The sequence below is a fragment of the Croceicoccus bisphenolivorans genome, from assembly GCF_001634625.1.
In the GTDB taxonomy this organism is placed as follows: domain Bacteria; phylum Pseudomonadota; class Alphaproteobacteria; order Sphingomonadales; family Sphingomonadaceae; genus Croceicoccus; species Croceicoccus bisphenolivorans.
The window spans coordinates 1-108500 of the sequence record NZ_LRSE01000012.1 but is presented as its reverse complement, the minus strand read 5'-3'; the positions used below and the strand labels follow the sequence as shown (position 1 = coordinate 108500).

The 108500-nt window shown below is 63.7% G+C and carries 93 protein-coding genes and 1 tRNA gene; 55 read left to right on the top strand and 39 right to left on the bottom strand.

The genetic code is table 11. The features are described 5' to 3' along the window. Nucleotides 1-274: 274 nt before the first annotated feature. From A7A77_RS13225 to A7A77_RS13210, 4 genes are all read right to left on the bottom strand, one after another. Nucleotides 275-1234 (bottom strand): IS1595 family transposase, encoded by a 960-nt coding sequence (locus A7A77_RS13225; protein ID WP_066559052.1) that lies wholly within the window; start codon nt 1232-1234, stop codon nt 275-277. A gap of 166 nt (nt 1235-1400) precedes the next feature. Further along, entirely contained in the window at nt 1401-1835 is a 435-nt protein-coding gene (locus A7A77_RS13220; protein WP_156500568.1) for a hypothetical protein, read from the bottom strand. A gap of 141 nt (nt 1836-1976) precedes the next feature. Next, a complete protein-coding gene (locus tag A7A77_RS13215) occupies nt 1977-2393 on the bottom strand; it encodes a PilZ domain-containing protein (protein WP_156500567.1) in 417 nt (138 codons plus the stop codon). 151 nt (nt 2394-2544) lie between these two features. Beyond that, nucleotides 2545-2955 carry a hypothetical protein gene (locus A7A77_RS13210; RefSeq protein WP_066559043.1) on the bottom strand — a complete coding sequence of 137 codons (411 nt, stop codon included), beginning with the start codon at nt 2953-2955 and terminating at the stop codon, nt 2545-2547. A 231-nt stretch (nt 2956-3186) separates the two neighbouring features. Between A7A77_RS13210 and A7A77_RS13205 the strand changes: the two genes are divergently transcribed. Beyond that, a complete protein-coding gene (locus A7A77_RS13205) occupies nt 3187-4710 on the top strand; it encodes a tetratricopeptide repeat protein (protein ID WP_156500566.1) in 1524 nt (507 codons plus the stop codon). A 61-nt stretch (nt 4711-4771) separates the two neighbouring features. On the opposite strand, the gene A7A77_RS13200 is transcribed toward A7A77_RS13205, so the two are convergent. The 6 genes from A7A77_RS13200 to A7A77_RS13175 all read right to left on the bottom strand — a co-directional run bounded on the left by A7A77_RS13200 (nt 4772) and on the right by A7A77_RS13175 (nt 11397). Then, nucleotides 4772-5029: an ATP synthase F1 subunit epsilon gene (locus A7A77_RS13200; protein ID WP_066559037.1), complete on the bottom strand. Its 258-nt coding sequence runs from the start codon at nt 5027-5029 to the stop codon at nt 4772-4774. 2 nt (nt 5030-5031) lie between these two features. Then, on the bottom strand, nt 5032-6504 hold the full coding sequence (gene atpD, locus A7A77_RS13195) for a F0F1 ATP synthase subunit beta (RefSeq protein WP_066559035.1): 1473 nt from the start codon (nt 6502-6504) through the stop codon (nt 5032-5034). 20 nt (nt 6505-6524) lie between these two features. Further along, complete coding sequence (locus A7A77_RS13190) at nt 6525-7400, bottom strand: F0F1 ATP synthase subunit gamma (protein ID WP_066559033.1); 876 nt, start codon at nt 7398-7400, stop codon at nt 6525-6527. A 31-nt stretch (nt 7401-7431) separates the two neighbouring features. Continuing rightward, a complete protein-coding gene (atpA, locus tag A7A77_RS13185; protein ID WP_066559031.1) occupies nt 7432-8961 on the bottom strand; it encodes a F0F1 ATP synthase subunit alpha in 1530 nt (509 codons plus the stop codon). A 27-nt stretch (nt 8962-8988) separates the two neighbouring features. Next, on the bottom strand, nt 8989-9543 hold the full coding sequence (locus tag A7A77_RS13180; RefSeq protein WP_066559094.1) for a F0F1 ATP synthase subunit delta: 555 nt from the start codon (nt 9541-9543) through the stop codon (nt 8989-8991). Nucleotides 9544-9774: 231 nt separating this feature from the next. Further along, on the bottom strand, nt 9775-11397 hold the full coding sequence (locus A7A77_RS13175) for a S1 family peptidase (RefSeq protein ID WP_082836124.1): 1623 nt from the start codon (nt 11395-11397) through the stop codon (nt 9775-9777). A 106-nt stretch (nt 11398-11503) separates the two neighbouring features. Between A7A77_RS13175 and A7A77_RS13170 the strand changes: the two genes are divergently transcribed. After that, complete coding sequence (locus A7A77_RS13170; RefSeq protein WP_425388574.1) at nt 11504-12562, top strand: bifunctional transcriptional activator/DNA repair enzyme AdaA; 1059 nt, start codon at nt 11504-11506, stop codon at nt 12560-12562. Here the strand turns inward: A7A77_RS13170 and A7A77_RS13165 are convergent. After that, nucleotides 12547-14712: a primosomal protein N' gene (locus A7A77_RS13165; RefSeq protein ID WP_066559087.1), complete on the bottom strand. Its 2166-nt coding sequence runs from the start codon at nt 14710-14712 to the stop codon at nt 12547-12549. The two genes, A7A77_RS13170 and A7A77_RS13165, sit on opposite strands and share 16 nt — an antisense overlap. A 73-nt stretch (nt 14713-14785) precedes the next feature. Here A7A77_RS13165 and A7A77_RS13160 point away from each other — a divergent pair, with 73 nt between their 5' ends. From A7A77_RS13160 to cysS, 10 genes are all read left to right on the top strand, one after another. Continuing rightward, on the top strand, nt 14786-15484 hold the full coding sequence (locus A7A77_RS13160) for a DUF4197 domain-containing protein (RefSeq protein ID WP_066559029.1): 699 nt from the start codon (nt 14786-14788) through the stop codon (nt 15482-15484). A gap of 128 nt (nt 15485-15612) precedes the next feature. Continuing rightward, on the top strand, nt 15613-16266 hold the full coding sequence (gene fsa, locus A7A77_RS13155; protein WP_066559026.1) for a fructose-6-phosphate aldolase: 654 nt from the start codon (nt 15613-15615) through the stop codon (nt 16264-16266). A gap of 23 nt (nt 16267-16289) precedes the next feature. Next, the gene (cobT, locus tag A7A77_RS13150) at nt 16290-18116 is read left to right on the top strand and encodes a cobaltochelatase subunit CobT (protein WP_066559023.1); all 1827 of its coding nucleotides are present in this window, start codon (nt 16290-16292) and stop codon (nt 18114-18116) included. Next, nucleotides 18113-18775, top strand: a complete 663-nt coding sequence (locus tag A7A77_RS13145; protein WP_066559018.1) for a nitroreductase — start codon at nt 18113-18115, stop codon at nt 18773-18775. Before cobT ends, A7A77_RS13145 begins: the two co-directional genes overlap by 4 nt. Nucleotides 18776-18943: 168 nt before the next feature. Beyond that, a complete protein-coding gene (locus A7A77_RS13140) occupies nt 18944-22060 on the top strand; it encodes a CHAT domain-containing protein (RefSeq protein WP_082836123.1) in 3117 nt (1038 codons plus the stop codon). A gap of 57 nt (nt 22061-22117) precedes the next feature. Beyond that, the gene (locus tag A7A77_RS13135; RefSeq protein ID WP_245638484.1) at nt 22118-24196 is read left to right on the top strand and encodes an adenylate/guanylate cyclase domain-containing protein; all 2079 of its coding nucleotides are present in this window, start codon (nt 22118-22120) and stop codon (nt 24194-24196) included. Beyond that, complete coding sequence (locus A7A77_RS13130) at nt 24183-24995, top strand: hypothetical protein (RefSeq protein WP_156500565.1); 813 nt, start codon at nt 24183-24185, stop codon at nt 24993-24995. Before A7A77_RS13135 ends, A7A77_RS13130 begins: the two co-directional genes overlap by 14 nt. Nucleotides 24996-25083: 88 nt before the next feature. Further along, nucleotides 25084-26883 (top strand): ShlB/FhaC/HecB family hemolysin secretion/activation protein, encoded by a 1800-nt coding sequence (locus A7A77_RS13125; RefSeq protein WP_066558997.1) that lies wholly within the window; start codon nt 25084-25086, stop codon nt 26881-26883. Between the two features lie 11 nt (nt 26884-26894). Continuing rightward, complete coding sequence (locus tag A7A77_RS13120; RefSeq protein ID WP_066558993.1) at nt 26895-32753, top strand: hypothetical protein; 5859 nt, start codon at nt 26895-26897, stop codon at nt 32751-32753. Between the two features lie 50 nt (nt 32754-32803). Further along, on the top strand, nt 32804-34282 hold the full coding sequence (gene cysS / locus A7A77_RS13115; RefSeq protein ID WP_066558989.1) for a cysteine--tRNA ligase: 1479 nt from the start codon (nt 32804-32806) through the stop codon (nt 34280-34282). Between the two features lie 124 nt (nt 34283-34406). Here cysS and A7A77_RS13110 read toward each other — a convergent pair whose 3' ends face one another. Continuing rightward, nucleotides 34407-35312, bottom strand: coding sequence for a YihY/virulence factor BrkB family protein (locus A7A77_RS13110; RefSeq protein ID WP_245638483.1), 906 nt, complete (start codon nt 35310-35312; stop codon nt 34407-34409). 254 nt (nt 35313-35566) lie between these two features. Here A7A77_RS13110 and A7A77_RS13105 point away from each other — a divergent pair, with 254 nt between their 5' ends. From A7A77_RS13105 to A7A77_RS13090, 4 genes are read left to right on the top strand one after another with little or no spacing between them, the layout of a single operon-like run. Next, nucleotides 35567-36982, top strand: coding sequence for a multiheme c-type cytochrome (locus A7A77_RS13105; RefSeq protein ID WP_245638482.1), 1416 nt, complete (start codon nt 35567-35569; stop codon nt 36980-36982). Beyond that, complete coding sequence (locus A7A77_RS13100; protein WP_066558987.1) at nt 36982-38946, top strand: heme-binding protein; 1965 nt, start codon at nt 36982-36984, stop codon at nt 38944-38946. Before A7A77_RS13105 ends, A7A77_RS13100 begins: the two co-directional genes overlap by 1 nt. After that, a complete protein-coding gene (locus A7A77_RS13095) occupies nt 38946-40844 on the top strand; it encodes a hypothetical protein (RefSeq protein WP_066558985.1) in 1899 nt (632 codons plus the stop codon). The genes A7A77_RS13100 and A7A77_RS13095 overlap by 1 nt, the downstream gene beginning before the upstream one ends. After that, nucleotides 40844-45352, top strand: coding sequence for a hypothetical protein (locus A7A77_RS13090; RefSeq protein WP_066558982.1), 4509 nt, complete (start codon nt 40844-40846; stop codon nt 45350-45352). Before A7A77_RS13095 ends, A7A77_RS13090 begins: the two co-directional genes overlap by 1 nt. On the opposite strand, the gene A7A77_RS13085 is transcribed toward A7A77_RS13090, so the two are convergent. From A7A77_RS13085 to A7A77_RS13075, 3 genes are all read right to left on the bottom strand, one after another. Next, complete coding sequence (locus A7A77_RS13085; protein ID WP_066558979.1) at nt 45349-45966, bottom strand: 2OG-Fe(II) oxygenase; 618 nt, start codon at nt 45964-45966, stop codon at nt 45349-45351. The two genes, A7A77_RS13090 and A7A77_RS13085, sit on opposite strands and share 4 nt — an antisense overlap. 97 nt (nt 45967-46063) lie before the next feature. Beyond that, nucleotides 46064-46423: a hypothetical protein gene (locus A7A77_RS13080; protein WP_066558975.1), complete on the bottom strand. Its 360-nt coding sequence runs from the start codon at nt 46421-46423 to the stop codon at nt 46064-46066. Next, nucleotides 46413-46622, bottom strand: coding sequence for a hypothetical protein (locus A7A77_RS13075; RefSeq protein WP_066558973.1), 210 nt, complete (start codon nt 46620-46622; stop codon nt 46413-46415). The genes A7A77_RS13080 and A7A77_RS13075 overlap by 11 nt, the downstream gene beginning before the upstream one ends. Nucleotides 46623-46717: 95 nt before the next feature. Between A7A77_RS13075 and A7A77_RS13070 the strand changes: the two genes are divergently transcribed. The 8 genes from A7A77_RS13070 to A7A77_RS13035 all read left to right on the top strand — a co-directional run bounded on the left by A7A77_RS13070 (nt 46718) and on the right by A7A77_RS13035 (nt 52007). After that, nucleotides 46718-47386, top strand: a complete 669-nt coding sequence (locus A7A77_RS13070; RefSeq protein WP_066558971.1) for a S24 family peptidase — start codon at nt 46718-46720, stop codon at nt 47384-47386. Nucleotides 47387-47449: 63 nt separating this feature from the next. Continuing rightward, nucleotides 47450-47884 (top strand): cytochrome c, encoded by a 435-nt coding sequence (locus tag A7A77_RS13065; RefSeq protein ID WP_156500564.1) that lies wholly within the window; start codon nt 47450-47452, stop codon nt 47882-47884. Nucleotides 47885-47994: 110 nt separating this feature from the next. Then, nucleotides 47995-48678 carry an MBL fold metallo-hydrolase gene (locus tag A7A77_RS13060; protein ID WP_066558965.1) on the top strand — a complete coding sequence of 228 codons (684 nt, stop codon included), beginning with the start codon at nt 47995-47997 and terminating at the stop codon, nt 48676-48678. A gap of 161 nt (nt 48679-48839) precedes the next feature. Further along, the gene (gene rpmF / locus A7A77_RS13055; RefSeq protein WP_066558963.1) at nt 48840-49019 is read left to right on the top strand and encodes a 50S ribosomal protein L32; all 180 of its coding nucleotides are present in this window, start codon (nt 48840-48842) and stop codon (nt 49017-49019) included. Nucleotides 49020-49052: 33 nt separating this feature from the next. Beyond that, complete coding sequence (gene plsX, locus A7A77_RS13050) at nt 49053-50099, top strand: phosphate acyltransferase PlsX (RefSeq protein ID WP_066558960.1); 1047 nt, start codon at nt 49053-49055, stop codon at nt 50097-50099. Then, a complete protein-coding gene (locus A7A77_RS13045; protein ID WP_066558951.1) occupies nt 50096-51085 on the top strand; it encodes a beta-ketoacyl-ACP synthase III in 990 nt (329 codons plus the stop codon). Before plsX ends, A7A77_RS13045 begins: the two co-directional genes overlap by 4 nt. Nucleotides 51086-51238: 153 nt before the next feature. After that, the gene (locus A7A77_RS13040; RefSeq protein WP_066558949.1) at nt 51239-51535 is read left to right on the top strand and encodes an integration host factor subunit alpha; all 297 of its coding nucleotides are present in this window, start codon (nt 51239-51241) and stop codon (nt 51533-51535) included. Between the two features lie 4 nt (nt 51536-51539). Next, entirely contained in the window at nt 51540-52007 is a 468-nt protein-coding gene (locus A7A77_RS13035; RefSeq protein ID WP_066558947.1) for a MerR family transcriptional regulator, read from the top strand. Nucleotides 52008-52080: 73 nt separating this feature from the next. Here A7A77_RS13035 and A7A77_RS13030 read toward each other — a convergent pair whose 3' ends face one another. From A7A77_RS13030 to A7A77_RS13005, 6 genes are all read right to left on the bottom strand, one after another. Continuing rightward, the gene (locus A7A77_RS13030) at nt 52081-52632 is read right to left on the bottom strand and encodes a SixA phosphatase family protein (protein ID WP_066558945.1); all 552 of its coding nucleotides are present in this window, start codon (nt 52630-52632) and stop codon (nt 52081-52083) included. Next, a complete protein-coding gene (locus A7A77_RS13025) occupies nt 52629-55403 on the bottom strand; it encodes an ATP-dependent DNA helicase (protein WP_066559081.1) in 2775 nt (924 codons plus the stop codon). The genes A7A77_RS13030 and A7A77_RS13025 overlap by 4 nt, the downstream gene beginning before the upstream one ends. Before the next feature lie 68 nt (nt 55404-55471). After that, the gene (locus A7A77_RS13020; RefSeq protein WP_066558942.1) at nt 55472-56101 is read right to left on the bottom strand and encodes a hypothetical protein; all 630 of its coding nucleotides are present in this window, start codon (nt 56099-56101) and stop codon (nt 55472-55474) included. 78 nt (nt 56102-56179) lie between these two features. Continuing rightward, nucleotides 56180-56698: a thermonuclease family protein gene (locus A7A77_RS13015; RefSeq protein WP_082836120.1), complete on the bottom strand. Its 519-nt coding sequence runs from the start codon at nt 56696-56698 to the stop codon at nt 56180-56182. 86 nt (nt 56699-56784) lie between these two features. Then, nucleotides 56785-57186: a response regulator gene (locus A7A77_RS13010; RefSeq protein WP_066558940.1), complete on the bottom strand. Its 402-nt coding sequence runs from the start codon at nt 57184-57186 to the stop codon at nt 56785-56787. 153 nt (nt 57187-57339) lie between these two features. Beyond that, nucleotides 57340-59385 carry a protein-disulfide reductase DsbD family protein gene (locus tag A7A77_RS13005; protein WP_066558939.1) on the bottom strand — a complete coding sequence of 682 codons (2046 nt, stop codon included), beginning with the start codon at nt 59383-59385 and terminating at the stop codon, nt 57340-57342. A 131-nt stretch (nt 59386-59516) separates the two neighbouring features. Between A7A77_RS13005 and A7A77_RS13000 the strand changes: the two genes are divergently transcribed. Beyond that, nucleotides 59517-60734: a UbiH/UbiF/VisC/COQ6 family ubiquinone biosynthesis hydroxylase gene (locus A7A77_RS13000; protein WP_066558937.1), complete on the top strand. Its 1218-nt coding sequence runs from the start codon at nt 59517-59519 to the stop codon at nt 60732-60734. On the opposite strand, the gene A7A77_RS12995 is transcribed toward A7A77_RS13000, so the two are convergent. From A7A77_RS12995 to hemC, 3 genes are read right to left on the bottom strand one after another with little or no spacing between them, the layout of a single operon-like run. Continuing rightward, nucleotides 60731-61678: a hypothetical protein gene (locus A7A77_RS12995; protein WP_066558934.1), complete on the bottom strand. Its 948-nt coding sequence runs from the start codon at nt 61676-61678 to the stop codon at nt 60731-60733. The genes A7A77_RS13000 and A7A77_RS12995 overlap by 4 nt on opposite strands. A gap of 21 nt (nt 61679-61699) precedes the next feature. Next, entirely contained in the window at nt 61700-62383 is a 684-nt protein-coding gene (locus tag A7A77_RS12990) for a uroporphyrinogen-III synthase (RefSeq protein ID WP_066558931.1), read from the bottom strand. Further along, entirely contained in the window at nt 62380-63324 is a 945-nt protein-coding gene (gene hemC / locus A7A77_RS12985; RefSeq protein WP_082836126.1) for a hydroxymethylbilane synthase, read from the bottom strand. The genes A7A77_RS12990 and hemC overlap by 4 nt, the downstream gene beginning before the upstream one ends. A gap of 67 nt (nt 63325-63391) precedes the next feature. Here hemC and tsaD point away from each other — a divergent pair, with 67 nt between their 5' ends. Genes tsaD through A7A77_RS12960 form a run of 6 tightly spaced genes read left to right on the top strand, consistent with a single transcriptional unit; the run spans nt 63392 to nt 68608 of the window. Continuing rightward, complete coding sequence (tsaD, locus tag A7A77_RS12980; RefSeq protein WP_066558929.1) at nt 63392-64459, top strand: tRNA (adenosine(37)-N6)-threonylcarbamoyltransferase complex transferase subunit TsaD; 1068 nt, start codon at nt 63392-63394, stop codon at nt 64457-64459. Between the two features lie 8 nt (nt 64460-64467). Continuing rightward, nucleotides 64468-65475, top strand: coding sequence for an NAD(P)H-dependent glycerol-3-phosphate dehydrogenase (locus A7A77_RS12975; RefSeq protein ID WP_066559070.1), 1008 nt, complete (start codon nt 64468-64470; stop codon nt 65473-65475). Then, nucleotides 65472-67031, top strand: coding sequence for a lipopolysaccharide biosynthesis protein (locus A7A77_RS12970; RefSeq protein ID WP_425388573.1), 1560 nt, complete (start codon nt 65472-65474; stop codon nt 67029-67031). Before A7A77_RS12975 ends, A7A77_RS12970 begins: the two co-directional genes overlap by 4 nt. Before the next feature lie 12 nt (nt 67032-67043). After that, nucleotides 67044-67802: an OmpA family protein gene (locus A7A77_RS12965; protein WP_245638481.1), complete on the top strand. Its 759-nt coding sequence runs from the start codon at nt 67044-67046 to the stop codon at nt 67800-67802. A 10-nt stretch (nt 67803-67812) separates the two neighbouring features. Then, nucleotides 67813-67989, top strand: coding sequence for a hypothetical protein (locus tag A7A77_RS17940; protein ID WP_156500563.1), 177 nt, complete (start codon nt 67813-67815; stop codon nt 67987-67989). Continuing rightward, the gene (locus tag A7A77_RS12960; RefSeq protein ID WP_066558924.1) at nt 67982-68608 is read left to right on the top strand and encodes a hypothetical protein; all 627 of its coding nucleotides are present in this window, start codon (nt 67982-67984) and stop codon (nt 68606-68608) included. The genes A7A77_RS17940 and A7A77_RS12960 overlap by 8 nt, the downstream gene beginning before the upstream one ends. A 10-nt stretch (nt 68609-68618) precedes the next feature. On the opposite strand, the gene A7A77_RS12955 is transcribed toward A7A77_RS12960, so the two are convergent. Further along, entirely contained in the window at nt 68619-69197 is a 579-nt protein-coding gene (locus tag A7A77_RS12955) for a hypothetical protein (protein WP_066558921.1), read from the bottom strand. 80 nt (nt 69198-69277) lie between these two features. After that, the gene (uvrB, locus tag A7A77_RS12950) at nt 69278-71464 is read right to left on the bottom strand and encodes an excinuclease ABC subunit UvrB (RefSeq protein WP_066558914.1); all 2187 of its coding nucleotides are present in this window, start codon (nt 71462-71464) and stop codon (nt 69278-69280) included. Between the two features lie 129 nt (nt 71465-71593). On the opposite strand from uvrB, the gene A7A77_RS12945 reads away from it, so the two are divergent. The 7 genes from A7A77_RS12945 (at nt 71594) to A7A77_RS12915 (ending at nt 78054) form a co-directional block, all read left to right on the top strand. Then, nucleotides 71594-72163 (top strand): DUF3617 domain-containing protein, encoded by a 570-nt coding sequence (locus A7A77_RS12945; RefSeq protein WP_172799911.1) that lies wholly within the window; start codon nt 71594-71596, stop codon nt 72161-72163. A 134-nt stretch (nt 72164-72297) separates the two neighbouring features. Beyond that, on the top strand, nt 72298-73215 hold the full coding sequence (locus A7A77_RS12940; RefSeq protein ID WP_245638480.1) for an esterase/lipase family protein: 918 nt from the start codon (nt 72298-72300) through the stop codon (nt 73213-73215). A 22-nt stretch (nt 73216-73237) separates the two neighbouring features. Further along, nucleotides 73238-74668: a circularly permuted type 2 ATP-grasp protein gene (locus A7A77_RS12935; RefSeq protein ID WP_066558900.1), complete on the top strand. Its 1431-nt coding sequence runs from the start codon at nt 73238-73240 to the stop codon at nt 74666-74668. Between the two features lie 6 nt (nt 74669-74674). Then, a complete protein-coding gene (locus A7A77_RS12930; protein WP_066558899.1) occupies nt 74675-75619 on the top strand; it encodes an alpha-E domain-containing protein in 945 nt (314 codons plus the stop codon). Nucleotides 75620-75628: 9 nt separating this feature from the next. Continuing rightward, nucleotides 75629-76441, top strand: a complete 813-nt coding sequence (locus tag A7A77_RS12925; protein ID WP_066558894.1) for a transglutaminase family protein — start codon at nt 75629-75631, stop codon at nt 76439-76441. 96 nt (nt 76442-76537) lie between these two features. Beyond that, complete coding sequence (locus tag A7A77_RS12920; protein ID WP_066558891.1) at nt 76538-77296, top strand: proteasome-type protease; 759 nt, start codon at nt 76538-76540, stop codon at nt 77294-77296. 140 nt (nt 77297-77436) lie between these two features. After that, nucleotides 77437-78054, top strand: a complete 618-nt coding sequence (locus A7A77_RS12915; protein ID WP_066559060.1) for a response regulator transcription factor — start codon at nt 77437-77439, stop codon at nt 78052-78054. Nucleotides 78055-78127: 73 nt separating this feature from the next. On the opposite strand, the gene A7A77_RS12910 is transcribed toward A7A77_RS12915, so the two are convergent. Then, complete coding sequence (locus tag A7A77_RS12910; RefSeq protein ID WP_066558889.1) at nt 78128-78700, bottom strand: TMEM165/GDT1 family protein; 573 nt, start codon at nt 78698-78700, stop codon at nt 78128-78130. 285 nt (nt 78701-78985) lie between these two features. On the opposite strand from A7A77_RS12910, the gene A7A77_RS12905 reads away from it, so the two are divergent. After that, nucleotides 78986-79939 (top strand): hypothetical protein, encoded by a 954-nt coding sequence (locus A7A77_RS12905; protein WP_216635585.1) that lies wholly within the window; start codon nt 78986-78988, stop codon nt 79937-79939. Nucleotide 79940: 1 nt separating this feature from the next. Here the strand turns inward: A7A77_RS12905 and A7A77_RS12900 are convergent, their stop codons facing one another. After that, entirely contained in the window at nt 79941-80633 is a 693-nt protein-coding gene (locus A7A77_RS12900; protein WP_245638479.1) for an extensin family protein, read from the bottom strand. A gap of 196 nt (nt 80634-80829) precedes the next feature. On the opposite strand from A7A77_RS12900, the gene A7A77_RS12895 reads away from it, so the two are divergent. The 3 genes from A7A77_RS12895 (at nt 80830) to A7A77_RS12885 (ending at nt 84798) form a co-directional block, all read left to right on the top strand. Beyond that, nucleotides 80830-81951, top strand: a complete 1122-nt coding sequence (locus A7A77_RS12895) for a phosphoserine transaminase (protein WP_066558885.1) — start codon at nt 80830-80832, stop codon at nt 81949-81951. A 75-nt stretch (nt 81952-82026) separates the two neighbouring features. Then, nucleotides 82027-83610, top strand: coding sequence for a phosphoglycerate dehydrogenase (gene serA, locus A7A77_RS12890; protein WP_066558883.1), 1584 nt, complete (start codon nt 82027-82029; stop codon nt 83608-83610). Between the two features lie 66 nt (nt 83611-83676). Then, the gene (locus A7A77_RS12885; protein WP_066558878.1) at nt 83677-84798 is read left to right on the top strand and encodes an ATP phosphoribosyltransferase regulatory subunit; all 1122 of its coding nucleotides are present in this window, start codon (nt 83677-83679) and stop codon (nt 84796-84798) included. A gap of 56 nt (nt 84799-84854) precedes the next feature. Here the strand turns inward: A7A77_RS12885 and A7A77_RS12880 are convergent, their stop codons facing one another. Next, entirely contained in the window at nt 84855-85691 is an 837-nt protein-coding gene (locus tag A7A77_RS12880) for an aldo/keto reductase (RefSeq protein ID WP_066559055.1), read from the bottom strand. A 136-nt stretch (nt 85692-85827) separates the two neighbouring features. Further along, nucleotides 85828-86742 carry an alpha/beta hydrolase gene (locus A7A77_RS12875; protein ID WP_216635584.1) on the bottom strand — a complete coding sequence of 305 codons (915 nt, stop codon included), beginning with the start codon at nt 86740-86742 and terminating at the stop codon, nt 85828-85830. Between the two features lie 190 nt (nt 86743-86932). On the opposite strand from A7A77_RS12875, the gene A7A77_RS12870 reads away from it, so the two are divergent. The 6 genes from A7A77_RS12870 to terL all read left to right on the top strand — a co-directional run bounded on the left by A7A77_RS12870 (nt 86933) and on the right by terL (nt 93508). Further along, nucleotides 86933-88222, top strand: coding sequence for an adenylosuccinate synthase (locus tag A7A77_RS12870; RefSeq protein ID WP_066558874.1), 1290 nt, complete (start codon nt 86933-86935; stop codon nt 88220-88222). Nucleotides 88223-88320: 98 nt separating this feature from the next. Continuing rightward, complete coding sequence (locus A7A77_RS12865) at nt 88321-89322, top strand: helix-turn-helix domain-containing protein (RefSeq protein WP_066558872.1); 1002 nt, start codon at nt 88321-88323, stop codon at nt 89320-89322. A 105-nt stretch (nt 89323-89427) separates the two neighbouring features. Then, nucleotides 89428-89518, top strand: a tRNA-Ser gene (locus tag A7A77_RS12860). 557 nt (nt 89519-90075) lie between these two features. Next, nucleotides 90076-91590: a site-specific DNA-methyltransferase gene (locus tag A7A77_RS12855; RefSeq protein WP_066558870.1), complete on the top strand. Its 1515-nt coding sequence runs from the start codon at nt 90076-90078 to the stop codon at nt 91588-91590. Then, nucleotides 91590-92030, top strand: coding sequence for a DUF5681 domain-containing protein (locus A7A77_RS12850; protein ID WP_066558868.1), 441 nt, complete (start codon nt 91590-91592; stop codon nt 92028-92030). Before A7A77_RS12855 ends, A7A77_RS12850 begins: the two co-directional genes overlap by 1 nt. Further along, nucleotides 92027-93508, top strand: a complete 1482-nt coding sequence (gene terL, locus A7A77_RS12845; RefSeq protein ID WP_066558866.1) for a phage terminase large subunit — start codon at nt 92027-92029, stop codon at nt 93506-93508. Before A7A77_RS12850 ends, terL begins: the two co-directional genes overlap by 4 nt. 51 nt (nt 93509-93559) lie before the next feature. Here terL and A7A77_RS12840 read toward each other — a convergent pair whose 3' ends face one another. Beyond that, entirely contained in the window at nt 93560-94225 is a 666-nt protein-coding gene (locus A7A77_RS12840; RefSeq protein ID WP_156500562.1) for a hypothetical protein, read from the bottom strand. Beyond that, the gene (locus A7A77_RS12835; RefSeq protein ID WP_066558856.1) at nt 94225-94917 is read right to left on the bottom strand and encodes a hypothetical protein; all 693 of its coding nucleotides are present in this window, start codon (nt 94915-94917) and stop codon (nt 94225-94227) included. Before A7A77_RS12835 ends, A7A77_RS12840 begins: the two co-directional genes overlap by 1 nt. Nucleotides 94918-95002: 85 nt before the next feature. On the opposite strand from A7A77_RS12835, the gene A7A77_RS12830 reads away from it, so the two are divergent. Continuing rightward, a complete protein-coding gene (locus A7A77_RS12830; RefSeq protein WP_066558853.1) occupies nt 95003-95206 on the top strand; it encodes a helix-turn-helix domain-containing protein in 204 nt (67 codons plus the stop codon). Nucleotides 95207-95270: 64 nt separating this feature from the next. After that, a complete protein-coding gene (locus tag A7A77_RS12825) occupies nt 95271-95468 on the top strand; it encodes a hypothetical protein (RefSeq protein ID WP_066558846.1) in 198 nt (65 codons plus the stop codon). Nucleotides 95469-95847: 379 nt separating this feature from the next. On the opposite strand, the gene A7A77_RS12820 is transcribed toward A7A77_RS12825, so the two are convergent. Next, complete coding sequence (locus tag A7A77_RS12820) at nt 95848-97641, bottom strand: SLC13 family permease (RefSeq protein WP_066558842.1); 1794 nt, start codon at nt 97639-97641, stop codon at nt 95848-95850. A 162-nt stretch (nt 97642-97803) separates the two neighbouring features. Here A7A77_RS12820 and corA point away from each other — a divergent pair, with 162 nt between their 5' ends. Both corA and A7A77_RS12810 read left to right on the top strand, forming a co-directional pair. Then, nucleotides 97804-98766, top strand: coding sequence for a magnesium/cobalt transporter CorA (gene corA, locus A7A77_RS12815; protein WP_066558839.1), 963 nt, complete (start codon nt 97804-97806; stop codon nt 98764-98766). Nucleotides 98767-99187: 421 nt separating this feature from the next. Then, nucleotides 99188-99490, top strand: a complete 303-nt coding sequence (locus A7A77_RS12810; protein WP_066558836.1) for a hypothetical protein — start codon at nt 99188-99190, stop codon at nt 99488-99490. A gap of 59 nt (nt 99491-99549) precedes the next feature. Here the strand turns inward: A7A77_RS12810 and A7A77_RS17935 are convergent, their stop codons facing one another. The 4 genes from A7A77_RS17935 to A7A77_RS12795 form a co-directional block, all read right to left on the bottom strand. Next, nucleotides 99550-99708, bottom strand: a complete 159-nt coding sequence (locus A7A77_RS17935) for a hypothetical protein (protein ID WP_156500561.1) — start codon at nt 99706-99708, stop codon at nt 99550-99552. A 15-nt stretch (nt 99709-99723) separates the two neighbouring features. Beyond that, on the bottom strand, nt 99724-99903 hold the full coding sequence (locus A7A77_RS12805) for a twin-arginine translocase TatA/TatE family subunit (RefSeq protein ID WP_066558833.1): 180 nt from the start codon (nt 99901-99903) through the stop codon (nt 99724-99726). A 3-nt stretch (nt 99904-99906) separates the two neighbouring features. Beyond that, on the bottom strand, nt 99907-101496 hold the full coding sequence (locus tag A7A77_RS12800; protein WP_066558831.1) for an amino acid permease: 1590 nt from the start codon (nt 101494-101496) through the stop codon (nt 99907-99909). A 262-nt stretch (nt 101497-101758) separates the two neighbouring features. After that, the gene (locus A7A77_RS12795; protein WP_066558830.1) at nt 101759-102034 is read right to left on the bottom strand and encodes a hypothetical protein; all 276 of its coding nucleotides are present in this window, start codon (nt 102032-102034) and stop codon (nt 101759-101761) included. A 211-nt stretch (nt 102035-102245) separates the two neighbouring features. Here A7A77_RS12795 and A7A77_RS12790 point away from each other — a divergent pair, with 211 nt between their 5' ends. The 3 genes from A7A77_RS12790 to chrA all read left to right on the top strand — a co-directional run bounded on the left by A7A77_RS12790 (nt 102246) and on the right by chrA (nt 106150). Then, nucleotides 102246-103109 carry a mechanosensitive ion channel domain-containing protein gene (locus A7A77_RS12790; RefSeq protein WP_066558827.1) on the top strand — a complete coding sequence of 288 codons (864 nt, stop codon included), beginning with the start codon at nt 102246-102248 and terminating at the stop codon, nt 103107-103109. A gap of 193 nt (nt 103110-103302) precedes the next feature. Next, nucleotides 103303-104622: a class I SAM-dependent methyltransferase gene (locus tag A7A77_RS12785; RefSeq protein ID WP_066558824.1), complete on the top strand. Its 1320-nt coding sequence runs from the start codon at nt 103303-103305 to the stop codon at nt 104620-104622. Nucleotides 104623-104839: 217 nt separating this feature from the next. After that, nucleotides 104840-106150, top strand: coding sequence for a chromate efflux transporter (gene chrA, locus A7A77_RS12780; protein WP_066558814.1), 1311 nt, complete (start codon nt 104840-104842; stop codon nt 106148-106150). A gap of 202 nt (nt 106151-106352) precedes the next feature. On the opposite strand, the gene A7A77_RS12775 is transcribed toward chrA, so the two are convergent. Together A7A77_RS12775 and A7A77_RS12770 are read right to left on the bottom strand one after the other, a co-directional pair. Next, nucleotides 106353-107594 carry a toll/interleukin-1 receptor domain-containing protein gene (locus A7A77_RS12775; RefSeq protein ID WP_066558811.1) on the bottom strand — a complete coding sequence of 414 codons (1242 nt, stop codon included), beginning with the start codon at nt 107592-107594 and terminating at the stop codon, nt 106353-106355. A gap of 429 nt (nt 107595-108023) precedes the next feature. Beyond that, entirely contained in the window at nt 108024-108359 is a 336-nt protein-coding gene (locus A7A77_RS12770; protein ID WP_066558808.1) for a putative quinol monooxygenase, read from the bottom strand. Between the last annotated feature and the right edge of the window lie 141 nt (nt 108360-108500).

The following is a 108500-nucleotide window of genomic DNA, read 5'->3' as shown; positions in this document are numbered from 1 at the left end:
AGGAGCCTCCGGAAAACCCGGGACGCTTCACTGCACGAGCGGCGTGAATTTGCGAGTTCCAATCGATGAATGCGGTGACCGTAGTTATGCGCGAGAACTGACTCATAGTGTCAGGCTTAGCGTGGATAATTCTATATGGCTATTCATGGTGCAGAGTTGCCGATCAGGTATCGAGACTGGGTGGCAAGCTCGACCAAATGCTCAACGCTGGGACAGTCCAATTTGAAAAAGATTGGCTCCCGCTGGCCCTTTAAGTGGATGAGATATAGGGTCATCATGCTGCTTCGTTCCGGCGCTGCCAATAGCCCTTCCACTGCCGGGAAACGGGATGGCTTCCCGCAAGTGCAAGCACCCGCGAGTACCGGGTTGCGCTGTCGACCCTGCGGTTGTCCTCGCGCCAGCAGGCGTCATTTGCGTAGTAAAGCGTGTAGGGGCCAGCGATCTTGTGGTGTGTACCAAGTTCAACGCGCCGAAGCCGGGAAAAGAATGACTCAGCATGGTTCGTCGAAATCCAACCATCAGCATATTGCTTCGAGTGGTTGACCCTGAATGCTTGGAAGCGCGCTCCGATCTTTGATGAGCCACTAAATGAATCAGAAAAGATGAACGAGCCATCCTCCACTACGTCCGGCAGGATGTCGGGCATCTTGCTCTCGTGGGAGACCATGAATGCTCGCGATCGCCCGGAGCGCTCGCGGGCAACCATAACCACCTTCGCTTTTTCTTTGTTGCGATTGAGGCGGCGGCGGTTGCGACGCGATGGGTTGTCGGTGCCCGGTTTCACATAACCGCCACAGTGAAGGGCATCGATTTCCACCTCTCCGCTCAGGCGAAAAGACGATTGATGTGCCGTAACTACCTCCCGCAATTTATGCAGGATGACAAAGGCGCTTTTGTAAGAAATTTCGAGAAGCTCACTGATCCGAATCGCGGAGATACCCTTCGGCTCGATCACAAAGTGAGCGACCAACAGCAGGAGATCACGGTACGGCAATTTTCGATCCTGAAAGATCGTACCCGATGTAGCCGAAAATGCAGCGCCGCAGGATTTATTCGCGCATTTCCAACGGCGGCGCGTCGACACGTGATAGAGGTGAGTGCCCCCACACTTGGGACAAAAGGGTTCTCCATTATTCTCCGCAAAGCGAAGTGCGACGAACTCAGCATACGCCTCTTCGTCGGTAAGGGTATGGATGCGCTTAAAGCTAAGCGTCCTTGCCTTCGAAGAGAGCAAAAAGTGCTGCGAAATAACCTCCTTTGCTTAATCGCAGCAAAGGAAGAATGCAGATTTATATAGAATGTAAACAGGTTTGTTTCGTCACATAAGTATTGGCAGTTTTCTGCGGGACTCCGAGTGAGAAAATCGCATTTTGTCACATTAGTTTTGATAGTTTTGGGGGTTATAACTGAATTACCCTCCATTCCTTCGCAAACGATCCTCGTGATTCGACGAGTTCGCCTTCATATTTCTTGAAGTAATTTCCGACCGAGTTTGCCAAGCGGTGCAAGGTGTCGTCATCGTCAGGATCATGCTCTATCCGCCTAAGCATGAGCTCAGCGACCTCGCGAGGACGAAGCCAGTCCTGAGCCTCACGCAGGATGGAAAGCGCGAATTGCCCTTGATCTCCCGGCTTAAAGGGCGACTTCCAAGTTCTGGCCCTCGACGGCTTGATCTGGCGTCCGTCCCAGTTGGGATGGATGTGCAGCAGCAACATTTCTGATGCTTCTACAAGGCGCTTCAGGTCCCGGATATTTTGACGAAGCGGGATCATCCGGCGCAATGCTGCTCGGAGCTCGTCGTACTCTCGCTCCGAAGCATGAAGCTCGCCCAGCAAGTGGGACAGCTCCCTTTCCAGTCCATGCCTAAGATTCGTTCTTCCCATGGCGCTTAGGTAGGCTTTTCAACCGGTAAGCGCTTGGTGCATTTGCGCCATAATACCGCACTTTCCCCGCCAGACAATCCCGACCGGAGCGCCTTACCTGATCTTGGTAAGCGGACGATCGTTGCCGCGCAGCTTGGGCAAGGGGCGGCCGAAGCGGTCTGTCGGCAGCAGCATCGTGTTTTTGCCGGGATCGTAGCCGAGGAAGCGGACGACAGCCTCGTGCAGCGGCTGGTCGAACCGCACCCCCGCGTTGCATTCGTTCTGCCAGATAACCATGCCGGAAATGCGGATATCGCCGTCGGTCTTCAGGTGCACTCGCTCGCCCTGCGAAATGCGGTTCATCGGAATCTCCAGCATGCAGCCGGTGACCGAAACGTTATAAAGCACCCCGTGGAAAGTCTTTCCATCTGCCCGGCAATCGACCTGCCTGTCGGAATCCAGGCGATCGTTCAGCCGCCGCGTCATGGCCTGGCGGGAGAATGATTGCTCGGATGTGTAATCGAATGACATGGGCTGGCGACCTTTCTTGATCGGCACAGCATAGCCGCAACAGGGTTAAGATCAGGTGTTCAATGCCATAGGTATTTTTGCGCAATCACGGCAAAGGGCGCGCATCCCGGTATCGGAACGCGCGCCCGCTGGGACTGCCTGTCAGGGCCGGTTACTTGCCGATTGCGCCGCCGACGCCCGCACCAAGATTGCCGGAGGCAGCGCCTGCGCCATTGCCGATGGAGCCGGTTGCGCCTGTGCCAACCGATCCACCCACTGATCCGCCAATCGACCCGGCACGGTCGAGCGCGCCATCCGCTGTCGAACGAGCCGTGTCGGTGACGACCTCACCGGTTTGCTTGGCGCTGTCTGCGACGGCGGCGCCATTCTCCTTTGCGGTTTCGGCCAGTTCACCTGCGCTGACCGATGCATCGGCCCCTACGTCGGTGGAGGCTTCCTTGCCGGTCTCGCTCGCATTTGCATTGGCCTTCACGGTCGTATCGGTCTCCACGTCCTGAGCCTGTGCCGCGACGGGAAGGGCCAGAGCGGCGACCATTGCCGTGATCGTGATCTGTTTGAGCATCTGATGTCCTCTATTTCATTTCGGTTCGCACCACGGGGCGGGGGAGGGGGAGGGGGGACCGCCCCGTGGCACGCAAGGGCACATCCGGCTTCTGGCGGTGAATTGCAGATTAACCATTCCGGAAATGCGGGGCAGGCCGAGCCTGCGGTTGCGGCGAAGCGACCATGGGCTGGACAGCGCTGATGCACGGGCACAGGATAGGGCATATCGAGATCGGGGGGGATTGTGACCATGGGCATTTCTAGAACATTGCTGATCGGTATTGCACTGGCGGCTGCGGCACCCGTCGTGCAGGCGCAGGAGGCGGGGGATGGCGAGATACTCGCCCTTGGCGTGGTCGATTTTCCGAACTCGGGTGCAGCGGAAGCGCAGGCCCCGTTCCAGCGAGGACTGGCGCTGCTGCACAGTTTCGAGTTCGACCATGCCGAAAAGGCGTTCCAGGAAGCACAGAAGATCGATCCCGACTTCGCCATGGCCTATTGGGGAGAGGCACTGACCAAGAGCTATTCGCTGTGGGACTGGGAAGATCCGGCGGCGGCGAATGCGATACTTGCCAAGCTCGCTGCTACGCCAGAGGGGCGTGCGGCCAAGGCGGGGACGGAGCGTGAGCGGGCCTATCTCGCAGCGCTGGACGTGCAGTTCGGCGAAGGGACGGAGCAGGAGCGAGACGACGCCTATATCCTCGTGATGGCCGACATCCAGCGCCGCTGGCCGGACGATGTCGATGCTGCCGCGTTCCATGCGCTGGCCATCCTTGCCGCCGAGCATGAAGGGCGGGATGTGGCCGCGTACATGCGATCGGCAGCCATTCTGGAGGAAGTTTTCCCCGCGCATCCGGATCACCCCGGCGTCCTGCACTACATGATCCATTCCTACGACGATCCCGATCACGCGCCGCTGGGGCTTCGCGCGGCGCGGCGTTACGGCAAGGTTGCCCCCGGTGCGGCCCATGCGCTGCACATGAACTCCCACATTTTCGTGGCGCTCGGCATGTGGCCCGAAACGGTGGACGCCAACCATGCCTCGGTTCTGGCCAGCGACCGCGAGGCTGCGGCAGAGGGCAAGACCAAGACATGGTGCGGCCATGCCCACTCGTGGCTGGTCTACGGATACCTGCAATCGGGCGAGGACGCGAAAGCGCGCGAATATATCGACGGTTGCTGGATGCGCGCGATGGAGCAGATCGCCGCTCAGCCGGGTGACGGCAAGCTGGAAGGCCGGCTGGCACTGGGTAGTGCGTTCTATGTCCAGATGATGGATGCGGCAGACACCGGCACGTGGAAAGTCCCCGAAGACCTGCCGTGGCGGCGGCTGAAGGCCGATTATCGCCTTCACGATGCCTATGGCCGGTTGCTGGCGGCCTATCACGCGGATGATGCGACAGCGGCGGCAACGTCGGCGTCGGATGTGAAGGCGTTCGGCGCCGAAGTGCTGGGTGCGATGGACGAGGCGAAGCGGGCCGGTGAAGGGCGCGAGGTCGAGGTCGTCTTGGCGCAGGCCAAGGGCATTTCCGCGCTTGCCACCGGGAATTCGGATGCGGCGCTGGAGGCGCTGCGCGAGGCGGTGGCGATCGAACTGGCCATGCCGGTCCACTATGGCCCGCCCGTGATTGCCAAGCCTTCTCTGGAGATATTGGGCGAAGTCCTGACGGGGCTTGGCTGCAAGGACGAAGCGGCGGAAGTTTTTGCGCAGGCCGCAAGACGTACACCCGGGCGAAAGGCCGTGCTTGCGGGGCTCGCGGCAAGCGGAACCTGAACGCCATAATGAAAAAGGGCGCCCCCGCAGGGACGCCCTTTTGCTTCAGGTCAGGATAGCCTTATTCGCTGACGTGTTCGGCAAGAACCGTCAGGCCGGCATCGCCGACTTCGGCGAAACCACCCTGGACCATGATTTCTTCCGGAGCGCTGCCGGCGGTCTTGTAGACCTGCACCGCACCGTCACGAATGGTGGACATGAAGGGCGCGTGCCCCTCCAGCACGCCGAACTCGCCTTCCGAACCGGGGACGACCACCATGTGAACGTCTTCGGAGCGGACCAGCTTGGCCGGCGTAACGAGTTCGAAGTGCAGAGCCATGATCAGGCGTCCTCGGCCATCTTCTTGGCCTTGGCGACCGCTTCGTCGATACCGCCGACCATGTAGAACGCGGCTTCCGGCAGGTGATCGTATTCACCGTCGACGACAGCCTTGAACGACTTCACCGTGTCTTCGAGCTGGACGAACTTGCCCGAGATGCCGGTGAAGACTTCGGCGACGTGGAACGGCTGCGACAGGAACTTCTGGATCTTGCGCGCGCGGGCGACGGTGAGCTTATCTTCTTCCGAAAGCTCGTCCATGCCGAGAATCGCGATGATGTCCTGGAGCGACTTGTACTTCTGCAGCGTTTCCTGAACGCGGCGAGCCGTGTCGTAGTGCTCCTGGCCGACGACGCGCGGTTCGAGAACGCGGCTGGTCGAGTCCAGCGGGTCAACCGCCGGGTAGATGCCGAGTTCGGAGATCGCACGGTTCAGCGTGGTCGTCGCGTCAAGGTGAGCGAACGAGGTAGCAGGGGCCGGGTCGGTAAGGTCGTCGGCGGGAACGTAGATGGCCTGGACCGAGGTGATCGAGCCCTTGGTGGTCGAGGTGATGCGTTCCTGCAGCTGGCCCATGTCGGTCGACAGGGTCGGCTGATAGCCCACGGCCGAAGGAATACGGCCGAGAAGTGCGGACACTTCCGCACCTGCCTGCGTGAAGCGGAAGATGTTGTCGACGAAGAACAGGACGTCCTGGCCTTCCTGGTCGCGGAAGTATTCGGCCATCGTCAGACCCGACAGGGCGACGCGGGCACGTGCGCCCGGGGGCTCGTTCATCTGGCCGAAGACGAGAGCGACCTTCGAACCGTCCGAAGTGGCGTTGCCGTCGGCGTCCTTGGCGATAACGCCTGCGTCGAGGAACTCGTGGTAGAGGTCGTTACCTTCGCGGGTACGTTCACCAACGCCGGCGAACACGGACACGCCGCCGTGGCCCTTCGCGATGTTGTTGATGAGTTCCTGGATAAGAACCGTCTTGCCGACGCCGGCGCCGCCGAACAGACCGATCTTGCCGCCCTTGGCGTAAGGGGCGAGAAGGTCGATGACCTTGATGCCGGTGACGAGGATCGCTGCCTCGGTCGACTGGTCGATGAATTCCGGTGCTTCGGCATGGATCGGTGCGGTCATTTCCGCGCCGACGGGGCCACGCTCGTCGATCGGCTCGCCGACGACATTCATGATGCGGCCGAGCGTCTTGGGACCGACCGGAACCGAGATCTGCGCGCCGGTGTTGCTGACCGGCTGACCGCGTGTAAGGCCGTCGGTGCCGTCCATCGCGATGGTGCGGACGGTGTTTTCGCCAAGGTGCTGTGCAACCTCGAGGACGAGCTTGTTGTCGCCGTTGCGAGTTTCCAGCGCGGTGAGGATCGCGGGCAGTTCGCCTTCGAACGTCACGTCGACGACGGCGCCGATGATCTGGCTGATCTTGCCCTGGGCGGGAATGTTGCTGGTGCTGTCTAGCACGGGAGCTGCGGTGGCCATGGTTGTTTCCTTGCCTTCAATCAGAGCGCTTCGGCGCCCGCGATGATTTCAACGAGTTCGGTGGTGATCGCGGCCTGACGGCTGCGGTTGTACTGGATGGTCAGCTTCTGGATCAGGTCGCCCGCGTTGCGCGTCGCGTTGTCCATCGCGGTCATCGAGGCGCCCTGTTCGGATGCCGCGATTTCCAGCAGTGCGCCGAAGATTTGCGTCTTGACGTAGCGCGGAAGCAGTTCCTCGAGGATTTCCTCCTCGCCCGGTTCGTATTCCACGACCGCGCCGGCATCGTCCGACGCAGCCGCTTCGGGAGCGGGGACGGGAACGATCTGCTGAACCGTCGGGTCCTGCGCCAGTGCCGACTTGAAAATCGGGTAGACGAGGTGGGCAACGTCGAACTTGCCGTCCTCGAACATGCCGATCACTTCGCTGGCGATCTGCTCGGCTTCCTCGAAACCGGGTTCGCGCACTTGCGAGGTATCGTAGTTCGCGCCGATCAGTTCGGGGAAGTTGCGCTTCAGCGGCGCACGACCCTTGCGGCCGACGAGGTAGAGCTCGACGTCCTTGCCCGCTGCGACCAGTTCGCGTGCCTTGGCACTTGCCGCGCGCACGATGTTCGAGTTGAGACCGCCGCACAGGCCCTTGTCGGTGTTGACGACAACGAGCAGGTGACGCTTCTCAGAGCCGGTGCCGGCCAGCAGCCTGGGCGCGTTTTCGCCGCCCACCTTGCTGGCAAGGCTGGCCATGACCGCGGTCAAACGCTCGGCATAGGGGCGGGCGGCTTCGGCCCGCGCCTGTGCCTTGCGCAGCTTGGCCGCAGCGACCATCTGCTTGGCCTTCGTGATCTTCTGGGTCGACTTGACCGAGGTGATCCGACCCTTGAGTTCCTTCAAAGAGGCCATGACGGCTCCCTAGTTAAGTGTCTCTTGGGGCTCAGGCGAACTGCTTGGCGAACTTGTCGAGTGCGGCGACGGTCTTGTCTTTCGTCTCGCCCTCGAACTTCTGCGTCGAGCGGATTTCGCCGAGAACGGCGGCGTGCTCGGAACGCATGTAGCTCAGCATTTCGGCTTCGTAGCGGGTGACTGCGTCGACGGCGATGCCATCGAGGTAGCCGTTGGTGCCGGCGAAGATCGAAACGACCTGTTCCTCGAACGGCAGCGGCGAGAACTGCGGCTGCTTGAGGAGTTCGGTCAGGCGCGCACCGCGGTTAAGCAGCTTCTGCGTTGCGGCATCGAGGTCCGAACCGAACTGCGCGAAGGCGGCCATTTCGCGGTACTGGGCCAGCTCCAGCTTGATCGAGCCGGCGACCTTCTTCATCGCCTTCGTCTGGGCCGAGCCGCCGACGCGCGAAACCGAGAGGCCGACGTTAATCGCCGGACGCACGCCCTGATAGAACAGGCCGGTTTCAAGGAAGATCTGGCCGTCGGTGATCGAGATCACGTTGGTCGGAATGTAGGCCGACACGTCGCCTGCCTGCGTTTCGATGATCGGGAGAGCGGTGAGCGAGCCAGCGCCGTTCTCTTCGTTCAGCTTTGCCGCACGCTCGAGCAGACGGCTGTGCAGGTAGAAAACGTCGCCCGGGTAAGCTTCGCGGCCCGGCGGGCGGCGGAGGAGGAGCGACATCTGGCGGTAGGCGACGGCCTGCTTGGAAAGGTCGTCATAAACGATGACGGCGTGCATGCCGTTGTCGCGGAAGAATTCGCCCATCGCAGCACCGGTGTAGGGCGCGAGGTACTGCAGCGGAGCAGGCTCCGAAGCGGTTGCGGCGACGACGATCGAGTATTCCATCGCGCCGTTTTCTTCGAGCTGACGCACGATCTGCGCAACGGTCGAACGCTTCTGGCCGACGGCGACGTAGATGCAGTAAAGCTTCTTGCCTTCGTCATCGCCCTGGTTGGCTTCCTTCTGGTTGATGAAGGTGTCGATGGCGACGGCGGTCTTGCCGGTCTGGCGGTCACCGATGATCAGCTCGCGCTGGCCGCGGCCGATCGGAACCAGTGCGTCGATAGCCTTGAGGCCTGTCTGCACGGGTTCGTGAACCGACTTGCGCGGGATGATGCCCGGAGCCTTCGTTTCCACGCGGGCGCGGGTGACGTCGGTCAGCGGTCCCTTGCCGTCGATCGGGTTGCCCAGCGCGTCGACGACGCGGCCCAGCAGGCCCTTGCCGACGGGAACGTCGACGATGGTGCCGGTGCGCTTGACCTGATCGCCTTCCTTGATGGTGGCGTCGGAGCCGAAAATCACGGCGCCCACGTTGTCGGCTTCGAGGTTCAGGGCCATGCCCTGAATGCCACCGGTGAATTCGACCATCTCGCCGGCCTGGACTTTGTCTAGACCGTGGATGCGGGCGATGCCGTCACCGACCGACAGCACGCTGCCGACTTCGCTGACCTGTGCCTCGGTGCCGAAATTGGCGATCTGGTCCTTGATGACCTTCGAGATTTCTGCGGCGCGGATATCCATCGTGTACAGCCTTTTTTGGTTTGGGCCTTAGCCCTTCATCGCCTGGGCGAGGGAATTGAGACGGGTGCGGATCGAACCGTCGATCTGCTGCGAACCGATCTTCACGACCAGTCCGCCCAGGATCGAGGGGTCGACGCTCGTGCGGACCTTGACGTCGCGGCCTTCGCGGGCCGTGAGCTTCGCGGTCAGCGCGGCAAGCTGGGTGTCGGTCAGCGCGTGGGCGCTGGTGACTTGTGCGGTCACTTCGCCGCGCTGGGCAGCGGCGATGGCGTGAAACGCACGGATCATGTCGGGAAGGGCGGCAAGGCGGCGGTTTTCAGCCAGCGTGCCGAGGAACTTGGCGGTGAGGTCGGCAAGGCCGAGGTGGGCGCCAACCGCAGCGACGGCGGAACCGGCCGCCTTGCGCGATACTTCCGGGTCTTTCAGCAGGGCGGCAAGATCGGCCGATGCCGCAATCGCGTCGCTCAGGCGTTCAAGGTCGCCCTCTACCGCCGTTACCTGATTCTGCTCGACCGCAAGATCGAACAACGCCGAGGCGTAGCGTCCTGCGAGACTGGCCGTAATGCCGCCGGAAAGTTCCACGCGCGTCATTTCCCTTTTCATTTACCGGAAACGACCCACCGCAAGGCTTGCCCATCCCGTCGCATGGGTAATGCGACCTTCGGGCGTGGCGGCAGGGGTATCCTTCTTCGCGGCGCGCCTAGCAACGAAACCGGCAAATGACAACCAAGCCCTTGGCCTAATATCACGCTATTGCAAAAACGCGCCATGCACCGCGGCAAATCACGGTTTTGGCAGGGCTTCGCGGCAGGATCAGTCGCCTTTTGCCCCTGTTTTGGCCGCTGTCGGGGCCGGTTCGCACGTGAAGACGAGCCGTTCGTTGGGTGATTTTGGCAGCAGAGCGCGAATCGCTTCCTGGTTTTCGCCAAGCTGCGTCGCGGCTTCCGCCCCTGCGTCGCATGCCGGAGCCTGATACTGCGCCCGCGCCTTGCGCACCGCCTCCATCACCGGAAGGTCGAGAAGATAGCGGTCGATCGAATAGACTCGGCCTTGCGGATCGTAGCGGTTGACCGACACCGTCTGTTCACTGTCAGACACCACGATGCGCGACCAGTTGCCGCTGGACATGCCGTACTGGTTGCGTTCGTTCACGCATCCGTCGGGCGACCACTGCAACGATACGTCCTGCGAGGAGGAAACGGTGACGCGGCTGCGTTCCGGCTTGAAGCGGCAGACGAAGCGTCCCTTGTCGACCAGCGAATCGGCGGGGGCGCCGTCCGGTACTTCGGCCATCGCGGCGCGTTCGGCGGCGGCGGACCGTTCCTCGATCTCGTCCACGGTGGGGCGGGAGAACCACGCCGCGAGAATCCCGACAAAGCACAACAGGGCGAAGATCGCGCAGGCCAGCCCCTGCTCCCTCTCGTCCTTGTCATAGAAATGCATGCCGCCAACCGCGCCCAGCACCATCAGCACCAGCATCAGCCCGGCCAGCCCGACAAGCGTTTCCCGTTCGTCGAGAGCGTTGAGTTCGGCGCGGCGGGATGCGCGTTCCGCCTTCAGCCGGCGTTCGGCGGCTGCTGCTTCGGCGCGGGCCTGATTCGCCGCCGCTTCGCGCAACTGGCGCGCCCGTTCGTCGGCATCGAAATCCGACAGGCTTTGGCAGGGCAGCGAATTGCTGTGTGCCGCAACCCCCGCCTTGCGCAGGAAAGGGCCCAGTTCGCGCATGGATACCGCGAAGTAGAATTCGGAGTCGGAGCCATTGTCGCTGATCGTGCCGAAGCTGTTCACGCCGACCACGCGCCCACAGGCATCGAGCAGCGGGCCGCCCGAATTGCCGGTGCCGATGGGGGCAGTGTGCAGGATCGTGTCGAACTGGCTGGACGTGCGCCCGCCGGAAACCTGCCCGCGCGACTTTACCGGGGCCTGCGGCGAGACGAGACCGTTGAGGCCGAGGCCCAGCGCTTCGTCCACGTTGGCGGGGTAGCCGACGGCAAAGACGTCCGATCCGTCCTCTACCCGTCCGTTATAGAGTGTGGAAACCGGCAGACTGGCCTTTTCGGTCAGCTCGATCAGGGCAAGGTCTACATCGCTCGACACACGCTTGATCCGGGCGAAATAGCCGGTCCTGCCCTGTGCCGGTACGACGCCGAGGCGCAGCCGGTCATCCTCCAGCAAGGGAGCGAGTACGTGCGCGTTGGTGACGATCAGCGTCGGCGTGACGGCAAAGCCGGTGCCGTGGCCGATCACGTCATAACCCGAATTGTCGCGCAGGACGATGACGACGCGCACGACAGAGCGTGCGGCGGCATTGATATCGGCGCTGTCGGCGCGGGCAGGGACGGGCGCGAGAATCAGGGACGTGCAGGCAAGCACGATCGCGCACAACGCGATGCGGATGGTGGCAAAGGGAATGCGGAACAGTCGCGGCAGGGCCATGGGCGGTGCTGTTAGCCGATACGAGGGCCGGAAGGCAGGGGCGAATTTGGTTTTGCCCGCATGTTTCGGGATGCGCGTTGCATTGCTGCCGCGTTATGAAAGGCCAATGGATACGACCGAAGCCTTGAAGATGCCGCCGGAGCGGGAAGCGCTGGATGCTTTTGCTCGCCGCGACCGATCTTATGACGGGCGCTTCGTGGTCTGCGTCACGACGACGATGATATATTGCCGCCCCAGCTGTTCCGCGCGCCGGCCGAGGCCGGAGAACTTCTTTCTCGCCAGCGGAAATGACGAAGCCGAATCGCGTGGCTTCCGCCCGTGCCTGCGCTGCAAGCCGGACGAGGCGGCGCGCGATGCCGTTGCCGTGGAGCGGGCGATTGCACTGTTGAAGGGGGCGGGGGAGCGGATGTCGCTTGCCGAGCTGTCGGAGAAGGTCGGGTATTCGCCCGATCATTTTTCGCGCGTGTTCCGGCATGCCACCGGCCTGACGCCAGCCGCATATGGCCGCGCCTTGCGGTTGGAACGGGCGCGTGACGGTTTAAGTGATGGCGATGTTACCGGCGCGATCATGGAGGCAGGCTATGGCTCGGCCTCCCGATTCTACGAACAGGCGAAGGGAAGGCTGGGCATGACGCCATCGGCATGGGCGAACGGCGGTGCTGGCGTGACGATCCATTGGGCCACTGCGCAGACGAGCCTCGGCACGATCCTTGTCGCGGCGACGGATAAAGGCGTGTGCCGCCTGTCGTTCGGTGAAGGAGAAGGCGACTTGCAAGACCGTTTCCCCGCTGCCCAACTGGCGGAGGGCGGGGCGGAGTTCGAAAAGCTCGTCAGCCAAGTCGTTGCCGCGGTCGAACAACCGGCCACCACGCCGGACATCCCGCTGGACGTGCAGGGCACTGCGTTTCAGGAACGGATCTGGGCCGAGCTGCGCAAGATACCTGCTGGCGAGACGCGCACTTATGCCGAACTCGCCGCCGCTGCCGGCAAGCCGAAGGCGGTGCGCGCGGCGGGAAGCGCCAATGGTGCCAACAATGTCGCCGTGCTTATCCCGTGCCACCGTGTGGTGCGATCCGACGGAACTGTCGGCGGCTATGCCTATGGCAGCGAGATAAAGGCGCAGCTTCTCGCGCGCGAGAAAGAGAAGGCTCAGACGAAGCTGTAGGGATCGATGTCGATGCCGATCCGCACCCCGGGGGCGAATTCAAGCGCCGATATCCAGTCGCGGATGGCCTGTTGCAGGGCAGCGGAGCGGCGGGCGTTGATAAGCAGGCGATAGCGGTACCGGCCACGCAGCAGGGAAAGCGGCGCGGGCGCGGGGCCGAACACGGCAAGGTCGTCAAGGCGCGGCGCTGCGTTGCCGATGATACGGGCCGCCTCCCGCGCTTCGGCCTCGTCCTCGCTCGACACGATGATCGCAGCCCAGCGTCCGAACGGCGGCGCGCCAGCGTGGCGGCGGGCATCGGTTTCCGCTTCGTAGAAGGCATCGCGGTCGCCGGCGGCAAGGGCCGCGATGACAGGTGCGTCGGGATGGCGCGTCTGGATAAGCACTTCACCGGGTTTGCTGGCGCGTCCTGCGCGGCCCGCGACTTGCGCGATCTGCTGGTACGACCGTTCGGCGGCGCGCAAGTCCCCGCCTTCCAGCCCCAGGTCCGCATCGACCACGCCGACCAGAGTGAGTTCGGGGAAATGATAACCCTTGGTGACGAGCTGCGTGCCGACGATGACGTCGATCTCGCCGTTTTCCGCCGCTTCGACAAAGGCGGCGATCTTTTCGGGGTTCGACAGCGTGTCGCTGGTGACGACGGCGGTTTTCGCATCGGGAAAGATCTGCGCCACCTCGTCCGCGATGCGTTCCACGCCGGGCCCACAGGCGGTGAGGCAGTCGCCTTCGCCGCATTCGGGGCATTCGCTGGGCGAGGGAACCTGGTGCCCGCAATGATGGCAGGCCAGCCGCTTCGAAAGGCGATGTTCGACCAGCCATGCCGAACAGTTCGGGCACTGGAAACGGAACCCGCAATTGCGGCACAGCGTCAGCGGGGCATAACCGCGCCGGTTGAGGAACAGCAGCGACTGTTCGCCGCGCTCCAGCCGCTCCTCGATCCCCGCAACCAGCGGCGGGGCCAGCCAGCGCCCGCGCGGCGGAACCTGTTCGCGAAGGTCGACGACCGCGATGTCCGGCAGCGACGCTTCGCCAAAGCGGCTGGGCAGGTCGACCTTTTCGTAAATGCCCGCCTCTGCCATCTGCAGGCTTTCCAGCGCTGGCGTCGCCGATGCCAGCACGACCGGTATCTTCTCGAACCGCGCGCGCATCACGGCGACATCGCGCGCGTTATAACGTACGCCATCGTCCTGCTTGAAGCTGACCTCGTGTGCTTCGTCGACGATGATGAGGCCGAGGTTCGCGAACGGCAGGAACAGGGCTGACCGTGCCCCCACCACCACTTGTGCGCCGCCTTCGGCCACTTGCCGCCATGCGCGGCGGCGTTCGGACTGCTTCTGGCTGGAATGCCAGACGACCGGCGGCACGCCGAAGCGGCTTTCGAAGCGTTTGAGGAAGTTCTCGGTCAGCGCGATTTCGGGAAGCAGGACGAGCACTTGCCGCCCGTCACGGATCGCGCGGGCCACTGCCTCGAAATAGGTTTCGGTCTTGCCCGAACCGGTCACCCCGTCGAGCAGGAACGGGGCGAACTTGCGTGCTTTCACTGCTTCGACGAAGCGGTCCGCGACGCCCGCTTGCAGGTCAGACAGGGCAGGTGCGGCGTGATCGGCATCGGCGCGCGGGTAGGCGCGGTCGATTTCCACCACCACCGCATCCAGCACCCCCGCATTCACCAGCCCGCGCAACACCGCTTCGGAAACGCCGGCAAGATCGGCCAGTTCGCGGATCGTGCCCTGTTCGTCGGCCAGCGCGGAGATTGCCGCATCGCGTTGCGGCGTAAGGCGGGGTGGCATCACTCCGCTCAGCCGGTATTCGGTGATCGTACCCCCGCCGCGCAAGGCCGCGCTGGAAGACAGCGCCATGCGCGCGACGCTCGCCGGTGCGGCGCAGTAATAGTCGGCAGTCCATTCGATCAGGCGGCGCAACGGGGCCTGCAACGGGGGAACGGGTAGCACGTCGACAATCGGGCGCAGGCGCGCGTCCGGAACCTCCGCCCCCGGCAATCGTTCGCTTTCCCAAGCAATCCCGAGCACTTGCCGGGGGCCGAGCGGCGCGACGACCACGCTGCCCGGTTCCACGGTCAGGTGATCGGGCACGCGGTAATCCAGCGGGCCTAATGCTGCGTTAAGGACAAGGAGTCGTACACGGTTCATCTGCGCCCCCTCTATATGGGCGCTGCCGTGGCTTGCGACACCCCGGCGCATCCCGCAAGCAGGAGTTGTCGTCATGAATCTGTCCCCCAACGCTTCGAACCGCCCCATCGCCAGCCGCCGGGCCTTTCTCGGCGGGCTGGGTATTTCCGCCGCCGCACTGGCCCTGCCGGGTTGCGCTTCCTATGGCGGTTTCAGCTTTACCGAAGCGATCCGCCGACTGCTGATGCTTTCGTCGGAACGCGCCTTTGACCGTTTGCTCGCCACCGACGGGTTCTACGACAGCCAGGTCGCGCGGTTGCAGCTGGACAAGTTCCTTGGTGCGCGGGGCGGCATACTGTCGTCCATCCTCACTTCCGGACTCATCAAGGACCGGCTTTATCACGGACTTGCCGATGTCGCGGCAGAGGGGGCGATCAATGCCGCGCCCGTGATTGCCGATACGATTCGCATCGTCGGGATCGAGAATGCCGTCGCCCTCGTCACCGGCCAGCCCACCGCGGCGACCAGCTTCCTGCGCGCCAACATGGGCCAGCGACTGGTTGAAGTCATGGTGCCGGAAGTCGGCGACGCGCTGAAAGTGGTGAGCGATCCGATCGTCGGCCCCGCGCTTTCGGCGCTGACCGGCACGAACCTCTCGAACGTTGTCTATGGCCTGACCGATGCGGCGGAAGAAACGATCTGGACCGAGATGGGCCGCGAGGAAGCGTGGATTCGCGAAAATCCGCGCGCGACCAACGATCCTGTCCTGATCGGCGTGTTCGGGGTCGCCTGAACCGGCATCACTTTAACCGGAACGCCCGAAATGCTGCCCCGCCCGTGCCGCGGGGTGGCGCCCGGCGCGTCTTGAACATATAGCCCCGGCAGAATCACCGAACTTTCGACCCTGCCCGGAGCGACCCCATGAAATTCTTCGCCGACACTGCCGAGATCGCCGACATTAAGGAACTGGCCGCAACCGGCCTGCTGGACGGTGTGACCACCAATCCCTCGCTTATCGCCAAGTCCGGCCGCGACTTCATGGAAGTGACGAAGGAAATCTGCTCGATCGTCGATGGACCTGTCAGCGCCGAAGTCGTCGCTCTCGATCACGAGACGATGATGAAGGAAGCCGAAATCCTGCGGAAGATCGCGGACAACGTCTGCATCAAGGTTCCGCTGACGATCGACGGGCTCAAGACCTGCAAGGCGCTGACCTCCGACGGTACGATGGTCAACGTCACGCTCTGCTTCTCCGCCAACCAGGCGCTGCTCGCCGCTAAGGCTGGCGCGACGTTCGTTTCGCCCTTCGTCGGTCGCCACGACGATAACGGCGTGGACGGCATGGAACTGATCCGCGACATCCGCACGATCTACGACAACTACGCGTTCGAGACCGAAATCCTCGTCGCATCTGTCCGCCACGTCACGCATGTGCTGCAAAGCGCGCTGATCGGCGCCGATGTGATGACCGCGCCGCCGTCGGTCATCAAGGCGCTGTTCAAGCATGTCCTGACCGACAAAGGTATCGAAGGCTTCCTTGCCGATTGGGCGAAGACGGGGCAGAGCATCCTCTGAGCAACCGGGAATATTGAAGTAGCTTGGCAGACCAGTCCCCTCTCGACAGGTTCCGCACCGCGCTGACCGTGACGGCCCGCGCGGTTGCGCGCGATCACGAACTCGATGTCAGCTGGACATCGGAAGCGCCCAGCCAGGCGGGCAATACCGTGCGCGTGCCGATGCCGGGCCGCAAGCTGGAGGCGGGGCCGGTCGCCGCCGCGCGCGGCGTGGCCGACAGCTATGCGCTTCGCACCCGCCACCACGACACGGGCCTGCACCGCAAGTCGCGCCCGATGGAGCCGGTTGCGGGGCAGGTCTACGACACGCTGGAACAGGTGCGGTACGAGGCACTGGGCGCAAATGCGATGCAGGGTACGCGCGCCAATCTTGCCGCCGCGCTGGACCGGAGGATTGCAAGCGACCCGATCCTGAAGGCCGAAAGCGCGGAGGATGTGCCGCTTGCCACCGCGCTCGCGCTCATGGCGCGAGAGGCTCTGACCGGTGAGGCAGTGCCGGAGAGCGCGGCAAGGGGCGTCGACTTGCGCCGCGCCGCGATCGAGAGTGCGATCGGTGACGATTTCGCACGGCTGGCCGAAGTGCTCGATGACCAGAGCGCCTTTTCCGAACGGATGATCGGGCTGTTGCAGCATCTCGAACTCGTCACAGTAGAGCCGGAGGATGCCAACGAGCCTGACGAAGGCGGCGACGATTCCGAGGGCGAGGAGGAGACCGAGGAGGATTCCGGGGAGGACCGGTCCAGCGAATCCGACGCGCGCACGCAGGCCCCGCCCAGCGACGACACCGAAGGGGAGGGCGAGGACCAGAACGGCGAAGGCGAGGGCGAGGAGGAAGACACCGACTTCGAACCCGGAGAGGGCGAGCCGGACGGCATGATGCCGGTGCGGCCGAACCGGCCCTGGACGGAAATTCCCGACGACTTCGATTATCGCGCCTTTACCACCGATTTCGACGAGATTGTCGGCGCGCAGGAACTGTGCGACGAGGAAGAACTGACCCGCCTGCGCACGTACCTCGATGCGCAGCTGAAGGGGTTGCAGGGCGTTGTCACGAAGCTGGCCAACCGGTTGCAGCGCCGGTTAATGGCGCAGCAGAACCGGTCGTGGGACTTCGATCAGGAAGAAGGGCTACTGGATGCCGCGCGTCTGGCGCGCGTCGTCATCTCGCCCGGCCACTCGCTGTCTTACAAAGTCGAGCGGGACCAGGAATTCAAGGACACGATCGTCACGCTGCTGATCGACAATTCGGGATCGATGCGCGGGCGCCCGATCTCGATCGCCGCGATCAGCGCCGATGTCATGGCGCGCACGCTGGAACGTTGCGGCGTGAAGACCGAGATTCTCGGCTTCACGACACGCGCGTGGAAGGGCGGGCAGGGCCGCGAACAGTGGCTGGCCAAGGGCAAGCCGCAGAACCCCGGGCGGCTGAACGACCTGCGCCACATTGTCTACAAGCAGGCGGACGAGCCGTGGCGGCGGGCGCGCCGCAATCTGGGCCTGATGATGCGCGAAGGGCTGCTGAAGGAAAACATCGACGGAGAGGCGCTGATGTGGGCGCATTCGCGCCTGCTTGCCCGGCCGGAGGATCGCCGCATCCTGATGGTCATTTCCGACGGTGCACCGGTCGACGATTCGACGCTGTCGGTGAACAACGCCGGTTATCTTGAACAGCACTTGCGCAAGGTGATCGACTGGATCGAGAAGAAGTCACCGGTCCAGCTCGTCGCCATCGGCATCGGGCATGACGTGACCCGTTACTACAAGCGCGCGGTCACTATCATGGATGCCGAACAGCTTGGCGGCACGATGATCGAACAGCTTGCCGGCCTTTTCGAAGGGGAAGAGCGGTGAATGTATCGGATGCGGTCGCAACGCGGCGTTCTATCCGCGCATTTGCCGACCGGCCGGTCGATCTGGGCATCGTGCGCGGCGTTCTCGATCGCGCCCGATTTGCGCCTTCGGGCTGTAATTTCCAGCCATGGCGCGGGACGGTCCTGTCCGGCGCGCCGCTGCGCGAATTGCAGGAGAAGATGAAGGTCGCCCAGTGGCAGGACCCGCCCGAATATAGCTGGTCCGAGCCCGAACAGTCGCCGGAACACAAGCGCCGGCTGCACGAACTGGGCGCGCTCATGTATGGGGCCATGGATGTTTCGCGCTCTGACAAGGAGGCGCGCCGCGTTTTCGTTGAGCGGAACGTCGTGTCTTATGGCGCGCCGGTTGTCCTGATGGTTCATTTCGAACGGTTCAACGGCCCGCCGCAGTGGTCCGACGTCGGCATGTGGTTGCAGACGATCATGCTGCTACTTCGCGAGGAGGGGCTGGATTCTTGTCCGCAGGAATGGATGGCGCTCTATGCCCGGCTCATCAAGGACTTCATCGGCGTGCCGGATGACGAGCAGATCCTGTTCTGCGGAATTGCCATCGGATATCGTGACGAGAACGATCCGGTAAACAATTTTCCGTTGCCGCGCGTGACGCTGGAAGATCAGGTCCGCTTCATCGGCGATTGAACTTTTCGCGGCCCAATTAACAGATTTCTGTCACTTTTCGGGACAATAACGGGCCGACCCTGTGCTAGGTGTCACAGAGTCGAAGGGGCGGTCGGCCTATGGGAGGGCCGGCGCGGAAGGCGGTGTTAACTACCGTATCCGCGCAAGACCGTGGGAAATGGGGAAGACATGATGGTAGGCGATGGACCGCTTCGCAGGCTCCAGGGGATTCGCAAGCGGATTTGCGGGGCTGCCGGCGGTGCGGCACTGATCGGTTCGATCGCGGCGCTGGCGCAACCGGCGATTGCGCGCGAGGTCGAGCCGCTGCTGGCCGACAGCTTCGCACTGGGTGGCAGCGCGGAAGCGCTGTGCCAGGTGCAGAACCGAAGTGAGGATGCGCTCCTTGCCAATCCGTTCGACCGTGCATGGGCGATCGTCTGCCGTGACACGGCCTTGCCCGTGGGACGGATCTACGCGCTGCGCGGTGACGATGCCGATGCGCGTCTGGCAGGTGCACGGCGCGATTTCACCTGTCCGGTCGGGACGCCGGAAAACTCCTCGGACATGATCGAGGGTGCCTTGCAGAAGCAGTGCGTGGGCGCGCGCACCGGCCTTCCATACACCGTCGTTTCGCTGAACAGTGGCAAGTCGCGCTGGGTTGCCGAGGGTTTCTCGGCCTACGACAGCGCGCTTGATCTTGCGCTGCGTTCGTTGCTCGCCAACGCGATCCAGCCGGGCGAAGTGACGGTTGCGACTGCGTCGGTTGCCGATAGCGAAGCCTTTGCCCGCATCCAGGCGCAGACGCTCGACCCGCGCGCCGCGCTGGCAGAGGGCTACCGCCGCAACAACGCGGGCGACTATGCCGATGCCGCCGCGTTTTTCGAACAGCTCGGCATGCGAGACACGGAAGATCGCGGCGCGACGCAGGCGGAATACCTTGCCAACACGGCGCTCCAGCGTTCGAACCTTGGCCAGTTTACAGAGGCTGACATCCTGTTCGCGCAGGCTGCGGCCTTGCCCGCGCGCGATCCGATCACCGAACGCAAGTTGCGCAATTTCCGCGCCATTCACGAACTGAACCGCGGCAATTATGCCGATGCGATCGAGCAGCTGGCCGTTCCCCTTCGCGTATCCATCGCGCCGGGCGGAGAGGCGCTGCGCCGCGACCTGACCGTGACTGCGCCGCTGGCCGAACGGATCAACGCGAACGATCCGATCCTCGATGCGCTCGGCCTTGTCGATGACCAGCGGTTGAGCGCGGAAGAACATGCCGCGATCCTCGATGCGCAGGCAGACCACTTGCGCGGATCGTCGCTTTATTACCTCGGCCGGACGGACGAAGCCGAACGAGCGCTGGATCAGGCCCAGTCGCGCGTGCTGGGCGTGCGCGGCGGGCGTGTCGTCTCCATCATCCGGATGCGCGGGCAGATCCTGTCGCAGCTTGCCCGCATGGCAGAGGATCGCGGCGATCTTTCCCGCGCGGAAGGCTTGCTCAAATCGGCGGTCAGCATGGTTTCGGTGCAATACCCCGAAACCCGCAGCCTTGCCGCCGCACAGGCGCAGCTGGCATCGTTCTATGCGCGCCACGGACGCAGCGACGAAGCCGCCGTGCTTTATCGCGAGATCGTCGCCAACTCGCTGGAGCGGACCGATGGCCTCACCGGCCTGTCCGGCCAGATGGCGCCGTGGTTCGACATTCTTGCCGCCCGTATGGACAGCAATCCGCAGGCGTCTGCCGATTTCCTTGCCGCCGCGCAGATCCTGATGCGGCCCGGTGTTGCCGACACTCAGGCCGTGCTGTCGCGCGAACTTTCCGCTGGCAATGACGAGGCTGCACGCCTGTTCCGCCAGTCGGTCAGCCTCAACCGTTCGCTCGAACGGCTGCGTGTCCAGCGTGCGGCGCTGGCCCGGCTCGACGGGGCCGATGCCCAGCCGCAGCAGCTGCGCGGGGTTGAGCGCGAGATTGCGCAGCTTGAGCAGCAGGCTCTCAACACCACAGTCGCGCTCAACAACTATGCGCGTTATCGCGCCGTTGCGCAGCGCCATATCGACGAAAACGGACTGAAGGACGTGCTGGGCGCAGGTGAGGTATATGCAAAGCTTGCGGTGCTGGACGACGATGTCTTCGTCTATGTCGCCGGCACCGGTTTCGCGACCGGTTATCGCGCCGCTATCACCGGACGTTCGATGGCCGCCAAGGTGCAGTCGATCCGCGATTCCATTTCGAAGTTCGAGGACGGGCAATACCTGACCTCGCCGTTCGACGTGGAGGATTCGCGCGCGCTCTATGTCGCCCTGTTCGGGCCGGTCGCCGACAGGCTGGCCGGGGCAAGCCACGTCATCTTCGAACCTGACGGCGCGATGCTGCAATTGCCGCCGAACCTGCTGATCGAGGATGACGGTTCGCTCGCCACCTATCTCACGGCGATGGAAGAGCCCGACGCCGATCCCTTCGATGTCACGATGATCGACTGGATGGGCAAGAACCGCATGGTCTCCACCGCGGTATCCGCACGCGCCTTTGCCGATGCCCGCTCTCTGCCTTCTTCGGAAGCGGCGCGCAGTTATCTGGGCATGGGCAACAACGCGACTGTTGGCGAGACGCCTGCGGGCTTTACCGGCATTCGCGGCTCTACCAGCGTGTCGGCAGCGGATTGCGAATGGCCGCTGGCGGAATGGAACAACCCGATTTCGCAGGCCGAACTGGTGACGGCGACCACGCTGGTTGGCGGCGGTACGGACCTGATGGTCGGGCAGCAGTTCACCGACACGGCGATCATGTCACGCGGCGATCTTGCCGATTTCCGTATCCTGCACTTTGCGACCCACGGCCTCGTCACTCCGCCCGGACCGCGCTGTCCGACGCGTCCTGCCTTGCTGACCAGCTTCGGCGGTGGCGATTCCGACGGGCTGCTCTCTTTCGCAGAGATTTTCGACCTCAAGCTCGATGCCGATCTTGTCATCCTGTCGGCCTGCGACACGGCTGGCGCGGCGGACGTGGCGACGACGCGCGCGGCGGGCCTCGGCTCGGGCGGCGGTACGGCGCTGGACGGGCTGGTGCGCAGCTTCGTGGGTGCAGGCGGCCGTGCGGTGCTGGCCAGCCACTGGCCCGCGCCGGACGATTTCGGGGCGACGACGCGCCTGATGGAAGGCCTGTTCGAAGGACAGGGGCAACCGATCGGGCAGGCATTGCTCGGCGCGCAGCAGGTGCTGATGAACGATCCGCTGACTTCGCACCCCTATTACTGGTCGGGCTTTGCCATCGTGGGTGATGCGGCACGTCCGCTGCTGGGCATGGGCGGTTAAGGCAAGGGGTAGAAGGCTTCGGGAGCGAGACGGGCGATGCCTGACAGCGAAAGGCCGATGAGCGAACAGGAGATCCGGCGAACGCTGGGCCGGACCCTGCGTCAGCTCGGCTCGACGCGCGTCGTCATCGCCGTGCTACTGATGATGATCGGCGTCATCGTCGCTTATGGCAGCTGGCGTCTTCCGCTGCTGCGCGATGCGGAGCGGGCGCTCTACGACGTGCGCGCGGTGACTGCGGCCGAAGCCGTCGATACCGACCAGCGCATCGCGCTCGTCGTCTATACCGACGATACCAATCGCGCGACCGGACAGATCTCGCCCGTGGACAGGACGGTTCTGGCGCAGGCGCTGGCCAATATGGACGCGATGGGCGCCCGGGCGATCGGCATCGACGTGCTGTTCGATTCGCCGCAGGATGATGATCCGCTGCTGAAGCAGGCGCTCTCGCAGATGAAGACGCCGGTCTACCTCGCCTATGCGACGAACCAGACCAATCCCGACGCGATCACGTTCGAACAGCAGCAGGATCTTGATGCGTGGCATGCCGATGTCCGTTCGGACACGGTGAAGTCTACCTCCATCCTGCTGGAAACGGACAGCGACGGGGTGGCCCGCCGTTGGCCGCGACACTATCCCGGCCTGCCCCCTTTGATGAGCATATCGCTTACCGAGCGTGGTGCGGATGCCGCGCCCGGTTTCACGGAATATACCGGGCCGATCCGCTATCGCGTGCCGCTCAGTTCCGACCGCCCGGTGTTCGACAAAGTGCCGATCGACCTGCTGGCGGATGCCGACACCGCCGCTTTCATGGCGGACCTCATCCGTGACCGTTACATCATGATCGGCGGCGATTTCGCCGATTTCGACCAGTTCGACACGCCGTTCACCCGCACCGGCAATCCGGTTACGGGAGAGTTGCAGACCATCGGGGTGGAAATCCACGCGCAGATGCTGGCGCAATTGCTGGACAGGCAGATGCCGCTGGTCGTGCCGCGCTGGCTGTTATGGGCGCTGGCCATCGGATCGGTGCTACTGGGTGCTGCCAGCGCCGCTCCGCAAGGGGCTGGGCCGGCGATCGGGCTGGCGATGATCCTGCAGTTTTCCGTGTTCCTCGCCCTGCCTTTCCTGCTGGAGAGCTGGGGGTACAATTCCTACGAATTGCCCTCGATCGGCTGGATCGGCGGCTGGTTGATGGGGTACCTTGCCGTCGCTTCGGCCCTTCGCGTGATCGGTCAGGCCCAGCGCGAATTTGCCGCCGGTGCGCTTGGCAAATACCTGCCGAAATCGGTGGCGGCAGAGATCCTGCGCAATCCCGAACAGCTGCGGCTGCATGGTGAAAAGCGGGAAATCTTCTGCGTTTTCACCGATCTTGAAGGGTTCACCAAGCTGACCCACGCGGTCAGTGCCGAACAGATCGCCAGCCTGCTGAACCAGTATCTGGACGAGCTTTCGGCCGTCGTGCTGAAATACGGCGGCACGCTGGACAAGTTCGTCGGCGATGCCGTCGTCGCATTCTGGGGCGCGCCGATTGCCAAGCCGGACGACGGGTTCCGCGCCGCGATGGCCGCATGGGCGATGTACGAGGCGGGCGAGAAATTTCGCAAGTCCGTGCCCGAAGGCGTGCCGCCCATCGGACGCACCCGCGTCGGGCTGCACTACGGCACGGCCATCGTCGGCAATTTCGGGGGCGAGGGGCGGATCCAGTACACCGCGCTGGGCGATGCGATGAACACCGCCGCGCGGCTGGAAGCAGCGAACAAGGCGCTGGATACGACCGTGCTGGTCAGCAGCGAAGTCGTTGATCGATTGAAGAATTCTGACATAATCGACTGGTTCGTGCCGATGGGCCGCGTCACGCTGCGCGGTCGGGCCACACCGGTCGACGTGTTCGAGCCGAGACCGGATGCCAGCGCGGAGGATCGGGCTGCGATCCTCGCCATGGTGGAAGGGCATCGCGAAGGCGATGCACAGGCTGTGCGTCGTTTCACAGCCGTTCTGGATGGAATCGGGCAACAGGGGAACATGGATGGCGACAAGCAGCCTTCGGGGCCGTCGTCGCTTGGGGAAAAGTCTCTGCGCAATCTCGTCGAGAGGCTGCGTCAGACAAGTGGAGGAGAAAGCTATGTCCTTGGTTGAGCGGAAGATCGCGAGAGGCCTGATGGGCCTTGCCGCGATGGGCGCAGCGCTCGCCGCAGGCGGCGTGGCGCAGGCGCAATCCGTCGTGCTGCGAGCCACCGGCCCTTCGTCGGCGGGGTATCCCGCAGGCAAGAAACTGCCGGCGAATACGGAAATCGTGCTGAAGTCGGGCGATGTCGTCACCGTGCTGGACAAGGCGGGCACCCGCGTCCTGCGCGGCCCCGGCACGATCACGCTGGACGGCGCGGTAGTCCGCGATCGCACGGGCAGCAAGCGCGTGGCCGATCTGGTTTCGGGCTCCGCCGGTGCGCGGGCGCGGACCGGGGCCGTGCGCGGCGCGGGAAGCGGTGCGGCTTCGGCGACGCACACCGGCCCGACCAGCATCTGGCAGATCGACACGACGAAGGGCGGCACATGGTGCGTCGCCGATGCTTCGATGCTGGTGTTCTGGCGGCCCGACCGTGTCGAGGCGCTGAGCGGCAAGGTATCGGGCCAGAACAGCTCTGCCGAAGTCGCGTTCAAGCGCGGCAGCGCGCTGAAGCTGTGGCCGCAGGAAATGCCCATCGTTGATGGCGCAACCTACACGTTCGAGATGCCGGGCGCATCGCCCGCCACCTTGATCACGCGGGTCCTGCCCGGCGTGCCGCAGGATGACATTCCAGCGGTCTACTCGATGCTGAACGATGCGGGCTGCACGGCTCAGCGCGACCTGCTGGCGCAGGCGGCCTTCGCCGATGCCGAAGAGATGGGCGAGGAAGCCGGAACGACTGACGCAAGCGCCGCGGGCGGCGCGGAATAATTTCGCCGCGCGGCCCCGAGGGATCGGGGGCCGTGCGCAACTGACAGGGGATGCGCCGGCGTGATTGTCCGGTGCAGCGGGAGGTACGATGACAAAGTTCGCACAGGTCCGGGCGATTGCAGGGCTAGCCATGACGGGAGCATCGTTGCTTCCCGCAGTCGCATTGGCGCAGGCCGCGCCGAGCGTGCCGCAAAATGCGCTGCCCAGCCGCGAGGAGATCGAACGCGGCGTGACCGAAGGCGCGCTGAGCGAGCTGGACAATTCGGCCATCGCCACCGGCGAAATCGAACGCGCGCCGTGCCCGCTGGCCGCGCCGGAGTTCGCGGACATCACCTTCACGTTGCAGAACGTGGTCTTCACCGGCCTTGAACCGTTCCCCGCCGGGTTGGACCTGTCGCCCGCATGGTCGGGCATGACGGGCAAGACGATGCCGGTCGCCGCCGTGTGCGAAGTGCGCGACCGTGCGGCTACGATGCTGCGGAACATGGGCTATCTTGCCGCCGTGCAGGTGCCGCCCCAGACGATCGAGGACGGCACGCTGCGGCTCGACGTGCTGGCCGCGCGCATCACGCGGTTGCAGGTAAAGGGCGATGCCGGTGCGAACGAAGGCATCCTGCTGCGCTATCTCTCTCCGCTGACCGAACAGCCGGTGTTCAATTCGCACGATGCGGAACGGACACTGCTGCTGACCCGCGATTTGCCGGGCATCGATTCGCGCCTGTCGCTGCGCCCTGTCGAAGGTAGCCCGGGCGAGCTGGTGGGCGAGGTTTCGGTACGCCGCCTGCCGTGGACGGCGGACGTGCTGGCGCAGAACTACAACAGCGATTCGACCGGGCCGTGGTCGCTGATGGGACGTGCGCGCTTTGCCGGATATACCGGCATGGGCGATGCGACGACGCTGTCGCTCGTCTATTCTAACGATTTCAAGGAACAGATGGTGTTCCAGGTCGGCCACGAATTCCGCGTCGGGCGCAATGGCCTGCGCATCGCGGGCGACTTCACATACGCCGATACCGAACCCACCATTGCCGGAACCAATCCGTTCAATTCGGAAACCGTCGCCGGAACGATCCGCGCCGATTATCCGATGGTGCGCAGCCGGACAGAGAACCTGTTCGTTGGCGGCGGGTTCGATATCGTCGATCAGGACGTGAAGTTCGGCGGCGCTACGCTGACGCAGGACAAGCTGCGCATTGCGTGGCTGCGCATGGATTTCGCCACGATCGATCCGCTGAGCGCGGACGGGCGCGGCGGCTATAACGCGGTGGAACCCAGGTTCGCCTTTGCCGGCGGGCTGGAACTGCGCCACGGCCTTGATGTGCTGGGTGCCAGCACCGATTGTTCGAAGAACTTCGCTGCCTGCGCGGGGCCGGACGGAAACTTCACCAGCCGTATCGATGGCGATCCGACAGCCTTCGTGCTGCGCGCCGATGCGAACGTCGCCTATCGTCCGGTTCCGGCCATCTCGCTGAACCTGCAGCCTCGTCTGCAATGGTCGCAGCATGCGTTGCTTTCCTATGAGGAAATGGCAGGCGGCAACTATACCGTCGGGCGTGGTTACGATCCGGGCACGGTGCTGGGCGACTCTGCCTTCGGGTTCCGTTCGGAAGTCCGCTACGGTTCGGCATGGCCCGAAGTTGCAGCGGGGCATGCCTTGCAGCCCTACGCCTTCTTCGATGCCGGCTGGTTCTGGAACGAGGATGCCGGGTTCGAGCAGTTCAATCCGGAAAAGCTTTACTCTGCGGGCGGGGGTGTCCGCGCGAACCTGATGGATCGTTACCGGATCGATGCGGCGCTGGCAGTGCCGCTTCGCGACACCCTTTTCGATCCCGACGCGAAGGGCGACGTGCGCGTGCTCGTCAGCCTGTCGATGCAGCTGGCGCAGTGAGGGGACCTGTGATGACACGTTTTGACATGAACGCCGGTATTTCGCAGGCACGGCGCAGGCGGCTGGGCCGCTTCCTTCTGGGCGGATCGCTGGCGGCTGCCGCCTTTGCGGGCGCAACTCCGGCACTGGCGCAAGTTGCGGGCACGGGCAGCGGCACTTTCGGTGTCACGGGCATTGCCGATGCCGGTTCGACGACGACGGTCACCATCGATCCGACGAAAACGGAAGCGCTGGTCGACTGGACTTCGACCGACGCGACCACGTTCCTGCCCGATGGATCGACGCTGGCCTTCGACAGCACCGGCGGCCAGTTCACCGTCCTTAACCGCATCACGCCCGTTGGCGGGACGACCAATCCGCTGCTGATCGATGGCGCGGTCACCGCGACATGGGCGAACGGGGCTGGCAATGTTTGGTTCTACAATCCCAACGGCTTCACCATTGGCGCCAATTCCAGCTTCGATGTCAACGGCCTGGTCTTCACGGCCAGCCCGATCACGACTGTCGATACCGTTGGCGAAACGCTGTTCGGCAGTGCGGGCGAAATCGGCTTCGGGCAGACGCTGAACCCCGATGCCGCGATCGTGTTCGAACAGCGCGTGGACAGCGAGATCCAGCTGCTGCGCCAGAACAGCTACCTTGCCGTTGTCGCTCCCCGGATCGAGCAGCACGCAGGGATCAACGTCAACGGCAGCGTTGCCTATGTCGCGGCAGAGGCGGCGACGATCAATGCGTCGGCGGGGCTCTTCGACATTACTGTCGACGTCGGCACGACCGATGCGAACGGCATCGTCCATGACGGCTATACCTATGGCGACATGCCGACTGCGCCGGGCAGCGCACAGTATTTCGTCGCCGTTCCCAAGAACGACCTGCTGACGATGCTGGTCACCGGCGGCGTCGGTTATGGTGAGGCTGCTGGCGTGACCGTGAACGACGGGCGTGTCGTGCTCTCGGCAGGCTACAATGTCACGGGCGGCGCGGTCGATACGGGTAGTGTGACAGCGGGTGCCAGCATCGATTTCTATGGCGTGGACGCCACCAGCGCGATCGAGGCGGCAGCAAGCGACACTGTCACCATTAGCGATTTCGGCAACGTGGTTTCCCTTCTGAAGCCGGCGAGCTTCAGTGCGGGCAGCACCCTGATCTTCGATCTCGGGTACACGACACCTGCCGTTGGCGACAATTTCGTGTCGAGCGATCTTGCGCTCAATTCCGATGGCGGCATGTTCATCAGCCTGCTGAACGGGGCCAGCTCCGACATTAGCGAGCTAACCGCATTCGCAACGGATTTCATCGACGCGACGGTCGACGAAGGGGCCAGCCTTTTCGTCGCAGACACCCTGACGCTGGCCTCGCTGGTGGATGGCGCGGGCGCGACGACGGGCGGCGACATCACGCTTACCGTAGGTGACGGCTCTGTCGATGCCTTTGCGCTCAACCTCGTCAGCCTCGCCTATTCCGATACTTCGGCAACCGGCGGCACAGTGACATTGCAGACGACCGATGCCAATGCGTCAGTTACCACGATTGATGCGGCCAATGTCTGGTCGCTCGGTTTCGGCAACAGCGGCAACACCGACGGGGCGAGCGGCAGCGGCGGTACGGCGCAAGTGCTGGTCGGCGGCGGTACGCTCGACTTCGGGTTGGACACCGGGGAGCTCTACGCGCTCAAAGTGCTGGCAGATGGCGGTGCTGGCGCGGCGGCTTCGGCAACGGGCGCAAGCGGCACATCGAGTGGCGGGACGGCAATCGTTGACGTCACGGCGGGAAGCCTGCGCAGTGACGGCATCATTGTTGGTGCCAGCGGGCTGAACTACACGCTGGTGTTCGATGCATTGGGCGATCTCGTGCCCGATTCCCGCGCGCAGGACGGTGACGGGTTCGCCTCGTTCGGCGGTGATGCATCCGTTTCGATCAGCGGCGGCGAGATTACCGGCGTGTTCGGCCTGTCGGGCGCAGACCTGCTGATCGCGGCGACGGGCACCGGCGGCGATGCATTCGGTTCCACCACCGCAGGCGGCACCGGCGGTGCGGGCGAAGGTGGTTCGGCCAGCTTCGTGCAGACCGGCGGTTCGGCCGATTTCGTTGCGCTGACGGTCGATGTTACCGGCACCGGCGGCAACGGGTCCGACACCAATGTCGAGACGGGCGAACTGCTTGGCGATGGTGGTGCGGGGCAGGGCGGTTCGGCGCTGGTGCAGCTTTCGGGCGGTACGACAGTGGTATCCGGCTTTGCGCCGGATGCAGTCTCCGTCCTTGCCGAAGGGTACGGCGGCGCGGGCGGCCTGGCGCTTAGCGGCACGGGCGGCACGGGCGGCGCAGGGCGCGGCGGCGATGCTGCGCTGGTTATCGACGGTGGCAGCCTGACCTCGCTTGACGCGAACGGCCAGCCGCAGCCCTTCGGCGTGCTGCTTTCTGCCGACGGTTTCGGCGGCATCGGCGGTACAGCCGAACCCTTCGTCAGCGCAACTGCCGGCGGCACGGGCGGCGATGGCTTCGGCGGGGATGTCGTTTTCGACTTCTCCGGCGGGGCGATGGACGCGGCAACCCTTGAACTGCGTGCGGTGGGCACCGGCGGTCAGGGCGGCGTCGACGGTAGCGGCGGCGAAAGCGGCCTTTACGCGGGTGCCGATGGCGGTGCCGGTACTGGCGGTACGGCCTCGTTCCTTGTCAGTGCCGATCTTGATCTGACGGTACTTCCCCAGTCGGTTCGCATTGACACGACCGCATATGGCGCGGGCGGCGAGGCCAGCGATACGGGTGACGGCGGCAACGGCGGCGATGCCTTTGCCGGCGACGTGATCCTGACGGTGGATGGCGCGGCCCTGACGACCGGTTCGCTCAGCATCAATGTCGATGCCAGGGCCGGGTTCGGTGGTGACACCTTCACGGCGGGTGCGACCGGTGGCGCGGGCGGCATTGGCGAAGGCGGCGACATCTCCGCGACCGTGATAAACGGCGGTTCGTGGGCCGATGCGAGCCTTCGCACGACATTGGAATCGTGGGGTTATGGCGGCTACGGCGGCAATTCCGCGAACGGCACCGGCGGGGCCGGTGGCGACGGTATCGGCGGCACGATCACGATCGGCGCGCTGGGCGGCGATATCGCCTTTGCACCGATCGATATTCTCGCTGTGGGATATGCCGCGGAAGGCGGCTTCGGCAGCGCAGGGTTCGGTGCGGACGGTGTGGCGACGGCAGGCACTATTGCCATCAGCGCGACCGAAGTCGGTGCCGATATAGGCTCGCTGCAGTCGGCCGATCTTTCCGCATATGCCTATGGCGCCCTGATCGAATCGACGGTCGCGGGCGGCACGATCACCCTGACCGACAGCACGAGCGGGGTCGTCTCGTTCGGGAACCTCTATCTCGACAACGGTTATGACGCGGGCCTGCTGCAGGGCGGGATCACCGTTACGTCGACGGCGAACCCGATCGAGGTTGCGAACTTTGCCGACATCTACGCATCCGGCGATCTGCAGATTCTCGTCGGCAGTGGTGCGGGCATTGATGCCGGCATTTTCTATGCGGCTGCCAACGGTGAAATCTCGATCGCATGTCTGACCGCGCTTTGCGGCGGCGCGGTTGGCGGAAGTTCCTCCACATTCGTCGAGACTCTCGGTTCGATCACGGTCGATGGCGCGGTAATTGGCTCGGGTGGTTTCACCGATGTCTACGTCGATGGCGGGGACCTCGTCCTGAACGGTGCGACCGTTACTGGCGATTCGACCTACATTTATACCTCGGGCTCGATCCTCGGCACGGGGACGATCTTCTCGAACGGCGACCTGTTCATCGATGTCGGTGGCAGTGTCGTTGCCGATGCGCTGATCACCAACGGTCTTATCCTGAACAGTTTCTCCAGCGAAACATCGTCCTCCTCCGCCTTCGGTTCAGGCTGGTATGTGTCGGAAATGGTCAACGTCGGATCGATCTACGTCGGCGGTGGCGACCAGCTGGTCGAAGCGGGCGGCGACATCACGATCGGCGATCTGGATGTGAACGGCAACGGGTTCGAGGCTTACGCCGGCGGCGCGCTGTCGCTTGGCACAGTCGTCAACGTCTCCGACCTCTACGGCTATGGCGACGGAATCACGTTCGACAGCCTGACGACGACGGGGTTGGTTTCGCTCTACTCGTTCGGAGACATCAACGGCGGAACGGTTTCGGCAGGTGGCGACGTCAGCCTCGCTGCCGACGGTGATCTCGTCGCATCGGGCGTCGACAGCGGCGGTTCGATTTTCCTCGGAGCCAACTCGATCACCGGCCTCGATATGCTTTCCGGGCCCGGCGTCATCACGGTCTATTCGGTCGAAAGTGTCGACTTCGCCAGCGTGTCGGCGGGCGGGGACGTTAACCTCTATTCCTACACCGGCTCGCTGAACGTCGATGACCTGGACGTCGGTGGCCTTGCCTATCTTGGTGGTACGTCGGTTGGTGTGGGGTCGAGCGGCAGCCTGATCGTCGCTGATGTCTTTGCCAGCGACGGCGATGTCGTCATCACATCCGTGGGCGATCTCACCGTGGATTTTGCGCGGGCGTCGGGAGACATTGAACTGACCTCCACCGGGGGCGGTGTGGCTGTTGGCAGTCTCTATGCGGGTGACATCTTCGTTGGCGAGCCGCTTGGCTCGATCGGAACACTGGCTGTCGCCATCCCCAGCCCGGGTGCAGGCAATATCGCCATCAACGCGGCAGGGGATGTCGATATCCTCGATACCGTGTCCGCGCCCGAATTCGTCGGCGTCGATGCGGGTGGGACGATATCCGTTCTGGGCATCGTGACCGCGCGGCAGATCTATATGTCCGCCGCCGATCTCGTCATCACACAGGGCGGCTTCATCGGTGACGGAGCCCTTACCGAAGACATCGACTTCGTCGCGACCGGCGATGCCGCGCTGGTGACGGGCGGGACCGGTTTCGTGATCGACGGGTTCGAGATCACGCAGATCGCGGGCATTGGCGACTTCTCGCTGACAGCGGCGGGTTCGCTCGATGTCGGCGGGTTCACCTTCTTTGCCGGTGACGGCGTGATCGGCGATGGCGGCACACTGGCGCTTGGCGCTGGCACGGACCTGTCGGTGCTGGGCAACCTGCTGCTCGACAATGCGGGCGCGGCCACGCTGGTGCTGTCGGCGGGCGGCGACATCCTCGTCAATGCCTCCACATCCAGCGTGCGGGTGCAATCGGGCGGCGTGCAGGCGGGCAGCCTGTTCCTGTTCGCCGACCGCATCATCGCGGGCAGCGCGCAGACCTTGTCCGACATCTCGACACTGGCCTTCCCGGACCTGGACGATGCGCTGGGCGTGCCGGTCATCGGGGACGGGCGCAGCCTGATCGAGGGAGGCTCGATCCTTGTTGATGCGGGCAGCTTCTATGTCGCCAATACCGGCGCGAATGACAGCTATGACGCGCGCCGCGGCATTCTGGCGAACAGCATGACGGTGACGCATTCGGGCGGCACCGTGCCCTATATCGTCATCAACGGCGTGGTGGGCGGTCAGGCCGGGCTCGACACCGCGTTCGTGATCGGCTTCCCCGCGTCCGGTGCGCCGGGATCGTCCGTGAACGGCTGTGAAATCTCGCTCGGCGGCGCGTGTGGGTCCACCATCGACAACGAGATCGTGAAGAACTTCATCGGTCAGGACCCGCCGCACGGCGTTCTGGACGGGGAGCCGCGCTCTACTATCGAGACGCGGATCATCACGCTCGACACGATCGAGCCCGAAGGGTTCCAGCCGCTGATCGACGAGCCGGTGACCGGCACCGGCAACGACGACTTGTGGGAAGACGGCGTGCTGGACGGCAAGCAGTGCCCGATCGACGTGCGGCGGGATGAGTGCGAGGAGCAGGCTGGCGGCGAGTGATGCTCGCCGCCGCTTGACCGCGCATTGAAACAGGGGGCAAAGGCGCGCGCATGACTGAAAGCGCAGACCATCCGCTGACCCTGTTCAACTCGCTGACCCGCAGGGCCGAGCCGTTCGTGCCCGTCCACGACGGCGAGGCGCGGGTCTATTCCTGCGGGCCGACGGTCTACAACTACCCGCATATCGGCAACATGCGCGCCTATGTCTTTGCCGACACGCTGGGCCGCGTGCTGACGTGGAAGGGTTTTGACCTGACCCACGTCATCAACATCACCGATGTCGGCCACCTGACCGACGATGCAGACGCGGGCGAGGACAAGATGGAGAAGATGGCGGCGGCAAAAGCCCAGTCCATCTGGGACATCGCGCGCCACTACACAGAGGCTTACTGGGCCGACGTGAAGGCGCTGAACATCCGTCAGCCGGCCAAGTGGACGATCGCGACCGACTATATCGACGAGATGCTGGAGTTCGCGAAGCAGATCGCGCCCAAGCACTGCTACGAACTCGACAGCGGGCTCTATTTCGACGTTTCGACTGTTGCTGATTACGGCAGGTTGGCCCGTGCGGTGACCGAAGAGGGTGAAGGCCGGATCGAGGCGGTGGACGGCAAGCGCAATGCCGCCGACTTCGCGATCTGGCGCAAGACGCCCGCGGGCGAGAAGCGCCAGATGGAATGGGACAGCCCCTGGGGCAAGGGCGCGCCGGGCTGGCATCTCGAATGCTCTGTCATGAGCGGCAAGGTGCTGGGCTTCCCCTTCGACATTCACACCGGCGGCATCGACCACCGCGAGATCCATCACCCGAACGAGATCGCGCAGAACCAGGCATTCTGCGAATGCGGCGCGCTTTCGGATGCGGCCAATTCGGGTGCGAACATCTGGATGCACAACAACTTCCTCGTCGAGCGTTCCGGCAAGATGAGCAAGTCGAGCGGCGAATTCCTGCGTCTGCAGCTACTGATCGACAAGGGATATCACCCGCTCGCCTACCGGATGTTGTGCCTGCAGGCGCACTACCGCAGCGAGCTGGAGTTCAGCTGGGAAGGGCTGGGCGCGGCGCTCGTGCGCTTGAAGCGTTTGCTGGGCGCGGCGCGTGGACTGCTGGAGGTGGTGACCGACGGGGTGACGCTGGCATCGGTGCGTGCGACCGTCACGCACCAGAAGCTGACGCCGCTGGTCGACAAGTTCGATGCGGCGCTTTCAGATGATCTCAATACTGCCGTTGCGCTGACCGTGCTGGAAGAAGCCGTCGCAGTGAAGAAGGTTGATCAGGAACAGAAGGCCTCGCTTGTCGGGGCGATGCTGTCGGCGCTCGGCCTGCCGCTGCTGCCGCGAGAGGATTTCCGCATCCGGCCCAAGGATGCGACTGTCGGGGAAAGCGAGATCGAGGCCGCGATGGAGCGCCGGAAGGCAGCGCGTGCGGACAAGGACTTCGCAACATCCGACGCGATCCGCGACGAGCTTGCGGCCAAGGGTGTGGAAGTGATGGACGGCGATCCGCTCGGGTGGGAGTGGCGCCTGAGCTGACCGCGCCGAAGCAAGGGGCGCACCGCGACCCGCAGATTCGAAGCGAGATCAGCCAAGGCCGGCCGGCGGGCCGCAAGGCCCGTTCGACGTCACGGGATTTATTCCCGTGACGGCCTCGAGCCGATCAAACTGTGGGAATATCCGGAGTGTCAGGGCGTTCGATAAGAGCGACATCGCACTCCGCCCCGATCAGGATCACGTAACTCGTCAGCCACAGCCATGTCAGCAGCACAACGACCCCGCCCAATGCGCCATAAGTCGCGTTGTAGTTGCCGAAGCTGGAAACGTAGAAGCTGAAGGCAAACGTGAGCAGCGTGGCCATCACGGCCGCCAGAATCGATCCGGGCGACAGCCAGCGCAGCGATACGTTCTGGCAGGCGGGCCCATATTTGAAGAGCAGCGCGAACGCACTCGCCATCGCGAGGATCAGGATCGCCCACGTCAGCACATGCCCCAGCATTGCCATCACGGCATTGCCCGGCGCGACCAGCGCTTCCAGCGCGCTGAAGGCGCCAAGCCCCGCGAAAAGCACGGCTGATGCTGTCGCTCCTCCGAATGTGATTGCCAGCGCGACGGCGTTCTTCTTCACGAAATTGCGTTCTTCGGGGCATTCGAATGCGACATTGAGCGCGATCATCATCGATCCCGCCCCGTTGCGCGCACCGAACAGGGCAAGGGCAAGCGCGATGGCCAGTCCGAATCCCTTGGCCGAGTCGGAGGTTTCGACAACCGATTCCAGCTGCCCCTTGATGATCGCGGCGGCAGAAGGCGGCAGGCTTTCGGAAAGCGCCGCGACATGCCGCGCCACCGTCCCGGGGTCGGCCAGTATGCCGTAAAGCATGACCATCGCGGCCAGCAGCGGCACCATCGCGAGGAACAGGTAGAACGCGACGCCCGCCGCGATCAGTCCCATGTTGTGTTCGCTGCTTCGTGCCCAGCCGCCCTTGGCAACCGAAAGCCAGTCTTTTGGCGAAAGCCCCGAGGGTGAGCCGTGGCGGCCCAGTCCCATGTCCCATGTGCGCTGTGTCATTGTTATAACCAAAGCACGCATTAAGGATGAGTTCCAGAAATCAGGTTGTGTCTCGCGCAACGGCTCTTTCACCAAGCGGGTGTAGGCAAGGGTATGGTATCCGTGCGCCATACCGATCCGAACCGTGCCCAACATGGTGATCAGGCGGGTTAAATTGTCGCGCGCGGGTTGAAAGTTCGGCGCGGTGCAAGCTAGGTTGCCTGCGGGCAGGGAAGGTTCCGCGAAAGTCGCGGCATCCGAGTGGGGGAATTGGCGTGGCAGACACTGCTGCACGACTGGCGCACATGGCCGAAAGGATCGGCCTGTCTCGTGCCACGCTCTTCGCGATTCTCGCTTGCGTGTTCATGGCGTCGGGCGCGTTGGGGGCCAGCTTCCTGGTCGCCGCCGAACCTGCAGAGGCGCAGGCCAGTCATGCCGACAGCATGAAGCGCCACCTTGGCGTGGCAAGCTGTGCGGGTTCGACCTGCCATGGCCGCTCGCTGGGCGATGGAGTCCCCGTCCGGCAGGACGAACTGCAGATGTGGCAGGAGGAATCCTCGCCAACCGGGGCGCATTCGCGCGCCTATCGCGCGGTGTACCAGCCGCGCGGACAGGCCATCGTCCGCCGGCTCGGCCTCGATTCTGCCGGAGTCGCGCGCGAATGCCTTGGCTGCCATGCCGAACCGGGTGCCTCCCGCGTAGAGGACGGCGTGGGGTGCGAGGCTTGCCACGGCGATGCCGGCGGCTGGATCGCCGGGCACTACACCGTGGGTACGAGCCACGAGCGCAATGTATCGCAGGGCATGACCGACCTTGCCGACCCGCAAGTGCGGGCGGGTGTCTGCCTCGATTGCCACTTCGGTGGCACGGCCGAGGGGCAGTTCGTGCACCACCGCATCATGGGGGCGGGCCATCCGCGTGTTTCGTTCGAGCTGGACCTGTTTTCCACCCTGCAACAGCACTGGAACGTCGATGCCGACTATGTTGAGCGCAAGGGTCGGCCCAATGCCCTGCGCACGTGGGCGGTGGGACAGGCAGAGTCGCTGAACCGCTCGCTCTCCCTGTTCGAAAAGCCGGGTCTGGCCAATGACGGCATGTTCCCCGAATTCTATTTCTTCGACTGCCACTCGTGCCATCGCCGCATTTACGACGGCGCAGATGCCCGCGCGACAAAAGTGGCGAACCCGTTCCGCCCGATTCCGCCGGGTTATCCGCCCTATAACGACGAGAACATGATTATGCTTGCCGCCGCGGTGCGTGTCCTTGCCCCCGATATGGCCGGTGCATACGACGGGCAGGTCAGGGCGTTTCACGGCGCGATGACGCAAGGGCGGGAACAGGCGGTGCTGGAAGCGGCGAAGATGCGGTCCACCGCTAAGGCGCTGTCGACACGGTTTGCAGGCTCTGCCTTCACCGATCGTCAGGGTTTTGCGATGCTGGATGCCATTGCCAGCGAAGCGGTTGCGGTGCGCTACACCGATTACGAAGGGGCGGTGCAGTCCGTCATGGCAATGGATACGCTGCTGTCGGGCCTCGTCACGCAAGGGGCGGTCAGCCAGGCGCAGGCGTCGTCGCTGCGGCTCGACATCAATCGTGCCTATGCCGCCGTGAAGGAACCGAACAGCTTCGATCCGCTGGCCTTCCGCGCCGCGCTGTCCAGCGCCGTGCGCGCCATCAAGGGTATGCGTTGATGGCGACAGGCCGGATCACGGCAACTTTGCCGGTCCTTGCAGCCTTCTCGCTGGCGCTGTCGGGTTGCGGCGGGGGCGGGGATGGCAATTCGGTGGGCGGCGTGACGCCGACGCCCTCGTCTTCGCCTGTCAGCGGCAGACTCTATTCCGATCCGGCGCAGGAATCGTTGTCGGCCACCGACGTTCAGCAGATCATCGCGCAGGCCGTGGGCGAAGCGCAGGCGAGGGGCCTGCCCAGCACGATCGCGGTGGTCGACCGCGTCGGCAACGTGCTTGCCGTGTTCCGCATGAACGGCGCGAACGACGATACGGTGACCAGCGCGTTCATCCCGTTCCTGAACGCGCAGAACAGCCCGCCGATCGACGCGCAGGGCCTGACCGTTCCCTCGGCCGCGGGCGCGATCGCCAAGGCCATCACCGGCGCTTACCTGTCCAGCGGCGGCAACGCGTTTTCGTCGCGCACGGCGAGCATGATCGTGCAGGAACACTTCCCGCCCGCGCCGACGACGCCGGGGCTGGAATCGGGACCGCTGTTCGGGGTGCAGTTCTCGCAATTGCCCTGTTCGGACCTTGTTGCGCGCGCGTCCGACGGCCTGATCGGGCCGAAGCGGTCGCCGCTCGGCCTTGCCGCCGATCCGGGCGGTTTTCCGCTCTACAAGAACGGCGTCGTCGTGGGCGGTGTCGGCGTGATGGGCGACGGGGACTATGGCCTCGATCCCAACGTGCTCGACGTCGATACCGATGCCGAGGAATATATCGCTCTGGCCGCGATGCAGGGCTTTGCCCCGCCGGAGAACATCCTTGCCAACCGGATCACGGTGGACGGTACGACACTGCGGTTTTCCGACGCCAAGGTCGCCAATCTTGCCGCGCTTCAGAGCAATTTCGCCGCCATCAACGGCGTGGCTGGCGCGCTGATCGCGATCAACGGATATACTGATGGCACGCTGATTGCGGGCACGGCATACGGCACCGAAAGCTCCGGCATCCGCCGCGCCAGCATGGCCGAATTCACGAACGAGGATGCCTTTGTCCTGACCGACGGAGCGGGCACCAACCGCTTCCCCGTGCGCGCCGCGACAGACGGGGCCGCTCATGCCCAGCCCCTTACGCAGGCGGAGGCGCGCGCGATCCTTGAAGAAGCGTTTGCGGTGATGAGCCGCGCCCGCGCGCAGATCCGCCGCCCGCTCGACAGCCGGGCGCAAGTCTCGATCAGCCTCGTCGACACATATGGCGAAGTGCTGGGCGTCGTGCGCAGCCCCGATGCGCCGATCTTCGGCACTGACGTGTCGTTGCAGAAGGCGCGCACGGCGACGTTCTTTTCCAACCCCGTTGCCGGTGCGCAGATGCTGGCCAACCCTGCCAGCGCGCCCTTTGTGCAGGCGGTACGCGATTTCCTTGGCGACCCGAATGCATTGACGGGCACGTTCGCGTTTGCCGACCGCAGCGGCGGCAACCTTTCGCGGCCCTATTTCCCCGATGGCGAACTGGGTCGACCGCACGGACCGTTCAGCCGTCCGATCGAGGATTTCAATCCTTTCGCCACGGGCCTTCAGGTTCAGCTGATAGCGGGCAACCTGTTGCAGCATGTCGGCTTCGTGCTGGGTATGAACGCCGATACCCCGCGCCAGTGCAGCGGCATTCCGGCGTCGCCCACGGGGCAGGTGCGCGTGGCCAACGGCATCCAGATATTCCCCGGCTCCGTTCCGGTTTACCGCGACGGCGTGCTGGTCGGCGGGATCGGCGTTTCGGGCGACGGCATCGATCAGGACGACATGATCAGCTTCCTCGGTACGCACAATGCAGGCGAACGGCTGGGCACGTTCGGCAATGCGCCGAAGGAGATGCGCGCCGACCGGATCGTGGTGGACCTTGGCGATGCGAGCGTGCGGCTACGCTATATCTCGTGCCCGTTCGCGCCGTTCCTCGATACGAACGAACAAAACGTCTGCGAGGGGCTATGATGGGCCTTGCGACCACGATCCTTCCGCTTGCCTTGATGGCGGCACAGGCAGAACCCGAAGCCGTGGCTCCGGTGCAGGATCCGGTCTTGCAGGATGCGGAGGAGGTGCCGATCGACGATCGCCGCCGCCCCGGCGTGCCGGCTGATCTTCCCGAAAGGATAGTGCAGGAAAACGACGGTGCCGTTCGCGCTCCGCCTCCCGAAGCGTTCTATCGCAAATACGATGGCTCGGAAGGCGACCTTACGCTCGACGTCGCGCTGCCCGATCGCGCGCGGATTACCTCTTCGCTGTGCCCAAAGGGCGGCGATAATTCGATTTACGCACTCTACCCGAACCTCGCGGCGATGTGCCATTCGAAGCTCGATCCCTTTCACCACAACCTGCTTAAGGGCGATCACCCGCTGGGCGACAAGCGCCCCGGCTTCCTGAAAGGTGACGACTGGTACCTGATCCTGACGGGTATCTCGGACACGGTGGTCGAACCGCGCAGCTTCCCCATTCCGGTCGGCGTGCAGACGACGGACCGGCCCGACAGCCTCGACGTGTTCGGACGCAGCGACAGCCTCGTGCTCGCACAGACATTCATTGCGGGTGTTTCGCTGCTGAAGGGCATGACCGCGTTCAAGCCGCCGACGGTGGAATACCGCGTCACTGTGGCGGGCCAGTACAACTATGTCGACGTACCCGAACGCCGCGTGCTCGAGGTCGAGCCGAGCGAGGACAGCGAGCGGCACGACTTCTTCATCGGGCTGCAGGAAGCCTTCGTCGATTACCACATCGGCCGCTTCGATTCGAAGCGCTACGACTTTTTCTCGGTCCGCGCAGGCATTCAGCCGTGGCAGTCGGATTTTCGCGGTTTCCTGTTCCAGGACAACCAGTTGGGCATCCGTTTCTTCGGCAATCGCGACAACAATCGCTGGCAATTCAATGCCGCCGCGTTCTGGCGCGTCGAAAAGGACACGAACTCGGGCCTCAACGACATTACGCAGAGCCTGCGTGACGATTACGTTTTCACCGCGAACGTCTACCGGCAGGATTTTCCCGTCGTCGGCATGACGAGCCAGCTTTCGCTGACCTACAACATGAACCGCGAGGCGGGCGATATCGAGGTCGACAAGAACGGCTTTCCGGTGCGGCCCGCGCTGCTGGGCAACCTTCGCGGGCGGGACTACGACGTCCTCTACGTCGGCCATGCCATGGACGGGCACTTCGGCCGCGTGAACGTGACGACGCAGCTTTATGGCGCTTTCGGCGAGGATCGGGACGACATCTTCACCGACGATGCCTCGAAAATTCAGGCGTTCTTCGCCGCGGCAGAGGCAAGCTACGACGTCGACTGGCTGCGTTTCCGCCTCTCGGGCCTCTATGCCAGCGGCGACAGCGATCCTTACGATGGCAAGGAGACCGGCTTCGACGCGATCTTCGAAAATCCCGTCTTCGCAGGGGCCGACACGTCCTACTGGATCCGCCAGACCATCCCCTTTGCGGGAGGCGGGCGCGCCGTCGCGGTCAACGGGCGCAACGGCATCCTGAACTCGCTACGGTCCAGCAAGGAGCAGGGGCAATCGAACTTCAACAATCCGGGCACGGTACTGCTGGGCGCAGGGATCGATGCCGACCTGACGCCCGACATCCGCGTTTCAGCCAACTGGAACCACTTGTGGTTCGACAGCACCGAAGTCGTGCAGGTCCTGCGCTCCGAAGGCTCGATCCCCAAGGCAATCGGGCATGACGTGTCGATCGCGGGCATCTGGCGCCCCTGGGCGAACCAGAACGCGGTGATCCGCCTGTCGGGCGCGGTGTTCGATCCGTCGGACGGCTTCGGCGACCTTTTCGTGGCGCGGGGCCGCGATGACAGGTTCTATTCGGTCCTCGCCAACGCGACGTTTGCTTTCTGATGGCCGCCACCATGCATACCAGCCGCGCCCATCCCCTTTTGGGTCGGCTCATCCTGATCCTCGCGGCAATCCTGCTGCCCGCTGCGCTCATGGCCGCGGGCGGAGAGACGCCGCAGGACGTGAAGCACACCCGCGCCGCGCCCGCGCCCAAGGGGCAGCCGGGCGACACGCTGGCCGAGAACTGGGCTTACGTCGATCAGCAGAATACCGGATGCGTGTCGTGCCACACCGCCAGTGATCACAAGACTATGCACGCCAGCCCCGCCGTCGTGCTGAGCTGCACGAACTGCCACGGCGGCGATTCCGCGATCCAGGCCGCGCCCGAATGGCCGCACGACGGCATCGACTACATGGCCGCGATGAAGGCCGCGCACGTCCTGCCGAAATATCCCGCCGGCTGGAACTGGCCGTCGAGCGCGAACCCCGAACGATCCTATGCGCTGCTGGCCAAGGAAAGCCCGGAATTCGTCCGCTTCGTGAACCCGTCCGATTACCGCGTGGTGCGCGATGCCTGCGGCGCCTGCCATATCGAGATCATCGAGGCGTCGGAGCGCAGCCTGATGTCGACCGGCGCGATGCTGTGGGGCGGGGCCGCCTACAACAACGGAATCGTGCCGTTCAAGAACTACATCTTCGGCGAAAGCTACACCCGCGACGGTGAGCCTGCCCTGCTGAAAAGCGCCAGCCGCGAGATCGGCCCCGATGGCAAGCCGATGTGGGGCACGGTGACGGAAGAGGAAAAGGCGCGAGGCGCGCTGCCCGTGCTCTATCCGCTGCCGATGTGGACGACGGTGCCGCCGGGCGACATTTTCCGCGTGTTCGAGGATGGCGGCCGCACGATCAACCCGCAGTTCCCCGAAATCGGCCTGCCCAATCCGACCGGCCTGATCCAGCGACTTGAGGAGCCGGGACGGCCCGATCTCAAGCAGTCGAACCGCGGCCCTTCGACCGGGCTTCGCGTGGCGATCCCGGTGCTGAACATCCACAAGACGCGTCTCAACGACCCGTTCCTCTACCAGATGGGCACGAACGACCAGCCTGGCGACTATCGCTCTTCCGGCTGCGCGGCGTGCCACGTGATCTACGCGAACGACCGCGAACCGCGCCACTCGATGAACTATGCCCAGTGCGGGCGCGACGGGCAGACGGTGACGGCGGACCCGACGATCAATTCCCTGCGCGAAGGCCGCCATCTGGAAGGCGCATACGGCACTTACGACGCGGCAGAGCACGAGGCGCACGGCAAGGTGCAGGGCTCGGTGCTCGACACGCATCACGGCGCGAAGGGCTACACGGGCAAGGAAGGTGCGAGCGAGGCCGATTGCCGCGCCGCCACGATGTCCGCGCAGCAGGTCGCTTTCGGCCCGGCAGAAGGCGTCGCCCCGCACGGCACGGCCAAGGCCCACGCGATGGACAAGGCCGAAGCCCATGCCGCCGCTGGCCTCGACGAACATGGCCAGAAGGCAGTGGGTCAGTCCGGACCGGTCCCCTTCAACGAGCGTGAGCGTGGACACCCGCTGGCGCATACTTTCACCCGCGCCATCCCGACCGCGCAGTGCATGAACTGCCACATGCACCAGCCGAACATCTTCCTGAACACCTACCTCGGCTACACGATGTGGGACTATGAAAGCGATGCGCCGCAGATGTGGCCGGGGCCGGAAAACACCGCCCCGCGCCCCGAGGGCATGGGCGACGAGGACTATGCGGCGCTGTTCAAGCAGCAGTATTACCCGACCGCGAAGGAGAAGCGCGAAGTGCTGGACCGCAACCCCGAAGGCGCATCGCCCTCGGGTCTGTGGCGCGATGTCGAGTTCCTGCGCAACGTCTATGACCTCAACGAGACGAACGAGGATACGCAGTTCGCCGATTACCACGGCCACGGCTGGAACTTCCGCGCGATCCTGAAGCGCGACCGGCGCGGGAACCTGCTCGATGCTGATGGCGACATGTCAAGCTATGGCACCGACACCGCGCATATCGTGGACGAAAGCGACCCCGAGAAATGGCGCAAGGCGGGCGAGGGTAAGTTCGTCCCCGCCGGCGACAATCCGGGCAAGTCGGTCCACATGATGGACATCCACGCCGAAAAGGGAATGCAGTGCGCCGACTGCCACTTCGCGCAGGACAGCCACGGTTCGGGCCTGATCTACGGCGAAGTCGCCAATGCGGTCGAGATCGGGTGCAAGGACTGCCACGGCACGGCCGATGCCTATCCGACTCTTAAGACCAGCAACATGGCCGCGCCGCCCGAAGGGCACAACCTGGCCCTGCTGCGCAACATGGACGGCAAGCCGCGTTTCGAGTGGTTCTCCGACGCCAGCGGGCGCAAGGTGCTGATCCAGCGTTCGATCATCGACCCCGATCTCGAATGGCAGGTCAGCCTCGTGAAGGATTCGGTCGATGCGCGCTGGCAGGGCGTGACCGATACGCTGGGCAAGCCGGTCTTCAATCCCAAGGCCGCGCGCGCCAAGTTGATGGCGAAGTCGGCGTCCGAAACCGGCGAATACACCTTCGGCACCGGCGTCGCGAAGGCGGACCGCGCGCATGACGATGACGACATGGCGTGCTTCACCTGCCACCTTGCCTGGACGACGAGCTGCGCGGGCTGCCACTTGCCGATCGAGGCGAACTGGAAGTCCTCGATGCACAAGTACGAGGGTGAGGACACGCGCAACTACGCAACCTACAACCCGCAAGTCGCGCGCGACCAGATGTTCCAGCTGGGCCGCCACCAGACCACGAAGGCTAGCGGCGAGGAACCGGACAAGGGCATCATCGCCCCGATCCGCTCGACCTCGGCGCTGATCCTGTCGTCGACCAACATCAACCGCGAACGCATCTATGTGCAGCAGCCGCCGATCAGTGCGATCGGATACTCGTCACAGGCGTTCGCGCCGCACTTCCCGCACACCGTCCGCAAGAACGAGACGAAGCAGTGCACCGACTGTCACGTGAGCGAGGAGGACGATAACAACGCGATTCTATCGCAGCTGCTCCTGCTCGGCACGAACTACGTGAACTTTGTCGGGCTTCACGCATTCACCGGCCTCGAAGGCGGGTTCGAGGCGATCCGCGTGACCGAATGGGACGAGCCGCAGGCGGTGATCGGGTCGTACCTGCACCGCTATGCCTATCCCGATTACTGGCGCGCCCATGTCGAGGATAACGGCCGCGAGCTGAAGGAATGGACCCGCGGGCCGATTGCGGACGCGAACCTGTCGGGCGAGACGAAGCAGCGCGAGCTGTTCCGCAATGTCGTGCAAGGGACGCCCGATGCCGTCCGGTGCCTGCAGATGCGCGGCGAATACATGTTCGTGGCGCAGGGCAAGGGCGGATTTTCGGTCTATGACATCGCGTCGGTCGGCAACAAGGGCTTCTCGGAAAGCATCACGAGCGCGCCGTTCAGCCCGCTGGGCCATGACACGCGGGTTACGACGAATAACGCGACCTGCATGGCGATCCCGACCAATCAGGCGATCGCGCCGACGCGCAACACGCCCGAACTACGCGGTGCGAACCAGGAACAGCCGTTCAGCCCGGTCTATTCCTACGCCTTCGTCACCGATAGCGAGGAAGGCCTGATCGCGGTCAATGTCGACACGATGGCTGACGGCGAATTCCGCAACAACTTCCTGTCGCGGGCCTTCACCTTCAACCCCGATGGCGTGCTGACGGGCGCGCGGCACATCACGCTGGCGGGCGACTATGCCTATGTCGTGACGGATCGCGCGCTGGTGACGGTTCACTTGCCCAAGCCATGGTCGCTCAAGGCGCCGTGCGAGGTCAGCGCCAAGAAGGGGGGCGAAACCTGTCTCGATCCCAGGGTGACGAGCGTCGTGCCGCTGAATGATCCGCGCGCGACGGCGGTGCAGTTCCGCTACCTATGGGCGACGACCGCGAACGGGCTGGAACTGCTCGACGTGACGGACTTGGCACAGCCCAAGCCCGTGGCAGGCGCGACCGTGCCGCTGGCCGATGCGCGCCGCGTCTATCTTGCCCGCACATTCGCCTATGTCGCGGCGAAGTCCGAAGGTCTGGTGATCGTCGACATCACCGCCCCGCGTCGCCCCACGGTGCTGGAGAAGTTCACTGCCGGCGGCACGCTGACCGATGCAGAGGACGTGATCGTCGGCTCCACCAATGCCAGCGCATTTGCCTATGTCGCGGACGGCGTGAACGGGATGAAAGTGCTGCAGCTGACCGACTTCGAACGCACGCCCGGCGTCTATGGCTTTGCGCCGGTACCGAAGCCGACGCTGATCGCCTGGGCCAAGACGCCTTCGCCGGCACTAGCGCTCAGCAAGGGGCTCGACCGCGATCGCGGGGTGGACGAAACCGGTGGCCAGATCGCGGTGTTCGGCCGCCTTGGCAGCCGCCCCTTCCGGCGGGACGAGATGGAGCGCCTGTTCCTGAACTCGCACGGGCAGGTCTATCGCGTGTCGAACACGGTGGACATGGCCCGCTGGGTTGGCGCGAAAGCTCCCGTCGCCTTGGCGCGGAACTAGGCTGAAGCCGGTTTAGCCCGGTTGATCCAGCAGTTCACCGCAAAACGCGCATCTGCGAATGCGTTGCCCGCCACCGACACCGGCATCACCTCGTGCACGGCGATCGAGGAGAAGCAGGTGAGGCGATTGTCGCGCGCCTCGACCAGACGCACCGGATCGGGGTTCGGGCCGAAGGCAAATATCGCCAGCTCGCCGCCGGTGAAATGCCGCGGCTGCCGGTGGAAGTAATAGACAAGGCTGAGGATGCGGACCCCCTCCCGCCGGGAAGCCGTGCCTTGCGTATGCGTGTCGATATGCCGCTTGTAAAAGGCACCGTCGCGATGGGCGACCAGCTCCATTTCGAACAGAGGCCGTTCGGGGGGCGGCGTGCCGAGCGTTGCCGAGATTTCGGGTAGCACCGCTGCGACGCAGGCGCGGAACCGGTCCTTTATCGGGCCAAGGCCGTCGCGGTGCACCAGGGCGCAGCGATAACCTTCCTCTGCCACACCGTCATCGACGCCGGCTGTCGAGGCGGGGCGGAAGCGGTCCTCTTGCGACAGGGCATATTCCAGCAGTTCGCCATGAAGACCGGCGGGCAGGAAACTGTCGCGGATGACGGTGCCGGGTACGATCATGGATGGTCTGCATTCCCCTTGCCGGATGTGGCATCCGCACGGACAGGCCGATGCCACATCCACATCGACCTGTCACCGGTATGCCATTGAACGCAGGTCAGCTCTCTTCAAGCAGCAGCAACTCGACCTCTACGCGCATCACCGGCTCCGGCAGCATTGCATGGTCGACTGCCAGCACTTGCGCGTCAGCGACAAGCTGGCCGGGAATGACGAACTCGTGGTCGGGCAACTGCGCGATCATGCGTTCGCCCGCCTCAACCGCCGTCATGCCGGAAAAGGACATGGAGAGGGTGTGGCGTGCGCCCGCGAAAGTGATGCTGGCCCACGGAATCTCGCGATGAACGATGATCTGGCCATGCCCCGACGCAAGCGCGCGCAGGGCGGCCTCGATCCGCTCTGGCGCAGAGCGGCGCGCAATGCGGGCACCTTTGGCGGCGGGGGACTGGTCAGCGAACATTGAGGGACTCCTGGGGCATGTGTTGGAAACTGGCATAAGTGTTCATGAAATGTTCCACCCGTATCACCATGCGGCGGCGGGGTTCGCGGCCATTGCGCATGTCGAGCACAAGGCGCGGATCGCGCACGGCAAGACGCCCGAACTTGGTTGCCGGCATTCCGGTCCGGCGCAGGAACTTTTCGATTTCCCGAAGCAACAAGGCGACCCTCCTGTTTGATTCGCTGTAGGAATAATCCTCTGCTGACGATTCAAATCCTACTTGTCTAGGAAAAATCCTTCGTGTAGGAACGGGGCATGGTTAACGATCCTGCACGCGACAGACTTGTCGAACTGGCCGATGGGCGGGGCGTCTCGCTTTCCGCCCTGTCGAAATTGATCGGCAGGAATACGACATACCTTCAACAGTTTATAAGGAAGGGAAGCCCGCGAAAGCTGGAAGAGAACGATCGGCGGACGCTGGCGCAGTTCTTCGGTGTGGAAGAATCGGAACTGGGGGCGCCCGATTCGGCGGATAATTCCTACGCTCCTGCGAAACCACCGCGAAAAAGCTGGATCGCGATCCCGCGCCTGGCGCTGGGCGCATCGGCCGGGCCGGGCGCGCTGGCAGAGGATGACGCGCCGGTCGGGCACCTCGGCTTTGCGGAAGGCTGGCTGCGCGAGATGGGGCTGACGCCCAGCGCGCTGACCGCGCTGTCGGTCGCGGGCGATTCGATGGACCCGACGCTGTCCGACGGGGACGAGATCCTTGTCGCGCGGGCCGACACCCAGTTCGGAGGGCGGCTGCGTGATGGCATTCACGTCATCCGGCGCGACGGGACCCTGCTGGTCAAGCGCCTGCTGTTTGAGCGGGAGGGGCAGGTCTCGGTGATTTCCGACAACAAGGCCTATCCGTCGGACGCGAACGTGCCGTTGGATGAGGTTGAGGTGCTGGGGCGCGTTGTCTGGAAAGGCGGGCGGATTTGACGGCAATGCCCGCTACGGGCCGGAAGGGACATCCGGCTTGATCCCCCACGTCGCACACCCAGATTGGCAACCATGCAGGGTGTGGGGTACTTTCGTGTCTACACCCCGACTTCGGAAAGGCTCGTCATGCCGTTGTCTCGATCGTTCGCTGCATTGACCACTGCTGCGCTGTGCGCCTGCGCGCAGACCGTGGATGATGCCCCTGCTGCAACTCCGGACGCCGCCATCGCAAGCGTCGAAAAATCGCAGATTGCGCGCGGGCTTTCCTTCGTAGATGCGCAATGTAGCGGTTGCCATGCGGTTCGACCGGGAACCGAACCACCCAATCCGCAGGCGCCAAGCTTCGTGGCGGTCGCGAACGATATGGGGTTCGACCACCGGACGCTGCGCGAGTTCTTTCTTGACGGACACGACGTTCCCTTTGCGATGACAATTCTGCTTGAAGAGGACGAGGCCGAGATCGCGACGGCTTATATCATGTCGCTTCGCTCGCGGTGAGAGCAGGCAGGGATCGAGGCCCGTCAATGGACTTCCGGCGGACGTTTGCAGCCGGTTCTTCAGCCGCCATCGGCTTGCATTCCACCGCCACCCCCGCCACATCCTCCCGCATGACCGATACAGCACAGCCTTCCTCCGGCCAGCCCCCGATGCGCGCCGCCATCGTGCCCGTCACGCCCTTGCAGCAGAACTGTTCGCTGATCTGGTGCACCAGGACGATGAAGGCCGCCGTCATCGATCCGGGCGGAGACTTGCCGCGGATCAAGGACGCCATCGCCAAGGCGGGCGTGACGCTGGAAAAGATCCTCGTCACCCACGGCCATCTCGATCATTGCGGCAATGCCGGCGTTCTGGCCGAGGAGATGGGCGTCCCGATCGAGGGGCCGGAAGAGAAAGACCGCTTCTGGATCGCGCAGCTTGACGATGATGGCCCGCGCTGGGGGATGGAGGCGCATACGTTCGAGCCTGACCGCTGGCTGCACCATGGTGACAAGGTGACGGTGGGCGAACTGGAACTCGACGTGATCCACTGCCCCGGCCATACGCCCGGCCATGTCGTGTTCTATCACGCGCCCAGCCATTTCGCGGTCGTGGGCGACGTATTGTTCAAGGGTTCGATCGGGCGCACCGATTTTCCGCTGGGGAATCACCAGCAGCTGATCGATTCGATCACGCAGCGCCTGTGGCCGCTGGGCGATGATGTCACGTTCATTCCGGGGCATGGGCCGATCAGCACGTTCGGCGCGGAGAGGCAGACGAACCCCTTTGTCGCGGATATGGCGCTCAAGCAGTAGATGCGGCCCTTGCGCGTTGCTGAAAATTCGCTATAGCGCGCGCCTTCGCCGCATCCATGTGCCGAAAGCGCGGGCGGGCTCCCTTAGTGGGCTTGTGCCGGGCTGGACGCTGGACTAGGGCGGCTCGCAAGATCGTCGTTATTGATTGAACAGGTGCCGAAATGGCTGTCCCCAAGAGAAAAGTTTCGCCGTCCCGTCGCGGTATGCGTCGCGCACATGATGCCCTCAAGGTCGAGGCGTTCCACGAATGCCCGAACTGTGGCGAGCTGAAGCGCCCGCACAACCTTTGCGATGCATGCGGCCATTACAACGGGCGCGAGATCGTTTCCGTCGGGCTCTGATCGCCCGTACAGACACTTGCTAGGAAGTAGACCATGAGCTTGCCGCGTATCGCAATCGACGCGATGGGCGGCGATCATGGCGTACGGACCATGATCGAAGGCGCCGCGCTTGCGCGCAGGCGCCACGATCGATTCCAGTTCCTGCTTGTCGGGGACGAGGATCGGATCAAGCGAGCCCTCGACAATCACCCGAACATGCGCGGCGCGTCGGAGATTCTCCACGCACCCGAAGAAGTTTCTGGTGACGAAAAACCGACGCAGGCCCTGCGCCGCGCGCGCAAGACCAGCATGGGCCTTGCCATCGACGCGGTGAAGAAGGGTGAGGCTGGCGCCGCCGTCTCTGCCGGCAACACCGGCGCGCTGATGGCGATGGCCAAGCTTTCGCTGCGCACGATGCCCGGCATCGATCGCCCCGCGCTTGCGGCGCTGATGCCCACGCTGGGCGAAACCGACATGGTTATGCTCGACCTTGGCGCGAACACCGATTGCGACGCCCGTAACCTCGTGCAGTTCGCGATCATGGGCGCGGCCTATTCGCGCATCGCAACCGGCCTTGCCGAACCGCGCGTGCGCCTGCTCAACATCGGGACAGAGGAAATCAAGGGCACCGAGACCCTTCGCGACGCCTCTGAAAAGCTGCGCGCGGCAGACCAGCGGCTGGCCCTGTCTTTCGGCGGCTTCATCGAGGCGGACAAGATCAACCGCGGCGAAGTCGACGTGGTGGTGACCGACGGATTTTCGGGCAATATCGCGTTGAAGGCAGTGGAAGGCGCGGCACGATTCGTGACGGACCTGCTGCGCGAGGCTTTCCAGTCGTCGCTGCGATCCAAGATCGGTTTCCTCGTGAGCCGTCCGGCGACCGAATTGCTCAAGCACCATCTCGACCCGAACAATCACAACGGCGCGGTCTTCCTTGGTTTGAACGGCATTGTCGTGAAAAGCCACGGCAGCGCCAATGCCAAGGGCGTGGCCAATGCCGTGGCCGTCACCGCGCGGCTGCTGGAGGAAGACCTGATCGAACGCATTTCGGCCGACCTTGCACGCGGCACCGATACGCCTGCGGCAGGGGAAGCGGCATGAGCGATGTCTTGCGCCGCACGGTCGTGCTCGGTTCGGGTTCGGCTCTGCCCAAGCGGGTCGTCACCAATGCCGAACTGGCAGCCCAGGTCGACACCAGCGACGAATGGATCGTCGAACGCACCGGCATCCGCCAGCGTCACATCGCGGGCGAGGGCGAGACGACGGCCTCGCTGGCCATCGATGCGGCCCGCAAGGCCATCGAAACGGCTGGTCTGACGCCCGCCGATATCGACGTGATCGTGCTGGCAACGGCCACTCCGGACCAGACCTTCCCGTCGACCGCCAGCAAGGTGCAGCACGAACTGGGCTGCAAATCGGCCTTCGCTTTCGATGTTGCCGCCGTCTGCTCCGGTTTTCTCTATGCACTCGGCACGGCAGATGCACTGCTCCATCGCGGCATGGGCAAGCGCGCGTTGGTCATCGGTGCCGAAACATTCAGCCGCATCCTCGACTGGGAAGATCGCACCACGTGCGTCCTGTTCGGCGACGGGGCCGGTGCCATGGTCATCGAGATGCGCGAGTTTCCGGCTGCCGAAGCCGCGACCGCGCCCGGTGTCATCGCGACGAAGCTGCACACCGACGGCGAACACAATTGCCTGCTCTATGTCGATGGCGGACCGTCGACGACGCAGACCGTGGGCAAGCTTCGCATGAAGGGGCGGGAGGTGTTCCGCCACGCCGTCGTCAATCTTGCCAGTGTGCTGGGCGAAGTGCTGGAAGAAGCCGGATATGCGGCCGAAGACATCGACTGGGTCGTCCCGCATCAGGCGAACGCCCGCATCCTTGATGCCACGGCCAAGAAGCTGGGGCTGCCTGCCGAACGCATGGTCAAAACGGTCGAGCTTCACGCCAATACATCGGCCGCCTCGGTCCCGCTTGCATACGATGTCGCGGTGCGCGACGGGCGGATCAAGCCCGGCGATCTGGTCATGCTGGAAGCCATGGGCGGCGGCTTTACATGGGGCGCCAGCCTGCTTCGCGCCTGACACTGGCATCCAAAATATTACGAAGTGGTCACAAACGAGACGAAACCCTGCAAATAGCAGGGTTTTTTCCGTGCGGGGATTGGCGCAAGCCGCGGATGTGTTAAGATGGCATCCGGGGTCGCGGTATTGGGGCAAATTAGGGGACAGGGAACCATGCGTTCTGTCGGAACACTAACTCGCGCCGACCTTGCGGATACGGTCCATCACAAGGTCGGGCTTAGCCGCGCCGATTCGCTGACGATGGTGGAATCCATCCTTCGGCTGATGTGCGATGCCATGGCAGAGGGTGAAAACGTCAAGATTTCGGGCTTTGGCACGTTCCTTCTGCGTGACAAAGGGGAACGCATCGGCCGCAACCCGAAAACTGGGGTCGAAGTGCCGATCACGCCCCGCCGCGTGCTGACTTTCCGTGCCAGCCAGATGTTGAAGGACCGCGTCAGCGGCGGTTGAACGGATGCAGGAAAGCCTGTTCGAAGACGGCAAGGATCCACAGGCTTTCCGCACCATCGGCGAGGTTTCGGTCGCGCTCGACATCAAGCCCCACGTGCTGCGCTATTGGGAAGAGCAGTTCCCGATGCTGCGCCCGGTAAAGCGCAGCGGTGGGCGCCGATATTACCGGCCTGACGATATCGTGCTCCTTCAGACGATCGACCGGCTGCTGAACCAGGATGGCTACACCATTCGCGGAGCGGTCAAGGCGATCGAGGAGGGGGCGAACAAGCCCGCTCCCGACACTGCGGCACAAGAACGCGCTGCGCCGGCCCCCGAACTGGTCGAGCGGTTGCGTGGTGCAGTCCGGACCTTGGAGGAAAGTACCGGCGAAAACCCGGCACCGCTTCAGGAGATACGCAAAGAAGACGTGCTGCTGAAGGCGCGCCTGCGTGCAATCCGGGAAAAGCTGGCGAACGCGTTGATCACCTGAGCGACCCGCATGGGGAGCGCTGATTACGCGAGGATCAGGTAGCCGACGGCTGCAATGCCGTCCTTCAAAGCCTCTAGCGTGCCATTTCCGGGCCCAGCGTCGGGTCAAGATCGCGCGGTCGCACCAGGTCTACGAGGCGGGCCTTCGCCCCATCCAGGTTCGCCCAGCCATCCGAATCGAATTCCAGAAGGGAAAAGGCGCCGGTGGGGTATTTCTGCGCCACGATATCGCGCAGCGGGCATGACCCGTCATTCGGTACGTGATCCAGCACGAAATCTTCCAGACCCGGATTGTGCGCGACTAGCAGGATCGCATCGGCATCGACGCCTAGTTCGTTGATCACTTCCTCGATCGAATCGCTGGTCGCCAGATAGAGGCGGCGGTCTTCGATGCGGTGCGCGGGGGCCGATTTACCCATCGCGTCGAGTGCGATGTCGAGTGTGGATTGCACGCGGCGGGCGGGGCTGGCGAGGATCAGGTCGAACGGGGCGACTTTCGTGCCGATGTAACGCCCCATCGTTTCTGCGGCGCGGCGGCCCTTCGCGTTCAGATCTCGATCGAAATCATACCCGGTCGGCTGGTCTTCTTCCGATTTTGCATGACGCAGGAGTCCCAGCCGCTTCAAAATTCACTTCCCTCGGTTTCATCGTCTGTTGTCATGCAGGAAACACCGGTCACCAGCATTTGTAAAGCATCGTCCAGCGTCGTGCGTGTTACAGGCGTGCCTTCCGGAAAGGCCGATAGCAGCCGCGACGGAAAGGCGGGAGATAGCACAACGAATATTCCGCTATCCTCTTTCGATCGTATCAAACGCCCGAACGCCTGTGCCAGGCGCGCCCGCACGATCGCATCGTCGTGCGCCTGCCTTTCGGCCCGGTCGCCGCCCGTTGCCGCCCTGCGCGCGCGGTGCAGGATCGACGGTTTGGGCCATGGAACCTGCTCCATCACCACCAGCCTCAGCGAATCGCCGGGCACGTCCACACCGTCGCGCAGCGCATCGGTGCCCAGCAGGCTGGCATGCGGATCGTCGCGGAATATGTCGACCAGCGTGCCGGTATCGATCGGATCGACATGCTGGGCAAACAGCGGAAGGCCGGATCGGGCGAGCCGGTCCGCGATGCGGGCATGCACCGCACGCAGCCGCCGGATGGCAGTGAACAGGCCAAGCGCGCCGCCGCGCGATGCCTCGATCAGGCGCCCGTAGGCAGCGGCGAGCCCTGCGATGTCGCCTTTCTTCACGTCGGTCACGATGATGACTTGCGCCTGCCGGGCATAGTCGAACGGGCTTTCGGCTTCGGCAAGGCGGGGCGACAGGCCGATCGCTTCTGCGCCTGAACGGCGAACCGCGCGATCCCAGTCCGGGCCATCGGGCGTGCGGTCGCACAGCGTGGCGCTGGTCTGCAGCACGCCGTGGGCGGGTCCCAGAACGGTTCGCGCAAACGGCTTCATCGGGTCGAGCCAGCGCCTGTGGATCGCAATGTCGAATTCGCGCGCTTCGGCCCGTTCCACTGCCAGCCAGTCGACGAAATCGGCATCCGCAGGGCCGCCAAGTCGCGCCAGCAGCGCTTCCCATGCCGAAAGCGTATCGATGCGCCAGCTTAGCGAATGCCGCGCGCCTTCCACCCGCTGTCGCCCTTGCGGGTCCAGCCAGTCCGGCGGGTCTTCAAGGATTGCTTCCAGCCTCGTGCCCAGTTTCATCAGCGGCTGGCGCAGATGGGCGATGGCATCGCGCGCACCCGCTGCCGCCTCTATCAACGGGCCGTCGAGGTCGACCGCTTCCGTCTCGAGGCCATATCCCGCCTGGCTCCCCGCTTCGTCCCGCGCGTAGGTAAGGCGGCGCACGGCGGCGAGCAGCGTTTCGAGCGGGCCCCACGGCTCGCCTTCGCCAATGCGCGCCAGCCAGCCATCGGCGGGAAGCGCGCTGGCCGCCTCTCTCGCGGCGGCGATTGCGCGTTCGGCATCCTCGTCGTAACTGGCCACATCGGCCAGCCGCGCGGCAAGACCGCGCCTTCGCCCTTTCGATTTACCCTCCGGCCCGATGACCCAGCGCCGCATTTCTATCGCCTCTGCGCCGGAAATCGCGACGGCGAAGGTCGAATCGGCGGCATCGAACAAGTGATGCCCTTCGTCGAACACGATGCGCGAGGGGGCCTGCCGATCCCCGTCTGCACCGCCCGCACGCGCCGCGTGAACCATGACGAGTGCGTGGTTGGCGATGACGAGATCGGCGTGCGCGGACTGCCGCGCCGCGCGTTCGATAAAGCACTTCCGGTAATGCGGGCAGGCGGCATAGACGCATTCCCCGCGCCGGTCCGTGAGTGCGGCAAGCCCGCGCCGCCGGAACAGGGTGGGCAGCCAACCCGGCATGTCGCCGCCAACCATGTCGCCATCTTCGCTATAGGCTGCCCAGCGCGCGACGAGCTGGGCGAAGATTCCTGCGCGGTTCTGGAAACCGCCCTGCAGCGCGTCTTCCAGGTTCAGCAGGCAAAGGTAGTTTTCGCGCCCCTTGCGCACGACCACGGCAGGCCCCTTGCGGTCGCTCGCATCGCCATCCGGCCATGCGCGGCGGCTTTCGCGGCGCAACTGCCGTTGCAGTGCCTTCGTGTAAGTGGAGACCCAGACCGTGCCTTCAGCCGCCTGGGACCAGAGCGAGGCCGGCGCGAGATAGCCTAGCGTCTTGCCGACACCGGTGCCTGCCTGCGCCAGCACCATGTTCGGTTGCCCCCTTTCGCGGCGCGGGGCGAAAATGTGCGCTGCGGCCTGCGCGTAGTCATGCTGCCCGCTGCGCCTTTCGGCATCCGCGCCGGTCAGCAAGTCGAGCCTGCCGGCAATGTCGCCGGCGTCGAGCGGTGCGTTGCGCGGCTGCGGCCTTGCCGGTTGATCCTCCCATTCGGGTAGCCGCGTGAACAGCCAGCGTTCGGCGCGTTCGGGGCGGCTGACATGGGGGCTGAGCATTCCCGCCCATTGCCATTTCAGCCGCGCCATCGATTGAAGGACAGACCATGCACCCTCGCGCTCGGCCCAATCCGTGCCTTCGCATGTCGCGAACAGGCGCCCGGCGGCGCGGGCGAGCAGGCCGGGCACTTCCCCTTCATGCTCGGGCGGCGGAAGATCGAGCGCGTCGGCAAGCCCCTTTGGCGTCGGGACCATGAAGCGGGCGGGATGGACGAATGCGAAGAGTTCAAGCAGGTCGAGGCCGGAAAGCTCCGGATAGCCGAGGCGGCTGGCGACGAGCGGTGCGTTCAGCATCAGCATCGGCGTTTCCGCAGCCGCCATGATCGCTTCGCCCCGCGAAAGGGCACGCGTGTTGCCCGCGGCATCGGAAAGCCAGCAACCGGAATGGCTGGCATGCAACGCGGGCAGCGGGACAGGTTGGGGAAGGGCGGTGCTCGCCATCATTCCCAGATAGGGATCGCGCAGGCGGAGTGGAACCGCGGGAAAAAGCTATCCCCCGCCGGTATCGTTCAGGCGGCGCGAATGGCGGTGGGTTCCGGATGATCGCCGGCGGTGCAGCAGTCGCAATCGGACACGTCCAGAGTGAGGAGAGCAGTGATCTGCGCGTCTATCTCTTCGCCGTAATCGGGTTCCAGCGCGCGGCGGACCAGCTTTGCCAGAACCGAGGGCGCATCCTTTCCGGTGCGTTCATGGCTATGGACGAAGCCGGATACGTGCATCCACTGGTGCATCATGTGGGCCGCCATGTTCACGCGGTCACCCGCATCCATGCACTGCGTCACGAACCAGCGGGCGGTGCGGACGGGCAATGTGCCCAGCAGGGAGCGGCCGATGACGGGGTGGGCGCTGCCCGGTCTGTCCATATCCTCGACAGAAATGGCGAGATCCAGCGTGTGATCGGCGGTCTTGCCACATTCGCGGCCCATGACGATGCGTTCCCAGATCTGGTCGCCCGTCAGCTCGCGAGGGGTGCCGTGCAGGCTCTGCCAGCCGGTGTAGCCGTAGTCGGCCTGCCTGACCGAACCGCCGAAGCCGGGACTGCTGACAGCCTTGCGCAACAGAATCACGCTATCCTTCAGGAACCGTTCCTCGGCATCGGTCGTGCCGGTTATCTCGTGAAGCTGGACATCTACACTCATGGTGCCTCCAACGCGCATGTCGCGTGGCTTGTTCCGTTATTCCGACAAGAACCTTACACGAGGATCAAGAACGCTAGATTAACACCAGTTGCGACGAAATCCCTTCCATTTTTCGGCCAGCCCTTCCGCAACCAGTATGTCGCCCAGCGATTGCCCGCCGCGCATGACACGGCGCAGCTTGCGTCCGTAGCGGTCGGTCTGTTCCGGCCCGCTTTCCAACGAGAACGCTCCGCCGTTAAGCAATTGCAGCAACCTTTGTGTTGCCGCCTTGCCCAGTGCCAGTTCCCGGTCGCATCGCGGAGTGGAGGTTTCAGGCGTATTGATGTCGAGCACCCGGTATTTCTCGCCGCCCAGCCAGAAGGTATCGCCATCCACTACGCAATCGCGGCGCGCGGCGCTGCTGCAAAGTGCGAAGTCGGCCTGCAGCGTGTCCTGCGGACCGGGTTCGGGGAGTGTGGCGGCGGCTTGCGGTATCGCGCTCTCGTCAGTGTCCGCAAGGCGCAAGTACAAGCCTGCGATGACAAGGGCGACGGAAGCGGCGATGATGGCGATAGATGCCCAGCCGCCGTTGCGTCGGGCATTCCGGAACAGGTTCATCCCTGCCTATTCAAAAGCTTACGCGTTGATGTCAACCTTGCCGCGAGGGGCAGTGACGGCGCCCTGCCGAACGGCCTTTCCGGCGTTCAGGCCGTTGCGGTCATCACGGACCGGACTGCATCTTCCAACCGTCCGGACGAACAGGGCTTCGTGCAGACGATGGCGTCGGGATATTCCAGATTCAACTGGCCGGGATCGGCGTGGCCGGAATGGAATACGATTGGGATGTTCAGTTCTCGCAGGCGGGTTGCCACCGGATAGACATCGCCATCCGCCAACTGCACATCGAGGATCGCGACATGGGGCTTTCCGGTATCGAGCGCGGCAAGCGCCTTGACGTTGCTGGGGTAGGGTCCATCGACCTGGAAACCGGCGGACATCATCTGGTCCGCGATATCGAAGGCGATGATCATCTCGTCTTCGACAAGCAGAAGGACCGGACTTTCGCCCGGTTCGAAATGCCCCTTTTCGTAACCCCAATCTGCCATTCTTGTCCGCACTTTCCGTCGCCGGTGTCCGTTTATCCGGCGCGTATTCGAAACCCTGCACATGTGGCCGAAATGACCGCTTGTTCATACCGGATAACCGAAACTGGCCGGTAGGGTTCCGGATTTTTTTGCAAAATCGTCAGGCTGTGGTCATTATCGTTTTGTACCAGCGCGTTGCGCCAGTATCCCGCTGGTCAGAACTTGCGGCAGGATCTCCGCCTCGGCCCCCGGCTCGTACCATGCGTAGAGCGGAACGCCCGCTGCGCCATGCTCTTCAAGATAGCGGGTGATGGCCGGATCGCGCCGGGTCCAGTCGCCCCGCAAGACGACAACGCCTGCCTTCTCGAATGCCGCTTTCGTGGCATCGCGATCAATGGCCGTTGCCTCGTTCACCTTGCAGGTCACGCACCAGTCTGCGGTGAAATAGGCGAAGACCGGCTTGCCGCTCGCTCGCGCCTCGGCAAGTGCATCTTGTGAAAACGGTATGGCGTCGAGCGGTGCTTCGCTTTGCGGCGCAGTCGGTTCCATCGCGGCGCTGACGCCTCCGGCCGCGATGGCAAGGATGACGGCGGCAAGCACCGGCGCGGTTGCGGCATGCCCGCGTCGCTGCTTGCGTCCAGCCAGCATGAGCAGGCCGGTCGCTAGAACCGTGGCGCCAAGGCCGAGAGCAAGCAGAGGTATCCCGCCAACACGCCATGTGAGCCAGACGAGCGCAATGGCGGTCAGCCCCATCGGGATCGCCATGAAATGCCGGAAACGTACCATCCACATACCTGGCCTTGGCAGCGCCTTGCGCAATACGGGCACGAAACCGATCAGCAGGAACGGGAAGGCAAGACCAAGGCCGAGCGCTGCGAACAGCAGCATCGCGTCGGCTACCGGCAGCAGCAACGCAGCGCCCATTGCGGCGGCCATGAACGGGCCGGTGCAGGGCGTGGCGACGAATGCGGCCAGAAGCCCGGTCAGGAACGCGCCTCCGTTCTGGTGGCCGGCAAGTCCGGGCAGCACCATTTCGTAAAGTCCGGCAAGGTTCGCGGTGATCGCGGCGGCAAGGATCAGCAGCAGGACGACCGTTGCCGGTTCCTGCAACTGGAAGGCCCAGCCGATTTCCTCTCCGGCAGCGCGCAGCCCCAGCAGCGCCGCGCCAAGCGCCAGCACGGCGACAAGGACGCCGGCGGTATAGGCCAGCGCCTCGTGATGTGCGCCGGCGCTGTTCACTTTGGCCAGCGACAGCGCCTTCAGGCTGAGAATCGGGAATACGCAGGGCATGACGTTGAGGATCAGCCCGCCCGCGAAGGCCAGAAGCAGCAGCCAGCCAAGATCATGCCCCGCCGAACCGGTCATCCCTGAAAGCGGGGTTCCACTGGCGGGCACGTCACCCGGCTCCAGCGTAACGGCAAGACCGTTCCCCGCGTGATCGAGGCGCAGCACCGCATCGAAAGGCGTGCCCGCTGTTGCATCGTCGTCAGCGCCGGTTTCGATGATCAGCCAGTCGCCATTGCGAGACACTTCCTGCGGCGCGGCATAACGCACGATGCCGTCCTGCGCGGCGAAAAGGTGCGGTTCGCTGACCTTGCTGCCGGCTGCCACGGGTATCGCCATGCGCAGCACGCCGCCCGAAATGGCATAGCGGCCCTTGTCGACCATCGGCGCGGGAAGGGCCGAGCGCCATGCGGCAAACCGCTCCGTTTGCGCCGCTGGCGAGCCCGGCGAAGCGACCGTCACCGTCGTTTCGAAGTGGCCCTTTTCCGGCACGCAGATCTCGTCGGTGCAGGCCAGCCAGTCGGCATCGAGCACGATCGGCACCCGCTGACCCACAGCGGCATCCGCCGGAACCGTCAACGGTATCAGCACCGCATAGGGCCCTTCGTAGACGTGGTTCATCAGCGGGCCGATCAGCAGCGGTTCGGGTACCGGATATTCCGGTTCGCCCGCCGTGAAACCCGTGGGCAATGTCCAGTCTAGCCCCATGCCGAAACCTGCATCGCCGGGGTTCGACCAGTAGCCGTGCCACGTTGCGGCCGGTTCCATCGCGATGGCCACCATAACCGTTTCACCGGGGGCGACCGGTCCTTCGACTTCCAGTGTTGCCGCGATGTTGTTGGCCATGGCCGGAACCGCGCCCAGCGCCGAGAACAGCAAGGCGACGATGGCAAGGAAACGACCGAACGGGGCGAGGGCTGGGGAAAGTCGGTGCATGTATCTCAGGGTTCCGGGCCGGTGACAGCGACTTGTGCCAAGGGGTTGCCTTGCAGGTGCGCTGTCGCCATCTGTGCGCTGTGTTTAGGGATGGCCGGTGTGGCTGTCCAGCAAGCCCGGCGGAGACGGTGATGAGCAGCGATCGGCGTGACGTGGTGATCCTTGGCGGCGGGCTCGTCGGCATGACCCTTGCGCTGGCGCTTGCCCGATCTGGCGTGACGAGCCATGTGCTGGACGCCGCCGACCCCGAAGCGCAGATAGCCGCCGGCTTCGACGGACGGGCATCGGCCATTTCCACCGCCAGCTGGAACATGTTCGCGAACATCGGACTTGCCGACGGGCTGGAGCAGTACGGCTGCCCCATCGACGCGATTGCCGTGTCCGACCAGTTGAAACCGGGCGAACTGCACTTCCGGCCCGAACCGGAAGAAGGCTCGCTCGGGCGCATGTTCGCCAACCGGCAGTTGCGCGTCGCCCTGTTCGAAGCGGCGAAAAACGAACCGGCCATTGCGTTCCATCCGCGCAGCCGCATCGTCACGCGCGAACGCGGCGAATTCGGCGTTGCCGCCGCGCGCGATGATGGAGCCCGTTTCGAAGGCAGCCTGCTGGTCGCAGCGGAAGGGCGCCGTTCGCCCACGCGCGAGGAAGCAGGGCTTACCGTTGCCAAGTGGGATTATCGCCATCGCGCGCTGATCTGCGGGCTGGTGCATGACAAGCCGCATGGCAACGTGGCGTGGGAAATCTTCTACCCCGCAGGTCCCTTCGCCCTGCTGCCGATGAAGGATGACGATCAGGGACGCCACCGCACCGCACTGGTCTGGACCGTTGCTGAAAAGGACGCGGATGCCTGGCTGAAACTTCCCGAGCGGGCTTTCGTTGCCGAAGCGCAAAAGAAGATGGGCGGCGTGCTGGGCGAAATCGCGCTGGAAGGGAAGCGGTCTTCCTTTCCGCTGGGGTTCCACCATGCGCCGACCATCGTTGCCGAGCGATTGGCGCTGGTCGGCGATGCGGCGCATGGCATCCATCCGATTGCGGGGCAGGGGCTGAACCTTGGCCTGCGCGATGCGGCGGCACTGGCCGAAGTGCTGGCCGATGGTGCGCGGCTGGGCATGGATCTTGGCGATTCGCAGCTGTTGAAGCGGTATCAGGACTGGCGCGCGCTGGACGATTTCTCGGTCGCGCTGGCTACCGATTCGCTGACGTGGATATTCGGCGTTCCGGGCAAGGCGGCCAGTGCGGTGCGCCGCGCGGGGATGAGCGCGATCGACCGGATTGCCCCGATGAAGCGCTGGTTCATGGATGAGGCGCGGGGCGTTTCCGGAACGCTGCCCGCGCTGTTGCAGGACTAATCCGCTACAGCCGCTGCCGCTTCGGCATCGGGCGATGGCGTGGCGACCGGCGCAGCCGGGCTGCCCTGCCGCACCGGCTGCCCTTCGCCGTCGATCAATTGCCTTGGTTCCAGCAGGGCGGCGGTTTCGATCAGGTCCAGCGCATCGTGCATGGCGATATAGCGGCGGGCATCGGCCAGCCATGGTTCCACGCCTTCCTTGTTGGGCATGCGTTCGACAAGCGCGGCCGCCGCTTCCACCCGCCCGTCGTCCAGCAGCAGTCGCGCGCGGTCCAGCCTGATTTCCGGCTGCGGCGATGGTGCGCTGGCGCTGCGCAGGACGAACAGGCGCGAGATTTCCGTTTTCACACGTTCCCACGCGGACAGGGTTTCCGGTTCGGAAACTGCGACGGCGGAAAGGTTTTCCAGCCCTGTGCGCAGCGAATCCAGCGTGACCGGATTTCGCGATCCGTTGATGATGGTGCGCACCGCGTTCGGCTGGGCATTGCCGAAGCGCAGCTGCAACTGGTTCTCCAGATAACCGAGCGGTGCTCCGCGTTCGAGCAGGCGGCGCGCGGCGAAGGCAACTAGCAGCCCTTCGGCCCGCGCGGCATGGCCCGACGCGGCCTCTGCCTGCAGGTCAAGGCGGTTGAGCCGCCGTTCAAGTTCGTTGATGCGTGTCGCCATCGTGTCCTGCGACGGCATCATCGCGCCGCCCGCGACCGGCGTTTCGGCGCGCTGTTCGGCATCGCCGGGAAGCGCCGCTGCCGTTACGGCTTCATTCTGCGCGGTCGCGCGGTCTTCGTTGGATAGCCAGCCGCTGCTCCACGCGAGATAGAATGCGAGCGCTGCACCAAGCGCAAAGGCGATAAGCACCGCTGCGGCCAGCTTTCGGATCGAGCCGACCTTGCCTGCGCTGCGCAGGTCGCCGGTGCCGGGTTCGGACGATGGGGGGATTGCTTGCATAAGTCTTTCGTGTCTCGAAAATCAGGCTTGGCACATTTGTCGGGCCAAGGCCAGCAAGGCGGCATCTTCTGCGGCTGGCGCGGTGGATAGCGCGGCCCATCCTTCCCCTGCACGCACGGCGATGCGCGGGGCGAGGCAGGCAAGGGTGATGCGCTTCCGGTCTATGCCGAGCCCGTCGATCTCCGCCGCGAAATGCGCTGCCGCTTCGCCGGAATGGAGCAGGACGAGCGCGCCGCCGCGCAGCAAGGGCTGCAGGTCGGCGGGGACCGGCCTTGCCGCGACGCGATAGCAGACCAGCGTATCGATCCTCATGCCTGCGGGAGGATCGAGCGGGACATGCGCTTCGCCGGACAGGCGCAACAGGCGGTCGAACCCCATGGCGTTCGCTTCGGGCAGGATCGCCTGCAAACCGCCGGCACCGGTGAGAGCGACTTCGAACCCCGCATCGCGCGCGGTTTGCGCGGTCGCTTCGCCCACGCAGAGGGCGGGCAGTTCGCGCAGGGATGACAGGGCGCTTCCGCCTTGCCGAACGGCATTGGCGCTGCCCAACAGGACGGCGTCATACTCGTCCGGCGAAGGTGCCTGCCATGCCACCGGCTCCACCACAAACAGCGGGTGCCCCCGAACCGCGATGCCCGTTGCAACGCCCAGTTCGACGGTTGCGGTGCATCCCGGTTCGGGCCGGATGGCGATTACCGGCATCATTCGGGCGGGCCGGAAAAATGCACCCGCACCGCATCGGGCGCATCGGCAAGCAGCTTGTGCGCGAGTTCGGCGGCCCCTGCCGGACCGTCGGCAAAAGTCGCCTCAGCCTCGACCCTGAAGGCGCCATCCGGACTGAAGATGCGCGCAGTCATCGTCAGTTCGTCTGTCCCGCGCGTCCATACCGCGACCGGGCTGTGGCAATTGCCGCCCAATGCATAGAGCAATGCGCGTTCGGCCATGACTTGCGCGCGTGTCGCACCATCGTCGATCGCGGCCAGCGCCGCTGCGGTAAACCCGTCGTTCCGGCGGCATTCGATGCCGATCGCACCCTGCGCCGGTGCGGGCAGCCATTCCGGTGCTTCGAGAGCATGGCCCACGCCACTTTCGCCCAGCCGCTCCAGCCCGGCAGCGGCTAGCAGCGTCACGTCCGCCTCTCCCGCCTGCAACTTGGCAAGGCGCGTGGCGACGTTGCCGCGAAAGCCCACGACGGTCAGGTCGGGTCGCAGGTTCAGCATCTGCGCGGCGCGGCGCGGGGCACTGGTGCCGATGCGCGATCCGGGCGGTATCGCGGAAACGGAGCGCGCGCCCACCAGTACGTCGCGCACGTCCGCCCGCGGCAGAAGGGCCGCAATTTCCAGCCAGTCGGGCCGGATCGTTTCCACGTCCTTCATCGAATGGACGGCAAAATCGATCAGGCCTTCGTGCAGCCAGCCGTCCAGTTCCTTGGTCCACAGTGCCTTGCCGCCGATTTCGGCCAGGGGGCGATCCAGCACTTTGTCTCCGCTGGCCATCACGGGGACGATCTCCACCCTGTCTTCCGCCCATCCGTGCGCCGCGCACAGGCGGGTTCGCGCCTCGTGTGCCTGCGCCATGGCCAGCGGGCTGCTGCGCGTTCCCAGCCGCAGCGGCGTTTCGGGGGCGGGAAGGGGCTTTTGCGCCATGGGGCTTGGTGACAGTTCGGGCATCGCGGCTTGTGCTAGCGGCGCAAAGCGTTCAGGGAAAGCCGCCATGGACCCGACCGGCAAACCGAACCCAGTTGTCCTCGGAATCGAGTCGAGTTGCGACGAGAGTGCAGTCGCCCTCGTGGCGGCAGACCGGACGATCATCGCGCAGGCCATCGCCTCTCAGGATGAAGCGCATCGCCCCTATGGCGGGGTGGTTCCCGAAATCGCGGCGCGTGCCCATGTCGAGGTGCTCGGTCCGATGGTGGAACGGGTGCTGGAAGAGGCAGGGATGACGCTTGCCGATGTGGACGCGATCGCCGCGACGGCAGGGCCGGGGCTGATCGGCGGGGTTATGGTCGGGCTGGTTACGGCCAAGGCGCTGGCGATGGCGGGCGACAGGCCGCTGATTTCGATCAACCATCTGGAAGGGCACGCGCTCAGCCCGCGGCTGGCCGATGCCAGCCTTGAGTTTCCGTACCTGCTTCTGCTGGCAAGCGGTGGCCATTGCCAGATTCTGGAAGTGCGCGGCGTGGGTGACTATCGCCGCATTGCCACCACGATCGACGATGCTCTTGGCGAAGCTTTCGACAAGACCGCAAAGATCCTCGGCCTCGGCTATCCCGGTGGGCCTGCGGTGGAGCGGCTGGCCGAAACCGGCGATGCGAAGGCGGTGCCACTGCCGCGCCCGCTGGCCGGATCTGCCGAACCGCATTTTTCCTTTGCAGGGCTGAAAAGCGCGGTTCTGCGCGCGCAGCAGAGCGGAAAGTATGCAGCGGCGGATATTGCCGCCAGTTTTCAGCAGGCTGCGCTGGACTGTGTGCTGGATCGCACCCGCCGCGCGCTGGAAGGGGCAGGCGCGGTCGGCGCGCTGGTCGTTGCGGGCGGGGTTGCCGCGAACAAGCCGCTGCGCGCCGCGCTGGAAGATTTCGCGGCGGAACGCGGATTGCGCTTCGTCGCCCCGCCAATGAAACTTTGTACTGATAACGCCGCGATGATCGCATGGGCCGGGCAAGAGCGGCTGGCAGCCGGTCTTGTGCCGGAGGGCGGGGATCCGCTGGACATAGCGGCGCGTCCGCGCTGGCCGCTAGATCCCGATGCGGAGCCGGTGCGCGGGGCAGGAGTGAAAGCGTGAGCGGTGAAATGCGGATCGGGGTTATCGGAGCAGGCGCGTGGGGCACCGCGCTGGCCCAGATGCTGGCGAGTGACGGGCGGGAAGTGCTGCTCTGGGCGCTGGAACCCGAAGTCGTCACCGCGATCAATAGCGAGCATCGCAATCCGCCGTACCTGCCAAGCGCAACGCTGTCGCCGCAAGTCAGGGCAAGCGGCGAACTGCGCGATCTGGCGGGGTGCGACATCCTGCTTGCGGTGACGCCGGCCCAGCATCTTGGCCGGATGCTGCGCGAGCTTGACGGATTTTCCGGCGATCTGGTCCTGTGTTGCAAGGGGATAGAGGCGGGGACAGGACGGCTGATGGCCGATGTCGCGCGCGATGCCCTGCCTTCGGCCAGCCTTGCCGTGTTGTCGGGGCCGACTTTCGCTTACGAAGTTGCTGACGGATTGCCCACGGCTGTAACGCTGGCCTGCGAAGGCGGGGCGGAACAGTGGGACCGGCTTTCCCCGGCGATCGCGCGGCAGCATTTCCGGCCGTACTATTCCGACGACCTTATCGGCGCGGAAATCGGCGGATCGGTCAAGAACGTCCTCGCCATTGCCTGCGGCGTGGTGGACGGGATGGAACTGGGCCAGAACGCCCGTGCCTCCCTGATCGCGCGCGGTTATGCGGAAATGCTGCGTTTCGGCATCACCAAGGGTGCGCAGGCCGAAACGCTGGCCGGCTTGTGCGGACTTGGCGATCTCGTTCTCACATGTTCATCGACCTCCAGCCGCAACTTCTCGCTTGGCAAGGCGCTGGGCGAGGGTGAGGATCCCGCCGCTCTGATGGCCAACCGCCTGACAGTGGCAGAAGGCGCGCACACCGCCCCCGTGTTGCAGGAACTGGCCCGGCAGATGGGGATCGAGATGCCGATTACCGATGCCGTCTGCGCCCTGCTTGGCGGGCAGGTTTCCGCGCCCGAAATGGCTGAGGCACTGCTTTCGCGCCCGCTGCGGACCGAAACCGTGAACGGCACTGCGGAGCCGGGCGGGTGAGCGAACCTTCATCCAGCCCGGCAGGGGGGCAGGCCAAGGCCGGTAGCGAACCGCCCGGCGAGGATCTGGCCGCGCTGGCCAAGGGCGGGCGCACCAATTTTTTCGGGTTCCTGCTGCGGCTGGCCGCGCGCCTGCCGTTCCTGTTCATCGCGGGCCGCCTTTATGGCGCGGATGCGCTGGGCCGCTTCGCCTCTGCCCTTATCGTCATCGAGATTTGTGGCCAGCTGGCAACGCTCGGCCTGAAACGCGGGCTGGCCAAGGAGCTTTCCGCTGACGAGCGCAACGATACCCATATCGTGGCAGACGGCCTGCTGCTCTCGCTCTTGACCAGCGCCCTGTTTGCCGGTGTCCTGTTCGCATTCCCCGATCCGATGTTTCCGAACGGGCGCAACAGCGACTGGGACCTTTGGCTGCCGCTCGCCATCATGATGCTGGGCATGACAGAGGTGATGCTGGCGGCACTGGCCTATCGCTACAACATCGCGGCCACGGTGCGCAGCCGTTCGGTCGTGGAGCCATGGTCGATCTCGATCATGGCGGGCGTGTTCTACTTCATTCCCGCCACGCAAGAAGGCGGCCTTGCGCTTGCCTACCTGTTCTCCGTCATCGCGGCGGCGGTGACGGCGCTGGTGCCGCTGTTGAAGGATTACGGCCTGCCGCATGGCTGGAAGCCGCAAGTCGTGCCGCTGGCCAAGATCGCGCGCGACAATTTCCCTCTGGCGATGGCCGATGCGATCGAGTGGGGTACGCGCAGGCTGGACATCGCGATACTGGGCATATTCGTTAGCCCCGGTACGGTCGGCATCTATTACGTGGCACAGCAGGTCGCCAGCCTGCCACAGAAGCTGAAGACCAGCTTCGAACCGATCCTTGGCCCTGTCATCGTGCGCAAGCTGAAGGAACACGACTATCCCGCGATCGCGCGGCAGGTGTGTCAGGCGGGTTTCTGGATCGTGGCGGCGCAGGCGGGGATCGGACTGGCGCTGGGCATTCCGGGTGAGGGTGTGATGGGCCTGGTCGGTCCGCAATTCGTTTATGGTACGGGCGCGCTGGCGTTCCTGTTGCTGGCCGAAGTGGTCGCGGCGACGGCTGTCGTTTCGGAATCGGCACTGATCTATCTGGCGCGGATGAAGAACCTTGCGATCTCTGCGGCCACGCTGGTCTTGCAAGGCGTGTTGACCGTGGCGATCATCACCGCGATCCAGCGGATCGGCATGAACGAACTGTTTCAGGCCGCGGGCGCGGCTCTCTCGCTGGCGCTGGCGCTCGGTTTCGCATCTCTGGTCAAGTCGCACTTGCTGGCCCGCATCCTGCAGGAACGGATCAACAATTTCCGCTGGCCGCTCGTCTGGGCAGTGGCCCCTGCCGTGGCGGTCGGTTGGGCCTTCACCTGGGTTCCGGAATGGATAGAGCTGGCGATCGGTATGCCGGCGATCCTGCTGACTTACGGTTTCGTCATCTGGAAGCGCGGCTTCGGCCCGGAAGACCGGGTTCTGTTCAGAAAGGCCAAGGGCGACAAGGACGAGGTCCTTCCGCAAGACGGCGCGGCAGGCTAACGGTTCTCCATCATGCCTATGCTGCTTGCCCTTCCTGCCTGGCTAAAGGTTTCCATCGGTGCGATCCTCGTCGCGTTGATCGGCACCGTTTCAGCATCGCGAACCGGAGATGCCATTGTCGCGCAGCTGGAGCGGCGTGCACAAGCCGCTGTCGAGCAGGAGGGCGGTAAGGGCATCGTCGTCGATTTCCAGACCGCGCAAGGGTGGCCGACACGCCATCCCACCCTGTCTGGCGGAGACGATCTGGATGATGATACGCGCAGCCGCGTGGCCCATGCTGTTGCAGCCATACCGGGCGTCGGCGGAGTTCACTGGTCGCACCGTCGCCACCATGAACGTGGTGCCGAGGAAGCTGTCGAGCCCGGGCCGTTCCATTGTGAACGTGATGTCGAGGCGCTGCTGGCCGTGCGCGTTATCCGCTTTGCCGAAGGCTCCGCGCAGATAGAGGCGGCAAGCGACGTGTTGCTTGATGAAGTGGCTGGCGCGCTGCGGCCTTGCAGGGGCAGCATCATTTCCGTGGCGGGGCATTCCGATGCGGTTGGCGATGCCGCCGTCAATCTCCGGCTGTCGCGCGAACGGGCCGAAGCGGTGCGCGACGCGCTCGTATCCCGGGGGTTGCCGCGCGCGTCGCTGCGGGCGCAGGGGTTCGGTTCGGCCGAGCCGGTTGAAGGGCTAGATCCCGCCGATCCGGCGAACCGGCGGATCGAGTTCTCGGTCATCTCCATCGCGCCGCAAGTGCCGACCCCTGTCGACACGCCGGACGCGGGATAGGAGAGTGACGATGCCGCTTTGGATCGAATTGCTGGTCTCGTTGCTGATCGTGTACGGCGCGACGGTAACGCTGGCGATAATGGTGTTTTCCCGCCGGTTGCGGCTGCTGCAATTGCTGCGATTGCGCGCGGCCCGCAACCTGATGCTGCGGCAGGGAACCAAGATAGAGGATGAATCCGATGGTTGAACTGATCCAGGCCAACTGGCTGGCATTTGCGATTGTCGCGGTGCTGGCTGTCCTGATCGCCCTATGGCTGCTTGCCCGCCCGAGGAAAGAGCGCGTGCGCAGCCACCGGCCCGACGTGCTGGACGAAGGGGTCGGCCCGGCAAAACGCAATCAGGCGCTGATCGATTCCGCCCCCGCGGCCAGCAAGGTGAGTCACGAGCACGAGCCGCCCCTGTCGCCCGAGGGGCTGGCAGGCGTAGGCACTGCCGTTTCCGCAGCCGCACTCGCCCATGACGAGGCGATGCATGCCGAACCGGCGGACGACCGGATGCCCGCCAGCGCCGAAGACGCGCAGGCCGTTGCCGCCGCGATCAAGATCGACGCGATGGACCATGAGGGCGACAAAGACGATCTTTCGCGCATCAAAGGACTGGGTCCCAAGCTGCTGTCGTTGCTGGGCGACATGGGTATTTCGCGCTTCGACCAGATCGCCGCGTGGAGCGACGATGACGTGCAGCGCATCGATGCGCAGCTTGGCCGGTTTGCGGGGCGTATCACGCGTGACGACTGGCGGACGCAGGCGAAGTACCTCGCCGAGGGTGATACCGCCGGTTACGAGGAAAAGTTCGGAAAGCTCTAGATCGCGCCGTCTAGATTGTTGTGGGGTCGACGTCCTCGCCCTCACCGGTGGCGCCCTTGATCGTCGCGTCGGCTTGCGGCTTGCATTGCAGGATGACTTGCGATGCGACCGAGCTGGCCGGCGAGATGACTTTGCCGCCACCAGCCACGGTTGCATAGAACGGCCCGCCGGTCACCGCGATCCAGTGGGGATCGTCAGACCGTAGCGCGCCGTGCCACGCCTTTCCGTCGTTCTCGACCTTCAGGCGAAGGATGCCGCGATAGCCGACGAAGGCGAGCAGCGCCTTGGCGCCCTTGTCGGAAGTCGCGTTGCGCGTAACCGCGACCATGCCGTCATCGCAAGCCAGTTCGATCAACGGCTGCTTGTCCGGTTCGCCATAGATCGCGCCAGAGGGGGCCGCCTGCCACTGCGCATCGGGCGGATCGATTTTGCCGGGCATGGAATCGGACGTGACAGCGTCGGGCGCGGCATTGTCGGCGGCTAGCTCGAACTTGGCGACGGCCTGCCCTTCGCCCGCTTCCTTCCCCTGCGAACAAGCGGTCAGGGCAAGGGCGAAAAGTGGCGTGGCCAGAATGGTGTACCGGTTCATGGAGCAGCGCGGTAACATCGCCCGATCCCCTGCAAAAGGGGGCTGCGATCAGTTGTACCGGTTTCGCTGCAATTTGCCGGCTAACGCTTCCATTTGCGCTGGGTCTTGCCATAGCGAGTCTTGCGCGTCCCCGGCTTTCCCTCGTTACTGCGGCCGACAATCGGAGCGTGCTTCTCGCCATCGGGCAGGCCCAGTTCCTCGTTTTCCAGCCTGCGGATTTCGTCGCGGAGACGTCCCGCTTCCTCGAATTCCAGATCGGCGGCGGCGGCGCGCATCCGCGCTTCCAAGTCCTCGATATAAGCGCGCAGGTTATGCCCGACGAGGTTGTTGCGCTCGTCATCGCCGGTATCGACGGTGACGCCGTCCTTGCTGGCAGTGTCGGCGACGATGTCGTGGATGTTGCGCTTGATCGTCTGCGGCGTGATGCCGTGTTCGAGGTTGTATTCCTCCTGCTTGGCGCGGCGCCGGTCGGTTTCGGCGATCGCCCGCTCCATCGAACCGGTCATGCGGTCGGCATAGAGGATCACCCGCCCGTCGACATTGCGCGCGGCGCGGCCGATGGTCTGGATCAGAGAGGTTTCGCTGCGCAGGAAACCTTCCTTGTCGGCATCGAGAATGCAGACCAGCCCGCATTCCGGAATGTCGAGTCCCTCACGCAGCAGGTTGATGCCGACCAGCACATCATAGACGCCGAGCCGCAGGTCGCGGATCAGCTCGATACGCTCCAGCGTCTCGACATCGCTGTGCATGTAACGCACGCGAACGCCGGCCTCGTGCATGAATTCGGTCAGGTCTTCGGCCATGCGCTTGGTCAGCGTGGTGACCAGCGTGCGATAGCCCTTGGCCGCGGTCGCCTTGCACTCGTTGATGCAGTCCTGGACCTGGTCCTCGACCGGCTTGATTTCGACCGGAGGGTCGATGAGGCCGGTGGGACGGATGACCTGTTCGGCAAAGACGCCGCCGGTCTGCTCCATCTCCCACCCGCCCGGCGTGGCGGAGACGGCGATAGTCTGCGGGCGCATCGCGTCCCATTCGTTGAAGCGCAGCGGACGGTTGTCGATACAGCTCGGCAGGCGGAACCCGTATTCGGCCAGCGTCAGCTTGCGCCGGTGGTCGCCCCGCGCCATCGCGCCGATCTGCGGCACCGTCTGGTGGCTTTCATCGACGAACAGCAAGGCATTGTCGGGCAGGTATTCGAACAGCGTCGGCGGCGGTTCGCCCGGAAGGCGGCCGGTCAGGAAGCGCGAATAGTTCTCGATCCCCGCGCAGCTTCCGGTGGCGGCGATCATCTCCAAGTCGAAATTGGTACGCTGTTCCAGCCGCTGATGCTCCAGCAGCTTGCCCTCGGCCTCGAGCTCTTTCAGCCGCTCCGACAGTTCGAACCGGATCGCCTCGCCCGCCTGTTTCATCGTCGGGCCGGGGGTGACGTAGTGCGAGTTCGCGTAGATGCGGACCTTATCGAGCGAGGCGCCCTTCTTGCCGGTCAGCGGGTCGAACTCGCTGATTTCCTCGATCTCGTCACCGAAGAACGAGATGCGCCAGGCCATGTCCTCGTAGTGCGAAGGGAAGATTTCGAGACTGTCGCCGCGCACGCGGAAATTGCCGCGGGCGAACGCGGCGTCGTTGCGCTTGTACTGTAGCGCGACGAGCTTCCTGATGATCTCGCGCTGGTCTTGCGACTCCCCACTCTTTATGTCGAAGATCATCGCCGAATAAGTCTCGACCGAGCCGATGCCGTAGAGGCACGAGACCGAGGCGACGATGATCACGTCGTCGCGTTCGAGCAGGGCGCGCGTGGCCGAGTGGCGCATCCGGTCGATCGCCTCGTTCACCGAGCTTTCCTTCTCGATATAGGTGTCCGACCGCGGCACGTAGGCCTCGGGCTGGTAGTAGTCGTAGTAGGAGACGAAATACTCGACCGCGTTATTCGGAAAAAAGCTCTTGAATTCGCCATAGAGCTGCGCGGCGAGGATCTTGTTCGGCGCGAGGATGAGCGCGGGGCGCTGCATCTCCTCGATCACCTTGGCCATCGTGAAAGTCTTGCCCGAACCGGTAACGCCGAGCAGCACTTGCGTCTTCTCGTCCTCCTGCGCGGCCTCCACCAGTTCGGTGATCGCGGTCGGCTGGTCGCCGGCGGGCTGGTAGTCGGAAACCAGTTCGAAGCGCTTGCCCGGCAGGGATTTTTCGGGCCGTTCCGGCTTGTGGGGGACGAACTTGCCCGAAGTATCGGGTTCTTCAAGGCCGCGACGGATGACGAGTTCTGCCATGGGCAGCGATATGGGAGCAGACTGCGGGACTTGCAAATCCCCGCACCGGCAATCGCTGTTGCATTAAAGGCCGCTTGCACTAGCCTGCCACCTGAAATGCGCTTCAACTTTCCCGAAAAGGAACTTTCCATGACGATGCGAACCGCGACGAGGCTTGTCGTGATCGGTACGGCGACACTTGCGCTCGCCGCGTGCGGCTCCGACAACACGCCCGAAACCGGCGATGACGCATCGGCCGGGGGCATGAGCGAACAGGCGATCGCCGCCGAAATGAAACAGGCGGTCAGGCCGCAGCCCGGCGAATACAGTTCGACGATGAAGCTCGTCGAACTCGACGTTCCCGGCCTTCCCGAAGCGCAGGTCAGCCAGATGCGCTCCATGATGGAAGGCGCGATGGGCAAGACGCAGACTTACTGCCTCACCAAGGAAGAGGCAGACAAGGGCTTCGAGGAAATGGCGAAGCAGACGCAGGACAACTGCAAGATCGAGAGTTTCGACGCCAATCGCGGGAACTTCACCGGCAAGATGAGCTGCGCGGACGAGAACAGCAGCGGCACGATGACGATGTCGGGCACCGGCACCGAAACCGGATCGGACATGACGATGGCAATGGACATGACCGCGCAGGGCCTGCCGGGCGGCAAGATGGCGATGACGCTCAATGTCGTCAGCAAGCGGGTGGGCGACTGCAAGGAGTGATCGCGGCGTTTGCGCAGAAAGGTGGAAACCAGCTGCCGCCCGAAGTGTTGGTTCACAAACGGCCCGCATTGCGATGCAATGGATGCGACGCAATAGTTTTTTGCAGGTGCGAAGGTTTTTGCTAGAACGACTCCATGATGACGGTGACGATGCGGGAAAGTAACGGCAGGAGCGGGCACGATGCCGACCGCGCTCCGCCCGCTCGTCAGCCGGCAACGCCCCCGGTAAATGCCATTGCCAATCCCCCGGCAGAGCCGAAACGGCCCGGTCGCGGGTTCGGCTTGCTGTTTGCAGAGCTGAAGCGTCGCCACGCGCTTGCATCTCGCCCGCAGCCTGACGGCGTCGAAACGCCGGCGAGCAAGCTGCTGCTGGCCGAATTTGCTTCGCTGGCATTCCCGTGGGGCTATGCGGCAAGGCACGGCAAGCCGAAAGTGGCGCCAACGGATAGCCCGCGTTCGGTGATGTTGCTGCCCGGTTTCGGGTCGCACCCGTGGCGCATGGCCGCGATGCGGCGCGCACTGGCCAGGGCGGGGCATTCGGTCACGGACTGGGGGCTGGGCTGGAACCTTGGCGCCAGTGAGGACCGGTTCGAGCGCCTGCTTTCCCGCATCGAACGTGTTTCGCGGGCAGAAGGGCGCAAGATCGTCCTTGTGGGATGGAGCCTTGGTGGCGTGTTTGCGAGAGAGGCGGCAAAGGCGCTGCCCGACCATGTCGAGATGGTCGTGACGATGGGAACGCCGTTTTCCGGCGACATGCACGGCAACAACGCATGGCGCATCTATCACTGGCTGGTCGGCCATTCTGTCGACAAGCCGCCGGTGGGCGAGGATTTTTCCGCAAAGCCTCCGGTGCCAACCGTTGCCTTGTGGAGTGCGAGCGACGGAGTGATCCATCGCCACTGCGCCTGTGGCCGGCCTGGAGAGCGGGACCTGTCGGTTGCTGTACGCTGCACACACATGGGTTTCGCCTGGCACCCGGTAGCGATTGAGACGGTGGCTCGCGTGCTGGATGCGCCGCCGGGCATGTTAGAGACCAGCAAGGCAAAGACCTGATCGAAGGAGCAGACCGGACAGCATGAGCCCGACATACACCAGCACTTTCGATGAGATGCACACTGCCGAAGGCGCAGTCCGCTCTGCCTACGAGGGATATTGCAGCTGGTATGACGAGCAGGATGCGAGCGGGTTGCACCGCAAGCATCGGGAGGCCGAGGCTTTCTTCCGCCGCACCGGCATCACCTTCAACGTCTATGGTCAGGATGAGGCGGAGGAGCGCCTGATCCCGTTCGATCCGGTACCGCGGATCATTACCGCGCATGAATGGCGGCGGCTGTCCAAGGGGATCGAGCAGCGTGTGCGCGCGCTCAACGCCTTTCTTCACGACCTCTATCACCGGCAGGAAATCCTGCGCGCCGGCCGTGTTCCCGAATGGTTGCTGAAGGGCAATCCGGCTTTCCTGCCCCACATGTCCGGCTTCACGCCGCCCGGCGGGGTATACACCCACATCACCGGCATCGACCTTGTCCGCACCGGCCCGAACGACTTCCACGTGCTGGAAGACAATGCCCGTACGCCCAGCGGCGTTTCCTACATGCTGGAAAACCGCGAAACGATGATGGCGATGTTCCCCGAACTGTTCACGCGGGTGAAGGTGGCGCCGGTATCGAACTATCCGCGGCGGCTGGCCCGCAGCCTTGCCGCCTGCGCCCCGCCGGCAACGAAGGGTCGCCCCGTCGTCGCGGTGCTGACGCCGGGCATCTACAATTCGGCCTATTACGAACATGCCTTCCTTGCCGACCAGATGGGTGCGGAACTGGTCGAATCGTCGGACTTGCGCGTGGTCGACGGGCGGGTTCAGATGCGCACGACCCGCGGGTTCACGCCGGTCGATGTCCTCTATCGCCGTGTCGACGACGATTTCCTCGATCCGCTGACCTTTAATCCGGAATCGATGCTGGGCGTACCGGGCATCATGGACGTCTATCGCGCCGGCGGGATCACGATCGCCAATGCGCCGGGCACCGGCATCGCGGACGACAAGGCGCTCTATTCCTTCATGCCGGAAATCGTCGAGTTCTATACCGGCGAAAAACCGCTCCTGCCGAATGTCGAGACTTATCGCTGCATGGAGGAGGACGGACTCAAGTACGTGCTCGACAATATCGAGGAGCTTGTCGTGAAGGAGGTTCACGGCTCTGGCGGGTACGGCATGCTGATCGGGCCGACTTCATCGAAGCGGGAAATCGCGAAGTTCGTGCGCAAGCTGAAGGCGAACCCGCAGAACTACATCGCGCAGCCCACGCTATCGCTGTCCACCGTGCCCATCCTTACCCGAAAGGGCCTTGCCCCGCGCCATGTCGACTTGCGTCCCTTTGTCCTGATGAGCCCCAACGGCATAGAGATCACGCCGGGCGGCTTGACCCGCGTCGCGCTGAAGCGCGGCAGTCTGGTGGTCAATTCCAGCCAGGGTGGCGGTACCAAGGACAGCTGGGTGCTGGAGGAGTAACGAACGATGCTCGGACGCTCCGCCAACGCGATCTTCTGGATGTTCCGTTATCTGGAACGGGCAGAAAACCTCGCGCGCCTGCTGGATACAGGCTTTCGCATGGCGCTCACGCGCGATCACCTGACGGCGGAAGAGGAATGGCGCTCGGTCATTGAAACTGCCGGTATGCGCGACGGATATCAGGAGCAGAACGCGACTTATGCCGGCATCCAGGTGTGGAATTATATTCTGCGCGACCGGGACAATCCCAACTCCATCCGCTCGCTGATCGGCGCGGTGCGCAGCAATGCGCGTTCGGCCCGTAACACGATCACGACCGAAGTGTGGGAAGCGGTCAACGAAAGCTACCTGCAATTGAACGACCTGCTCAGCCGTCCGGTGACACAGGCCGGGCTTGCCGACGCGATCAGCACGGTGAAGCGCGAATCCACCCTGGTGCGCGGCGCGATGGACGGGTCGATGTTGCGCAACGACATCTACAACTTCGCCCGCATCGGCAGTTTCATCGAACGTGCGGACAACACGGCCCGCATTCTGGACGTGAAGTACTATGTCCTGCTGCCCTCGCTGTCCTACGTCGGCTCCAGCCTCGACAATGTGCAGTGGGAAACGATCCTGCGCTCGCTGGGTGCGGAGCGGGCCTATCGCTGGCTCAATGCCGGGCAACTGGATGCGCGCGGTATTGCCGACTTCCTCGTGCTCGACGGTCGGTTCCCGCGTTCGCTGCGGTTCTGTTATGCCAAGATCCGGTCGAACCTGCACAGCCTTGCCCTGCAATATGGCGAGGAGGTCCATTCGCACGAGGTCATGCGCAATGCCGATCTGAAGCTGCAGGACAAGGATATCGACGTCGTGATCGAGATGGGGCTGCACGAGTTTCTGTCGGACTTCATCGTCACCAACAACCGCATCGCTGCCGCCATCGAGGCGGACTATCGCTTCTCCGATTGAGGATCATCCATGCGCCTCGCCATCACGCACCGTACCCGATACGATTTCGAAGAACCGGTCGTCCACGCGCTGCAGCGCCTGAGGCTCACTCCCAAGAGTACGAGCGGACAGTCCGTCATCGAATGGACGATGACCATGGATGGTGCGAGCAAGGAACTGGAGTACGACGACCACAATCACAACACGACGACGCTGCTTTCGGTGGAACCGGGTTTCAGCCACGTCACGATCGAGTGCAAGGGCGTGGTGGATACCAACGATCAGGCCGGTGTGATCGGCCGGCATTCGGGCCACCTGCCGATATGGCATTTCGCGGGCCAGACAGCACTGACCAAGCCGGGTGCGGGCATGAAGGCGCTGGCATCGGGCTTCGATGCCGAAGGGGACAGGCTTGCCACCCTTCACGATCTGTCGTCCCGCATTCTGGAAAACGTAAAGTACGAAATCGGCAGGACCGACAGCAAGACAACCGCGGAAGAAGCGGCCGAGGCCGGCCACGGCGTCTGTCAGGACCATGCGCACATCTTCATCGGATGCGCGCGGCATCTGGGCATTCCGGCACGCTACGTGTCGGGCTACCTGATGATGGAAGATCGCACCACGCAGGATGCCGGCCACGCATGGGCCGAAGCGTTCGTGCCGGGCCTCGGCTGGGTCGGCTTCGACATATCGAACGGGATCAGCCCCGATGCGCGCTATGTGCGGGTGGCAACGGGGCGCGACTACAAGGAAGCGGCGCCGATCACCGGCATCAGCTTCGGCGGGAACGACGACAGCCTGAAGGTCGAACTGGAAGTTTCGCAACAGACGGTGGCGCAATAACCCGGCTTTGCGCTAAGCGCGGGAAATGCGCAGGGCGGGGCCGGTCGATCTTCCGGTCCGCACCTGCCATGATCGGACGATGAAGGGACGAAATCGTTGACCTATTGCGTGGGCATGATGCTCGACAAGGGGCTGGTGTTGATGAGCGACACCCGCACCAATTCCGGCGTCGACAACATCTCGGTCTTCCGCAAGATGTTCCACTGGTCCGTGCCGGGCGAACGGATAATCTCGATCATGACGGCCGGCAATCTCGCCACGACGCAGTCTGTCGTCAGCCTGCTGGAAGAGCGCACCAAGGCGCCGGAGGATCGCGAACCGTCGATCCTGAAGGCGCCGACGATGTTCCAGGTCGCCACGATTATCGGCAACCTGCTCAGCGAAACGATCCGCAAGCGGCAGGAATCGAACGACCACATGTCGGGCGGGCCGAAATTCACCGCCTCCATGATCGTCGCCGGCCAGATCGCGGGCATGGAACCGCGCTTGTTCCTGATCTATCCCGAAGGCAACTTCATAGAGGCGTCGATGGACACGCCCTTCTTCCAGATCGGCGAAACCAAGTATGGCCGCCCGATCATCATCCGCGCCTACAACCGGCAGATGGAGTTCGAGGAAGCGGCAAAGCTGCTGATGGTTTCCATGGATTCGACGCTGGCGGCCAACCTGTCCGTCGGCATGCCGCTCGATCTCATGGTCATAGAGCGGGACCGCTTCGAACCGCTGCACGAACGGCGCATCCATGCCAGCGATTCGTTTTTCCAGGCGATATCTACCGGGTGGAGCGAGGCGCTGCGCAACGCTTTCCACTCGCTTCCGCTCTACAATCTGGACGAAGATACGCAATCAGAGTGAACTTGACGGCACGTTTGCTCCACTTCGGATGAATTTTGCCGCGGAATTGCATAATATCAAATGGTTAATGGCTTCGTTCAATCCAGAACGGAATCGTCCTTAATGGCGCGATACGCATCGTTCCGGTCATGTTCGCAGGCATGGAACAGCGAACAACCATCCACATCATCGATGCCGACCCACGCAATCGTGCGGCGTTCGCACGCTCCATCTTCGAGATGGGGCACCATGCGGAAGTTTACGAGGATGCGCTCGAACTGACGAGCCATATGCCCAAGCAGGGTATCATCCTTGCCCATGACGACAGCGACAGCGGAGGCATCGCCGGTCTTGTCGACAAAATGGCCGATCGCGGCGCGTGGCTGCCGGTAATCGCGATGGAGGCGGAGCCGGATATCGACCGGGTGGTCATGGCGATGCGGGCAGGCGCGTTCGATTATCTGGAGCAGCCGATTGATCGCGACGCCCTCGAATCCGCAATCGAACGCGTCTCACGCGAAGCGGCGGCGCAAGTCGAACAGCGCCAGCGCGCGATGGATGCCCGCATGCGCATCTCGATGCTCTCAAACCGGGAGCGGGAGGTGCTGGACAGGCTGGCGCAAGGTTGTTCGAACAAGGTCATCGCCCGCGATCTGGACATTAGTCCGCGCACGGTGGAAATCCATCGCGGCAATATGATGGACAAGCTGGGTGCCCGCCACGCGGCAGAGGCGGTGCGCCTGCGGCTGGAAGCATCCATGAGCGACTGGTTGCATTGACCCTCCTGTGCCGTGGCGCAGTGCCCGCGCCGCGGCAACTTTTTGAAGGGCGGGGTTTTTGCGGGCCGAGCCGTCAGGCCAGCAGGCCCGCCGTTTCCGCTGCCAGCCAAAGGCCGAGCAGGACGAACAGGATGGCCGCGGCCACGCGGATCTTGCCCAGCGGCAGCCGGTCGGCAAGCCTGTCGCCCAGCCACAGGACGGGCGCATTGGCCAACATCATGCCGATGGTCGTGCCCGCGGTGACGGCGAAGGCATCGGCGAAGCGGGCTCCAAGCGCGATCGTGGCGATCTGCGTCTTGTCTCCGATCTCGACCAGGAAGAACGCGATCAGCGTCGTCACGAACGCGCCGCCGCGCGATTTCGGCTTGTCGTCTTCCTCGAACTTGTCGGGGATCAACGTCCACAGGCCCATGGCGACGAACCCTGCGGCCACCAGGTATCGGAAGATATCGCTATCGAACCATGCGGCGGCCTGAACACCGATCAGCGCGGCAAGGAAATGGTTGGCCAGCGTCGCCAGCAGGATGCCGAACGCAATGGGCACCGGCTGCCGGTACTTCGCGGCCAGCAACATGGCGAGCAGCATCGTCTTGTCGCCGATTTCGGCCAGCGCGACGACGGCGGTGGAGGTGAAGAGGGCTTCCATCGAATTCTCCGGGCCGGGCATTCGCAGCAGACATGGGTAACACCGCACCCCCGCCCGGCCGGACAGGGGGTTCGGTGTCACGCAGTCTCGCCGGAATCAATCCCCACGCGCCGGAGCCTCTCGGCCCAGTATGTCGACGGCGGGCCCGCGCTATACGGCGCGGGTGGCTACTCCCCGGATGACCGGTGCGGGTTAGCCTGCGCCAATCCGGCATTCAAGTGCGATTAACGGCGCGCTTCGCAAAAAGCGCGATCAGGCATGCATTGGGAATTGAGGTGAGGACGCTTGCGGAAAAGGCTTTCGATCTGCGCTGGTTCGGTGATTTTCGCCCTCTTGGCCGGTTGCAATGCCGCCACGGACACAACTCCGCCTGTCGCCGCGACAGACGCTGCGGTTGCACCCGCCGGGCCGCAGCCCGTGCGCGAATTCGCGCAAGTCGCAGGCACGTGGCAGGTCGTCTCGTTCGGCGGTTACGAACCGGCACGCCTTACCCATCCCAGCCCTTCGGCCTTCGCGAAGTTCGGAACATCGGGCGTGGGCCTTCGCATCGAATGCAACTGGTCCGGCGCGCCGGGCACAGTCGCCGACGGGCATTTCGTGCCGCCTGCCGACGATGACGGAATGAACGCGCAGACCCAGATGGGCTGCGGGAAAGAGCGCGAGGATCGCGATTCCCGCTATTTTGCGTTTTTCCGCCGGAACCCGACAATGGATCTGATGCCGGACGGCCGCCTGTTGATGCGCGCGGGCGAAGTAGAGCTTGTGCTCGAACGGCCGGAGGTGATCCGGCTCGAAACCCTACCCGACCTCACCGGAATATCCGGCGAATGGCGGGGGGAAGGATTCCAGAAAATCAACGGGGAAGGCATGCGCGGTATCGGCCTGTCGGATCTGGCCAGCAAGGTGTTCATCGCCGAAGGAAGGCTGGGGCTGACAGGATGTGCCGATGCGGCGGTCGCGGTGCGTTATACCGATTACGGCAGGCTGGAAAGGACTGGTGGTGCGGATGCGGCAACGATCCGCGCGGCTTGCGGCGATCTTTCAGGCGAATTCGAGATACCCGGACTGTCGGGGACCGAAATCGCCGATCTGTTGGCAGGCAGCCCGAAAGTCTATGCGCGGGGCAAGGACAGGCTGACACTGCAATCGGGCGAACTGGTCATAGACCTGACGCGCGAACCGTGCGTGATGCTGAACCAGTCCGACGACCATTCGCGCGCATGGGAAGAACCCTGCTGATCTAGCGGCAGAAGCTGCCGTCGCCCAGTTCGACGTGGAAGTGATCCTCGTGCGCGGCGTTGTATTCGGGGCCGAGCACCGTGCCGAAACGCTTGCAGGCGCTGGCCTGCACGACGCGGAGGAAACGGCGTTCCGCCTCGGTTCCGCCATCCCAGTCGTCCTTCACCGTGATGCGGCGCCCGTCGGCCAGCACGAAGCCCGACACGTCCAGTGCATTGGCGTTCGAATGGGCCGAACGGCGCGATGATCCCGCGACGTTGCGGCAGGAGTAGGAACCGAAAGTCTCGATCCGCACGATCCCGCTTCCCAGCATCTGGCGCGCCGCGCGGTCCACGCCATAGCGCGCCCATGCTGCCACCGTCTGGGACAGGGGGCAGGCGATGCGATCCGCGTTGGTCACGGCGAACCGGCCTGCATCTCCGGCAAGGTGGTAGAGCGCGACGGCGTTGGTGCTGGAACATCCGCCGCCGCTCAGCAGATCGCCCAGGGGCACGAAGTCCGCACCCTGTTCGGCCAGTTCCTGCCGGCACATCCGCGCCTCTGCCGTCGCGGCGGGCCGGCTTGCGGTTACGGACGGCTGTTCGGCGACATCGGGCGCGCAGGAGGAAAGCAGCATTGTAGCCACAAGACCGGCCACGACGGTGCCGGGGCGAGGCGGGCGGAGGAACGCGGACAGCCGGATTCGGTTCGACATGCATGCACCATAATTTCCCGAACCCATTCGGCCAAACCGCATCGCAGACATATCCTCTCGCAATTTTCCGATTTTCTTTCCGTGCGTTGCGACCTTTGTACCAAAGATCGATTGACAGTTCGCGCGCCATCTTTAGAGCGGCCGACGGGCCACGCGGTCCCAACGCCGCGCGTGCTCTCTGTGAGGAGAGTCTTAAATGACTGATACGAAGCCGACGCTGCCGGAGCGTCCTTATTTCTCGTCCGGACCCTGTGCCAAGCCGCCGGTTTGGTCCCCCGAAAAACTCGATACCCGCGTGCTGGGGCGTTCGCACCGCTCGAAGCTCGGCAAGCAGCGTCTGCAGTACTGCATCGACCTGATGCGCGAACTGCTGGAACTGCCCGAGACGCACCGTATCGGCATCGTTCCGGGATCGGACACCGGTGCTTTCGAAATGGCGATGTGGACGATGCTGGGCGCGAAGCCCGTCACCGCGCTCGCCTGGGAAAGCTTCGGTTCGGGCTGGGTCACGGATGCTGCCAAGCAGCTGAAGCTTGATCCCACGATCATGGAAGCGCCCTATGGCGAAATCCCCGATCTGAACGCGGTCGACTGGTCGAACGACGTCCTGTTTACCTGGAACGGCACGACTTCGGGCGCGCGTGTCCCGAACGCCGACTGGATCCCTGCGGACCGCGAGGGCCTGTCCTTTGCCGACGCGACCAGCGCGGTTTTCGCGCAAGCGATCGACTGGGTCAAGATCGACGTCTGCACCTTCTCTTGGCAGAAGGTTCTGGGCGGCGAGGGTGCGCACGGCGTGCTGATCCTTGGCCCCCGCGCGGTCGAGCGGCTGGAAAACTACACCCCCGCATGGCCGCTTCCCAAGGTGTTCCGCCTGATGTCAAAGGGCAAGCTGGCCGAAGGCGTGTTCAAGGGCGAGACGATCAACACCCCGTCGATGCTGGCAGTCGAAGACGCGATCCTCAGCCTTGAATGGGCGAAGGAAATCGGCGGTGCCGCTGCGATGCGTGCCCGTGCCGATGCCAACGCGGCGGCGCTGAACGCCATCGTGGAGGCGCGCGACTGGCTCGGCCATCTCGTCACCGATGCGTCGATCCGTTCGAACACCTCGGTCTGCCTCACCGTTGAGGGCGCGGACACGGACTACATCAAGAAGTTCGCCAAGCTGCTCGAGGACGAGGACGCCGCTTACGACGTCGCGGGTTATCGCGATGCCCCGGCGGGCCTGCGCATCTGGTGCGGCGCGACCGTGAATACGGCGGATGTCGAGGCTCTGGGCCCTTGGTTCGACTGGGCCCGTTCGCAGCTATCGGCCTGATCCGCTGACCGGAGCGGACCTCGTGCGCGCGGGGTCCGCCCTTTATCCCAAGACATGCATTTGAAGGAGGCTACCATGAGCAAGCCCCGCGTTCTTATTTCCGACAAGATGGACCCCAACGCCGCCCGTATCTTCGAAGAGAACGGCTGCGACGTCGATGTGATCACCGGCGAAACCCCCGAACAGTTGATCGCCCGCATCGGCGACTATGACGGCCTTGCCATCCGTTCGTCCACGAAAGTGACGAAGGAAGTGCTCGACGCCGCGACCAACCTGAAGGTCATCGGCCGCGCCGGTATCGGCGTCGACAACGTCGACATTCCCTGCGCCTCGTCCAAGGGCGTTGTCGTGATGAACACGCCGTTCGGCAACTCGATCACGACGGCCGAACACGCGATCGCGATGATCTTCGCTCTCGCTCGCCAGATCCCCGACGCCAACACGCAGACCCAGCAGGGCCTGTGGCCGAAGAACGGCTTCATGGGCGTTGAAGTCACCGGCAAGACGCTTGGCCTTATCGGCGCGGGCAACATCGGTTCGATCGTCGCCAGCCGCGCGCTGGGCCTGAAGATGAAGGTCGTTGCATTCGATCCGTTCCTGTCGGCCGAACGCGCCGTGGAAATGGGCGTCGAGAAGGTGGAACTTGACCAGCTTCTCGCCCGTGCCGACTTCATCACGCTGCATACCCCGCTGACGGCAGAGACGAAGAACATTCTGTCTGCCGAAAACCTTGCCAAGACGAAGAAGGGCGTCCGCATCGTCAACTGCGCACGCGGCGGCCTGATCGACGAGGCGGCTCTGCGCGAAATGCTCGAGAACGGCCATGTCGCCGGTGCCGCGCTGGACGTGTTCGCTGTCGAACCGGCCAAGGAAAACGTGCTGTTCGGCGCGCCCAACTTCATCTGCACCCCGCACCTCGGCGCATCGACGACCGAAGCGCAGGTCAACGTCGCCCTGCAGGTGGCCGAGCAGCTGTCGGACTATCTCGTCAACGGCGGTGTCACCAACGCGCTCAACATGCCGTCACTGTCGGCAGAGGAGGCGCCGAAGCTGAAGCCCTACATGGCGCTCGCTGAGAAGCTGGGCAGCCTTGTCGGCCAGCTGGCCCACGGCAACCTTTCGCGCATCGGTATCGAGGTCGAAGGTCACGCCGCAACGCTCAACATCAAGCCGATCACCGGCGCGGTGCTTTCGGGCCTGATGCGCCGTTATTCGGATACCGTGAACATGGTCAATGCGCCGTTCCTTGCGAAGGAACGCGGCATGGAAGTGCGCGAGATCCGCAACGAGCGTGAAGGTGCCTACAACACCCTGATCCGCATCAAGGTCGATACCGAGCAGGGCGAAAAGACCGTGGCCGGCACGCTGTTCGGCAAGAGCCAGCCGCGCCTTGTCGACATCTTCGGCATCGGCATCGAAGCCGATCTCGACGGTCACATGCTCTATATCGTGAACGAGGATGCGCCGGGGTTCATCGGTCGCATCGGCTCGATCCTGGGCGAAGCGGGCATCAACATCGGCACGTTCCACCTCGGTCGCCGCGAGGCCGGCGGCGAGGCGGTGCTGCTGCTCTCCGTCGATCAGGCCATCCCCGACGATGTGCTGAAGACCATCTGCGATGCCGCCGGCGTCAAGACGGTCAAGGCGCTGAGCTTCTGATCGTAATGCAATGATCGGGGGAGAGGTTCTTGCCTCTCCCCCGTTTGCCATCTAGGCGGGCGCGAAATGTTCGAAGAAGCCGATCCAGACCTGCTGCCCGAGGGGCTGTCAGACCGCCTGCCGCCGCTGGCGGCCGAAGCCATGCGCGTCACCCGCGCGATGACGGACGCATTGGCGGGGCATGGCTACGATCCCGTCCAGCCGCCGATGGTCGAATTCGAACGCTCTCTGGCCAGCCGCATGGCCGGTACGCAGCGCAAGCGGATGGTGCGTTTCGTCGATCCGGCATCGCTGCGCACGCTTGCCCTGCGGTCGGACATGACCGTGCAGGTCGGGCGCATTGCCGCGACCAGCATGCGCGATACACCGCGCCCCTTGCGCCTTTCCTATGCCGGTCAGGTCCTGCTGTTGAAGGGCGACGGGCTGGAACCGGAACGCGAACGCCTGCAGGTCGGCGCCGAAATCGTCGGCAGCGACAGCGTTGCCGCCGCCAGCGAATCCGTCGTCGTCGCGATCGAGGCGTTGAAGGCCGCCGGCGCGACCGACATCTCGGTCGATTTCACTTTGCCGGACCTTGTCGACACGCTGGCCGCCGAAGCACTGCCGCTTCCCGCTGCCTCCATCGCTCCGGTACGCCGCGAACTGGATGCCAAGGATGCCGGCTCTCTCGTCGCCGTCGGCGGTGAAGCCTATCTTCCGCTGCTGTATGCGACCGGTCCTTTCGCGAGCGCCGTGACAAAGCTGGAAGCGTTGTCTGCGGGCGATGCTCTGAAGTCGCGTCTGGACGGTTTGAAGCAGATTGCGGAGCGCGTGGGCGATGCCGCGCGGCTGACGCTCGATCCGACGGAGCGGCACGGTTTCGAGTACCAGTCGTGGTTCGGGTTCACGATCTATGCCGCCGGTGTGCGCGGCGCACTGGGCCGTGGCGGGACTTACCGGATCACGAGCGAGGGCGGGCACGAGGAAGTCGCCACCGGCTTCTCGCTCTACCCCGATCCGCTTATTGCCGACAGCGCGGGCACTGTTGCGGTAGAGCGGCTGTTCCTGCCGCTGGGCCATGACCGCGATGCCGCCGCGCGGTTGCGCACCGTGGGCTGGCGCACTGTTGCCGCGCTGGACGCGGCTGACGATGCCGCATCGCTCGGCTGCACGCATATCCTGCGCGATGGCGAACCGGCCAGGCTCTGACAGTTTTTTTTAATTCGGACAGGGCATGAAAAAGGGGGCCGTGGCCCCCTTCCTCGTCAATCGTTTCCGAATGTGTACGGATCTGCGAAGAGCCGCCCCTGCGGATGATCCAGCGCGTCGATACGGGCCATGTGGTCGCGGTTCAGCACCACGTTGATCGCGTCGAGATTGCTGGTCATGCGTTCCGGCGTCGAGGTCTTGGGGATCGGAGCCAGACCGTGCTGCAGGTGCCAGCGCAGGATGACCGAAGCGACCGGCGCGTCCAGTTCTTCGGCGATTTCGTTCAGCACGCGGTGCTTCATCAACTGGCCGGAACCCAGCGGGCTCCACGACTGGGTGACGATGCCGTGATCGCGGTTGAAGGCGCGCACTTCGCGCTGCTGCCACATCGGGTGCACCTGTATCTGGTTGACGGCGGGCGTCACGCCGGTCTCGTCGATCAGCCTGGTGATATGTTCGGGCATGAAGTTCGACACGCCGATGGATTTGACGCGGCCATCCTCGCGCAGGTCGATCAGCGCGCGCCATGTATCGACGAACAGGCCCTTGTCGGGGCAGGGCCAGTGGATCAGCGCCAGGTCGACCTCGTCACGGCCCATGCGGGCAAGTGCTTCGCGGAACGCGGCCTTCGCCTCGTCATAACCCTGACGGTCGTTCCAGATCTTCGTGGTCAGGAAGATGTCATGCCTTGAACCGACGCCTTTGCTGACGCCTTCCTCGTTTTCGTAGATCGCGGCCGTATCGACAAGGCGATAGCCGCGGGCAATGGCCTGTGCGACTGCCTCTTCGGCCTGGTCGTTGGCGATGCAATAGGTGCCGAAACCGAATTGCGGCATCTCGCGCCCGTCATTGAGGATTGCGGTGGGAAAAGCGGTCTGGACTGGCTGGGGCATCAATACTCCGATGTGTTGTGAACGGGAGGGGCGCGGCAGCATGCACGCGCCCGTGGTGTCCATAAGCTGGCACTCGATCCCGAAATTTCAACCGTCTGGATCTGGCGAACTTGGGCGCTGTCGTGCTGGGCTGGCGTCAACCGGCCTGTGCGAAGGTCTGTTCCAGCCACGCATCGACCGGCTTCGTCGCCGGTGAATCGCTGCGCCCCAGCATGGCGTTGAGGAGGTTGTGCCCCTCCATCCCGCGGCCCGGAAAATCCATGACTTCGGCCTCTGTGCCGCTACGTTGCAGCTCGTTTCCAAGCCGGATGGCCTGGTTGCGGGCATCCGGACGTTCGACATGCAGCAGCAGGAAGCGGCGCGCATTCTCGCTATCGACGTGGCTGGCGGGGGAGAGCATTTGCTGCCGGTTCGCCCGGCTGCCAAAGGCGATCTGGTAGGCAAGGCCCAGCAGCGGTCCCGCATCGCTGATCTGGCGGATTACATCGTAGGCGGGCCCATCAAGCAGGACCACGCCGGCAATGCTGGCAGGCCGCATGTCGTGGGTATCCAGCCACTGCGGATCGGTTGCCACCAGCGCGGCAAGATGCGCGCCCGCGCTATGACCCATCAGCACGATGCGTCGCTTGTCGATGTTCATCTCGCCAGACTTGTCCCGCAGCATCGCGACAGCCGTTGCAACGTCGGCGGCCTGATCCTCGATGTCGACTTCGGGCAGCAGGCGGTAATTGATGCTGGCCAGCGCATATCCAGCTTCGGTGTAGTGGCGGATCTTCGCCTCGCCAGTCGAATCGGACTTGTCACCGCCCGCCCAGGCGCCGCCGTGGATGAACACGATCAGCGGCCTCGGCCCAGTGAAATCGCCGGCTGCGTCGTAGAAATCCATCTGCTGCAAACGGTGCGGGCCATACGCGATGACCTTGGCAGACGCTGTCGTAGGGGTTGCCGCGACTGCGCTGGGTGCGGCGACGGGTACGATGGCAGGCGCGGCGATAAATGCCGCGACGGCAAGGGCAAGGGCGGGTTTGAACATGGCGACGTGGTTAGGCATGCCAACCTTTACCTGCGCCGAACGAAACGGCTGCTCGCATGCCGCTTGACTTGGGGCGCGGCCACCCTCTAACGCGCGCCCGCAATCAGGGCCGGGGCAACCCGCCTTCGGCCTGTTCGTCCATCCCTCGCGCCGAGTCCTGTCGAAGGGCGCGAAGAGGATCCACCGGGCAGGGGGAAGGACTCTATCCATGGCAAACGTAACCGTGATCGGCGCCCAGTGGGGCGACGAGGGGAAGGGCAAGATCGTCGACTGGCTGGCCAGCAGGGCCGATGCCGTCGTCCGCTTTCAGGGCGGCCATAATGCCGGCCACACCCTCGTCGTGGGCGAGAAGGTCTATAAGCTGTCGCTCCTGCCGTCGGGCATCGTCACCGGCACGCTTTCGCTGATCGGCAACGGCGTAGTGCTCGATCCCTGGGCGCTGAAGGCGGAGATCGAGAAGCTGGAAGGGCAGGGCGTGGCCATCAATGCGGAAAATTTCGCGATCGCCGACAACTGCCCGCTGATCCTGCCGCTGCACCGCGATCTCGACGGGCTGCGTGAACAGGCTGCCGGTTCCGGCAAGATCGGCACCACCGGTCGCGGTATCGGTCCGGCTTACGAGGACAAGGTCGGTCGCCGCGCGATCCGCGTCTGCGATCTGGCTCACCTCGACGATCTCGGCCCGCAGATCGACCGCCTGTGCGCTCACCATGACGCGCTTCGCGCCGGTTTCGGGCAGGACCCGATCGACCGCGACGCCCTGATCGAGGAATTGCGCGGGATCGCCCCCTTCGTGCTGCAATATGCGCAGCCGGTGTGGAAGCGCCTGAAGAAGGTTCGCAAGGCCGGCGCCCGCGTCCTGTTCGAAGGGGCGCAGGGTGTGTTGCTCGATGTCGATCACGGCACGTATCCCTTCGTCACCAGTTCGAACACGGTGTCGGGCACTGCGGCCAGCGGTTCCGGTCTCGGCCCCAATGCGACCGGCTTCGTGCTGGGCATCGTGAAGGCATACACCACGCGCGTCGGCTCCGGCCCGTTCCCGACCGAACTTGACGACGACACCGGCCAGCGGCTGGGCGAACGCGGACATGAATTCGGAACCGTCACGGGGCGCAAGCGCCGTTGCGGCTGGTTCGACGCGGTGTTGGTGCGCCAGTCCTGCGCGATTTCGGGCGTGACCGGCATTGCCCTCACCAAGCTCGACGTGCTGGACGGGTTCGAAACGGTCAGGATCTGCACCGGCTATCGTCTCGACGGCAAGATCCTCGATTACCTGCCCAGCCACGCCGGCGACCAGGCTCGTGTCGAGCCGATCTATGAAGAGATGGAAGGCTGGAAGGGCACGACCGCTGGTGCACGCTCGTGGGCGGACCTGCCTGCGCAGGCGATCAAGTACATCCAGCGCGTACAGGAACTGATCGAAACGCCCGTGGCACTGGTTTCGACCAGTCCGGAGCGAGAGGACACGATCCTCGTTCGCGACCCGTTCATGGACTGATCGGCGCGTTCACAAGCGGAACGTAGCAAAAACATTCTTGACTTGTTTCGCATTTGTTCTTTACCTGTTCCCCTTGTGGAACAGGGGAGAACGAGTCCATGGCCCAAGTTGTCGAAGCGTTCCGGTTTGACGATGCGCCCGAACCGGATCGTGCGGTTCGCGCCGCTGCGGCAAGCATTTCGATTTTCGCAAGCCGCAGCGCGGTGCGTGCGCGGCTGGCCGATCTCGCGCTGGATCTCGGACTTGTCCTCCGGCAGGCGGAACCGCTTTCGCGACTGACCGGCGGTGATGCGGTCGTGCTTGGCGACGTACTGGTGATCGACGCGCCCGTCGTCGATGCCGAACTGCTCGCGGCTCTGGCAAGGCTCGACATGCGCGCGGCGCGTAGCGGCTGCGAAATCATCGTTTCGACCAGTCCGGAAGGATTGGACGGCGTATTCGGATGCGTCGACCAGTCCGGCGCGCAGATCCTCGTCACACCGACGGAAAGTGACCGTGCGCTGGCAATGGGCACTGCGCTTGCCCGGCTGCCTGCGGGCTCGGTCCATGAATTGAGCGGTGAAGATCGCATGGCACTCGTCCGCCTTACCGAGCAGGTGCAACTGCTTGCGCGCAAGATGGAAGGGCTTTCCGTGCAAGACGGACTGCTACCCGGAGAGCGGGAGGAGGACACGCGCGGCGTTCGCTCACCCGGCCTGTCTTATATGGCGGCGGAAACCGGACCCTTGCCCGACAGTGGCGAACGGCACTTGCGCTTGCCTTCGGCGGCGCTGGTTCGGGAAATCATCCGGCAGCGGCAACTGCGTTCCCGCTTCTTCGAAGGTGATCTTTTCGCAGACCCCGCATGGGACATCCTGCTGGACCTTACCGCTGCCTATATCGAAGGGCAGCAGGTCAGTGTCTCTAGCTTGTGCATAGCCGCCTGCGTGCCGCCGACGACAGCCTTGCGCTGGATCGGGCAAATGACTGAATCCGGTCTTCTCGACAGGGTGCGCGATCCCGCCGACAAGCGCCGCGCCTTCGTCGAACTAAGCAGCAAGGCCCGCGACGCGATGGCGGCCTATTTCGACCGTCTCGACAATGGTGCGGCCGTGATCTGACAAATATTTGCAGGGTAGGGTGCTCTTGCAGCGTAAAAAGCGAATTGAGTGCCTTGCCTTGCGCCCGCCCTGCCGCTAGTCGGCGCCATCTGCCGTCAGGCATGCGGAGCGGTGGCCGAGTGGTCGAAGGCGCACGCCTGGAAAGTGTGTATACGGTAACCCCGTATCGTGGGTTCGAATCCCACCCGCTCCGCCACCTAGTCTGACCTTTCCCGACATAGTCCAGATAGCTCGCGCAAAGGCGCGCAGTTCCGCGCCGTTTGCGCGTGAACCCGTAGTGGAGAGAGCCCCGCTCGGAGAAGTTTCGGGCCAATCTGGCCGACTTTCTCCGCGGCCCCTTCCGGCAGTACGGGTTTGCATTTTCGGGCCATTCGGCAGTCTGTTCACCCTGTTATTCCCGACAAAACAGGGAGTGCACTCACAATACACCACGCCTTGACGCCGAATTTCCCGAAGAGAATGAACCACTTGCGCACAAATAACGCCCGCTTCGGGTGCATGAGGCAGGGAGGCGAACAGAAAGAAATGCAACCATGTCGTAGATCTTTCGTCAAGGATTACAGCGGGTTAAATCAAATTCAGCATTGACAGGCCGTCGATCCTCTGCGACATAGCGCCTGCACTTGGCGCCCCGCACGCCACGAGCAGCAGCATCCATGGCCATTTCCGGTCCGGAGGCAGCAGGAACAAGAGAACGTCGTTTTCGGCGTTGGCACTCCCGTTCCAGCTGCCGGGATCGAAGGATGCGCCATCATGGCCAAAACTGCTCCGGTCCGCAAACGGACCCGTAAACCTCTTGACACCACCAGCCTGACAGCGCCCGATCTGACCGGATCGAACGACCCGCATGCCGCGCTGTCGCTTGTGGTAACCAACGTCGCCCCGGGCACTCTCAAGCCGCCGCCCCGCATCCTGCGTACCAACGGCTCGCGCCAGATGAGCGCGATCCGCGCGTCTATCGCCAACTTCGGCTTCTTGAACCCGATCCTCATCGACGAGGAGAACCGCATCATCTGCGGCCATGCCCGCTGGCTGGCAGCGAAAGACCTTGGCTTGGTCACGGTTCCGGTGATCCGGGTCGATCACCTGACCGACGAGCAGAAGCGGCTCTATGCGATCGCCGAGAACAAGACCGGAGCGTTGGGCGAGTGGAACGAGGACGCGCTGCGGCTCGAGTTTGGTGAACTGCTCGACCTGACCCTTGACCTCGACGTCAGCGTCGAACTGTCGGCTTTTGCGATGAGCGAGATTGACGACCTGCTGGTCAAGGACGACGGCAGCGATTTTGGCGGTGGCGATGCAGGCCGGCATGCCGAGATCACGCGTCCCGGTGATCTGTGGTTGCTTGGCGATCACCGGCTCTACTGCGGCGATGCTCTGGAGGAGAGCAGCTACATCACCCTGATGGGCGATGACCGTGCACAGATGGTGTTCTCGGATCCCCCTTATAACCAGAAGATGAAAACCATCTCGGGCAAGGGCAAGGTCCAGCACGAGGAGTTCGCGATGGCCTCCGGGGAAATGACTGACCCGGAGTTCACGCAGTTCCTCACCACCGCCTTCGGTCTTACTGCCCGGTTCAGCCAGGACGGCTGCATCGCGTTCGAGTGCATCGACTGGCATAATCTTCGTCCGATGATCGATGCCGGCGAATCCGTCTTTTCCGAACTCAAGAACCTGATCGTCTGGTCGAAGCCCAAGGGCGGGCAGGGCGGGTTCTACCGCTCGCGGCACGAACTGATCTTCCCCTGGAAGGTCGGCAGGGCGAAGCACATCAACAATTTCCGGATGGGCGAGACGGGACGGTACCGGACCAATGTCTGGGAGTACGCGGGCAACAACACCTTCCATGCCGGTCGCGACGAGGAACTGGCCGCGCACCCGACGGTCAAACCGATGAAGCTGGTCGCCGATGCGATGCGGGACTGTTCGCACCGCGGCGGGATCGTGCTCGACTGCTTCGGCGGCGCCGGTACGACGCTTCATGCGGCCGAACACACCGGTCGGCGGGCCCGGCTGATCGAGATCGAGCCGAAGTTCTGCGACCGGACGATCGAACGCTGGCAGAAGACGACGAAGCAGGAAGCGGTGCTGGCAGCGACCGGTCGGTCCTGGCGTGAGGTGGCAGCGGATCGCGGCGTCGACCTTGGTGACCGGTCGTCCGATGATCGCGAATGCACTGACGATACGGACCGCGATGCCGATCCGGCCGGCGCAGATGATCGCGATATCGTCGACGTTGCTGTCAGCGGGCGGGAGGACATCTGATGGCAAAGGCGCCCGCCCGCAAACGGACCTCGACCCGCAAGGCCGGTGCATCGAACGCCGGTTCCCCGCAGGTCGATGCCGCGCCGGTCGGTCCCGGCAATCCGCCGGTCGCCCACCGCTTCAAGCCCGGTCAGTCGGGCAACCCTGCTGGCCGTCCGAAGATGGAACGCAGCATGCTCAAACATGTCGAGAAGGAACTCGATACCGAGATGCAGATCAGAGAGGGCGACGAGGTCTTTCGGCTCACGAAGCGGGAAGTGCTGGCGAAGCGGATGGTGAACTCGGCGCTGGGCGGTGACGCAAAAGCCATCACTGCGCTGATGCGCCTGCTCGGCACCGCGACCGACAGCAATGAGAATGCCACGGCCACCGTCCCCCTCGAAAGCGTCATGAACTTCCTCGCGCGCCGCATGCCGACGAACGCAGGGGATGAAGCATGAACGCACTTCCTGAACCGGTCGAACTTCCCGAAGACATCTGGGACGCCATGACCCGATACGACTACCTTACCTTCCTCGCCCGGGTCATGGCGGAACTCGAACCGGGCACGCACTACGAGGAGAACTGGCACCTCGAGGTTATTACGGCCAAACTGCTGGCCGTGCAGGCGGGTGAGACCCTGCGGCTGATCATCAACATGCCGCCGCGCGCGATGAAGACGATTACGGTGAGCATCGCTTTTGCCGCGTGGATCCTCGGCCATGATCCGACCCGTCGGATCATGTGCGTGACCTACAGTCAGGATGTCGCCACGGCGCAGGCCAAGCTGTTCCAGCGGATCGTGCTCAGTGGCTGGTTCCGCCGCTGCTTTCCCGAATGCCGTTCGGTCGTGCACAACCGCACCCTCGAATGGCAGACCACGAAGGGCGGCTATCGGCTCGCCACCTCGATCGAAGGGAGTGTGCTGGGTCGCGGTGCCGACTACATCATCCTCGACGATCCGAACAAGGGACAGGAAATCTTCTCCAAGGTCGCGCGCACGCGTGTGCACGATGCCTGGGACAACACGATCTCGACCCGTCTCAACCACCAGAAGGAGAGCGCGATCATCTGCGTGATGCAGCGGTTGCATGAAGAGGATCTGGCCGGCCACATGATGAAGCAGGATGACTATGACCTGCTGACCATTCCGGCGATCGCGACGCAGAGGGAACGCTGGGATCTTGGCAACGGGCGTGTCCACGTCCGGAACAAGGGAGGGTTCATCCAGCCCTCGCGCATGGGCGCGGCTGAACTTGAACGCCAGAAGGGGATCATGGGCGCGACCGCGTTCAGCGCGCAATACCAGCAGCAGCCGGTTCCCGACGACGGCGTCGTCATCCGCCGGGCATGGCTGCGCTACTGCGACGAATATCCTGACGAGTTCGAGACCGTGCTGGTCAGCTGGGATACGGCATCGACGCTGTCGGACGATGCCGACTGGTCGGTGGGCACTGTCTGGGGCGAAGCCGACGGCGAAATTTATCTCGTCAATGTCATCCGCGAGAGGATGGAAGCGCCGGGTCTGACCCGGTTGATCGAGAACACCCATATCGAACAGGGAGCAGACATCACGCTGATTGAGGATGCCGATCTCGGCCGGGCGATCGGGCAGAACCTGTTCAACACCTCGCGTCGGTGCAAGCCGCAGCTTATCAGGCCGCGGATCGAGAAGATCGCGCGCATGCAGGCGAGAGCAGTGATGTTCGAGACAGGCAAGATCATTTTGCCGCGAGAGGCGTCCTGGCTGTCCGCCTACCTCGAGGAACTGCTGGGCTTTCCGAACCTGCGGCATGACGATCAGGTCGACTCGACCAGCCAGGCGCTCGACTGGTTCCAGCGGAAGATGCGCAGGGATGTTCCGCATGAACGTCCCGCCCGCAAACGTCCTCAGGGGAACCGCAATCGCCCGCCGGGCGCGTCGCGGCGGCGGGGCTGATGGTGCGTTTGATCTCAGACGATTGATTGTCAAACCTGCAGGGCGCACCGTTCATCCCATGATCCGCCATTCGAGCATCCGGCAGTCGCTGCCCCGGACCAGCGCGAAGGCGCTCTCGACGTTCATGCCGCCGAACCCGTTCTGGGCGCGGAAGGACATCAGGACGTTGTGGTTGCCATCGCTGTCACGTCGCGTGATCCGGGTCTCGATGTGCTCGAACGAATCCGGATTGCGCATGGTTGGCTCGACCGCGTTGACGAGTGCGGGAAACGACCCATCCCACTTGCTGAGGCAGTGAAGACCGCTGCGGGCTTCTTCATCTGCCGCAGCCTGCTCTTTTGCTGTCTCCGCGCGTTCGCGGGCTTCGTCCATGGCCTGCTCGATGCGGCGTTCCTGATCATGCTTCGCCATCGCGGCCTTGCCTTCGGGCGTGTCCGACCACGCTGACGACATCGCAAAAAGCGCCACGACCGCCAGCAGCACTGCGATCCGCCCCATCCATTTGCGAAGCCGGATAAGGTCACCCCTCGTCCGCCGCAGTCCATCGGCACCGGTCTCGAAGAGGAATGGCCATGGTGCGACAAACGCGATGGCGATCACGACGATCGCGGTGGCAAGCCAGGTTTTGGCGGCCAGCGTCATCAGCAGCAGGACCATGGCGATGGTGAGGAAGGCGATGCGAAGCCCGCTCATCGGGCGTGTAGCGGCAGGGGTCATCAGAAGGGCTCCCCGTTCAATTTGGCCAGCACCACCTTCCAGAGGTCGCCTTCGGGATCGAGCTGGTCGGCAGGCGTGCAGAAGTCGAACAGCGGGACCAGCTGCGCCAGCGCCACCTGATCGTTCGAGAGGATCAGCGTGTACTTGCCCTTGTAGGCGCCATCGATCTGGAAGACGGGCTTGCCATCGGCATTGCCGAAGGTCGCCTTCGGGTTATGGTGGATCGCGTAGCGTTCCGCGGTCAGGATGGCGTTGGCCTTCACCATATCCCAGCCCGGCGTCTCGCTGGTCAGAGTGCAGTCGGGTTCGCCGGGCAGGCGACCGGGTCGCGGCGTGGATTTTGGCGTTTGTATTGCGGCTGCCGGCTCCGCTGCCGCTGCCGTCGAGGCTCCCATCGGCGCTTCGGCGACCGCTGCCTGCGTGCGGCGTTCTTGTGCAGCAACAGTCTCACCCTCGGGTGCTGCAAGACCCGCCACATAACCCAGTGCGAAGAAGCCGAGCCAGCCGAGTCCGACCGCGCGGGCCAGCGTGCTGTATCCCTCGCGCAGCAGGAACCAGCCAAAGATGAACGGCGCCAGTGCGATGCCGATACTCAGCCCGACGCTGACCCGGCGTGGTGCATCCGGCCCCTCCCAATTCTCCACTACACTATCGTTCATCCCGCCCTCCATGTCGACGATCAGTAACGTCATGAAGGCTTCGTGTGTCGCAACAGTCAAGCGCAATGTCACTGATCGTCTGTAGATCAATCGGCGACATCGCGCTCTTTGTTCGCGCGTGGATATCTGCACCCGCCTTGGCAAAAATGTTCGTCGGCTTCGCGAGGCGAAGGGCTGGAGCCAGGAGGATTATGCCGACCGTGCCGGGATCCACCGCACATATGTCAGCGATATCGAGCGGGGGCGCAGGAACCCCACCGTCACGGTTGTCGAGAAGCTGGCTGGGCCGCTCGGCGTGCGGACCGGTGAGCTCCTCGACTAGGTTGGCATTCCGTACGAAAGCTGCGACTGGACTTGTCCTGACAGGTCTCGCACTACCCCTTGCCATGGACGACGCTGAAGACCTGGCAGGGGCGCTGCTTTCCCGATTTGCCGGGGTTCTTGAGGATCTCAGTACGACTGCGGCTCTCGCGTCGACCGCCTGCGATCCGGTTGTGATCGTCGCAATGCGGGAGCAGTTGGCTGATGCGTCAGCGCTGCTCGAGGCGGCTGCCATCTTGGTGTTGCGGGAGGCGTTGGACTAGGTCCGCTTCGCGCCCCTTTCGGTCACTAGAGGCGGATTCTCGGTTGCCCAATAGCGGACATCAAGTTGGTGTATTTTGATTGGCCGAAATGTCGGACGAACCGGAACGGCAGGTATTAGGGCGCGATAACGGGATAGCGGACGTTCTATCGCATGAACTGATGCGTCAGCTATGCGCCCCAATTTCAGCCGTTCGAACTCGCGCAAAATCTTCCCGAAAGCCGCCGTTCGTCCGGATCAGCCCTGACAGCATCTCCGCGCACTAATTTCTGTCTCTAACGGGTTTGCCGCACATCCCGAAATTCGCTCATCAAATGAGCAGCGATTGACTCTAGCGGAACCGCAATCTGCATCCGTGCGTTGACTTATTCCCAATGACATTAAAGCTCCCAGAAAATTGAAATTGCAGTAAGCGTTGCCAGCGCGACAAATATGGTGAGCGGGAAGCCGAAACGCGCGTAATCGCCAAAGCGATAACCTCCCGCGCCGTAGACCAGCGTGTTGGTCTGGTACCCGATCGGGGTCAGGAAACTGGCGCTCGCGGCAAACATGACGGCGATCACGAATGGGCGCGGATGGCTACCGATCGCTTCGGCCAGGGTTATAGCCAGAGGAGTCACCACTACTGCTACCGCGTTGTTCGTGACGAGTTCCGTCAGAAGCAGGCTGAGCAGGTAGATCGCGACAAGCGCCACCCAAGGTGCAAATCCACCGAGCAAAGGCGTGGCGAAATCGACGGCCGCCTCGACCAGCCCCGCCCTGTCGAGCGCGGTGCCGATCGCCAACATCGCCACTACCAGCGCGATGATCCGCCAGTCGACCGAGGCAAACGCCTCGTCCGGCTCGATGCAGCCGGTGACAAGCACGAGCGCCACACCCATGGTAACCAGTGCGGGCAGCGGCAGGATGTCGAAGGCTGCGCCCACGACAATCGCCAAGAGGACCGCCAGCGCAACAGGCGCCCTGCCGGGTCGGAAGGCGCGCGCCTTGGGTTCTGCCAGATCGAGCAGGTTTTCGCCCGCCATCATCCGGTCGAGATCCGCCCGCTCGCCCTCGAAAAGCAGCATGTCGCCGGCTTCCAGCATTGCATCCTCAAACCTGCCGGGCACATTGCTACCCCGCCGGTGCAGCGCAATCGGCAATACGCCATAGCGTTCGCGGAGCGACAGGCTGGACACCCGGTGACCCACGACCTGCGCGTCGGGAAGTACCAGCGCTTCGGAAATGACCGTGGTGCGGGTTGTCTGGACGATCATCTCGGGCTCGCCGAACTTGCCTGCCAATTGCATCTGGCGACCTTCGTTGATCGTCAGGATCTCGTCAGTGGAGCACCGCAGGATCGCAATGTCGCCAGCTTCCAGCATGAGATCGTCCAGATCTGCCCCGCAAGATACACCGCCGCGCATGATATCGACGAGGCGCCTGCCGCCACGATTGAAGCTGGCAGCCGAGAGCGCGGGTTTTCCGATCAGCGGAGAGTTTTCGCCGATGGCGACGGAAACCGTGTATCGCCGCGTGCCCTGCTGCGCGCCGTGATCCGAAAAAGAAACCCGCGCAGGCAGACGGACGCGCGCCAGCACAAGGTAGACCAGGCCCGCGCAGGCAGTGGTCAGTCCCACCGGGGTGATCTCGAAGATGCTGAAAGGGGCAAGGCCCGCCTGGCTCGCCACACCACCGACGAGAAGATTGGTGGAAGTCCCGATCATCGTGCAGGTACCGCCGAGGATCGCGGCGAACGAAATCGGCATCAGGATACGCGAAGGTGGTTCGTCCAATTGCCGCGCCAGCAGGATACCGACCGGCAGCATCATCATGACCAGCGGCGTGTTGTTGGTGAAAGCGGACAGGCATGCGACCAGCACAAGCAGCAGGGCGACCGCGCTACGCGGGGAACTGCGCGCCCTTGCGGTGATCTTCGACGCCAGAAGCTCCAGCAAACCCGTTCGAACCAGCGAAGCCGACACGATGAACATCCCCGCTATGCTCAGCGGCGCCGGATTGCCCACGGCAGCCAGAAGGTCATCGGTAGAGATGATACCGAGCGCAAGAAGCAGGGCAGCCGCGCCCAGCGCTGTCACTTCGGGCGAGCGGAGTTCGAAAGCAAATGCGAGAAGGAGGCCAAGGAGGCCCAGGCCGACGACAAAAGGAACGATCGTGTCGGGCAAAGCGATCATATGCCGCCTCATAGGTGGTCGTATCACACCAGACGTGGTCGTTTTTCGTGCAACTGCCTAGCAAAATCTTCGGTGGTGGAATCAAATCCACGATTTGTCGCTTGATCGGCGAAATGAGCAGTCTAAGCCTGTGATGCTCCTGCAAGGACTGCCGATCATTCAATGACCATTATTGCCGCCTATTCCTATCGTGACGGCCGGCGCTTTCATGAGGTCGATTTCAACAGGCCCCTAACGAACGAAACGGGCGCATTTGAATGGATCGGACTGTTTGAGCCAAGTGCGGACGAACTGCAGAAAGTGGCTGAGCGATATGGACTCCACGCCCTGTCGGTGGAAGACGCTCGCTCGATGTCAGGCCTTCCGAAACTGGAAGTCTATGGCCGGCAATTGTTTCTCAAGGCACGAACTCTCACGCTGGGCGAAGAGCAAATCTCGTACGGCGCGACCTCGTTCTTCCTTGGCGAAGATTTCGTTGTTACGGTGCGGCTGGGGGCGAGCGAAGGACACGCCAGCCTTCGCGAAAGGATCGAAGAGGAGCCCACTCTCCTCGCGCAAGGGCCGGACTATGTGCTGCACGCAGTGCTCGATCTCGTGATTGACGGCTATTTCCCGCCGCTCGATCGGATCGGCGAGAAGCTCGATCATTTTGAGGAGCGAGCGCTCGATGGTGGATTGGACCGGGAGCATACGCGCGAGGTGTTTTCCATGCGCCGCCAGTTGCTGCGCCTCCAGCGACAGCTCGTTCCGATGGAAGAGGTTTGCGCCAAACTCGCCCATCTCGAGCTGCCGACCATCGGGCACGACATGCGCCCCTATTTCCGCGACGTGACCGACCATGTGCGCCGCGCCGAAACGCTGACGAGGCTCCAGCGCGAGGTGCTGGGATCGGTGATGGAAACCAGTGCTCTGATAGAACAGCAGAATCAGAACGCGATCACGCGTCAGTTGGCCGCATGGGCCGCTATTCTTGCGGTTCCGACCGCGATCGCGGGTATCTATGGCATGAATTTCGAATTCATGCCCGAGCTTGAGAGCCGGTGGGGCTATCCAGCGATCTTGCTCGTGATCCTGTCCGCCAGCATCTGGCTTTGGTTCCGCTTTCGTAAGCTGGGCTGGCTGTGATCCTTCTTGCGCATGGCAGGATGGCGGGACCCTTGCGTCCACTGCTAGCCTTCGCGCTGCTACTGTTCAGTATGCAGTCGGTACAGGCTGCGCCGGAATCCGCTGCGCAGGGTTCGCATGCCCACGGGCCGACAGATATTTCCGCGCCGTCAATCTCGGCGATGGACTGTATTCTGACGTCTGTCCGGGCGGAGATTGCCTGCCGTATCGTTCCTCTTACCTCGGGTCCAGACACCTGCCCGGTTGCCGTCTGGCTTGTCGAATTTCCTTCCGGTTCTGAGCCAAGGACCAACAGATCGCTGCCAAATGGCCTTCCGGCACCCGACCACTTGCGTCCCCCGCTGCGCGCGCCTCCATCCTGCTGAGCCGAACGCCTGCGCCGATATGCGGCCAGCTTTCCTCTCTGACAGGACTTACACCAATGATAAATACGAACGCGGTCCCCGCCGGGGCCGAACCGCGTGCGCGCGCCGAAGAACTGCTCGCACGATACCCCGACCTCTCCGACCAGGAACTGGGCGAACTTCTGTTGATCTTCCGCAAAAGGCTTTCCGCCATGGACCAGGCGCTGATCGCAAGTGAGGACCGCCTTGCTGGTCAGTACGTCGCCTTCAAGCGCGAACAGCTCGAAAGGTTTAAGCCGCGCGATCTGCTTAATGCAGTGCTGTTCGTAGTACTGGTCGTTGGCCCGATCGTAGGCATCGCGTTCGCCTACGGTGGCTGATCGACGAAGATGCGGAGGGTGGTCTTTTCTCGCCCTCCGCATTCCAGCCCCGTCGCTGGCTAGCTGATCTCGACGATGACGATCAGCACGCCGCAAAGCAGTACGACATATCCGGCTAACTGACGGATGCGATGCGCCACCCGATCACGAGATGTGCCCCTTCGGGTGATCATGACCGCGCCGGCAGTAAGCAGGGCCAGCGCAAGCGATATCAGCATTTCGCGCCTTGCCCCTTAGTCGTCTCGCCCTGAAAGCCGGGGCGGATCGTCTTTCTCCCCTTCGTGCATACCCTTTCGGAACTGGCGGATACCTTTGCCGAAGTCGCCCATGGTCTCGGACAAGCGTCCGCGCCCAAACAGGACGAGGACAACGACCATCACAATCAGCCAGTGCGACAACGAAAATGAGCCCATAAATTATTCCTCCGTAGTTTGCGGCTGCGAGAAGATCGGCGGAACCGGCTGGTCCGGCGCGTCCCGATCAAGCTCGTGAACTTCGGTCAGCCCGCGCCCGACGTGGCTGTTGCGATATCCGAACAGGGCATAGGCAACGAGGCCGATGACGCCCCAGATCGGCAGGACGAGCATCGCTTCGAACGGAAGGTTCACGAACAGCGCGACGCAACCGACCGCAGCCAGCGGGGCGATGATCCACACCATCGGCACCCGGAAGGGGCGGTGCCGGTCCGGATCGCGGCGTCGCAACACCAGCACGGCGATCGACACCATGAAGAATGCGAACAGCGTCCCTGAATTCGAAATGTCGGCCAGCTTGCCCACGGGCAGCAGCGCGGCTGCAATGGCCACAAAGAAGCCTGTCAGGATCGTTACGACATGGGGTGTCTTCCACTTAGGGTGCACCCTCGCGAGACGTTCGGGCAGAAGCCCGTCGCGCGCCATCACGAAGAAGATGCGGGTCTGTCCGTAGAGCATCATCAGGATGACCGACGGTAACGCGATGTTGGCCGCGATGCCGACCAGATCGCCGGCCCAGCTTTCGTTGATGGCGCGAAGCACGTGGGCCAACGCTTCGTCCGAACAGACCAGCGGAGTCTCGCCTCTTGCCGCCAGCGCCGCGCACTCGCGCGCGAATTCGGCCGATCCGGGTTGCACGCCAAGGGCAGTGGGCTGCGCGCCGATAGTGCCGATCGCCCCAATGGTGACGAGGAGGTAAAACACCGTGCAGATGGCAAGGCTGCCGATCAGGCCGATAGGCACGTTGCGCTGGGGGTTTCTCGTCTCCTCCGCAGCGGTCGATACCGCGTCGAAACCGACGTAGGCAAAGAAAATGGACGCCGCGGCGCCGACGATGCCCAGCCCGCTCGTCCCTTCCGGTCCAAACCAGCCGTTGGGGGCGAAGGGTTGGAAATGCGCGCTATCACCAGCCGGCAGCGTCAAGGCGATGAACAAGGTAAGCGCGGTCACTTTCACTACGACCAGCACGGCGTTGAACATCGCGCTTTCCTTGGTCCCGACGACCAGCAGGCCCGTGACGGAAAGCGCAACCACAATAGCGGGCAGGTTGACGACGCCATGGCTGAAATCGACGCCTGAGAACGACCAAGCCGGACCGGCCGTAAGTTGCTGAGGCAAGGAAAGACCCGTCCAGCTTTCGATCAGGCCCATGAAATAGCCGGACCAACCTACCGACACTGCAGAGGCCGCCACCGCGTATTCGAGAATCAGCGCCCAGCCCACGGTCCAAGCCAGCAGTTCGCCTACTACCGCGTAAGTATAGGTGTAGGCAGAGCCGGACACCGGCACCATGGACGCGAGTTCGGAGTAGCAGAGCGCGGCAAGGGCGCAGACGCCGCCGGCGATGACGAAGCTCCAGATCATGCCCGGCCCGGCCTTCTGTGCGGCCGCCGCAGTCAGCACGAAGATGCCAGTGCCGATGATGGCGCCGACGCCTAGCAGCATCAACTGCACCGGGCCCAGCGAGCGTTCAAGCGAGTGTTTGCGTGCCGTTTCCAGTACGGCATCGAGAGGCTTGATCCTATGACGCATGTCCGGTCTTTCGAAAACGGCGAAGTCGCGCGCGCCCGCCCCTCCGAGCCCCGGATGAGGCACGAAGAGAGAATGCCTGCGGCTTGCAGAAGGAGAGTGACACGCAGATTTTCGCCTTGGACAGAAATACCAAGCCGCCACCCGTGGTTCGTTTGGGCACGTGCCGTGTGACGAAATTATTTCAGCACACAGACTGCCGCCAGATTGATTGTTCGAACCGGCGACGAGACGATGGAAAATTACGCCGAACCGAAAGAAGTGATCAGAAGATTCCAAAGACGGCTGCTACGACGTCCAGCCCGATCAGACCAGCAGAGACCAAGCAGGCTGCCCGCGCGAAGTAGGAGCCGGACGCGACATCGCGCCACAGGCGGGCGAGCGCCAACCAGCAGGCAACGGCGATGGCGCAGGTTGCCGCAGACGCCAGACGTCCGTCCGCAATCCCCAACCCCACGAGCACGCTGCCGATGAAGTTGAGGGCATAGATGGCCAGTGCACTCGATGCTTGCCACAGGCCGGCTCCGCGCTGCTCGGGCATATACGTCTACCATTGATCCTAGTCGCGATTGATCATCGGGCGAGTCGGGTACCTTTGCTATCCGGCGATATCCCTCAGCGATCATGGAACGGTTGGCAAGCGCGCCGCATTTCGCCGTTCGATCGGTGCAGGGTGGCTCCGGCGCGCTCTGCGTTTGCAAACCTGCTTCGGTGGCGGCATTGACCGCTCTCGCCAATCAGCTGGAGCGTGCATGCCTTCCTCGATTACCCAGCAGCTTTTCAATTCGGATGTCGCAGCGTCGATTGCGCTGATCGCAATCCTTGCTGCGCTCCATCTCATGTTCGGCCGTGCGCTTCGACGTCGTGAGGACCTGACTGCCCCAATCGCCCGGCGGTGGTCGGCCAATGTGCGCAATTTCCTCTTGCTGGTTGCACTCATCGGACTGGTGATGATCTGGGCGCCGCAACTCAGAACGTTCGCCCTCTCTCTCACGGCATTCGCGGTAGCGGTGGTCGTGGCGATGAAAGAATTGATCCTCTGCCTCTCGGGATCGGCGCTGCGCACTTTCACGCGAGCTTACTCTGTCGGCGACCACATCGAGCTTGGCGGAACTCGCGGAGAGGTGCTTGACCACAATCTCCTCGTGACGAAGCTGGCAGAGTTCGAGAAGCGCGACGGATCGGTGCTCGCCACCGGACGGCAGGTGATCCTGCCCCACAGCTTGCTGTTCGGCACGCCGCTCAGGGTCGAGGTGCTGGCAGGTGGGAAGCTGAAACACTCCGTGCTGATGACGTTTGAGCCGCGCAAGAATCTGTTCGTTGTTCGTAACGAAATCCGCAGCGTCGTCGTTGCGGCTCTGCGTGCAGGAGAGTCCACAGGCGTGGGAGCGACCGTGCTCGCCGAACATGTTGAGGTCGGCCTTGGCACGAGCGATATTGGCAAGCATCGCGTCGAGGTCCGGTTCCTCGCCCCGCCGGAGTTTGTGGGTCAAGTGGAGCAGGCCGTGATCTGCGCGGTGGGGAACCTCGTTCACGGAATGGAGGAGGAACGGGGCGTGGCGGGCAAGCTTCCAGTCGAAGCGGGAGGCGCTTCTCCGCCCGCGGGAGGCACGTGAATGCACGACACTCCAACCTGACCGGTTTCGTCGTTCATTCGCTAGCAATATCGCTCGTCCGATAGACCCGCGTGAAGTGGCGATTGCCAGAGATGCTGCTTGCCACGATAGCGTTGGGCATCGTTCCCCGGTCGATTTCGTGTCACACACATGGTCGGGGTCGTCCTGGTGACGTTTTCGGAGTTATCCCTGCATGACATCGAGGGAAACAACGGCGCTGCGCGCGCTGAGGGAAGAGAAGACGTCTTACGAGGCGGGCTGGTCGGACACGGCCTATCGCGTTCTATTCGGTGCGATCGGATGGCCATGGCTGCTCTACAGCCTGTGGGGCGGCACGAAAGCCAGCAAGCGGCAACTGCTGAACCGTGTGGACTTGCCGGAAGACGCTCTGCCGAACCTCGGAAGCTGGAAGGCAGACACCTTCTTCCTGCACCGGATTGTCGCCACGATTGAAGAGTTGCGCCCCGCAACCGTTGTCGAGCTTGGCGCGGGTGCATCGTCGCTTGTCTGTGCAAGGGCACTGCAGCTGAACGGCGGCGGCAGGCTCCACAGCTACGATCAGCACGCCCAGTTTGTATCGGCCACGCGCGAGTGGCTGGATGATTTCGGCGTTACGGCCCAGATCCGCCATGCCCCGCTGGGCGCGCAAGGTGGTGATTGGCCCGGCGCCTGGTACGAACTTTCCGATGTGCCCGCCTCGATCGACCTGCTGATCATTGATGGCCCGCCGTGGGCCGTGCATCCCTTCGTTCGAGGGGCCGCGGAAATCCTGTTCGACCGCCTCTCTCCCGGCGCGGTCGTCCTTCTAGACGATGCCGCACGTCCGGGCGAGCGGTTGGTAGCGCAGCGATGGAAGCAGCGCTGGCCCCAGATCGCCTTCGAGTACCTGTCAGGCGGCAGCAAGGGTACGCTAATCGGACGCAAGAGGACAGGGAACGTCCTCGCATTTCCCGTATCGAGCGAGCGCAGGGCATTTGACTGGTGGAAGCGTGCGGCTGCCGTGGCTGCCCTCTTCGCCACCGGATGGCTGGCGCACGACGTCGCGGGTGACTTCACTCAGCCCGCTCATGCCGCAAACTTCGTGGACGAGGCGAACGCCTCGTATTCCACCAGCTTGATCCGACAGTCCATGCAGTCGCAAGTGGAAACCGAGATCTTGGATCGGGCCGAGATCGGGCGTTCTTTGGGGATCTTGCTGCCCGGGATTCCGAACACCTGGCATGTGTCCGACGTGCAGGTTTTCCCCTCGGACGGCGGAAATTCGGTAGCGCTAGCCCTGTTGACCGACAGGCATGAGCGCGTGCTTCTCTATGCGCGCCGGGCGGAAACCCCGGCCGAGGCCGTCCCACTGGCGGAATCCCGGAACAATCGGACCGTAGCCTACTGGGAAACCGGACCGTTTGCTTATGCACTTGCCGGAGAACTGGATTCTGCGCGTATCCTGTTACTGGCATCGGACATCGCGTCCGTTGAAAGTGCTCCGGCGAGGAATTCGGCTTTGACAGCCCCGTAACGTCCGCAAGGGGGCGATTGTTGACCAGCCGCTCAAGGGTGGGTCCACGCTTGGCGCAGCAGTCACGAATGGGGGTAAGCAGACAAGTGCTTCCAAGCGAAGGCCTCAAGATGTAAGTAAATCCCACGGGACCTAGCAACCTCCCGGTCAGGCGAAGATCGCCCAAGCGTTGCCTCGTCGTCCGCTTCTTGGCGGTCAAAGGCTTGCGAGGTGACCAATGAGCGTGGCGCCGACCACCAATCCGAATTTCGCCCATCTCCTGCGCGTGTTTTTGCGCATTGGTCTGCTCAGTTTCGGCGGACCTGCCGGGCAGATTGCGCTGATGCACCGTGAATTGGTCGAGGATCTGCAGTGGGTGAGCGACGAGGACTATCTCCACGCGCTCAATTTCTGCCACTTGCTGCCAGGGCCGGAAGCGCAGCAGTTGGCGACATGGATCGGCTGGCGCATGCACGGCTGGCGCGGTGGCTTGGCGGCGGGTCTGTTGTTCGTGATCCCCGGCGCGTTCGTCATGCTTGTGCTGTCAGCGCTCTATGCGATTGCCTCGAACCTCGACTGGTTCGAGGCGCTGTTCCTGGGCGTGAAGGCAGCTGTGCTGGCGATTGTGGTTCAGGCGCTTCTGAGAATCACTGGCCGTGCGCTCAACACGCGTTTCAAGCAAAGTTTGGCGATAGCTGCCTTCGTTTCGCTATTCCTGCTCGATCTACCGTTTCCGCTGATCGTGCTGGGCTCCGGCGCAATCGGAATGGCGGTCGCCAAGCTGCGCCCTGAATGGCTGGCGCTCAAGGAAGGAGGCGCCACTCCGCCAAGCGCGCCGCGTCCGTGGCGAAGCACATTGCAGGCAGTGGCGATCTGGAGCGTGATCTGGGCGGCGCCAATGGTGCTGGTCGCGGGGACGCTGGGCTTCGATCATGTGTTGTGGGACATTGGCAAATTCTTCTCGCAGCTTGCCGTTGTCACATTCGGCGGTGCCTACGCCGTCCTCGCCTACATGGCGCAGGAAGCGGTGCAAGGCGTCGGGTGGCTGCAATCGGGCGAGATGGCGGACGGACTTGGCTTGGCGGAAACCACCCCGGGGCCGCTCATCATGGTGACGCAGTTCGTGGGGTATCTCGCCGCCTACCGTGCGCCTGAACCGTTTACGCCTTTCGTCGCTGGGCTGCTTGGAGCGGGGTTGACTACCTGGGTGACGTTTGCACCGTGCTTCATGTGGATTTTCTCGTTCGCGCCTTGGATCGATCGACTGGGCAATGCAGTGCGGCTTAAGGGCGGACTGGCAGCAGTGACGGCGGCTGTGGTGGGCGTGATCGCCAATCTCACCGTGTGGTTCGCGCTACATGTTCTATTCGAAACAGTGGACGATGCCCGGGCAGGGCCGCTACGGTTTTACATTCCCAACTGGCCAACGTTCGACTGGCGCGCCGCAGTGCTTGCAGTGATTGCCAGCTTGCTCATTTTTAAATTCAAATGGTCGGTGATCCGCGTGCTTGCGGTCAGCGCCGCTGGAGGGCTGGCGCTGGGCTTGTAGTTGTAAGCCGCTAGGATCGCTCGTTGCGGTTTTTGTCCGCAATCGGGTCGAAAAACCGCATGGCCGCTTTGTGCGCCGGATCTCCCGATACCGGAAAGTCTCCTAGCGGCCCAGTTTCATCCTTGATCCGCCGTGTGAATGTATGTCCGGTTTCAACGGTCAGCTTTGAGACCGGGAACGACAGCAATGTCGGCGGGCAGCGTCAGAGACTTCTCACGAAACGCAGCAGTTCATCACCCATCAGGAAGCCACAGGGCCAATAGCCATTGCCGCCCGAGTGTTCGATGGGCTGGACTATCCGCGCTGAGACCAGATAGGCGGCCGCCGCGTTGAAGCGGCGGGGGCCCCAGCCAAGCGCCTGATCCACCTCCTCGGCATCGGCCTGGTCGATGTCGAGATTGATGAGCCGAACCGCGAGATCGCGGGCGTCAATCTCGGGATCCCAGTCCATAAATACGCCATCGAATGTCGCGAACAGGTCGCCCTTCGGCCAGATATGCGATTCACCGCCGACATAATCTTCCTTTTCCAGAAGTCCGGCGCCGACAAGATCGAGCACCCCGATCCGCACATCAGGCATAGGCAGTCCGGTCGCCCCCTGGATCGCCGCATAATTGGCCTGCGGATCCATCGATTGGCCCTGCTCACTGTTACGCACGAAATATTCGGCGACGACGCGCGCAGACGACGACCAGGTGGAGCCAGCCTCGTGCTGTTGCACATAGCGGGGTGTCTGACCGAGCGGAGGCTTTCTGCTGACGCCGAAAATCTCAGCAGCCAGTGCTTCGATGCTGTCTTCTCCGGGGCGATAATCGGGAGTGAGCCGGGTCTTGAGAAACCGCGATACAGACGACAATGGCAGGTCATGGCGCAGGCCGATAAACTTCGCCGTCCCTTCGACCGCACTCATCAGCCCGGCGTCGATTTCTTCATTGACCCACGGCTTGGTGATCGAGGTACCGGTCAGCAGGACGACGAAATGCGTGCAGTTGCCGAGGCCTTCCTCCATCTTGCGACGCAGACTGTCGCCATATCCGATTTCCCAATTATCATACCAGACATCGATACCGCGCTGCATCAGGCCTTCGGCCAGAGGCTTCACGATGGGCTTGTCTTCGGATGCGTGCGCGAGATAGACCAGTCGTTCACGATCTGCCGGTTCATTCATGCCGTGGACTTCTCCCCTGTCGAGCCCCAGTCTTTGTTCCAGCGCTCGCGCGAAGGCAGGCGACCCGCTGGTGAAGACGGTCCAGCCCTGCTTCCCGATGCGTCGCACGAAGACCGGTGCGTGTTTCCCGGTCTCGGGATCGACGACCGAAGCCGCCTTGCCGTGCACCTCTTCGGCATAGCTGTTCATGACCTCGTCGAGCGCGTCATCCATCATGCCCTTGAAGAAGTCTCCGCTGGATACTTTGCGGCCGCCACGCCGGAACTCGATCGCCATGATGTCCCCGTCAGCAGGTTGGATTCGCAACCGTCATCATCGCTATGCCATAGGCACCGATGACATTCGATCTCTTTTTGTTCTTTCTGGGGCGTGCTCACTATGGCGTATCCCCCACCAGCGGGCGACCACGCTCAACGTCGCCAGGCCCCACCGGGCTGACGGAAGGGCCTGATTGGCTTTCAGTCGCTACGAAACTTGCTGCTTGGAGTCGCTGGGAGTTCGAAGGAATGACGCCGCGTTAGCGTCCGCTTTCCACGACAATTTCGCCGCTGAGCGGGCCACGGGCGAGGCCTGAGAGCAGCCAATTCTCGGTAATGAACGAAGGGCGGGTTTCAGCAGTGCTCTCGGAGCCGGTGAACGGCGGCTATGTCGGCGAAATTAGACAATTCGCCGGGCTTCACCTGCAATGACATCCAGGACTCTCCATTATGCGATCGGATCGTTGCGGATGCGTTCGAGCAGGTCATCCGTGACCTCCATCAACAAGAGTGGCTCATCGGCCCATTCCTCGAGCGCCTCGACGAATGCCGCCCGCGTTGCCGCGTCATCGTATTTCATCTTGGCGTCGTATGCTCGCTGCCAGGTGTCTCTGTCGGGCCATTCGGCAACACCGATAAAGCGTCCCGTATCGTCTCGGTGAAGGCGTGATCCTAGTGAGCCATAGCGGTGCCTGATATGTTCGGTTCCGCGACACCAAGCCTTTCGGAACTGCTCTTCCTTTCCCGGCTTGACCCGCCACCAGTAGGCCGCGACGAAGGTCATTCGTCTTCAGCAAGCTTGCTGATCATTCGCACCGGACAGCGCTGCACGCCGATGATGGTCGGTACCAGCAGATCAACGTCGATTCCCCTGCATATCTGGCCGGGGCCATCCTGGTCGAAGGCGATGGTCTCTGAATAATTG

Excerpts from the sequence above, each read along its gene's own strand:
- A7A77_RS12775 (WP_066558811.1), bottom strand. The coding sequence starts at position 107,594 with ATGGCGATCGAGTTCCGGCGTGGCGGCCGCAAAGTATCCAGCGGAGAC.
- A7A77_RS13025 (WP_066559081.1), bottom strand. The coding sequence starts at position 55,403 with ATGGCGAGCACCGCCCTTCCCCAACCTGTCCCGCTGCCCGCGTTGCAT.
- A7A77_RS12835 (WP_066558856.1), bottom strand. The coding sequence starts at position 94,917 with ATGACGTTACTGATCGTCGACATGGAGGGCGGGATGAACGATAGTGTA.
- A7A77_RS12770 (WP_066558808.1), bottom strand. The coding sequence starts at position 108,359 with ATGACCTTCGTCGCGGCCTACTGGTGGCGGGTCAAGCCGGGAAAGGAA.
- A7A77_RS12900 (WP_245638479.1), bottom strand. The coding sequence starts at position 80,633 with ATGTCGAACCGAATCCGGCTGTCCGCGTTCCTCCGCCCGCCTCGCCCC.
- A7A77_RS12785 (WP_066558824.1), top strand. The coding sequence starts at position 103,303 with ATGACATCGAGGGAAACAACGGCGCTGCGCGCGCTGAGGGAAGAGAAG.
- A7A77_RS12840 (WP_156500562.1), bottom strand. The coding sequence starts at position 94,225 with ATGACCCCTGCCGCTACACGCCCGATGAGCGGGCTTCGCATCGCCTTC.
- A7A77_RS13205 (WP_156500566.1), top strand. The coding sequence starts at position 3,187 with ATGGGCATTTCTAGAACATTGCTGATCGGTATTGCACTGGCGGCTGCG.
- A7A77_RS13160 (WP_066559029.1), top strand. The coding sequence starts at position 14,786 with ATGAATCTGTCCCCCAACGCTTCGAACCGCCCCATCGCCAGCCGCCGG.
- A7A77_RS12790 (WP_066558827.1), top strand. The coding sequence starts at position 102,246 with ATGCCTTCCTCGATTACCCAGCAGCTTTTCAATTCGGATGTCGCAGCG.
- A7A77_RS12935 (WP_066558900.1), top strand. The coding sequence starts at position 73,238 with ATGAGCCCGACATACACCAGCACTTTCGATGAGATGCACACTGCCGAA.
- A7A77_RS13035 (WP_066558947.1), top strand. The coding sequence starts at position 51,540 with ATGCAGGAAAGCCTGTTCGAAGACGGCAAGGATCCACAGGCTTTCCGC.
- A7A77_RS13020 (WP_066558942.1), bottom strand. The coding sequence starts at position 56,101 with ATGAGTGTAGATGTCCAGCTTCACGAGATAACCGGCACGACCGATGCC.
- A7A77_RS13130 (WP_156500565.1), top strand. The coding sequence starts at position 24,183 with ATGTCCTTGGTTGAGCGGAAGATCGCGAGAGGCCTGATGGGCCTTGCC.
- A7A77_RS17940 (WP_156500563.1), top strand. The coding sequence starts at position 67,813 with ATGCCGCTTTGGATCGAATTGCTGGTCTCGTTGCTGATCGTGTACGGC.
- A7A77_RS13165 (WP_066559087.1), bottom strand. The coding sequence starts at position 14,712 with ATGAACCGTGTACGACTCCTTGTCCTTAACGCAGCATTAGGCCCGCTG.
- A7A77_RS12795 (WP_066558830.1), bottom strand. The coding sequence starts at position 102,034 with ATGCCCGAGCAGCGCGGAGCCGGCCTGTGGCAAGCATCGAGTGCACTG.
- A7A77_RS13090 (WP_066558982.1), top strand. The coding sequence starts at position 40,844 with ATGGCCGCCACCATGCATACCAGCCGCGCCCATCCCCTTTTGGGTCGG.
- A7A77_RS13100 (WP_066558987.1), top strand. The coding sequence starts at position 36,982 with ATGGCGACAGGCCGGATCACGGCAACTTTGCCGGTCCTTGCAGCCTTC.
- A7A77_RS12995 (WP_066558934.1), bottom strand. The coding sequence starts at position 61,678 with ATGCAAGCAATCCCCCCATCGTCCGAACCCGGCACCGGCGACCTGCGC.
- A7A77_RS12915 (WP_066559060.1), top strand. The coding sequence starts at position 77,437 with ATGGAACAGCGAACAACCATCCACATCATCGATGCCGACCCACGCAAT.
- A7A77_RS13015 (WP_082836120.1), bottom strand. The coding sequence starts at position 56,698 with ATGAACCTGTTCCGGAATGCCCGACGCAACGGCGGCTGGGCATCTATC.
- A7A77_RS12805 (WP_066558833.1), bottom strand. The coding sequence starts at position 99,903 with ATGGGCTCATTTTCGTTGTCGCACTGGCTGATTGTGATGGTCGTTGTC.
- A7A77_RS13080 (WP_066558975.1), bottom strand. The coding sequence starts at position 46,423 with ATGTTCGCTGACCAGTCCCCCGCCGCCAAAGGTGCCCGCATTGCGCGC.
- A7A77_RS13010 (WP_066558940.1), bottom strand. The coding sequence starts at position 57,186 with ATGGCAGATTGGGGTTACGAAAAGGGGCATTTCGAACCGGGCGAAAGT.
- rpmF (WP_066558963.1), top strand. The coding sequence starts at position 48,840 with ATGGCTGTCCCCAAGAGAAAAGTTTCGCCGTCCCGTCGCGGTATGCGT.
- A7A77_RS13140 (WP_082836123.1), top strand. The coding sequence starts at position 18,944 with ATGATGGTAGGCGATGGACCGCTTCGCAGGCTCCAGGGGATTCGCAAG.
- atpD (WP_066559035.1), bottom strand. The coding sequence starts at position 6,504 with ATGGCCACCGCAGCTCCCGTGCTAGACAGCACCAGCAACATTCCCGCC.
- A7A77_RS12895 (WP_066558885.1), top strand. The coding sequence starts at position 80,830 with ATGACTGATACGAAGCCGACGCTGCCGGAGCGTCCTTATTTCTCGTCC.
- A7A77_RS12810 (WP_066558836.1), top strand. The coding sequence starts at position 99,188 with ATGATAAATACGAACGCGGTCCCCGCCGGGGCCGAACCGCGTGCGCGC.
- A7A77_RS13135 (WP_245638484.1), top strand. The coding sequence starts at position 22,118 with ATGAGCGAACAGGAGATCCGGCGAACGCTGGGCCGGACCCTGCGTCAG.
- A7A77_RS13120 (WP_066558993.1), top strand. The coding sequence starts at position 26,895 with ATGACACGTTTTGACATGAACGCCGGTATTTCGCAGGCACGGCGCAGG.
- A7A77_RS17935 (WP_156500561.1), bottom strand. The coding sequence starts at position 99,708 with ATGCTGATATCGCTTGCGCTGGCCCTGCTTACTGCCGGCGCGGTCATG.
- A7A77_RS12850 (WP_066558868.1), top strand. The coding sequence starts at position 91,590 with ATGGCAAAGGCGCCCGCCCGCAAACGGACCTCGACCCGCAAGGCCGGT.
- A7A77_RS12870 (WP_066558874.1), top strand. The coding sequence starts at position 86,933 with ATGGCAAACGTAACCGTGATCGGCGCCCAGTGGGGCGACGAGGGGAAG.
- plsX (WP_066558960.1), top strand. The coding sequence starts at position 49,053 with ATGAGCTTGCCGCGTATCGCAATCGACGCGATGGGCGGCGATCATGGC.
- A7A77_RS13070 (WP_066558971.1), top strand. The coding sequence starts at position 46,718 with ATGGTTAACGATCCTGCACGCGACAGACTTGTCGAACTGGCCGATGGG.
- A7A77_RS13040 (WP_066558949.1), top strand. The coding sequence starts at position 51,239 with ATGCGTTCTGTCGGAACACTAACTCGCGCCGACCTTGCGGATACGGTC.
- A7A77_RS12865 (WP_066558872.1), top strand. The coding sequence starts at position 88,321 with ATGGCCCAAGTTGTCGAAGCGTTCCGGTTTGACGATGCGCCCGAACCG.
- A7A77_RS12965 (WP_245638481.1), top strand. The coding sequence starts at position 67,044 with ATGCCTATGCTGCTTGCCCTTCCTGCCTGGCTAAAGGTTTCCATCGGT.
- A7A77_RS12885 (WP_066558878.1), top strand. The coding sequence starts at position 83,677 with ATGTTCGAAGAAGCCGATCCAGACCTGCTGCCCGAGGGGCTGTCAGAC.
- A7A77_RS12945 (WP_172799911.1), top strand. The coding sequence starts at position 71,594 with ATGACGATGCGAACCGCGACGAGGCTTGTCGTGATCGGTACGGCGACA.
- chrA (WP_066558814.1), top strand. The coding sequence starts at position 104,840 with ATGAGCGTGGCGCCGACCACCAATCCGAATTTCGCCCATCTCCTGCGC.
- A7A77_RS12960 (WP_066558924.1), top strand. The coding sequence starts at position 67,982 with ATGGTTGAACTGATCCAGGCCAACTGGCTGGCATTTGCGATTGTCGCG.
- A7A77_RS13170 (WP_425388574.1), top strand. The coding sequence starts at position 11,504 with ATGGATACGACCGAAGCCTTGAAGATGCCGCCGGAGCGGGAAGCGCTG.
- serA (WP_066558883.1), top strand. The coding sequence starts at position 82,027 with ATGAGCAAGCCCCGCGTTCTTATTTCCGACAAGATGGACCCCAACGCC.
- A7A77_RS13200 (WP_066559037.1), bottom strand. The coding sequence starts at position 5,029 with ATGGCTCTGCACTTCGAACTCGTTACGCCGGCCAAGCTGGTCCGCTCC.
- A7A77_RS13190 (WP_066559033.1), bottom strand. The coding sequence starts at position 7,400 with ATGGCCTCTTTGAAGGAACTCAAGGGTCGGATCACCTCGGTCAAGTCG.
- A7A77_RS12800 (WP_066558831.1), bottom strand. The coding sequence starts at position 101,496 with ATGCGTCATAGGATCAAGCCTCTCGATGCCGTACTGGAAACGGCACGC.
- A7A77_RS12875 (WP_216635584.1), bottom strand. The coding sequence starts at position 86,742 with ATGCCTAACCACGTCGCCATGTTCAAACCCGCCCTTGCCCTTGCCGTC.
- A7A77_RS12975 (WP_066559070.1), top strand. The coding sequence starts at position 64,468 with ATGCGGATCGGGGTTATCGGAGCAGGCGCGTGGGGCACCGCGCTGGCC.
- A7A77_RS12930 (WP_066558899.1), top strand. The coding sequence starts at position 74,675 with ATGCTCGGACGCTCCGCCAACGCGATCTTCTGGATGTTCCGTTATCTG.
- A7A77_RS13125 (WP_066558997.1), top strand. The coding sequence starts at position 25,084 with ATGACAAAGTTCGCACAGGTCCGGGCGATTGCAGGGCTAGCCATGACG.
- A7A77_RS12910 (WP_066558889.1), bottom strand. The coding sequence starts at position 78,700 with ATGGAAGCCCTCTTCACCTCCACCGCCGTCGTCGCGCTGGCCGAAATC.
- atpA (WP_066559031.1), bottom strand. The coding sequence starts at position 8,961 with ATGGATATCCGCGCCGCAGAAATCTCGAAGGTCATCAAGGACCAGATC.
- A7A77_RS13095 (WP_066558985.1), top strand. The coding sequence starts at position 38,946 with ATGGGCCTTGCGACCACGATCCTTCCGCTTGCCTTGATGGCGGCACAG.
- tsaD (WP_066558929.1), top strand. The coding sequence starts at position 63,392 with ATGGACCCGACCGGCAAACCGAACCCAGTTGTCCTCGGAATCGAGTCG.
- A7A77_RS13005 (WP_066558939.1), bottom strand. The coding sequence starts at position 59,385 with ATGCACCGACTTTCCCCAGCCCTCGCCCCGTTCGGTCGTTTCCTTGCC.
- A7A77_RS12855 (WP_066558870.1), top strand. The coding sequence starts at position 90,076 with ATGGCCAAAACTGCTCCGGTCCGCAAACGGACCCGTAAACCTCTTGAC.
- A7A77_RS12925 (WP_066558894.1), top strand. The coding sequence starts at position 75,629 with ATGCGCCTCGCCATCACGCACCGTACCCGATACGATTTCGAAGAACCG.
- cysS (WP_066558989.1), top strand. The coding sequence starts at position 32,804 with ATGACTGAAAGCGCAGACCATCCGCTGACCCTGTTCAACTCGCTGACC.
- A7A77_RS12990 (WP_066558931.1), bottom strand. The coding sequence starts at position 62,383 with ATGATGCCGGTAATCGCCATCCGGCCCGAACCGGGATGCACCGCAACC.
- terL (WP_066558866.1), top strand. The coding sequence starts at position 92,027 with ATGAACGCACTTCCTGAACCGGTCGAACTTCCCGAAGACATCTGGGAC.
- A7A77_RS13000 (WP_066558937.1), top strand. The coding sequence starts at position 59,517 with ATGAGCAGCGATCGGCGTGACGTGGTGATCCTTGGCGGCGGGCTCGTC.
- A7A77_RS12880 (WP_066559055.1), bottom strand. The coding sequence starts at position 85,691 with ATGCCCCAGCCAGTCCAGACCGCTTTTCCCACCGCAATCCTCAATGAC.
- A7A77_RS13175 (WP_082836124.1), bottom strand. The coding sequence starts at position 11,397 with ATGGCCCTGCCGCGACTGTTCCGCATTCCCTTTGCCACCATCCGCATC.
- A7A77_RS13060 (WP_066558965.1), top strand. The coding sequence starts at position 47,995 with ATGACCGATACAGCACAGCCTTCCTCCGGCCAGCCCCCGATGCGCGCC.
- fsa (WP_066559026.1), top strand. The coding sequence starts at position 15,613 with ATGAAATTCTTCGCCGACACTGCCGAGATCGCCGACATTAAGGAACTG.
- A7A77_RS12940 (WP_245638480.1), top strand. The coding sequence starts at position 72,298 with ATGATGACGGTGACGATGCGGGAAAGTAACGGCAGGAGCGGGCACGAT.
- A7A77_RS12955 (WP_066558921.1), bottom strand. The coding sequence starts at position 69,197 with ATGAACCGGTACACCATTCTGGCCACGCCACTTTTCGCCCTTGCCCTG.
- A7A77_RS13085 (WP_066558979.1), bottom strand. The coding sequence starts at position 45,966 with ATGATCGTACCCGGCACCGTCATCCGCGACAGTTTCCTGCCCGCCGGT.
- corA (WP_066558839.1), top strand. The coding sequence starts at position 97,804 with ATGACCATTATTGCCGCCTATTCCTATCGTGACGGCCGGCGCTTTCAT.
- A7A77_RS13110 (WP_245638483.1), bottom strand. The coding sequence starts at position 35,312 with ATGACACAGCGCACATGGGACATGGGACTGGGCCGCCACGGCTCACCC.
- A7A77_RS13045 (WP_066558951.1), top strand. The coding sequence starts at position 50,096 with ATGAGCGATGTCTTGCGCCGCACGGTCGTGCTCGGTTCGGGTTCGGCT.
- hemC (WP_082836126.1), bottom strand. The coding sequence starts at position 63,324 with ATGGCGCAAAAGCCCCTTCCCGCCCCCGAAACGCCGCTGCGGCTGGGA.
- uvrB (WP_066558914.1), bottom strand. The coding sequence starts at position 71,464 with ATGGCAGAACTCGTCATCCGTCGCGGCCTTGAAGAACCCGATACTTCG.
- A7A77_RS12825 (WP_066558846.1), top strand. The coding sequence starts at position 95,271 with ATGGACGACGCTGAAGACCTGGCAGGGGCGCTGCTTTCCCGATTTGCC.
- A7A77_RS13210 (WP_066559043.1), bottom strand. The coding sequence starts at position 2,955 with ATGCTCAAACAGATCACGATCACGGCAATGGTCGCCGCTCTGGCCCTT.
- A7A77_RS13215 (WP_156500567.1), bottom strand. The coding sequence starts at position 2,393 with ATGTCATTCGATTACACATCCGAGCAATCATTCTCCCGCCAGGCCATG.
- A7A77_RS12820 (WP_066558842.1), bottom strand. The coding sequence starts at position 97,641 with ATGATCGCTTTGCCCGACACGATCGTTCCTTTTGTCGTCGGCCTGGGC.